The organism is Acinetobacter sp. Root1280, assembly GCF_001425285.1.
Classification (GTDB): Bacteria; Pseudomonadota; Gammaproteobacteria; order Pseudomonadales; family Moraxellaceae; genus Acinetobacter; species Acinetobacter guillouiae.
Map to the genome: position 1 here is coordinate 229742 of NZ_LMED01000001.1, position 115343 is coordinate 345084.

The window sequence follows — 115343 nt, forward strand, 5'->3', positions numbered from 1 at the left end:
TCATCTGAATCATTAAAAATATTAGTGCGTGATGGTGCAATTGCTTTAGGCTTGTTGGGCTATTTACTGTATACCAATTGGCGTTTAACTTTATGTATTTTCATCTTTATGCCGATTATTGGCTTATTGGTGCGAAAAGCTTCTAAACGGATGCGTAAACTCTCCATTCAAGTACAAAATACCATGGGAGATGTGAACCATATTGTTCAGGAAACAATCAGTGGTAATGCTGTTGTAAAGAGTTTTGCTGGTGAGGAAAATGAACAAAAACGTTTTTATAAGTCTTCAGAAGAGAACTTAAAACGTGGTTTGAAAATGGTGGTTGTACAGAACTTAAATAGCCCACTGGTTCAACTGGTTATGGCTTTTGCTTTAAGTATCATTATTTGGTTGGCATTGCGTCCACAAATTTTAGGCGATACTTCAGCGGGGGAGTTCGTTGCTTATATCACAGCAGCTGGGTTGCTGGCGAAGCCTATTAAAAATCTAACAGATATCAATGAAAAATTACAACGCGGTATCGCTGCGGCATATTCTGTATTTGAAGTTTTAGATTTACCTCAAGAAGAGAATACTGGAACTTTAACACCAAAATTATTGGGTGATATTAAGTTTGAGCATGTGTCTTTAACTTATAAAAATAATGTAAAAGCAATAGATGATTTTTCATTAGACATACAAGCAGGCCAAACCATTGCTCTGGTTGGGCGTTCAGGTGCTGGTAAGTCATCTTTGGTGAATATGTTGGTGCGCTTTCAGGAAATTAGTGCAGGGCAAATTTATCTAGATCAACTACCTATTCAGGATATTGAACTCAGTTGTTTACGCACACAAGTTGCGATGGTCAACCAGCAAGTGGTTTTATTTGATCGAACTGTGCGTGAAAATATTGCATATGGTCAGTTAGAAAAAGCATCCGATGAAGCTATTGTTGCAGCAGCTAAGGCGGCTTATGCACACGACTTCATTATGGAATTACCAAAAGGTTATGACACACCATTAGGAGCGCAAGGTTTAAGTCTTTCAGGTGGTCAACGTCAACGCATTGCCATTGCGCGTGCAATTCTTAAAAATGCACCGATTCTTATCCTAGATGAAGCCACCAGTGCTTTGGACAATGAGTCTGAACACTTTATTCAAAAAGCATTTGATGAAGCGATGCTTGATCAAAATAGAACCACGATTGTGATCGCTCACCGACTATCCACGATTGAGAAAGCGGATAAGATTGTGGTTATGGATAAAGGGCGTATTATAGAGCAAGGTACTCATACTGAGTTATTGGCGAAGCATGGCGCTTACTATCAATTGTATGAACGTAACTTTGAGGAATAATCGAACATGTCTATTGCGCAAATCATTCAAGATGCTTGGAATAAACAGTCCAAGTGGTTGATTGCATTGCGGCCATTGTCATGGTTATATCAGTTCGGTTTTACGGTAAATAAGCAACTGTATCAAAAAGGTATAAAAAAAACCTATAAAGCACCTGTCCCAGTGATGATTATTGGAAATATTACTGTGGGCGGGAGTGGGAAGACACCGTTATTGATTCAGTTGGTTAAATATTTGCAACATCAGCATGTCCGAGTTGGTGTGATTAGCCGTGGTTATGGCGGTCAAGGGCCTTTCCCTGCACTGGTTACTTTAGATTCTGTGCCTGATCAAGTAGGCGATGAACCCTGTTTAATCGTTCAGTCTACTGAGGTTCCCATGGTGGTGGGTGGCAATCGCCAAGCCAATATTGAGTTACTACTGCAACATTACCAGCTTGATTTAATCATCAGTGATGATGGTTTACAGCATTGGGCTTTAGCGCGTCAAATCGAATGGATTGTACTTGATAATAATCGTGGTTTGGGTAATCAGAAGCTACTTCCTGAAGGTTATTTACGCGAGCCTGTGAGCCGTTTAAAACACGGTACCGTGATTGAACATGCACATCAGCCACATTCAGCTCTGAATATGCATTTAGAAGTGACAGAACCTTATCTTTTAAATCCAAGTTTTGACCAATCTGAGCAGTTTGATCCTACACTTGATTATTATGCAGTCGTTGGAATTGGTTTTCCTCAACGTTTTTATAACACCTTGGAAAGTATAGGTGTAACTCAATTTCAATGTCATGAATTTCCAGACCATTATGATTATGAAATTGATGATTTGCAGTTTGAAGATAACAATCCGATTATCACTACTGAAAAAGATGCAGTAAAGCTTTTACCGTTATTGAAAAATCATTCTACATTTAGTCGTGAGATTTGGGTGGTTCCAGTTGGAGCGGTCTTGTCTGATGAATGCTATCTATTACTCAACCAACAACTTACTCAACTTGGTATTGATCTAATACAAGGTTAATTTGATGAAACATATTGTTATTCCTGCGCGTTTTGCGAGTTCACGTCTTCCGGGTAAACCGCTCTTAGAAATTCATGGTCGAGCCATGATTTTACGTGTGGTCGATCAAGCAAAAAAAGTACAGGGGTTTGATGACCTTTGTGTGGCAACAGATGACCCTCATATTGCAGCGCTTTGCCGAGCAGAAGGTGTGGATGTTGTGATGACTGATCCGAATCATCCTTCAGGCACAGACCGTTTAAGTGAAGTTGCTCGGATCAAAGGTTGGGATGCTGAGGATATTATTGTGAATGTACAGGGCGATGAGCCTTTGTTGCCTGCACAATTGGTGATTCAAGTTGCGGAATTATTGGCGCAGAAAGCGGATTGTTCAATGTCGACCTTATGTGAGCCGATACATCAGCTTGACGAGTTTCAGCGTGACAGCATTGTGAAAGTGGTGATGTCTAAGTTCAATGAAGCGCTTTATTTTAGTCGTGCGCAAATTCCTTATGATCGAGAGGGTATTAAACAGGCTGAGCAAAAGCTACATCAGCATGCTTATCGTCATTTGGGCTTATATGCTTACCGTGTCAAGCTTTTACAAGAATATGTTACTTGGGATATGGGTGTTTTAGAACAGTTGGAAAGCTTAGAGCAATTACGCGTTTTAGAAAATGGACATCGTATTGCGATTGATATCGCACAAGTAAACTTACCACCCGGTGTCGATACTCAAGCTGATTTGGATCGCTTAAATGCCTTGGATGTAGCGGTTTTTGAATAGTTTGTCTTTGCGTCACTTGTTTTTACCTCACTTGTATTTAGGTTTTTGATTCATGGATGCTTCTAATTCTCAGGTTTATCCTTGGCAGCAACAAGCATGGGAAACCTTAACAGGTCGCTTTCCAAAATTAGGGCATGGTTTATTGTTCTATGGTAAAAAAGGCTGTGGTAAACATGCGTTTACCCAACATTTTTTGTCATGGGTTTTGTGTTTAAATAAAACACCACAAGGCGCTTGTGGCGAGTGCGCAAGTTGCCAGTGGCTCAAATCGGATACCCATCCTAACTATGTTAATATCACGACCGATGAAGAGAATAAGAAGCAAAACGCGAAAATTAAGATCGAGAAGATCCGTGATTTACTACCATTTGTGCAGCAAACAGTAGATGGTTGGCGCGTTATTGTGATTGAACCTGCAGAAGCTTTAAACATTGCTTCTGCAAATGCATTATTAAAAACGCTAGAAGAGCCAGGTGATCGAGTACAGATTATTTTACTTGCGGAACATTATCTAAAGCTCCCAGCAACGATTCGTAGTCGATTACAGCACTTTGCCATGGATCGAATTAGCCCCACGCTTTCAGAAAAATATTTGCAACAACATTTACCCGCTGAAATGCATTCTAAAATTAACTTGTTGATGAATTTATCCAATAATATGCCATTGCAAGCATTGGCGCTTGCTGAGCTGGATTGGTTAAATCGACGTGGGGAATTTTTACAAGATTGGCAAAAATTGGTCAGTCAAAAAAGCATGCCTTTACAGTTTGCTTCAAAATGGAATAAAGAACTGAGCTTTTATGATTTTTTACAAATGTTTGAATACTTGTTGTCAGATATAATTTGTGTCAAGCTGAATCAAGTTGTAAAGAATTCAGATTTGCAATTGGATGAGCTTGCAGCGCAGTATCAATTGCAAAGCTTGTTCTCTATTTATGAGGATTTACAACAATCTAAGCTAAAAGTTGATCAAAATGTACAAACAAATCTAATTATTGATCAATTGTCGATTCAGTTAATGAATGTGACATAAAATTTGAATATTCAGGGGGAATAATCATGCAACCACGTATGGGCGGTTTGATTCAAGTCAACATCAATGATCGTGCAACCTTACAAGCCAGTTATATGCCTTATATTTTAGGTGGTGGCTTATTTGTACCATCAAAGAATGCTGTAAAAATGGGCGATGAAGTGTTCGTATTGGCAGGTTTGCCAGATCAATCACAGAAAGTTCCCTTAACAGGGAAAGTGATTTGGATTTCGCAAAAGCAAAATGGAATTAAGCCACAAGGTTTTGCAATTCAACTCACTGGCGAAAAAGGCATCTATTACAAAATGGAAGCAGAAAAACTACTCGCAGGCAGTATGTCTTTAGACCGTCCTAGCTTTACAATGTAAGCCAATTTTCAATATTTAGGAATTTCTGTGTTTGTTGATACGCATTGCCATTTAACCATGTTAAATCTTGAACCTTATGCTGGGGATCTCGATGCCGCATTACAACAAGCAAGAGATGCTGGTGTGTCCAAATTTATGGGGATTTCTGTAGATTTGGATGACCATATCGCACTTGCAGAAATTGCCGCAAGACATTCAGATGTGGGCTATAGTGTTGGTGTGCACCCATGTGAAGATCCTTCAGTGATGCAACGTGCAAGTGTTGAAAAACTGGTTGAACTGGCGCAGGCTGAAAAAGTTTGGGCCTTGGGTGAAACAGGCTTGGATTATTTTCATAGTACTGAATTTATTGCTGAACAAAAAGCCTGTTTTGCACGACATATTCACGCATCGCAACAGGTTAAAAAACCTGTAGTTGTCCATACCCGTTCAGCAAAGCATGAAACTGTAGACATTATTCGGGCTGAAAAATCAACACATGGTATTTTACATTGTTTTACAGAGGATTGGGAGACTGCAAAGGCCGTTTTAGATTGTGGCTACTATATTTCCTTCTCTGGAATTGTTTCATTTAAAAATGCGCAAGATTTAAGAGATGTTGCAAAGCAGGTACCTTTAGATCGCTTGTTGATTGAAACAGATAGTCCTTATTTGGCGCCGATGCCTTATCGAGGAAAACCGAATGAACCAAAATACGTTCCTTATGTAGCCAAAGCGCTGAGTGATGTATATGATAAAACGCTTGAAGAGATCGCTTTCATTACCACACAAAATTTTGAAAATCTGCTTCAACAAAAGTGATTGAAAAGCACTGATTTAAAAAGCAATCAATAGAAGTGCGTCAATTTATTAACGGATAGAATTAACAAGAGAGTTTATCGGGTGAAGATGGATCGACAGGCTCAGTTTAGAGCAAGAGAAGCATTGATTTTTCAGGTTGCTGAACAACTGCTTTTAGAAAATGGTGAAGCAGGGATGACATTGGATGCCCTAGCTGCAGAATTAGATCTAGCCAAGGGAACACTTTATAAGCATTTTCAGAGTAAGGATGAGTTGTATATACTGCTCATCATTCGTAATGAACGTATGTTACTTGAAATGGTACGTGATACTGAAAAAGCATTTCCTGAGCATTTGGCTTTTTTTATGTTGCACCATTTACACCATCCTGAACGTGCAGTGTTATTCCATCAGATCGAAGAGCGATTATCCACCACTGGACAAGGCATCCATCATTTATTTAGCGAACTCTATCAAGTGCGTAAACAACGTTTACGTATCATTATTCGCATGACAGAAAACTATCTAGAATCCATTCAAAGTTTGATGTCGGTACGTGATTATTTGGCTTCGATTTGGTCAATTACGCATGGTGGAGCAGCGATACTGAATTCAAGCTTCTATCAGCGTTATTTAGGTTGTCGAGATACCTTACGTGTCGCATTGATTGATCAGGCGTTGGCTGTGCCAAAACATCCACAAGCCTCAGAACAGGTGGCTTAGCTGCAATGAAAAATCTACGATCATCTCAAAAAATACGAGGTTTTACCTTAATTGAGGTGATGGTGGTGATCGTCATCATCAGTATTATTGCCTCATTGATCATTTTAAATATTGATGGCGTAGATCAGCGTAAAGCTATGCAAGCACGCGAGATGTTATTGCTCGATTTAAAGCAGATTAATCGTGAAGCCAATGATCAAGCGCGTATTTATGCACTCGATTTACACAATGCTACGGATGTTGCAGATGCACAGTATGGTGTTATTGAATATATTCCAGTCAAAGAAGACGCTGAGCAACGTATCCGAGTGGTTGATAATAAACCTTGGAAAGAAGTGACAGACTTTCCTAAAAGAGCGTTGCCAGAATACGTTTCATTTTCTATTGAAACGGAAGATCATCAATTCCAAAATGCAAATAACTCAGAACTCTTGGGGAATAATGCACCTAAATTGATTTGGTTTGGGAATGGTGAAGTCAAACCTGTCACAATTCAAATGTATTATCAGCAAAAGCCAGTGGGTGGGGTGATTCGAGTTGATTATTTGGGTAAAGTAGATGAAGAAAAATAAGGGCTTTACTTTAATTGAGGTGGTTGTGGCTTTGGCGATTTTTGCAGTCGCAGCAATGGCTTTGACTAAAGTCGCGATGCAATATACGCAGTCGACAGCCAACGCGATTTTACGAACCAAAGCTCAGTTTGTTGCACAGAATGAAATCTCAATGATGATGATTAATCGTGAATGGCTGTCAGGAACATCATCCAAACAAATCACCACACAAGGTGAAACTTGGCAGGTAGATAAAAAAGCAGAATCTACACTGAGCCCAAATGTACAAAAAATAGATGTGCAAGTGAGCCTTTTTAATCCTGATACGGGCAAAGTAGAAGCAGGGATTACCAATATGGTGTTCTTTAATTATCCGATCAAAGAAAAATAATGATGAATCTAATCAAACATAAAAAAAATCAAACTGTGTATTCACAGAAAAGTACGGGTTTTACCTTAATTGAACTTTTGGTGGCTATTGCAATCTTTGCTGTTTTGTCAGCATTGGGCTGGAAAATATTTGACTATCTGATTAAGGTTAAAGATCGTAATGTCATACATGAGGAAAATTTAGGTCAATTGCAAGGTGCCTATCAACAGATTCAGCGTGATACCTTACAGATTGTTCCTATTTCTGCGAGAAGTGGTGAGGAAATTGAACCTGCTTTACGCTTAGACAATCAAAAACTTTCTTTCAGTAAAACAGGTGTAACCGACCCGCTTAAACAGGGGCTGTCACCCTATGAACGAATTGAATATGTTTACAATGCACAAGAGAAAAAACTTTATCGGTTAAAATATTCAAATTTAAATCGAAATAATTCAGAACAACCCTTATCGAGTGTATTATTGGCAGATGTTGATCAGTATCGTATTGATGTTTTAAATCCAACTGAATTAGATCGTTGGCCAAACGATATGATTAAAAATGATGGGCAATTGCCACGTGGGATTAAAATTAAAGTAATGATTCGTGATATAGAATATGAATGGATTTTTAGTTTGCTTAATTCTGACTATCTGATCAATACCGGCACAGATAATTAAATCAGTATTGTGTTAGATGTGGATCAATAAATTTAGGTAAATCATTCATGCAATTAAAGCAGCAAAAAGGTATCGCATTAATTACGATTTTAGTGATGGTCGCTTTGGCAACCATTATTGCTGCGACGATTGCTAAACGTCAAAATTACACCAATGAAAGTACAGGGTTTTTAAAACGGCAAAGCCAAGCACTTTTTTATGCAAAGAGTGCGGAAGCATTTTATTCTGAGATATTGGTACAAGACAGCGAAAACAGCAAAGAGGCAGATTATTTACAGGAAACTTGGGCAAAACCAATGCCAGCATTTCCCGTTGAAGATGGATATGTTACAGGTGTGTTGGAAGATGAGTCAGGTAAATTCAATTTAAACAGTTTATTAACCAATGAAGGTAAGCCCAACGATGCAGCACAGAAATATTTTTCTAAACTGTTGGTTCGTGTCGGTTTACCTGCTGATGCTGTCCAAGCCGTGATTGATTGGCAAGATCCAGATAATGAAACCATAGGTTCATTCGGCGCCGAAACAAGTTATTACCAAGGTTTACCTAAACCATATTTGGCTGCAAATCGAAAATTTTCCAGTGTTGAAGAACTTAAACAAGTACGTGGTTTTGAAGAAAAAAAGTATGATTTAATCGCACCTTATATATCGGCACTGCCTGATATTGCCACACGAATTAATGTTAATACAGCACCTGCAATGGTTTTGGCAGCCATGGATGAAAAACTAGACGTAAATAGCATACAAACAGCTTTAAAAGCGCGACAAGAAAAACTTGAGCACTTTGCCAATGTAGGTGAGTTGATGAAAGTCGCACCATTTGACACATTGGAAGCTGCAAGTAAAACCGAGGCAGATAAGATTTTCGGTGTGACATCCAATTATTTTAAAGCCAAGATCGAAGTATCTTTAAGCAATCGAAAGCGTCAATTTACTACGCGCTTTATGCGTAATGATAAATCGCAAGTTTATGTTTATTCGCGTAGCCTTGCGCCATTTTGAAAATTTTAGTGAATATTTATTTTAACTATATGATTTTAAATAACTATAAAAAATAGTTAAAAGGTAGTCAAAAGGTTGGTTGATTGAGTAAACATGATTCGATAAGCTAAATAGGCCTAAAAAAGCAGATCATGCTTTTTGCTAATTGCAATCAACGTGAAAATTAATGCTCAGGGTTCGAGTTTTGCTTTATAATCGAGATTCTTTACCGATTTGTTTATAAAATTTGGCTCATGTTAATTCGTAAGTTATTTAAGTTTGAAAATGCACATATTGTGCGCAATTGCACGTCAGATCGTTGCAAACGGTCTATACACGGGCACAGCTATAAAGTTGAATTACTACTTAAAGCTTCAAAACTTGATCATGGTCAAATGGTATATGACTTTGGATTGCTTAAAGGTGTAATTAAAGAAATTTTCGACAGTTTTGACCATGCGATCTGTTTTTGGCAAGAAGATAACTCTGAATATATTCAGGCGTGTAAAACTTTTAGTGCTCGTTGGGTGGCTTTGCCAGTTTCTCCATCGGCTGAACAGTTTTCACGGATATTCTTTTTTCTCGCGCAACAGATTTTAAAATCCACCATTACCCAAAATGGGGAAGGGGATGTTGAAGTCTACTCTGTGATTGTGCATGAAACCGATACAGGTTATGCGCAAAGTTTTCAAGAAGATATTGAAAATGCTCAGATGGGACTGTTGAATCTGGATAAAATTATTTTTTCTGAGCAGGTCATATCTGAATGGTCTGACCCAGAAATGTATGAAAAATTGAAACAAGGTATTCCGTTTCAAAACCCTGAAGTGGATTTACAGGTTAAAATTTAAATGATGATTCTTGAGTGAAATCCATCTTTAGGACAAATAAATTTTTAGGAAAATGAAATTTAGGATGAAAGTTGATGCAATTATCTGAACTCGAACAAACAAAATTAAATCAAGTTCGGTTAGATCAAAGTTGGAAAGAAGGTTTAGCTGAGTTTCTTTTGAGTCAGCAAATGGATGATTTGCGTTCTTTTTTAGTTGCTGAAAAAAATGCAAATAAAACCATTTATCCACCGAGCTCACGTATTTTCAATGCATTAGACACAACGCCATTGAATCATGTAAAAGTGGTCATTTTAGGACAGGATCCTTATCACGGCCCTGATCAAGCGCATGGCTTGAGTTTTTCCGTACAAAGAGGTGTTGCATTGCCTCCGTCTTTACGTAATATCTTTCATGAGTTAAATACAGATTTAGCTGTGCCTGTATCCCGACATGGTGATCTCACTAAATGGGCTCAACAGGGTGTATTGCTTTTAAATAGTGTGTTGACAGTGGAAGCTGGGCAACCGACATCACATCAAAAACGCGGTTGGGAAAATTTTACAGATCATGTGATTGATGTGTTAAATGAGCATAGAGAGCACATTGTATTTATACTTTGGGGTGCATATGCTCAGAAAAAAGGACAACGTATAGATCAAACGAAGCATCTGGTATTAAAAGCTGCGCACCCATCTCCATTGGCAGCAAATCGTGGTGGCTTTTTTGGTTGTAAGGTTTTTTCAAAAACAAATAATTATCTGAAACAATATGGCATTGAGCCAATCGACTGGCAGCTGGACGCATGACAAACTCTCCCGAAATAAATAATTATCACCCAGATCTGATTATCGAAGAAGCGAAAAAGGGATGGCGAATTATTCGCTTAAATCGTCCTAAGTCGCTTCATGCACTTGATGAATCTATCGTTGCGGCATTATTGAAGCTGTTTGAGGATTTTCATCATGATGACTCAGTTAAGGCAATTTGGTTGGATTCAACCACGCCAAAAGCTTTTTGTGCAGGTGGTGATGTTCGTAAACTTCGCCAATTGGTGATCAACAATGAAGTTGAAACAGCCAATAAGTTTTTTGAAACGGAATATGCTTTAGATTTACTGTTGCATAATTATGCTAAACCTATAGTGGTTTGGGGTGAAGGTTATGTCATGGGTGGTGGCTTAGGCTTATTTATGGCTGCCCCATTTCGTTTAGTTACTCCGTATTCGCGTCTTGCTATGCCTGAAGTGAATATTGGTCTATATCCAGATGTGGGGGCTACACGTTTCTTGGCAGATCGTGGTCCGATAGGTTTATTCACAGGTTTAACTGGTTCGATCATGACTGCAGCGGGTGGTTATGGGATTGGCTGGGCAACTCATATTTGTGATGCCCAACGTGATGTGGTTTTGCAGAAACTGATTGATATTGATTGGGATCATTATCCTGCTGGTGATTTCCGTGCTTTAGATGACACCTTAAATAGTTTACATCGTCCTGTTTCACCGGGACCGTTGCAAAACTCTTTGGATGTGATTCATAGTGTTTGTCGTGGTGTAAACTTTGAACATGATTATGAAGCGATTATTGGCCTAAGTGATGCGCGTAGTGATTGGTTGCGTCAAGCCAGTGAGAATCTACAAAAGGGCTCACCAAGTACTGCTGCGATTACCTGGTTGTTATGGCAGTGGGGACGTCAAGTTCATCCGTGGTCTGAGGTTTTTGAATTAGAAAAACAAATTTCTGATTGGAAAATTCGTCATCCTGATTTTGTTGAAGGGGTACGCGCACGTTTGGTGGATAAAGATTTATCACCAGAGTGGGAACAGGTTGAGTCTCGAACATTGCGTGGAATACTTGCTAAAAATCCACCCGTCACAACGATTGACAGTTGGAATGCGCTGCTAAGTCAGTACGGTATCATTTAAGGTCATATGACTGAAAAAACTCAACAACACATAGATCAACAATGGATGCAGCTGGCTTTAGAGCAAGCTGCATTTGCTGCATCTATCGGTGAAATTCCTGTAGGTGCAGTGATTGTAAGTCAGGGGCAAGTCATTGGTGAAGGTTATAATCAACCGATTGCTCAGCATGATCCAACAGCCCATGCGGAAATTCAGGCACTGCGCAATGCGTGTCAAAAGATTGAAAATTATCGCCTGCCAGAAGACGCCACTTTATACGTCACACTTGAACCTTGTACCATGTGTGTTGGTGCATTAATCCATGCAAGAATCAAACGTGTGGTTTTTGGCGCGACTGAACCTAAAGCGGGTTCACTTATCAGTAGCCGCCAACTGTTAGAGATTGGCTATTACAATCATATATTTCAGTTTGAAGGCGGTTGTTTACAAACGCAGTGCTCAAGCCAACTGTCTGATTTTTTTAAAATGCGTCGTGAGCAAAAAAAACAATTAAAGTTACAACAAAAGACCTTAAATGACTCATTAAAATGATCTAGAATACACAAGATTTTAGTGACAATGAAAATTGTCAAAATAAGGGTTTAAAAATATAGTTAAAGTTTAAAAGGGTATAACAATGAATTCTATTCAAGTAAAACAAGAGTTTAATGCACCAATCGATCAGGTTTTTGACTTGTTATCAAAACATTCAACCTATAATGTGGCTTTTGCTCCCATTCAAGTTGTACGGGTAAAAGATGCTGCTGATCCTGAACGCCCAGATGGATTGGGTTCTATCCGTCGTATGGGGTTTGGTCCGATCAAGCCGATTCAAGAGCAAATTACGCATCTGGATGTCAATAAACGTATTGAATATAAGTTAATTAACAATCCATTGATTAAACATCATATTGGAATTATTGAGTTTACAGCGCTTGCTGCAAACAAAACCCGTGTTGACTATACGATCGAATTACAAGCACGTGCACCATTTGTGAGTAAATTAATACTTGCACAGCTTAAACTAGCGATTACACTTGGATTTAAGAAACTTGCTAAGTCTGTAGCTTAATTGGAAATTCAATGACAATTCAAATTATCACAATCGATGGGCCAAGTGGTTCTGGTAAAGGAACACTTGCAGCAAAACTTGCGCATCACTATCAATTCCATTTATTAGACTCTGGTGCGCTGTATCGTTTGCTTGGATTGTCATTGCATCAAAAAGAATTGTTAGACGCATTAGATACTGAATCTGTATTGCAACAAAGTGTGACCATTGCAACAAATTTAGATATCGTATTTAAGAGTGCTGATAACGGAATCATGATTTTGTTAGATGGTGAGGATGTCTCACAAACGATTCGTACTGAACGTGTTGGTGAATTTGCTTCAAAAGTCGCAGCAATTCCAGCGCTTAGAGCGGCATTGGTAGATCGACAACATGCTTTTGCTCAGTTGCCTGGCTTGGTTGCCGATGGGCGTGATATGGGCACTTCTATTTTTCCACAAGCACAAGCGAAGATTTATCTCACTGCTTCAGCCGAGTCCCGTGCAGAGCGTCGTGTAAAACAGTTGCAGGGAATGGGGCTGGATGTTAAAATAAGCGACATTTTAGCAAATATACAAGCTCGAGATAAAAGAGATATGGAACGCACAGTCGCTCCACTCAAGCCAGCAGAAGACGCTTATATCATTGATAGCTCAGAAATGAACATCGATGAAGTGTTTAAACTGATGACTGATTATGTCGAGTTACATTTAGCTAAATAAAGAATATTTAACCAAATATTAGCCAAAGCATAGCTTGATCAGTTTATACGGACTATGTGGATGGCTTAACTAAACCGGCCTTGTCTGATCCAAGACCGTTGACTTTACTAGGTATATCATGACCGAATCTTTTGCAGCCCTCTTTGAAGAAAGCGAATCAACTCTCAATATCGACAAAGGTGCCGTTATTAAAGGTATCGTTGTTAGCATCGACTCTGACTGGGTTACTGTTGACACTGGCCTTAAATCTGAAGGTGTTGTTGCACGTTCAGAATTCTTAAACGAACAACGTGAACTTGAAGTTCAAGTTGGCGATGAAGTTGATGTTGTTGTTGAAGCGCTTGACAACGGTATGGGTCAAACAGTTTTATCACGTGAAAAAGCGAAACGTGCTGAAACTTGGACTAAACTTGAAAAAATCTTTGAAGACGGCGAAATCGTTACTGGTGTTATTTCTGGTAAGGTTAAAGGCGGTTTCACTGTTGACATCGGTCCAGTTCGTGCATTCTTACCAGGTTCATTGGTAGATACTCGCCCTATTCGTGATACAACTCACCTTGAAGGCAAAGAGTTAGAATTCAAAGTAATCAAACTTGATGCTAAACGTAACAACGTTGTTGTATCTCGTCGTGCTGTAATGGAAGCTGAATCTTCAGCTGACCGTGAAGCGCTTCTTTCTCAATTGGAAGAAGGCCAAACAGTTACTGGTACGATCAAAAATCTTACTGATTACGGTGCATTCGTTGACCTTGGCGGTATTGATGGTCTTCTACATATCACAGATATGGCTTGGAAACGCATCAAACACCCTTCAGAAGTTGTTGAAGTGGGTCAAGAAGTTACTGTTAAAGTACTTAAGTTTGACAAAGAACGTAATCGTGTATCTTTAGGTCTTAAGCAATTAGGCGAAGATCCATGGTTAGCGATCATGAACCGTTATCCTAAAGGTTCTATCGTTAAAGCACGTGTTACAAACTTAACTGACTACGGTTGTTTCGCTGAAATCGCTGAAGGCGTTGAAGGCTTAGTACACGTTTCAGAAATGGATCACACAAACAAAAACATCCACCCATCTAAAGTTGTTCAGATTGGTGATGAAGTTGATGTTATGGTTCTTGAAGTTGATGAAGAACGTCGTCGTATTTCATTGGGTATCAAGCAAACTCGTGCGAACCCATGGGAAGAGTTCTCTAAGTCACACGACAAAGGTGAAAAAGTTTCTGGTACGATCAAGTCTATCACTGACTTCGGTATCTTCATCGGTTTACCTGGCGGTATCGATGGTCTAGTTCACTTGTCTGATATTTCTTGGAACGAACAAGGCGAAGACGCTATTCGTCGTTACAAGAAAGGTGATACAGTTGAAGCAGTTATCTTATCTGTAGATGCTGAAGGTAACCGTATCAGTCTTGGTATCAAGCAAATGAACAGCGATCCGTTCAATGACTTCTTAGCTGCTAACGAACGCGGTGCGTTGGTTAAAGGTACAGTAACTGCTGTTGATGCTAAAGGCGCAACAATTAAGTTAGCTGACGAAGTTGAAGCTTCTTTGAAAGCGTCTGAAATCAACCGCGATCGCGTTGAAGATGCAACTAAATTCTTAGAAGTTGGTCAAGAAGTTGAAGCTAAAATCATCAATGTAGATCGTAAATCACGTTCTATTAACTTGTCGATTAAAGCGAAAGACGAAGCTGAAGAGAAAGAAGCTGTAGCAAACTTGAAAACAACTACAACTGCGCCTGCAGGTCAAGACAATGGTCCTAAGACTATTGGTGATTTGATCAAAGCACAGATGAACCACTAAGTGATTGTTAAGAAGTATTATTTAATGTAATTAATTAATATTTTTTATTCAAATAGTGTAAAAGGTAGCGTAGTATATGATTACTGCGCTACCTTTTTGTATTTAAAAAGGATATTATCTGGTGTATATCAATTAGCATTAAAATTAATGAGGTCTTAAATGACAACTGAAGCACTTAATAAGTCTGACTTAATAGAAAGAATTGCTCTTAAAAATCCGCATTTAGCAGAGCCATTAGTCGAAGAAGCAGTTAAGATTATGATCGATCAAATGATTGCATCGTTATCTTCAGATGACCGTATTGAAATTCGTGGGTTTGGTAGTTTCGCTTTACATCACCGTGAGCCACGTGTGGGTCGTAATCCTAAAACAGGTAAATCAGTAGAAGTTGCAGCAAAAGCTGTACCTCACTTTAAACCTGGTAAAGCACTCCGTGATGCAGTAAACGAATCTGCTAATTAATAAAATTCGAATGAGGTGAGTATGCGCTATTTCTTAGTTGCATTACTACTGGTAGTCTTTGGTTATGCTTTAGCATTAGTCTTGCAGAATCCAGCTGAACTACCTGTAGATTTATTGTTTACTCAAGTACCAGCAATGCGTTTAGGGTTATTGCTACTATTAACTCTGGTACTCGGGATTGTTCTTGGATTGTTGCTTGGTGTACAGGTTTTCCGTGTATTCCAAAATGCATGGGAAGTTAAGCGTCTTCGTAAAGATATTGATCATCTCCGAAAAGAACAAATACAGACAGCACAATTGGCTGCTGCTGAAGCTGCCGCAAGTGCTCGTCATGAAAAGACGGTATTAGATATTCAACCAGAAAATAAGAATATCAATCCGCTTTAATCATTATGATAAAAAAAGCGCTTTACCATCACTGTAAAGCGCTTTTTTATTTGTACTGATTGTTGATTGTGTCAATTATTCAACACCAGAAACTTTGTTCAATATTATCAAACAAATAAAAGAACATAAGTTCGCTTTTTTTAATCATATACAATATTCAAATAAGCTTGAGATCTCACTAGACCTGGTGTCACTGTATTTGTTGTTCTTACGTAATTGGCTTTAATTACATGTTGAATCAACTGAGAAGTGCTTAAATTGCCAAAGGTCCACTTGTTGGTACTCTTTGATTGGTTTGGATCTAGACTAATTATCGCATTGTTTTTATCACGTAAACGAATCCCTACGCCTGTCGCATAACCAGCACCAACTTGATTTTCTAATATATTTGTCGCATTGGATTGATTTAAGGCATCAGTGGTATAAGCCTTTATTTCGCGACCTGCACCATCATTTAAATTTGCACAATTAATACTGAGGGTTGCTGTATTACTTGAGCTTAATGCAGTTTCATTTCCGACTAAACCCAAGTTTCGTACACTGACGTCAGGTAACGCAATAGTGTAGCTACTTTGACTTAGTGAGCATGTGGATTCAGATATATTCACTGCTGCATTTAAATATACGGGAATTTGTATATTTGCAGGAATAAGAACATTATCACTAACACGTCTTAAACTGATGGTTGCTATTCGTAGATTCGAAACATTGATCGTTGTGGGGTATGAGGTCATTGTTGATGTTCTAGGTAAAACATATAATGTCACTCTCATTTTTACCCCATGTGAATCACCACTATAACTATAAATTGCTAATTCAGTGGTATTTAGCGTTTTTAATGCGCCACTTGCAGGCGCATCGCCCATTTCAACTTTAATTCCTAAAGCTGGATAAGCATTTAAACGCGAAATATTCGCATCATAAGGAGTCACATTGGCAGCAAAAACATTCCCAAAAATGGTTCTATTCACACCAACAGTACATCCAGTGTAAACACGAAAAATATCAAAATTTGCTGAAGCAACTTCTCGCGAATACACATTAGACTGTACCGATGTTCCTTCATATTTATTGATATTCATGGTATTAGCATTCATCGTCGGCATGCTATAACCGCCAGTGAAATTGCTGCCTACATTACAATCTGCAAATACTGCAAAACTTGCAGGGAGTGTAGATAACATAAATAACAATTTATATTTCAGCATAAAATTACTCCGTGCTTATTTGCAATTTAGGCTAAAGCTTGCAAAAGGGATTTGATTTTTACTTTGCTCCAATATTTCTTTTGAAATATTGAATTGACAAGAATCAGTATTACTCCAAGAGACGCTATAGCGTCCAGGATTTATATTTTGCATAAAAATTTGCTGACCTTGTCCTACTGTAGTCACTGCATTACCCAAAGTATCTTTCACTTGAGCACCCATTGGAATGAGCGCCTCATTTGCGTGTTTAAGTTCAATTAAGGCTTTTGTGGTTTTTAATGCTTTAAAATCAACCAGAATACTTGCGTTTGATTTAGGTACAACTTGTAATTGGGTTGCATCAACATCGGTATTTAATGGAATTGTATTTGGGTTTAAGTTGATACTATTGTATTGGTAAGGATTTAGATAGGGAATAATCGCATTGCCCCAGCGATCAATTTTAATATTATTTCCATTGGAAAGGCTGGTTCCCTCTAAACCTTTGGCATGAATAATTGCAAAAGTATCATTTAAATCATTGGCTAAAGTAATACCGTGTTGATGTGCAACAATTGCACCTTGTGCTTGTAAAGAGTATTGACGTTGTTGGTCAAAGTCAGTTGCATAAGTCGATGCTAAATAAACCGGATTGGTTCGATAACTTAAAGAACTGCTGAAGAGATCTTTATCTTTACTATTTGAATAATTGAAGTTATAGCCAAACTGTTGATTTTCACCTAAATTTCCAAATATGCCGATTTGATTGGTATTGAGCGCATTATTATCTGGATAGACTTCACTACTTAGGCGTAAATTACTATTTTTCTTTTTAAACGACAGGGGAATATTCACATTGACAAAGTATTGGGTGTCTTTATCTAATTTGTATTGATCATTTTGAGTATGTTGCATACCCACATAGTAACTGATGCCTTTATAACTATTGCTATAACTAATTTGGTAAAATTTTTGTGTATTGACTTGATGCCAAAATTTATATTGCGAAAAATTGGCTGAAATAGCACCAAACTGATGACCTAAGTTTTGGCTCAGTTGAATATAGTTTGATGACTTGGGACGACCATTAAGCACCAGCGCAGAACTGTTGTTTTGGATATAGCGATTTTGCATGGCTTCATCAAAGGAATAATATTGATCGTTTCCATAAACAGTACTGTTTAAACTAATATTTGTTTTTGCACCGTTTAGTGCAAGGTTATAGCGGAGTGTAACTAAAGAACTGTCTAAATTTTGGTTGGATTGGTTAATATCTGCTTTAACATAATTGCTTTCTAGGGCAATACCACCGAGCTTGGTATTTAAAGCGGTTCCAAGAATATAAGATTGATAGTGATCACTGATCAGTGCTGAGCTGCTCACTGAGATAAAATCATTTAATCCATAATCAAAAGATGCATTAATTAACTTCTCATCATAGGATTTGCTATTTTGACGAAAAGTACCTGCTGCAATTTGATAACGATACTGTTGTGCGCGAATAGATTGAATAAAATTATTATAAGGCAAATCAAAACTGCGGATTTCACCATTTGCTTCAATAATATCTACATTTAATGTGCCACCCGTCCCAGGTGTTTGGAGATCTGTAATGTTAAATGCACCGGCAGGAACAGTGCGTTCCATAATAATTTGTTGATTTTGGCGTACCCGTATTAAAGCATTACTTTTTGCATAACCTGAAATTGTAGGTGCATAACTTTGCAATGAAATCGGAAGCATTCTGTCATCGCTAGCAAGTTGTACCCCACGAATGGCAATGCTCGAATTACTATTGATAGTTTTTATATTGGTATAGAAATCACCAAGGCTAAGCTGAGTTTTAAAACTAGGCAGTACTCGCATAAGCTTGTTTTCATAGCTGGTATATTGGCCTGAATGATTGCTGTCTCCCATACTGGTACTACCAGAATGACGGAATTGCCAATCATCAATATTGATACCAGAGTTAATATTGAGAAAACTAGAGTCTTGTTTGTTATCCTGACCATAATCTGAATTATAGTAATTGTAGTAATATTTGAGAAAAGCACTATTTCCACCAGTTTCCCAAAGTGATGGATCTATATAGCCAAATGGTCGCTCATTTAACATCGATTGAGGGCTTGAAACATCCACGCGTTGTTCCGCTATATTCAGTTTCCAGAATACGACATGATTCATTAAGCGTGTATCGATACAGTCATCACTCACTTTATCTAAATCAATAAGTTTATGATTGAAATCAAGCTGTTTAACGGTATTACGTGGAATACAATAGCGTTGCTTTTCAGGAGATTCAGGATCATCTGAAATATGCACAATAGAGCGGGTGATATAACGATCATTCAAGTAAATATCGAGAATATAATCATTTGGCGCGACTTTATCGCTTGAAACAAATTTTTCAAGATCAATTGTTTTAGAGTTTTGGCCGTATAAAAAACTGTTATCGAATTGTGGTGCTTGCGCTATAACATTTTGATTACATAGATATAGACTTAGCGCCAAAACACTATACCTAACTGTGAAATGTTTCAAGCACAATTCTCCCAATAATTTAGATTAAAACTGTTTCTCTATTGTCGATAAACTGCCGTAGTCATTGATTAAATAAAGCTGGACGGACTTGGCGTCTGATAAATTTTCGACCTCAATTTGTTGTTTTGAAAATGGTTCTATAAAGCTTAGATTTTTAATTTCGCTTGGCGCACCATTTTTTAAAACCAGATTCGATTTACCAAAATTTAAGTAATAAGGTGTCGGATTATTGATTTGTAATTGGTTATTTACACGCTGTACTTCAACTTTTTGAAACGCTTGTTGCTGTTCCATTTTGATGCCAGTTGGTCGGTAAAACAGTTTTAAGCGGTTACGAATCGCAAATTGTAAGTAATTTGCTTCAGCTGTTGGCTTGGCTGGGATATCAAGTACGTTGAGCCAAAACAATGTTTCTCGATCAGTAGCAAGTTTTTGTTTTTGATTGAAAATGACACGTAAAGATTGACCTTTAGCAGCTTCAATCGTGGTTATTGGAGGGGTAACAATAAATGGGGCTTGGGTTGTGGTTGGATCTGCAATAATGTCTTTACTATCCACCCATGATTGTACTAATGCAATTTGATCACCTACATTGGTTAATTGCACAGATACAAATTCTTTATCACTTGGGTAAATTACACGGGTACCTGTAATCACAATACCAGCATGAGCGGATGTGATCAAAGTACTGAGCATTAACAAGCTAGAAATAAAAAATGGTTTTTTCATCGAAAGACCCTTGGGGAGAGGCAAGTCTGGTTAAGGTGTAGAAATTAACGCAGACTTGTTTGAAGACTTACAGATCCAAATTTTTAATTATGGATATACAACATAGTAAGTTGCAGTCGTGCTTACATCACCAGCAGTCGTTGCACCTGTTGCATAGTAACGTGCATAAAAATCAAGATTTGCAGAACCGTTTGCAGTTGCAACATTTGAAGTCACAATGTTTTGGCCTGTACGATCTTTAGTAAGGTCAATCACTGCTTTTGCAGAGTTCAATAATTGAATATTTACATTTGTTGCACCGCCAGTCGTTACGATATTGTTTAAACGGCCTGCAGTATTAATATTTGCATTGGTGTTGTCATAATAAACACCCACATTACCTACAGGGCATGCTGTTAAATTAATGGTAAATTTAGTGTCGCCATTTGTTGTAGCCGCTGTCGCTAAAGTTGATTTACCTACAGTTGGTAAAACAACAGTATAGTTACCAGCAGTACCACCAACTGTACAAGTTTGATCAACGATTTTACCTGTAACTGTTACTGTACCATCAGCAGCTGCAAAAACTGTTGAAGATGCTAAACCTAAGCCAATGATCGCTAAACCCAATTGAATTTTTTTCATAGAATTTCTCTCAATACTGCGTTGATTTGCCCTTTACTGGTACTTTCCTAATAAAGGGGAAGTGTTTAGGAGCTAAACAATAAGGGCTACTATAAATTTTTCCTAAATAAAAACAACGAAAAAAAGAGACAAATATCACATTATTTGTATCTTATAAGCACAATATTATGTTATTTGTTTTAGATTTGTTTTTTATTATTTAAATACAAGAGTATATTTATAATTAACATGTTTATTTAATTTAGCGCGAATTTGTTTTTGTTTACCAAAAAGTGACAAAAAATGTCACTTTTTGTGAATAACGTCATATTATAGCAAATTATTTTGATCTGCTTATATTAAGCGCGAGTATGTTTTTAAGATTTTCTAAAATAATTTATTATCATTATTAATTAGATATTGGATTTTATTTTAATATACTGGACTGTAATTGATTATTTTTATCAATAATTTTTATTAGATTGAATTTAATGGATTTTTTAGTATTTATTTAGCTTCTTTGTAAATTGTTTTTAAATGCATAGATCAACATAAAATCGCGCTCATCTTAGAATGATCTCAACAGGAGAAGAAGCTTTGAATACCACTATGATTCACTTGGTATGATCACTTTTTGATTTATTAAAGAGAATTATTGTTTAGTTGTTCTGTAGTGTTTGTTTAGTTATAAAGAATATATTTAGAAATAAAGCAAATAGATTTATTAAAAATAAAACTCTAGTGTAAACATGAATGCATGCAATCAATAAATTAAATAAAAATATAATTTTTATTTAATTTAATATTCATTTAAGCTTTTACTGGTTTTTAATTACTTGAAAAAGAATTTATCTGCTGTAAGGATTAAAATATAGAGAAGGCAGTGTTTTGAGAAATGTTTTATTTTTGGAGTGAGTGAAGTGCTTCACAATGATCAATATAAAATGAATTTTAAGCGCTTTATGTTTGATTAAGTATTCATAAAAAATAAGCATAGAGATTAAAACATTATCTTCGATCAATAATTAAGCACACGTAGTCACTTACATTATGCTGTTAAAAAAGCGCTTTGATTGTTGCAAAACGCTTTTTTAAGCTTTAACAATTCTATTGGGCTAACCAGAAAAACTCTGTAAAGCGGAATATTGTGGTGACCAGCATTGCTATTACAATCGTCGTAATAAGTGAGTGATTTTTCCAAATCAGAAATAAGCCCACCAATACCCCCATGATTTTGCCTAAGTCTGCCAAATCCGTACCTTCAAAAAAAGTACTGAGAATCGCAATAGAAAACAGTAAAGTTGTTGCGGCATCATTAAAGAGTTGCTCATGTTGTTTGCCGATTGTGAAATATTGGTTGAGTGAAAGTCCTGCATATCGGATCAGATAAGTACCCATCGCCAGCAGCATGATCCCGATCAAAATGATAAATTGCTGATGCATGTTATTTTCTTCCTACAAACAAGCCAAATAATGACATAAGTATCGGAATCCCTAAGGGTAGAAATGGAAAAGTAGCGAGGCTGATGACTGCACCAGTCATTGCCGATTTTCGAGCAGATTTTCTTTTTAATGCTTTAAAGGTAAGTGCAAACAATACGACAGGAAAAATCGTATCGATACCCAGTAATTTTGCATAAGCTAAATGACTTCCCAGTACATAACCGCTTAAAACGCCTATGGGCCAAGCAAATAAAATTCCGACTCCGCACAGCCAATAAGCACTCAGTTTTAGCTCATTTGAAGATTGGCTTAAACCAAATAAAACACTTTCATCATTCATAATATGTGTAGCAAAATATTTTAATTTATTTTTTTTTATAAAATGGGTAATTGCTAAACCAAAAGGCAGATGTCGTAAATTAATCAGCAATCCGACAATAGCAGCTGTAATTGGACTGCTTCCAGCAGCAATCATGCCAATGAAAGTAAACTCGGCAGCACCAGCCAAGACACAGATTGAAAGCAGTAAAGGTATCCAGATCGGCAGTTGATAATTGACTGCAAGCGTACCTAATGAAATCCCGATCAGTGCGGTTGCGATACAGAGAATCACGATTGATTTTATCAGGGGCTTGGGTAAATTTTTTATTTCTTTATACTTCATTTAGATGAGCCTTGCTTGGGGTAATAAGATCGTTCGATAAAATGAACGATCATTTGTTATAATAGTTTGATTATTATTGTTCGTCAAACCGAACGATCGTCATTTTTGGAAGAATAATGTCTATACCAATTGAAATCATTGCAAATAATCTGCAAAAAGAAAGAAAAAGTGCTGCATTATCTTTGGGAGAAGTTGCTCGACGTGCAGGCATTGCGAAGTCCACACTTTCGCAACTTGAATCTGGGCAGGGTAATCCGAGTCTCGAAACTTTATGGGCACTTTGCGTGGCTTTAAATATTCCTTTTGCCAAACTTATGGAAGCACAAGCTCAAGCCACACAAGTGATTCGTTATGGCGAAGGTGCTTCAGTTGTTTCTGAAATATCAAATTATCAGGCTGTTTTGTTGGCGACATGCCCACCCAATGCACGACGAGATGTGTATATGCTTACAACTCAACCGGGTGAGCCGCGTTGCAGTAAACCGCATCCTATTGGCAGTGTGGAGCATATTATTATCATGCAGGGCTCTGCCAAAGTGGGTTTATTAGACAGTGCTGAGTTGCTTCAAGCAGGGGACTATATTTCCTATCCAGCAGATCAAGCGCATATTTTTGAGGCACTAGAACAAGACACGCGTGCAATTTTGATCTCAGAACAGAGATAAATCATGAGCAAGATGTAAGAATAGTTGATTGTTTTGTGATGAAGTCGATTTTCTGGCTTTGTACATGGCGTGAATCACTTTATAATGAGCGCAAATTTATGTGATGGAACTGAGATTCGTGAGTATTATTGTTGCCTTAGATGCAAAAAGCCAATATGACGCCCTAGCAATTGCTGATCAGCTTGACCCATCACTATGTCGTTTAAAAGTCGGTAAAGAACTATTTACCCATGAAGGCCCTCTGGTTGTGAAAGCACTACATGATAAGGGCTTTGAAGTATTCCTCGATTTAAAATTTCATGATATTCCTAACACAACTGCGCAGGCAGTTTGTGCTGCGGCCGATTTGGGCGTATGGATGGTCAATGTCCATGCCTCAGGTGGGCGTAAAATGATGGAAACTTGTGTAGAACGCTTAAAAGCAGGTAACTATAAAACCCAATTGATTGCGGTTACTGTACTTACTTCAATGGAACGTGAAGACTTGCGTGAAATTGGTTTAGACATTGAGCCATTTGAACAAGTGAAACGTCTGGCTAAATTGACTCAACAGAGTGGTTTGGATGGCGTGGTATGCTCGGCTCAGGAAGCCAAGATGTTACGTCAGGAGTTAGGTGCTGAATTTGCTTTGGTAACACCAGGGATTCGTCCAGCTGGTGCAAATGCGGATGATCAAAAGCGTATTGTAACGCCTAAGCAAGCCATGCTTGATGGTTCTACTCATTTAGTGATTGGTCGTCCAATTACTCAATCAGAACATCCAAGTAAAACCCTGCAAGATATTTTAGCGACCCTATAAAAAATAAACCCTCTTGGTCAGTTGATCAAGAGGGTGATTTCTTTGATTTATATAATAAAAATTGATGTATATACACTGTAGTGTACCTGCGCTACTAGATCTTTTCTTCAATAGTTTAAATAATCTTTTATATTCCAATGACTTTATTGAACAGTATCACTATCTCATCAGATAGGGCACGATATTCTGCGCTTAATTTTAAAGTGCAGCCAGAACACTTACCGCAATTGGCGCCAATACCGACAGAACAAAACCACTGACCATAGCATGTGGAATATAATCATTGCCGCAAGCTTGTTTCACCATAGGTAAGGTGACGTCCATTGCGGTTGCACCAGCAGAAGAAATTGCTGAACGTGGATAACGCCATCCAATCATATACATAAATAAAATGGCAAAAATCTCCCTAAATAAATCGTTCATTAACGCAATACTTCCCAGATGGGCATTCTTTAATTCAGTCACCACAATCCCTGTCATCGAATAGAAGCCGTAACCTTGCGATAGCATGATTAAATCTTTCATACTGATATCTTGAATCAAGAAAAATGCCGCAACAGCACCCAATAGTGAGCCAATCACGCAGGCAATCGGTACCAGCATAATTTTCCAGTTTAGCCAAGAACGATCCAGTGGCGAGTAAGCCAGATCCAAGCCGATCAGTAACATGTAAACTAAAAGTAAATTCCATGTGCTGACATGTAGAGGAACATGAAAAAGGTGGGCTAACTCTGCTAAGCCATAACCTACAGCCAGTGCAATAAATGCATAGCTGATGTTGAGTAATGAACCCATCAATAATTCAGCAGAAACTTTACCTTGTGATGGTTTATAGCCAATCGCTGTAAATACCAGATAACAACAAAAAAATGCACCCAATGATGTGGTGAATGCAATAGTGATTGAACTGGTGAGAATCTGTGCAGGGCTGGCAATGTTATGAATTGTTTGAGAAAACTCCATCGCAATTGCAATTAAAAGAATATAGGTAAAATAAGGCAGTATTTTAAAAGCTATTTTTTCAATGGATTGTGGAATTCTGCGGGCTAAAATAAACCCTAAACATAAACAAAATAAAAGTTGGAAAATAAGCCAAAGTGATTGCATGAAAAAATAGATAGGCAATGGATACCTATCTATTATAGTCGAAGCGCAGAAAAGCGGTTGAAAATTTATAGAAGAATATCAACCAAGTTTATGCAGCTTTTGACTTTTGTTTTGCGCTTTGCTCACGGCCTAATAAGCGGAAATCTGCTGGGTTTACTTTGCGAGTGCTGAGCCAAAATTTCCAGGTATAGGTTGGCCATAATGCAAAGTTTTTACCGCCATCTTGTTGGTACCAACTGACACAGCCAGATTGCCATACCGTACCTTCAAGCTGTTTTTGTACATTTTCATTAAATTGATCTTGTACTTCAGCTTTTACCGTCACTGCTTGCGTCTGTGTTTTTGCAACCATTTGAATCAATTGCAAAATATAATTCACTTGAGATTCAATCATGAAAATTACAGAGTTATGGCCCAGTACGGTATTCGGACCAAGCAATTGAAATAGATTAGGAAAACCTTTAGTACTGATCCCATAAAAACTTTCTGCACCATCTTTCCATGCCGATTTTAATTCAACACCGTGTTCACCATAGCAATCAAATGATTTTAAATAGATCCGTGGGTCTGTAATAAAACCAGTACCATAAATTAAACAATCAATTTGACGTTCTTTGCCATCCTTAGTGATGATGCTATTTTCTGTAATTTCCTGAATTCCATCGGTGATTAATTCAACATTTTTACGATTAAATGTTGGAAAGTATTTGTTGGAAATCAGGATGCGTTTACAGCCCATAATATAGTCAGGGGTCAGTTTTTTGGCGATTTCTTTGTCTTTGACTTGGAATTTTATATAAGCTTCAGCAAGTTTCTGACCATATTTCATGATTTGTGGTTTTACAATGGGGACGACACGTGATTCATTTGACCAGTACAAACGAGCACGGTGTAATTTTCTAAACCATTCAAAGCGACTAAATAATTTTTTATCAAGTGCATTATACGCACGTTCATCACGAGGAATCACCCAAGCAGGGGTTCTTTGAAATACATAAAGATTTTGAACTTTTGCAGCAATTTCGGGAATATATTGAATTGCACTACCCCCAGTACCAATGGATGCTACATTTTTTTGATTTAAATTATAGTCATGCTTCCAGTGTGATGAATGGAAAACTTCACCTTTGAATTTTTCAATCCCTTTAATTTTAGGAATCTGTGGTACATGCAATGGCCCTGATGCAAAAATAACAAATTGAGCTTCAATTTTTTGTCCACTTTTTAGTGTTAAATGCCAATTGAAATTGTGCTCATCATAACGTGTTGACACCACTTCTTGATTAAATTGGATGTATTTCTTTAAATTGAATTGCTGAATTAAATCTTGAATATAGTCAAAAATCTCAGGCGCTTCGGCATAACGTTTTGACCAATCTGTTTTTGGTGCAAAGGAAAGCGAGTACATATGTGATTGAACATCACAAGCTGCGCCTGGGTACTGGTTCTCACGCCATGTACCACCAACATCATCTGCTTTTTCTAAAATGATAAAATCATGAATATTGGCTTGCAATAGGCGGATTGCCATGGCTAAACCACCAAATCCAGATCCAATAATTGCAACTTGCGTTGATTGGGGTTTTGCTTCAGTCGTAGGGGGCTGTACTCATTTTTGTTCGCTCTGACTTTTCCAGTTTTGCATAGAATATCGGAAATGCAGCGCTTGAAATATGATTGCACTGACACAAAAATTGATATATTCGGCAATTTGCAAAAAACCATCTTTGTAGTACAAAGTTTGGGTAGAAATCAAATGATGATCCAATGAAACGCTCGATTCTCGGTTTAATGTATTTAATTCATGGTATGCGTAATGCTGGAATCGATGTAGATTCACGACTTGCTAGTATTGGGATCAAAGCAGATGCACTTGATCCCAGTTCAATCATTCATCCCAGCTTAGAGTGGGATATACAAAAAGTGATTGGGCAGGGTGTGCAGCCAGAAACAGGTTTGTTTATCGGTCAACATTATTCTTTGGCGGGTTATGGTCCCTTACTCATGCTCTTGGTGACATGTAGTAATGTTGGTGATGCGATTCAAAATGGTGTGCATTATCAGGGTTTAACCTATTTATACGGTGTCTTAGGGCTTGAGAAAGGCGATCATCAAGTCGCATTAACCTACAAGCCTGTAGACTTAGAAACAGAAATGGGTTTGTTGAGAGCGCAATGTGAAATCTCTGGAACTTATAAATTTCTGGATGATATTTATAAAATGATGGGACTTACAGCGCCCAGCGTGAGAATCGAGTTACCCTTTCAGCAGCCTCAGGATTTAAGTGTATTAAAGCAATATCATGATTATTATGGTTCAGATTTACATTTTAATTGTGAAAAAGCCGCTTTTTGGATCAATGAAGATGTGATGCAACTGCCGATTCCATCCGCAGATCCGATTACACATCGGGTTTACGAAGCCAAGTGTATTGCTGAAATTGAGCGATTAAATGCCGAAGAACAGAAAATTGCGCCGTTGATTCAACGGGTAAATGATTATTTGGAATTACAGCAAGGGATTATTCCGTCGATGGCTGAAGTTGCACAGGCGTTGAATGTGCCTGAAAGAACCTTGCGCCACCAGTTGCAGCAATTAAATACCAGTTATAAACAAATTCGGGAACAGTTGATTAAACACAAAGCTTTACGATTGATTGAATATAAGGAATATTCAATTGAGGTGATTGCGGAATTACTCGGCTACTCAGAACCCGCTGCATTTAATCATGCTTTTAAACGTTGGTTTGGGCAAAGCCCGCGTCAATATGGTAAATAAACAGGTAGTGCTGATATGAGATATAGAGTTAGAATTATCCCAAAGTTTTATTTATCAAAAATGAATATTCGATATACTTCCTTTAGCCTTTAAAAGTAACAAAATGATATGTTAGATCAGAATACAACTTCAACAGCATTTACTCCCGTATCACCCGCTGAGCGTTATGCAAAAGCATTGTCATCTGGACAGTTTTTACCAGATGATGCTCAGGCTCAAGCAGTACATGAGTTGGAGCGGGTATGGCAAGAATTGATCAATCGTTATAAAGCATCGAAGAAAGCTTTTCGTCGTTTCCGCCGTCAAACTGCACCGAGAGGTGTATATATGTGGGGTGGTGTAGGGCGTGGAAAGACATGGCTCATGGATCAATTTTACGATTCGATTCCTTTTCGCCGTAAAACCCGTATGCATTTCCATCACTTTATGCAATTTGTGCATAAAGAGTTAAACAAGCTTTCTGGACAGCGTAATCCTTTAGATATCGTTGCAGATCAAATTTATAAAGAAGCTGTGGTGATTTGTTTTGATGAGTTCTTTGTATCGAATGTAACCGATGCAATGATTCTCAGTGATTTATTCCAAAAATTATTTACCCGTGGCATTACCTTGATTGCCACATCAAATATTGCCCCAGATGGTTTATATAAAAATGGAATCCATCGTGATCGTTTTATTCCAACGATTGAAATGGTAAAAAAACATTGTGTGGTATTGAATGTTGATGCGGGTGTTGACTATCGTTTACGGGTATTAAAACAAGCGCAATTGTTTAAATCGCCACTGACAGATGACAATAAAGTCTGGATGGCAAAGCGTTTTAATGCATTAACCACATCGCAGACAGTGTCAGAAGAACCAATTACGATTAATAACCGTGTTGTTGAAACTTTGGGCCATACAGAAGATGTATTGTGGTGTGAGTTTAGAGAACTCTGTATGAAACCGCGTAGTCCATCGGACTTTATTGAAATTGCCAATATCTATAATACCGTTTTGGTGAGTAATGTTCCGCACTTAACTGATTTGCTGTCAGAAGGTACACGTCGTTTTATTTATCTGGTAGATGAGTTTTATGACCGTGGAGTAAAGCTGTTACTAACATCTCAAGACTCGATTATTGAGATTTATGACGGAGAGAAGCTGGCTTTCGAAATTGAACGTACACGCTCTCGTTTACTCGAAATGCAATCAGATGAATATTTGCAGTCAGAGCATCGTTTGATTAAAGGCAATAGTGAGTTAGAAGTAGAATAATCATCCTTAGAAAGATGTAAAAAAGCGATCTTATCATTGATAAGATCGCTTTTTTATGAGGGGGATACTGTCATCAGTATGCATTTTGCAAGGACTGTGTGAGCAAACTATTTAAGGGTGTTCATCCTATTCTAAATACACACGATAAGATTAAACAATCTCATAAAACCAAAGCTGTTTCAGTTGTATTCGCTTGATGACTAAAAACAATTAACCCACCTGAATTTCAGTATTAGGATGACGAACACGACTTTTATTCGGTGTAGCAATCAAATAAGCCAGTGTTAGTGGTCCTAAGCGTCCAGCAAACATTAGACAAATTAAAGCGATTTGGCTGCCAGCATGTAAATTTTCAGTGATTCCGCGTGATAAGCCGACAGTACAAGCCGCAGAAACGGCTTCAAATAATAGGTCTAAAAACTTTTTATCAGGCTCAAGGATCAGTAGGGTAAAAAAGCCAATCAGGATCAGCAGTGAAGTAATTGAAATGACCGCCATTGCCTTAAAGGTCGCCTGATGAGAAACAGAATGCCCAAAAATGGTAATCTCATCTGAACGTTTTAAGAAGGTAATGACACTTAAAATCATAATGATAAATGTGCCAACTTTAATTCCACCAGCGGTACTTAAAGAACCGCCACCAATAAACATCAATACCATGGTAATTAAGGTCGATGCATTGGTCATACTGCTGACTTCCAAGCTGTTAAAACCTGATGAACGAGGTACGGTAGCATGGAACCACGCGTTTAAAGCTTGGTCACCAACAGACATTGGAGCCAATGTTAAAGGATTGGATGCTTCGATTGCCCAAATAACAATAAAGGCAAAAAGGTTTAAGCCCGCAATTGTAGACAGAATTAACTTACTATTGGTGGAGAGTTTCTTCCAACGCTTGGCTCTTTTAATATCCATCAACACAACAAAACCAATCCCACCGATGATATACAACATACTGATGGTAAATGTCACCATATACTGGTCAGAGAAGCTCATTAAGCTATTGGGAAATAAAGAAAATCCACCATTGTTAAAAGCAGAGATACTATAAAACAGCGCGTAGAAAAATGCATGTTCTAGGTCGTAGTGATGTGACCATGCCATGGTTAGAATCCCTGTACCAATCGCTTCAAAGAACAATGAGTAAAGAAAAACCCCTTTTACTGTAAAGGTCGCTTTGGCCAAGCTGGTTTGACCAATGGTTTCTTGTGCCATGACTTGCTGCCGAATACCAACTTTTGAGGAAAGACTCAAAGCAGCTAAGATCGCAAACGTCATAAAACCTAAGCCACCGCATTGGATCAGTATCATCACCACAACTTGACCGAAGGTGGTTAAGGAGTCTCCAATGTTAACGACAGACAGCCCAGTGATGGTTACAGCAGACGTGGCAGTAAACAGGGCCTCTAGCCATGTCAAATTGCCTTGATTAGCAAAGGGAAGTTTAAGTAACAATGTTCCGATGATAATAAAGCTTAAAAAACCTAAAGCAAGTAAGCTCGGTGGGCTGAGATTAATACTATTGTGTTTTTTGTTGATTAGTTCTTTTTTAGATAAACGCATAGTTATGACTATAAGAAACGAATCGAAAATTGTCTTAACATTTCTACAGGTCCTTCAAGGATTAAAATATCCTTTTCCTGTAAAATCGTCCCCGGTGCAATATCATACAGTACATGCGAACCGCGTTGTAATAACAAGGTTGTAAGTTCGGGGGTATTTTCCATGACCGTTTGAAATTGCGCGCCTTGTAAATTTGCACCTATTTCAATTTTGACGATATAGCGATCATTATTTAACGCCATATAACGTCTCACCATTGGATAACTGAGTGATTGTGCAACACGAATCCCCATGTCTTCTTCAGGGTGAATGATTTTTGTAATGCCTAAATGAGACAAAATCATATGATGTGATTTAGATTTGGCTTTTACAAAGATTTTTTCGATACCCAAATTTTTTAAATGCAGTACGCATAGAATACTGGCTTCAATATCTTCACCAATGGCAACCACCACGGCATCACAATTTTTGATATTCAGTTCATCTAACACATGTTCATCGGTAGCATCTGCAATAACTGCATGACTGATTTTATCTGCAATGTTTTCTACATTTTTCTTTAATGTATCAATACCTATTACATCGTGATTTAAGTTGGTGAGTTCTAGTGCAACTGCTTCACCAAAACTGCCTAAACCGATGACAGCGAATTGCGCCATTCTACAAAGTCCTTATCCCGACACTGATTTTGTGTTGGTATGATCATATTCAATTTTTATATATTTTATCTTTAAAGTATTGCAACGCCAATCTACAAACTGAGAATAAAAAGCGATAAATGTAAATAAAACCAGATTTATGTCATAAAAACTTAAAATTGATCCGATATCATTGCTTTGAAATTTCAAAATGCAAAGCCAAGATTGGGCTTTCGATCCAAGAATAAAAAATGGATGATAAAAAAATGGACGATAAGAAAATTTTTAAAATTCTCCAACATTGGTTCCCAGCGTTGGAGCAAAGAGATATTCCTAAAAAGAAACATCGTAAACGTTTTGTGGAGTTTCTCAATTGGATCGAAGCTGAAAAGTTTGGTGGGCGATTTCGTGGATATTTAATGAAAATTGATCGTATGCAATTTCATGAAAATGAGATTGAGCGTTGTGCGGTTTTTCATGAATATGCAGTAGATAGCTTGGGAATTCAAACTCAAATTCGTGAAAGAGCGAAGCCTTTATTTGATCATTATGAAGTACACAAAGATGTTATTGGACGCTATTACAATGTTCAAGATCAAGTTTATGATGTTGTATTCGAGGAGATATTAAAACAAGCCAGACAACATGATCATGAACTGTTGCTGATTTATGCTGAAGATTATTATTGGTTGATCGTACCAAATCATGAATATAAAATTGAAAAATTCTGCAAGTGTTTTAATAAACAATTTCACGATGAAGATGTCAGTATAGAACATTATGCATTATTTGATTGCTCAAGATCGACTTAGTTTTTTGCAATTAATTCAACATATTGATAATAAAATAGAGAGATATCCATGTCACAGAAAATATATTCATTGCTTCAACATTTAATTCCAGAGCTAAATGCACAAAAAATTCCTCAAGATACTAAATTTTATAGTTTTAGTGAATGGCTGAATCAACAGCATGATTTCCTGCATTATATTGAATTAAAAGAATATTATGACAATGGAGTTGAAGATGATTTCTACTTTAACCAGCACAATATTGATACTGAGCAATTGCAAAATGAGATTGAAGTTGCAATAGCTGAAATATTTGATCAATACGATGAAGAAGATGATGGGGTCTCATTTGATGATCAAATGGACGCAATGCAACAAACAGAAGAAATCATTTTCGATAAAATTAAACAGGTTGCAAATCAGTATCAGCTTTCTTTATTGGTTATATATCGTGAAAATCCGTATTGGATGCTTGTACCTACACAAGATGAGCAACAATTAAATCAAATTGTGGATGCTTTTAATGACGCATTTAATGATGATGGTGATTTAAATATGGCGGTTTATTAAGTTAACTTTTTCGAATTGTTCTGATTTTATAAAAAAATAGCCCATAAAAATTTATAGGCTATTTCGATTTTGAAGCTATTTCTATTTTAAGAAACGTTGATAACCTAAGTTATTGGTAATTTCTTGATATGGGTAATTGATATTTTCCAAAGTCTCAATCAGTCCATCTGGATTCTGTACCGCATCTTCTGCATCCAAGCCAACCAAAACACGTCCTTCTGCTGCACCGTGATTACGATAATGGAATAGGCTAATGTTATGGGTTGGACCAAGGCGCTCCAAGAATGTTAATAAAGCGCCTGGGCGTTCTGGAAACTCAACACGGAACAAACGTTCATTGGCAATATCGGCATGACCCCCAATCAAATAACGGATATGCAATTTTGCAACTTCATCATCCGATAAATCATCGACATCATAATGTAATTTCATGGCTTCATAGATGTCATGGCGTTCTTTTTCACCAGCCTTTAAGCTAATACCGACAAAGACTTGAGCGGCAGATGCATCACTAGCACGGTAGTTAAACTCAGTGATATTACGGCCTTGCAAAGCACGACAGAAATTCAGGAAAGAACCTTTTTCTTCTGGAATGGTCACTGCAAAAATGGCTTCTTTACGTTCACCGAGTTCGGTACGTTCAGCAATATAACGTAAACGGTCAAAGTTCATGTTGGCACCGCAAACAATTGACACCATGTTTTTGCCTTCAAGACTATGTGCAGCGACGTACTTTTTGATACCTGCAAGTGCCATAGCACCTGATGGTTCAACAATACTACGACATTCATCATAAGTGTCTTTGATTGCCGTACAGATTTCATCTGTATTGACCAGTACCACATCACGTTCAACAATTGGACCTGAGTTATCAGATTTTTGTAGTTGAATCACTTCAAATGGCTTTTCGCCGATTTGAGCAACAGCTGTACCATCTGCAAATAATCCTACAGAAGGGAGTATTACACGTTGATTGGCTTCAAATGCTGCTTTTAAACATGCAGATTCATCATATTCGACAGGAATAACTTTGACATGCGGGGCAACATCACCAAGATATGCCGCTACACCTGCAATTAAACCACCACCGCCCACAGCAACAAATACGTATTCAACATCACGCCATTGACGCAATATTTCATTGGCAATTGTACCTTGGCCGGCCATAACCAGTTCATCATCATAAGGCGGAATAAAGGTTAAACCTTCGTCATTTGCACGTTGAATGGCATATTTGTTAGCAACATCAAATGAGTCGCCGTGAAGCACAACATCACCACCCAAACGTTTTACTGCTTGAACTTTAATATCAGGGGTGGTTTTTGGCATCACAATAATGGCGCGAATACCTAACTTTTGACCAGATAAAGCCACGCCCTGAGCATGGTTACCTGCTGAAGCAGTAATAACGCCACGTTCCAACTGAGATTTCGGTAATTGACTAATACGGTTATACGCACCGCGTAGTTTGAAGGAAAAGACAGGTTGTAAATCTTCGCGTTTAAAGCGAATGTTATTGTTTAGTTTTTCACTAATTCGTGGCGCTGCTTCGAGTGGGGTTTCGATTGCAACGTCATACACCGTTGCCTGTAATATTTGTCGAACCAAACGAGACAGCATGTTAATTTTCCATCTAACAGTTTAAAATGAGCGCTCATTGTAACAAACCGTTGTACCTTTGCGTTTTAAAATTATGCAAAATGTGCAGGAAATTGAAATTTTATTGAGAGATGTCATGAGCCTTTATGCAACCCAGGACGAGAAAAAACAAGCTGCAGCCCAAGCCGCTTTAAAACACTTACCAAGAGGGGGCATTTTGGGAGTCGGTACTGGTAGTACAGTGAACTTCTTAATTGAATTATTACCTCAGTTACAACTTGAAGCAGCCGTAGCCAGTTCAGAAGCAACAGCTCAACGTCTTAAGAAATTAGGCATTGAAGTGGTTGATATGAACCATGTTGGTGGTTTAGATGCTTATGTAGATGGTGCTGATGAAATTGACCGTCATTTACATATGATTAAAGGCGGTGGTGCTGCACTCACACGTGAAAAAATCGTGGCATCTATTGCGAAAAAGTTTGTATGTATTGTTGATGACTCGAAATGGGTCGATCAATTAGGCCGTGAATTTCCATTGCCTATCGAAGTGATTCCTATGGCACGTTCAGCCGTTGCACGTAAAATCGTATCTTTAGGCGGTGACCCAGTTTATCGTGAAGGTGTGGTAACGGATAACGGTAATGTCATTCTAGATGTCTATAACTTAAATATTTTGAATGCATTAGAGGTCGAAAAAACTATTAACGATATTCCTGGTGTGGTGTGTAATGGTATTTTTGCGATCAATAAAGCTGATGTCGCTGTAGTCGCCACCAATCATGGTATTGAAGAGCGTACCGCAGGATAAGAAAAAATTTCCCCTAACTTCTGCTTGAGTAAAGACGAGGTTTACTACCTACCTTTTTTAAGTAAGCGTTGGGGGAGATTCTAAAAATAAGCGTATTAAGATGGCAAATCTTCCTGAAATAAAAATCACACATCATGCACGGGCAACACGCTTACGTTTACGTGTTGAACCCACGCAGATTCGATTAACTGTGCCCAAATATTGTACCCAACGTCAAATTCAGCATTTTTTACACGAGTCTGAACAATGGATGATTGAGACATGGCATAAACAGCAGGAAAAAATACAGCAGGTTGATCAGATATTACCGACAAGCTTGCAACTGTTTAATTTAAAACTGCCCCTAGAAATTATTTATAAAACTCAAAAAAATAGCTATATTTTAGATGAGCAAAAGCATCAGTTATTTGTCAGCGAGCGTCAGCCGGAAAGCTATTTAAAAGCTTTTGTGATTGCTTATGCAAAGCATTATTTACCGATTTATTTAAAGCAAGTCAGTGATGAAACCCATTTAAAGTTTGGACAGTGTGCTGTTCGACACCCGAAAACGCGTTGGGGAAGTTGTACAGCCCGTCATGATATTATGCTCAATAGTGCCTTAGTTTTATGTGATCAACGAATTACCCGTTATGTCTGTGTACATGAATTGGCACATACCAAACATTTTGATCATAGCGCTGCTTTTTGGTCTGAAGTTGAAAAGCATGATCAACACTATCAGCAGCATCGTAAAGTTTTAAAAAGTAGTGTAATGCCTTGGTGGTGGGCGTAATAAAATAAGTAAATTTCTAGATTGCATTAAAATAAAAAATGAGGAAAAGCGTATGACTGTAAAAAGAATCATAAGTAATATTAAAGCTTTAGATTTAGCCAGTGCCCAAGCTTTTTATGGTGATTTTTTAGCGATGGACTTGGTGATGGATCATGGCTGGATCAAAACATTTGCCAGTCAGGAAATCATGCATCCACAAATCAGTATTGCTTCGGAAGGGGGAAATAATACAGATGTACCCGATTTTTCAATCGAAGTTGACAATGTGGATGAACTTTATGAAAAAGCCAAAAAATTAGATTTAGACATTCTCTATCCATTAACCAATGAAGACTGGGGTGTTAGGCGATTCTATGTCAAAGATCCATTTGGAAAGGTTGTAAATATTTTACAACATATTGAATATTAAAAATTAATGAGTTAAGTGGGATTTTAAAATGCAGTGGAATAAATTGGTTCCAGAATTGATCGTCACCGATTTGAAGAGGAGTTATCAGTTTTGGGTGGAAATACTGGGTTTTTCTGTAATGTATCAACGGACTGAAGAAAAATTTATCTATGTGGAACTTGATGGTGTTCAGTTTATGTTGGAGCAACAACAAGAAGGGCAATGGTTAACCGGAGTATTGGCCTACCCATTGGGAAGAGGGATTAACTTTCAGTTCGAAGTAGACCAACTCGACAGTATTTTAAATCGTTTGGATGTCGCACAATGGCCGCTATTTGAAGCGTTAGAAGAACGTTGGTACCGTGCAGAAACTATAGAGCATGGACAAAAGCAATTTTTAGTTCAAGATCCAGATGGTTATTTATTACGAATTGTTGAGGTGATTGGAGAAAGAGCAATAACGTTAGATTAAATAAGGCTGGCTTAAATAAGGTAAGGTTATAGGGACTTTAATTGAGATACAGCGATGCACATCAGATCTTTTCAAAATCATGACCGAGCACCATTGAGTGAACTTTTTTTAAATACCAGAAAATTAAGTTGGTCGTGGTTAGATTCTTCAAAATGGGGGCTGAGTGATTTTGAAAAATACACCGAAAATGAAATGATTTTAGTGGCTGAAAAAGACCAAGAATATTTGGGATTTGCATCTATTTTTCTGCAAGAGAACTTTTTACATCATCTATTTATTGCCCCAAATGCTCAAAATCAGGGTGTAGGAACAGCATTGCTAGACGCAGCAGAACAACTGTTTACGGGTACAGGCTATCTCAAATGTTTATCAGAAAATAAACAAGCTTTGTCTTTTTATTTAGGTTATGGCTGGGAAGCAATCAGCACTGGAGAAAGTGAAGAAGGTGGATATATATTGATGTCAAAAGCAAAACTTATTCAGTAAAACTATTGACCCATTCTATAATTATTTCGACGACTTCATCAGGCTGTTTAATCCATGCACTATGTTGATTGCCTTTAGTTTTATGGGTTAAATCCAGCGTGTTTATTTGTGGGTTTTTAAAATAACCACTTAGGCCAAGCATTGAAGACATTGGTGCAAAATCATCGCCATTTAAATAGACAAATAAGGCAGCGTTATTCACCACGTTTTCTTGACCAATAATATGTGCATAATTTCCTGTAAAGATAACTTTAGACCAATCACGCATTAAGGATTTTGTCTCTTTATTCCCAAAAGCAATTTTATAGCCAGCAAAATAACCATCTTTTAAAATCATGGCGTTGATCACTGTGACTGCTTTTAAAATATTGATTTTACCTTTTAAGTCCCAATTTTTTAAACCGATATTGCCTGTGGCAACACCAATGACTTTATTTGCATGATTTTGTGCATAAAGTGTTGCTAAATGCCCACCTAAACTATGTCCAAATAAGATTGGAACTTGCTGGTTTAGTTCTAAGGCCAGCTTTTCCAGTTGAGGAATAAAGTCATTGAGTAAATCAGCATAACCATAATCAATCTTTGCTGAAACAGGCGGAGTATTACGCCCACAATGGGGATAATCAGCCACAATAACATTCAAGCCACTTTGGCTTAAAGCGGTAATGAGCACCTCGTATTTACTGATTGCTATGCCTAGCGCAGCCAGCAAAATAATACTATGGCTGTTTTCAGGGTTTGAATAAATATCGACTACAATTGGATATTGCCCAAAATCAATATTCTTTTGGGTAAAAGAGGTGTTTTTAATGATTTAGTCCTTAAAAATATTCATTTGAATCATGCTTGAAAGTCCGAGTTTATGCATTAAAGCAGTCCGTGATTGAGGGTTTCTCTTTGCTTCAATTGAGATAAGTTTACGCATTTCTGAATTAAAATGTACCCGCGGATATTGGGTTAAAATTTTGTTTTTAAAACTGTTTGAAAATAAGCTGAGATCAGTCCCAATTACATCACATGAAGTGGCTTTTTGTAGTAATAGCATTTCTTTAGAAAGGCTGTGATCACTTTCATTTAAGCTGCCATTCATATGTAAACAAATCGCATTTGAAATATTATCCATTTTGTCTTTGGGATAATGATGTTTGCTACAGAGAGTTTCTGCTCTTAAGGCGCTTTCAAAGCTAAAACATTGACATGCATATTGATCCAAATGATTAACCAGTCCTAAATCATGCATCAAACATGAAATAACAAGACTCTCTTGATCAAATTGCCATTGTTTGGTGTGGGCGATAGCAATAGCCCAAAAATAGCTCCGCCAAGAATGATTGATGATCGCTTGAGAGGCTGTTTGTTCTAATTCGTCCATCGCTTCTTTGACAATTGCTGTGTCAGGAATCTGAAAACTATCCAATGTAAATGAAGTTGAATCATGATTCGCCTTTCGAAATGTTTTGCCATAGTTCAGTGTGGCAGGAATGAGGACTTGTTTTATAAGCTGAGTTTTCTCTTTAAAGCTAAGTTTTCCATTACTTGTATTCATCCACGTTCGTGATCCAATCATGACCAATACGTCCTTTTGTTAATTTTAGAGTAATTACTCTAAATTATTATGCATAGATCATTGAGCAAGACAAGACAGTTTTCTTTGAATTTGTTTGAATAGTCTTTTATGCCAAAACAAGATTTAAAATGAAAAGGTTTGTTTTTATCATTTTTTAGAGGTTTAATTTGATGGTTTTATAGGCGATGTCATTAAATTACATGTTTACTTGTGTATTTATCATCATGAATTTTAAGTGATGGTATAATGCCTTAAAAGTATTTCTTAATAAAAGCAGTTAAATTACAAAATAGTCTGATTATTTTAAGCATAAGTTGGGAGTGAATTAAAAAATACTCTAAACTTGGCGACTTGCCAATATTTCCTATTTCTTATCATAAAGATATCAGACGTGAATTTTGCAGATACTCATTACTTTATTTTGATTGTACCGGTCTGCCTGATATTAATGGGCAGTTTACTTTTGATCTGCCATTACTTTTTTAAAGCACCTACTTATTTATTTTGGTTGGGTCTTGGATATATCGTGCCATCTTTTTCTTTAACTGCACAAAGTTTTATGTCTAACCTACAATTAACATTTTCTGCTCCACTTTTAGGTGGTTTATACCTATTTGGCGCGTGGGCCAGTGCATATACTATGGCATTGAGAAAGAATGCTAGTTCACACGCTTTAGTCGCTTTTTTCTTGATCTTTATCACAATATGCTTGTTGGTCTATTATGCTTTTGTTGATGAACAGCTATGGATCCGGATGCTGATTTTAAACCTGAGCATTGCCACAGTTGAATCCTTAGTTTTAGTATCTATTTTTAAAGATGATAAGCAAAGTGATTGGTTAAATAAGCTGGTCGATTATTCCTATCTTTTTATTGTTTTATATACTTTTGTCCGCGTCATTATTATTTTCTTTTTTTTGAAAAATATTGAAGCCAGTATGCTTGTAAATTCAGTATGGTGGTTAATGATGCTTGCTGCCAGTATTATCCTGAGCATGTGGTTTGCGATCGCACTTTTGGGAACATTAGTTCGAGATATTATTTTTAAATTAAATGATGAACGTTGCAGAGATCCATTAACACATTTACTCAATCGTCGTGGATTTTATGACGCAGCTAAAATAAATTTAATCGATTTACCAGAAAAGCAATATTTTTTGTTGATGTGTGATGTCGATCATTTTAAGAAAATTAATGACACCTATGGACATCTGGTGGGTGATCAGATTTTGCAGAGTGTAGGTCGTCTTGTCAGTCAGCATGTTAGTGAAAAGGGCTTAGTGGGGCGTTTTGGTGGTGAAGAGTTTATTGTTTTATTACAAGTTGAAGATCTCAGTGATGCCTATAAAATTGCTGAGCGTATGCGGACTGCTATTGAAACTGAGCAATTTTTAACTCAACCCATCTTATTGACAGCCAGCTTTGGTTTAACACAAGTGCGACATCGTAATTTAGCCAGCGGTATAGAAGCTGCTGACAAACTTTTGTATGTCGCCAAACGTAGAGGGCGCAACTGTATTGCGCAAGATGCATCAATTGAACTTATGCGAATTTAACTTTGTCATAATGCTAAAATATCATAAAAACCCAGTAAAATAGTTTAGAAAGCATCAACTTCCTGTCATACTACAGCACTACAAAATGGATACTTTTAAATCGAGGTAAAAAACGTGATTTCAGTGGGTATTGTCGGTGGAACAGGTTATACAGGCGTTGAATTGTTGCGTCTTTTACTACGACATCCAAATGTTCAAGTGAATGTACTGACATCACGTACCGAAGATGGTCGCCGTGTAGATGATATGTTTCCAAGCTTACGTGGACACACCGAGCTTAAATATTCAGATTTAAACATTGATGAATTAAAAAAATGTGATGTCGTGTTTTTTGCGACCCCGCATGGTGTGGCAATGCAACATGCGCAACAACTCTTGGCAGCAAATACCAAAGTTATCGATTTAGCCGCTGATTTTCGCTTGCAGAATTTAGCACAGTTTGAAAAATGGTATGGGATGCAGCACGCTTGTCCAGAAGTACTGAAAGATTCTGTATATGGTTTATCTGAACTTAATCGTGAACAGATTAAAAATGCCAATGTTGTCGGTAATCCTGGCTGTTACCCAACCACTGTACAGTTGGGATTAGCGCCACTTTTTAAGCAAGCTGAAACATTGGTTAAACCAGAAAGTATTATCATTGATGCGAAATCTGGTGTATCAGGTGCGGGGCGTAAAGCTAGTCTAGGCATGATTTATTCAGAAAATGCTGATAATTTTAAAGCCTATGGCGTTGCTGGACATCGTCATCATCCTGAAATTGTAGAAGCATTAGAAAATATTTCAGGTCAAAAAAATGTATTTGATCAGATTCTTTTTGTACCGCATTTAGTTCCGATGATTCGTGGTATGTTCAGTACGATCTATGTTGATTTGACAGAGCAAGGCGCAGCAGCAGATTTACAAAGTATTTATGAAAAATTTTATGCAAATGAAATATTTGTAGATGTAATGCCTGCAAATAGTTCACCAGAAACACGTTCTGTACGTGGTGCAAACCAACTCAGAATTGCACTGTATAAACCGCATCCGAACAAGTTAATTGTTTTGTCTGTTCAAGACAATTTAGTCAAAGGTGCGGCAGGACAGGCTGTACAAAATATGAACTTAATGTTTGGTTTTGCTGAAGATGCTGGTTTACAAGGTATCGGATTATTACCATAAAAAACGCTTTATGGCTTCACACACATATAACTTTGCGGTTAAATGTGTGTTTTGATTCTATCAATAATACTTAGAGATGATGATGCAGAACACAGAAACAAATACCGCGTCACAACCAGCTCAAGCACCGAAAAAGCCTTTTTTAAAAGGGAATATGCCTTTGGTGATCGGTGGGGTTGTATTATGTGCTGGCAGTGTACTTTTAGGTTATACGGTTGGACATCGCCAAGGGCTAACGGTAGTCGGTTTTGATGCAGATGCAGAACAGTTGGTAGAAGTTGTGAAGCAACAAAAAACAACACTGGCTAATTTAAATAAAAGCCTAAATGCTGCTGTACAGGAAAGAGACGTGGCTGTTTCGAATTCTAACGATTTGTTAGAGTCATTGAACAAAGCCAATGCTGAAAAATCACAAGTTGATGTGATGAGTGCGATTTATCGTGAAGTGTTAAAACAACGTGGCGGTTTGAGTTTAACAATTCAAAACTTGGCGGTTAAGCCATTACCAGAAAACGCTTATGAATATCAGCTTGATCTTATTCAAGTCAGTCCAAGACGTGCGACGGGTTCCGTTGAAATTCGTTTGATTAGTGGTACTGAGGTGTTAACAGTGCCAATGGCAGATGCGAATTATAACTTTACTGATTATGAGCGCTTAACTGGTCGTTGGACCATGCCTAAGGGCTTTAATCCACAATTTATCGAAATCCGTCTAAATGGTGCCACTCCAGTAGTTAAACGCTTTAGTTGGTCACGTGGGCAAGCTGTAGACAGTGCAGCAGCATTTGCTGCAGAGGTTCCTCAAGCTGCGGCTAATTCTCAATAAATCATAAGTATTTTGAAAAATATGCGAACTAATAAACGTCAAATGAGTTTAAATGAAGTGAAATCATCATTCCGTGATTCAGGATTTATAGATTGGCACTTGAGTATTCGTATAAGTAATTCAGAAGATCCAAACCATCCAGACCATGATCAAGCAGATGTTGCAGTACAAACTGCACCACCTGAAGTGAAGCGACCACCGATGTATTCTGTCGTTTTATTGAACGATGATTACACTCCGATGGACTTTGTTATTGAAATTTTACAACAATACTTTGCTTTGAATCTTGACCAAGCCACTCAAGTAATGTTAACAGTACATTATGAAGGAAAAGGTGAAGCTGGTGTTTATCCAAGAGACATTGCGGAGACTAAAGCCAACCAAGTTAATAACTACGCTCGATCTCAAGGTCATCCATTGCTTTGTCAGATTGAGCCAAAAGAATAAGGGGGTTTCATGCTCAGTCGTCAATTAGAAGTTTCACTCCGTTTGGCTGTTAGCATGGCTCGTCAAAAGAGACATGAGTTTCTTACGGTTGAACATTTATTATTGGCTTTACTTGATAACGATTCAGCGGTAAATGCCTTAAAAGCATGCGGCGCTGAAATTATCAGTTTGCGCAAAGAGTTAGAGGAGTATGTAGAACAACATACCCCTAAACTAGGAGAAAACAACGACCAAGCCCCTCATCCAACTGAAAGTTTTGACCGTATCTTACAACGTGCAATTTTCCACGTTCAGTCAAGTGGCGGTGATCGCACAGTAGAGGGTGCAGATGTACTGGTTGCGATGTACTCTGAGCGAGATTCTTTTGCCGTTTATTTGCTAAAACGACATCAAATCAATCGTTTGACTTTAACCCAATATTTGTCACACGGTGCGCGTAAAGAAGAAATTCAAGTTGAAGAAGAATCTGATGATTTAGAAGGTGAATCAAATGCTTCAGCAAATGCTGGACCACTTGAACTTTATACTTTGAATTTGAATATTGAAGCGCAAAAAGGCAAAACTGATCCTTTAATCGGGCGTGAAAAAGAAATTGAACGAACTGCTCAAATTCTTTGCCGTCGCCGTAAAAACAACCCATTGCTTGTAGGTGATCCTGGTGTGGGTAAAACATCGATTGCTGAAGGTCTGGCATGGTTGATTGTGAATGGTAAAGCGCCTAAGCCACTTGCGACTGCTGAAGTGTTTAGTTTAGACATCGGTGCATTGGTTGCGGGTACAAAATACCGTGGTGACTTTGAAAAACGATTGAAACAGCTTCTCAATGCTTTGAAAAAGAAACCAGAAGCAATTTTATTTATCGATGAAATTCATATGATCATTGGTGCTGGCTCAAGTATGGGCAGTACCATGGATGCATCGAATTTAATCAAACCTGCGTTGGCGAATGGTAGTTTACGTTGTATTGGTTCAACCACTTTCCAAGAATATCGCCAAGTATTTGAAAAAGATCATGCACTATCACGTCGTTTCCAAAAAATTGATGTGAATGAGCCTTCTATTTCAGAAACAATTGATATTTTGCGTGGTTTGAAAAGCAAGTTTGAAGATTTCCATCATGTTAAATATGAAGATACTGCGCTAGTTTCAGCGGTTGAGTTGTCTGCTAAGTTTATTAATGATCGTTTCTTGCCAGATAAGGCGATTGATGTGATTGATGAAGCTGGTGCACAGCGACGTTTAAAAGCTGAACAAGATGATACTTTGATTACAGTTGAAAATATCGAAGATATTATTTCGAAGATTGCACGTATCCCGCCAAAAACAGTATCTAAAGATGATAAATCGGTACTTGAATATCTAGAGCGTGATCTTAAACGTGTGGTATTTGGTCAAGATGAAGCGATTACAGCCTTGGCTTCTGCGATTAAACTGTCACGTGCAGGCTTGAAAGCGCCAGATAAACCAGTGGGTAGTTTTGTTTTTGCAGGGCCTACAGGTGTTGGTAAAACAGAAGTGACCAAGCAACTGGCAAAATTGTTGGGTGTAGAGCTTGTTCGTTTCGATATGTCTGAATATATGGAACGACATGCTGTTTCTCGTTTGATTGGTGCGCCTCCAGGTTATGTTGGTTATGATCAAGGTGGTTTACTGACTGACGCGATTCATAAGAATCCGCACTGTGTCTTGTTATTAGATGAAATCGAAAAAGCACATCCAGATGTCTTTAACTTGTTATTACAAGTCATGGATCATGGTGCTTTAACCGATAACAATGGACGTAAGTCTGATTTCCGTAATGTGATTATTGTATTGACCACCAATATTGGTGCTGAAAGTATTTCTCGTAACAGTATCGGTTTTACTGAGCAAGACAATAGTAATGACAATCAGGAAGCGATGAAACGTGCATTTGCACCAGAGTTCCGCAACCGTTTAGATGGTGTAATTCAGTTTAAAGCATTGCCTACTACAGTGATTGAGTCTGTCGTTGATAAATTCTTAACCGAACTTCAAGCGCAGTTGGATGATAAAAAAGTGGTGTTGGAAGTTGATCAATCTGCTCGCGATTGGATGGCTGAGAATGGCTATGATCGTTTAATGGGTGCTCGCCCAATGCAACGTTTGATTCAAGAGCATTTGAAGAAACCACTTGCTGAGATGATTCTATTTGGTGAGCTTGCAGATCATGGCGGTAATGTTGCTGTTTCTGTGAAGAAAGAAAATGGTAAGGCGGTAGGGCTTACATTAGAAGTCTTTGAAGATCAGACCGCTGAACCAGCATAGTTGTGAATGAACTTTAAAATAACCCGCATTGATTGCGGGTTATTTTTTGAATTATACGCTTATAAAATATCAATTTTCTTTAACCAAACTAGGAATAATGTGGGCCATTGCATTGTTTCAGTATTGGCTTTGCCTAAGCCCCAACCATGCCCACCATTTTTGAAAAGATGTAATTCATAAGCGATCTTGTGTTGCTGCAAAGCGGTTTGCATATTGAGGCTATTCTGAACAGGTGAAATCGGATCATCTATGGCATGGGCTAAAAAGGTTGGAGGTGTATTCTGTTTGACTTGTAAATCAACAGAAAACAAGATTTGTTTGGCTAAATCATGGTTTGAGCCAAATAAGCTTTTATAAGCATGGGTATGATCAAGCGGCGCTTGCATACTAATGATTGGATAAAGTAGCGCCACAAAATTAGGCTGAGCAGAAATTTGATCAATCGGATCATTTAAATTCGAAAATTGTTGTTGCCATTGTGTCGCAATGATTCCAGCTAAATGTCCACCTGCGGAGAAACCCAGTACACCAATTTTGTCTGGATCAATGTTGAATTGATGTGCATGATAACGAATGATACGCAGGGCTCTTTGGCCATCTTGAAAGGGTGCAAGCAGATTATTGCCATCCTGATTTGGTAAGCGGTAAATTAATTCAAATACAGTAAATCCCTGTTCTTGTAAAAACTGTGCAGTTGGCGTGCTTTCTTTGGCCAATTCCTCTCTGGCATAACCACCACCACTGATGACTAAAACAGCGATGTGATTGCTCTGTTTGGGGGGATATACACGCAATTGAGGGGAAGTGATATGGCGAATAGCGCCGTGCTTAATTAGCGTATATTGTTCACTGGATGGTGCTAGTGTTGCGGTATTGGGCCACAATGGAAGACTTAGTGTTGCTGCATCTACATTTTGGCTAAGCCATAGGAAAATGAAGGAATTAAACAAGAAATGATTTATTTTCATTCATAAAACCAAAGATTGTAGATGCTGATATTTTATTCTATTTTTAACATGACAAAATGATCAGCATATTTAAATATGTATGTTTTTGTGGATGAGGCAAACAACAACTACAATTTATAGATAAAAGCTTAGCCGTTTTAGTATGCTCAAAATTTTATTGCTTAGCTCGCGTGAAAATCACATATACTCTAACTTCATGATTATTCTTTGAGTATCAATGGACATTGCATTTACTAAAATTTTAACCACGATTTTATTATTTCTTGTCACAGCTGTTGCAGAAATTTTAGGTTGTTATTTTCCTTATTTAATTCTGAATCAAAATAAAAGCCATTGGTTATGGATACCTACCGTTTTAAGTTTGGCTGTATTTGTCTGGTTATTGACCTTGCATCCTGCTGCTTCAGGGCGTATTTATGCTGCATATGGCGGTATCTATATCTTTAGTGCATTGATGTGGCTGAAATTTGTCGATCATGTCAGCTTAACTCGCTGGGATTTGTTTGGCGGCTGTATTGTAATCATTGGGGCTTTGGTGATTATTCTGCAACCGCAAGGTTTGATTCGTTAAGTCTTCAATAGCATTATTCTAACGTATCTTGTGTTGTTTCAAGTTGATTGATCTTACATACTTTGGGAATTGCTTTGCGATATGCAGCATAATCCTGTTTATATTGTTTAAACCATTTCTGATATTCAGGATTTAGCCTTAAATTGGCAAGATTGGGTTCATTTTCAAAAGAGGATGGTTCTGTATTGTTCTCATCAGAAAATTCCAATTGTTTTAAGTAGGACAGCGCTCGATCCGTTTGACCAAGCAGGGCATAGAATTCAGCGAGGAATTCCTTTTCTCGCTGAGTTTGCTTCCGATTCTTATTCACCACAGCTTCAATTTTAGCCTGATTATCACGTAACCATTTTTCAGCAAGTTTCGGGTCTTCACGATTGAGATATTTAAAATACTGTTGCGCTAGAATAATAAAATTTCCTGCATCGAAAGCTTGATTGGGATCAGATAAATAGTGAAATAAAGGCTTTTTAAGTATATTGATGAGGCGTTTTTGCTCATTCTGATCACGATGATATTTCTGTAACAGCATCAGTTTGTCACTGAGTACAGCATAATAATTTTTCTCATACTCCTCATTGTCTGGTTGCAACTTCATTAAGGTCTCAAATAGTTGTTCAGCCTTTAGCAAATAGTTTAGACGTGGCGTTGGGTCTATGTTTTTCCGATAGTACACCGACATTTGCGCGTAGAATAACCCTAAATTATTGATTGCGATTGTATCTTTAGGATCACGCTTTTTTAACGCAAAATACGCTTGTTCAGTAAGTTCTTGAAAAGGCTGAGAGAGCGTGGTGCAGTGTTGTTCAAGCAAATATTCAGCATATCCAGAAGTCAGAATCGCATAGTTGTGTAAATAGACAGAATCGTTATATTCAATGTCTTTGGCTTTTAACAGTTTTTGCACATTGGGTTGGGCTTTTTGGATTTGAGCCTTAATTTGTGGTTCAAGTTTGGCAAGATTTTTGGTTGCTAATACTTGATCACTTAAATCTTCTATGGCTTGAATCTCATCATCGTTGATATCTGCATAGGTAATTGAAGCGTTGAGTGATAATAAAAAAATAACAATTTTAATTTTCATTGTTGATTCTGCGTTTATCTATTCTTTGAAATAATTGTATACAAGGGAAGGAGAAACATCAAAAGTTGTTCTATTGGAATTAAAAAAGCATCCAGTAAACTGAATGCTTTTTCTTTCTTAGCGGTCATCCATGACTATTGAATAGGTGGATGCTGTAATTGGTTTAACTCTTTTTTACTGAAACCTCTAGAGATAAGTACCTTTTTAATCCCAGTAATCACATCCTGATCTGTCGCTTTCATCAACGCTGATAAAAGTTGATCATTGGATTTACAAGAGCAATCATTTTCAACACATGCAATTTGATTTTTATGTTCATTTTGCAATGTATCTTCAGCCGTAAACAGCTTTTGCCAAAAACTCATAGAGCCTTCATACACAACCTAACATAGTTCGAAATATAGCCGTTTTTTAATAAAATACAAGATCTGAGCGAAATAGATGGTCGAGTTATAGGCTGATTTTTTCGATGATTTGATATGTTTTAAACGGTTTGTTAAAGGGCCATGTTTTAAATGATTTATAACTTAATGATATATCAATAAATAATTTAAAGAAATAGCTGCCATGCTAATTTACATAGCAGTCTAATCTTGTAATAAATTGTTTAAATTTTTTCGAGAAGAACCCCAGATTCTACATGATGGGTGTAGGGGAATTGATCAAACATCGCAAATTTCACAATTTTATGAGTTTTAAGCAAGGTTTTTAAATTGTCGTGTAATGTGTCTGGATTGCATGAAATATAAAGAATACGTTGAAAACCTTGCAATAGCATTAACGTATCGTCATCAATCCCTGCACGTGGTGGATCAACAAAAACTGTATCAAACTCATAGCCCTGAATGTCTATTTCTGCTTCTTGTAAACGACGGAATTCACGTTCTCCGTTATAGGCCTGAGTAAATTCTTCTGCTGAAAGGCGTGCAACTTGAATATTGTCGATCTGATTCTGTTGAATATTCCACTGTGCCGCATAGACCGAAGATTTCGCTAATTCAGTTGCCAAAACACGGTTAAAACTCAAGGATAAGGGAAGGGTAAAGTTACCATTACCACAGTACAATTCGAGTAGGTCTTTATTTTCGCCCTCTACTGACTGACAAGCCCATTGCAACATTTTTTGGCAAACTTGTGCATTGGGTTGAGTAAAGCTACTTTCAATTTGCTTATATTGAAATTTACGCTCAAAGACTTGTAATTCTTCAACAACAAATTCATCGGTTAAGACAACTTTTTGTCCGCGACTGCGACCAATGATTTTAACATTCAGCTTATCAGCCAATTGTTTTGCTAAAACTTCCCATTCTTCACTCAGTGGCGCACGGTAAATCAATGAAACCAGCATTTCGCCCTTGAGCGTTGCTAGAAAATGCACTTCAAAAAGCCGTTTTGATAAGACTGAATTGGCTTTTAGCTCAGCCAATAAAACTGGCATGAGCTGATTTATACTTTGATCTGCAATCGGAAATTCATCGATACGAGCAACGGTTTTCTGTTGATTTTCATCTCGTTCAAACATGGCATAGAACATATCATCGTCAGTATGCCAAATTCGGAATTCTGCACGCATACGGAAGTTTTGTTCAGGTGAAGCAAATATTTCTAATGAAGGTGGATTAAATTCTGCGAATTGAGTTTGGATACGTTCAATTTTGGCATCAAGCTGTTGTTGATAAGATGAAGTCATATAAATCAGAAAAACGTTGGAATTAAGCAGTAGCGATGGTATCAAAAATAGCACCAGATGGACACCAGATTGCAGTCCATCTTTGTCAATTTATTTAGATCGGCTTGTCTATTGAAATAATCCTAGGATTAGTGATGATGAAGATAAGTTACTCAACACTTACTTAAGTGCTTAACCAAATAGTCAATAAAGACTCTTACCGCAGGAAGTAAGCCTCGGCGAGATGGGTAAACAGCGTGAAAGATCCCATGCGGTGCTTTCCATTCGGGTAAGACACGAACCAATTCACCTGTGGCGACAAAATCATTAGCAATAGTATCTGGAAGTAAGGCAATACCACAATTTTGACTGGCTAATTTTGCCAGCATCATTAAATCCGATCCCATGAGTATCGGGTTAACTTTAATTTTTTTCTGTTGATTTTCACTATCATGTAACACCATTTGTTGATCTAAGTGCTCATCAACCATACTTAAAATTCGGTGTTCAGATAAATCTTCTGGTTTTTTGAGCATACCAAATTCATTTAAATAGGCTTGGCTTGCAAGAAGGTGCTGTTCAATATGTCCAAACTTTCTCAGCACTAAGCTCGGGTCATCGTCCAGATTTGCGCGCACACGCAAGGCAACATCAAAACCTTCATTGATGATATCTACTCGACGATTACTGACTAAAAGTTGTACTCTGATTTCAGGATAAGTTTTTAAAAAGTCAGGAAGGATTTTGGACAATTCACTTTGCGCAACGGTCACAGGTACACTGACTTTAATCACACCACGGGGTTGTTCACTGAGATGATCAACCAGATCATGCGCTGATTGTGCTGCATTCATCATCACTTGGGCATGGCGGTAAATATTCATGCCAATGTCTGTAACTGCGAAATGACGTGAACTTCGTTGAATTAAACGAACCCCTAATTTTTCTTCTAAATTATATACACGGCGACTGAGCTTGGATTTAGGAATATCCGTTGCACGTTCAGCCGCACTAAATCCCCCATGCTCTACAACCAAACCAAAGCAGTAAAAGTCATCCAAATCAGTGAGCATAAATACATTCCATAATTGCAACAATGATGCACTATTAAACTTAATTGTTGCATCAAGTCAACTTGTTAATTGTGAAAATTTTATAAGATTAGGCATTGCCTGTCATGAGAATATTTTGAACTTGCTTATATTCTTCTAATCTTAAAAGGTCTTTAGTGGTCGGGTGCGGAATACGGGTGATATCCATGTTATCAGTAACATCTGCCAGTTTTACCACACGTGCAATTGGATTTTTTACTGCACGGTAGGCGGCTTCGATTCTAGATTCACCTTCTTTTTTGGTTAAGGCAACAACGGCATCGACAATTTCTTGACTAAAGCCAAGTGAGATTAAATCGACCACAGTGGTATCGGTATCTTCCAAGATGTCGTGTAATACAGCAACAATCTGTTGATTGGGTGTTTTAACTTTGAACATCAACCTCAGAGGGTGAAAAATATAAGGCTGTTGTGCTTTATCTTTTTGGCCTGCGTGTTTACGAGCTGCTAAAGCAATCGCTTTTTCAATCGTTGACATAATATCCTTAGCTTTGTTTCGTGTATTTATAAAATATGAAAAGCAATTTTAGATTTATCTAAAACGAGTGTTTAATTTCCCTAACTCGTTTAAAATACAATTTTATTCTGTTCCAAAGCGTATGCCATTTCAACTGATCACTTTAGAAAATTCTCAAGAAAATGTTACATGCCCACATTGCCAACATGCGGTCATTGATTGGAATGAAGAACAATATCTACAACCGTGTATACATACCTTGTTTATTGCGATGGATTTGGGCTTTGAATATATTTCAGATGAATTTGAAGCGACCATGCATCGTAGCGTCGATGAAATCCATGCTCATGATGATCAGGGACTGAATATTTTCAATGAATTATCTGAGAGTAATTATCCTAATTACCTGATTTATAAAACAAGCTTAGGTGTTGTAGGGGATCAAGATTTTTATCGTTATATTGGATTTAGTACTTAAATTTTAAGATATGTAGCCATTCGGTTTAAACACTGCTCAATTGAATAATGTGTTTCTTTTAGCCTATTCTTATTAAAATGCTGAAGGGCATTAAAAATAGCGGAGTAGGCTTAAATTTTCTGTTGTGGGCGTTGTTCATTTCACTTCATACAACCTGAGTTTTATCATCACAATATAGAAATTAAGCTATATTCTATAAATCTTGTATAAGCTATTGTTTAACTCGAAATCGCGTTATTTTAAAAAAGTACTTTGTGATCGTTCAACTTCTGCCAATAACCATTCAATGAATTTAGCAATGAGGGGTGTTTGCTGTTGTTCTGCATAGACAAAATAATAGGCACGTGAACCTTTTAGCTTAATTTCTGAGGCAATAATTAAATCACCTGAGCGCAGTTCTTTTTCAAGTAGTTTTTGTGGAATAAGCGCAACCCCCATATGATGTATGGCTGCCACCGCAAGCATCGAAAATAACTCATGCCGTTGTCCTTCTAATGCAAAAGGATGCTCATAACCAGAAACTTCAAACCACTCTTTCCAAATATAGGGGCGTGTGGTTTGTTGGAGTAAGGGCAGCGTGGCAATTTCTTTCGCCGTTAAACTTCGACGTAAATCTCCGGAAGGCCCTCTTAGCTCTGGAAAATGCTTAAAAATTAACTCAGCAGAACACACAGGAACAACATCTTCATTCATTAAATAGTGGACTTTTGCACCCGGCCAATTTTCAATTTGTGCAGGTGTACCTGTATATATTGCTGCATCAAAAATATGCTCACTGAATAAAAAGGGTTTGGTACTGGTCTCTAAATGAATGGTAATTTCAGGATATATTTCGTTGAACTTATACAGTCGGGGTAAGAGCCAACGTGTTGCAAATGTCGGTACAACCCCTAATTTTAGCGTACCGCCTAAACCTTTATGGCTCATTAAATCGAGTGTGCTTTGTTCAATACCCAATAAATGAGCTTTGATGTTTTTATAATAATGTTCACCAGCTTGTGTTAATTCAACGCCATGCCGTGTTCTGTTAAATAGATTGAGTCCTAAAAAATCTTCGAGTTGTTGTACTTGGCGAGATATAGCACTTTGAGTAAGATGCAGCTCTTGAGCAGCAAAGGTATAGCTTAGATGCTTGGCAGCCGCTTCAAAACATATTAGTGATTGTAATGAGGGAATCATTCTACGCATATTCATTCCTTGAATATCAAAGTTTAGTTAAGACTAAATTTAATCTATTCATATCTAGCAAAAAGAACTTAAAGCAAAGCAGATGTTTGCAATGAATCTTCCATCAAACCCAATGGTTTTACCTCAAATGAAAATTTATAAAAGGATGTAAAGATGATAAAAATCTGTTAAAAAGCCTCGTTTAATACCCGCATAATTGAACCGTAGTCATTGAGCGAGCCATATTATAAAAACACAAGATATGCGTAAATGGAATATCTGAGTGAGAATTAATCGTTTGAAAGTATGGATTTTCACACCTAATATCCCTACTAAGACAACAAGATATGTTCAGCAAAGGATGCTATGAATCAAATGGTTAATTCTACAAAAACGGCACGCGTTCAATTTAACTGGCAAGATCCATTTTTATTGGAACAGCAACTCAGTTCTGAAGAACGCATGATTCGTGATGCTGCTTATGCCTATTCACAAGACAAACTGATGCCAAGAGTTTTGGAACAATTCCGCCATGAAAAAACAGATGCTTCTATTTTTCGTGAAATGGGTGAGCTAGGTTTGCTGGGACCGACAATCCCTGAAGAATACGGTGGTGCAGGTCTAAACTATGTCAGTTACGGTCTTATTGCCCGTGAAATTGAACGCGTAGATTCTGGTTATCGTTCAATGGCAAGTGTACAAAGCTCCTTGGTGATGGTGCCTATCAATGAATTTGGTTCTGAAGAGCAAAAACAAAAGTACTTACCTAAATTAGCTACTGGCGAGTTTATTGGATGTTTCGGTTTAACAGAACCTGACCATGGTTCAGATCCAGGCAGTATGATCACCCGTGCTAAAAAGGTCGAAGGTGGTTATCGTTTGACTGGCGCAAAAATGTGGATTACCAATAGTCCAATCGCTGATGTATTTGTGGTCTGGGCCAAAGAAGTTTCTGCTGAAGGCAATGTCGGTGAAATTCGTGGCTTTATCCTAGAAAAAGGTTGGGAAGGACTTTCTGCGCCTGCGATTCATGGCAAAGTCGGTTTGCGTGCATCGATTACTGGTGAAATTGTGATGGACAATGTTTTTGTTCCTGAAGAAAATGCATTTCCCGAAATTCATGGTTTGCGTGGACCATTTACTTGTTTAAATAGTGCACGTTACGGTATTGCATGGGGGGCGATGGGGGCGGCAGAATTTTGCTGGCACACCGCACATCAATATACGATGGATCGTAAACAATTTGGACGCCCACTGGCTGCGAATCAATTGGTGCAAAAGAAACTTGCAGATATGCAAACTGAAATTGCTTTAGGACTGCAGATCGCATTACGTTTTGGTCGTATGAAAGATGAAGGTATTGCTTCTGTTGAAGGCACTTCACTGATTAAACGCAACAATTGTGGTAAAGCCTTAGATATTGCGCGTGTTGCTCGAGACATGATGGGTGGCAATGGCATCAGTGATGAATTCGGTGTCGCTCGTCATTTAGTCAATCTGGAAGTAGTCAACACCTATGAAGGTACCCATGATGTACATGCCTTAATTCTCGGGCGTGCACAAACTGGTATTGCTGCCTTTAGTAACTAAAATCCACTGTTTTAAAACAGGGATGCTTAAATCTAGCTAGCATCCCTTGTAGGATTTTTTGCCTTAAATTTTATAAAAACTAAGGTAAAAATAAATCAATGATAAAAGGATTCATCGTGAAAAATATCTGATTATTCTTTTAACTCTCATACTTAACTCTAGATTGATGCAATAAAAATAACAAAGAAATAAGTAGAGAGAAAGATAAAAAGTGACCGATGACTCATTTGGGAAAATGAGGTAGAGGAAAAATGAACAATGATGTTCGATCAGTTACAACTTCAACAAAATTATCCATGCCATCCAATATTGGAACCTTTGAAAAAATAGGCCCAAATACTTGGAAATGGGCACTTTTATTCGCCTATTTCGCTATGGTCGTCGATGGCGTAGATATCATGTTGTTGTCCTATAGCTTAACCAGTTTAAAGGGTGAGTTTGCATTATCTACTTTTCAGGCTGGCGCCTTAGGCAGTGCCTCTCTGGCAGGTATGGGGATTGGTGGGATTCTAGGTGGATGGGCATGTGATAAGTTTGGCCGCGTACGTACCATTGCCAATTCTGTATCGTTTTTCTCAGTTGCAACATGTTTGTTAGGCTTTACCCAAAGTTTTGAACAATTTATGGCATTACGATTTATTGGTGCACTAGGGATTGGGGCGCTTTATATGGCATGCAATACCCTTATGGCTGAATATGTTCCTACAACGTATAGAACTACGGTATTGGGTACATTACAAACAGGGCAAACCGTTGGATATATTGTTGCTACATTATTAGCTGGTGCGATTATTCCTGATCATGGTTGGCGAGTCTTGTTTTTTATCACGGTTATTCCAGCATTTATCAATATTTTCTTGCAACGCTTTGTACCTGAACCAAAGTCTTGGCAGCTCAACAAAATCAATCAACTTCAAGGCAAAAAACCAGTTGAAGCTACAGTTCCCGAGAAAGCAAAAAGTGGCAGTATTTATAAACAAATTTTTGCCAACTTTAAGCACCGTAAAATGTTTTTATTGTGGATGACTACGGCCTTCTTCTTACAATTTGGTTACTACGGAATCAACAATTGGATGCCAAGTTATCTAGAAACAGAAGTGCATATGAACTTTAAAAACATGACCAGCTATATGGTGGGTTCATATACAGCAATGATTCTAGGCAAGATCTTAGCGGGATATTTGGCAGATAAATTTAATCGTCGTGCGGTATTTGTGTTCGGTACTATAGCCAGCGCTGTCTTCTTACCTGTGATTATTATCTTTAATACACCAGACAATATTTTGTACTTATTGATCACTTTTGGTTTCTTATATGGCATCCCTTATGGTGTAAATGCGACCTATATGGCGGAATCATTTTCTACCGATGTCCGAGGTACAGCAATTGGTGGTGCATATAACATTGGGCGAGTAGGCGCTGCAATTGCCCCAGCAACCATTGGTTTCCTTGCTTCGGGAGGTACATTTATGACGGCATTTATCGTGATGGGCGCAGCTTATTTTGTTGCAGGAGTATTACCTGGCTTATTTATCAAAGATCGTCAATATGATCCCCAACAACAATAGTCAACGCTTGTTTAGACAGATTCAGTAAATCGTAAAATTGAGGAGTATTCGCTTACTCCTTACATAGAGGTAAACATATGGGTGCATTACAAGGAATTCGAGTTTTAGATCTGAGTCGAGTACTGGCAGGTCCGTGGTGTGGACAAGTTCTTGCAGATCTAGGCGCCGAAGTGATTAAGATTGAACGCCCTAAAGTTGGTGATGATACCCGTATGTGGGGCCCGCCGTGGATGCTTGATCAACAGGGTAGAGCGACGCGAGAATCTGGATATTACCAATCTGCGAATCGCAATAAATCCTCAGTGGCAATTGATATGGCAACGCAGGATGGGCAGCGATTATTACAACACATGGTGAAAACCGCAGATATTGTGATTGAAAACTTTAAAGCAGGTTCATTGAAAAAATATGGATTGGATTATGAAACCCTCAAGCATATTAATCCAAAATTGATCTATTGCTCTATCACTGGTTTTGGTCAAGATGGGCCGCGTGCAGAAGAACCGGGTTATGACTTTATTATTCAAGGTATGTCTGGCTTGATGAGTATTACTGGTGAAAAAGAAGGTGAGTTAGGGGCAAGTTCACAAAAAGTTGGTGTGGCAGTGGTTGATATTCAGACTGGGCTATATGCAACAATTGCGATTCAGGCGGCACTGATTTCTCGACAGCAAACAGGTGTTGGACAATATATTGATATGTCTTTGTTAGATGTACAGGTTGCTGGGCTCGCCAACCAAGGTATGAACTATTTAAGTTCAGGTATCGCACCTCAACGAATGGGTAATCATCATCCCAATATTGTGCCTTATCAGACTTTTAAAGCGCAAGATAAGGAGTTTATTCTGGCCTGTGGCAATGATAAACAATTTAAAGATTTATGTATTGCCATTGGAAAACCTGAATTGTTAGATCAATCAAACTATCTCCGTAATCAAGATAGGGTGAAATATCGTCAAGAATTGGTTGCTTTGTTGTCTGAATATTTTTTATCAAATACCGCGAAGCATTGGGTCGATGCAATTCATGCAGTGAAAGTACCTGTTGGCGTGATTAATTCTGTTGCAGATGCTTTAGATGAACCCCAAATTCAATATCGTAAAATGGTGGTCAATATTCCACATACAGATAATCCTGATTTTAATGTGATTGGTTCACCGATTAAAATGACAGGAACACCTGTTGAATATCGTAATGCGCCACCACGCTTAGGAGAACATACCAAAGCGATTTTAGAAGAATTTTGTTCAGATGAAGAATTGTTACAGTTAAAACAACAAGGGGTTATTGAGGGTATTGGCTTATAGTTGGCTGATTTTAAAAAATATTGAAATCAACGCATAGGATCAATCAAAATTATGCCTTAATTGGGGTGTTTCAATGCCACATTAATCATCCAAACCCTCCTTTTAAGGAGGGGTGTTTCTGAATTATTGAAAATAACAATATGAAAGAATTACGCTGTAGTGGGAATAATCCGTTGTTGCATCAACACCTGTTGGGCAATATAAGGTTTTTCATCATCTTTGGGTTGAACTGCATGCCATTGATCATTGGCATCGAGTTCCCAAGCACGAATATTGTCCTTTAAATAACTGAGCAGCCCATATTCAATAATCTGTTTTTTAAGCTTTTTATCTTCAATCGGAAAGCAAGTTTCGACCCGAGAAAATAAGTTTCGACCCATCCAGTCAGCACTTGCGCAGTATAAGTCCTCATTGGCATCATTATAAAAATAATAAACACGAGTATGTTCTAGGAAGCGCCCGACAATAGAACGAACTTTAATATTTTCAGAAAGCCCTTCAATTTGTGGTCTTAAACAACAGATTGAACGGATAATCAGCTCTATTTTAACCCCAGCTTGAGATGCTTTATACAAAGCTGTAATCAGCTTAGGTTCAGTCAATGCATTGACTTTAATGATGATACGGGCTTTTTTACCCGCTTTTGCATGTGCTGTTTCTTGCTCAATCAAATGTAACAGCTGGGAGTGTAAGGTGAAGGGGGCATGAAAGAGTTTTTTTAGCTTTAACAATTTACCCATACCTGTCAGCTCTTGGAAGATTTTATGTACATCTTCACAAATTTCATCATTTGTGGTGAGTAAACCATAGTCGGTATACATCCGTGCATTTCCAGCATGGTAGTTGCCTGTGCCAAGGTGTACATAACGTTTGAGTTTATCGACTTCACGTCGCACAACTAAAATCATTTTGGCATGCGTTTTATAACCGACAATACCATACACCACAACTGCGCCAGCTTCTTGTAGAAGATTTGCGACGATAATATTGGATTCTTCATCAAAGCGCGCACGTAATTCGATAATCGCTGTAACTTCTTTCCCATTGCGAGCAGCTTCTGCCAGCACTTGTACAATTTCTGAGTCTGGGCCACTACGATATAAGGTTTGTTTAATTGCTAAAACATTGGGGTCTTTTGCCGCTTCTTTGAGTAGATTGATAACGGGCTGGAAAGAATCAAATGGATGATGTAATAGCAAATCTTGCTTGCTTAATATTTCAAATATTTTATTTGAATTTCTTAAGGCTTTGGGAATAACGGCTTGATAAGGCTTAAACCTTAATTCTGGAATATCAAAATCAGTAATCAGACGTGTTAAATTGACAGGACCATTCACTTGATAAAGATGCTGTGGATCTAAATCAAATTGTTCTAATAAATAATTATTAATTGAATTTGGGCAATTATCTGCGATTTCTAAACGAACTGCACGACCAAAACGACGTGAAGATAATTCATCTTTCAATGCGACTGCCAAATCATCGACATCTTCTGCCAAAGTTAAGTCAGCATTACGGGTAACACGGAATTGATAGCATCCTGTTGCTGTCATGCCGGGAAATAAATCACTGATATGCTGTTGGATAATCGCTGACAATAAAATGTAATGTTCTGCGCCGTCTGTGAGCTCGTTTGGTAAGCGTACAACACGCGGTAAGGAACGAGGTGCGGGTACAATGGCCAGTTCAATCTGGCGACCAAAAGCATCTTTTCCTTCTAAGGTGACAATAAAGTTTAAACTTTTATTGACCAAGCGTGGGAAAGGATGAGCAGGATCTAAGCTAATTGGTGTTACAACAGGTTGTACTTGTTTAAAAAAGTAATTTTTAATCCATTCCGCATGTTTTTCTAAAATGTCATTATATTGGATAAATTTGACGCCATAGTTTTCTAACTCAGGCAATAATACATGGTTTAAGGTGTCGTATTGCTCTTGAATCGCAAGATGTGCGTTATGTGAAATTTGCTCAAGAATGACTTCGTTTGGAATACCATCTGGCGCTGTGGTAATGGTTTTGAAGTCCAGTTGTTTCATTAATCCAGCGACACGAATTTCAAAAAACTCATCTAAATTACGTGAAAAAATAATGAGAAAATTCAATCGTTCAAGCAGAGGATGAGTTTCATCTTTTGCTTGGGCTAACACACGTTTATGAAATTCCAGTAAGGAAATTTCACGATTAATATAGCTGCTAGAGCTATGTTGAAATTCAGGCGTGGTTAAACTTTTTGAAGCGGGCATGATCTGCGTCATTTGAAACTGTCTTAACGACCTTGAAGGGCATAGTAAGTATTCTACATGACAAAATTGTTACAGATAGCTAAAATGTTAAAAATTGTCTTAATCTTAAACGATTAAAAAATATTAATTTTTTTAATCGTTTGATCAGCTATAAAAATAAAATCTGTTTAGACAAAATGCGAATTGATACAATGCACCAAGACAATATTATTACAAATTAAAATTTGCATTGCTCATTTTTGAGTTTTAGCTCATATGCTTTCTGTTCAGACATCAGTTTTATTTTTACATAATAAGGATTTTGACGTTGGAATTCATTTTCAAAAAGTAAATGACAATTTTCAAGCATTCCTTCCATCAAAAGTTGCTGAGTTTTTTCTTTACCCATGCTATTTGAAAACTGATTAAAATCTTTAGATGTAATTAAACCTTGCAAATCAATATGATCATGATACATATGAATTTTCTCAATCACTGTGTTTTGGTCGACTTGTACAGGCAGCACGCGAGAGTCTTCTTCACTTAACGCAGTTAAAACATCATCTAAATTTTGTTGATCTATAATTTTATAATGCTGTCCAATCAAATTCTTTTGAATCAAATAGTCATCTAATTCAGTTGCATAACTACTTTGAAAAATGAGTAAGCATAGTGACATTGCGAATAAAGGAATTATTTTAAATTTCATTTGAATTATACACATATTAAAAATATGGATTTTATTATACTGAAACAAAAAATAAGCACCAGTGTTGGTGCTTATTTATCTTAAAACAAAACAAATTAGTCTTTGTTTAAATTTTCATTGATTAAAAATTCAACCAAGGCTTTTTGTGCATGTAGGCGGTTTTCTGCTTCATCCCAAACCACAGCGTTTTTGTGATCTAGCATATTTTCAGAAACTTCTTCACCGCGATGTGCTGGTAGACAATGCATAAATAGACAATCTGGATGTGCTAAATCCATTAATTTTTCATTCACTTGATACGCAGCAAACGCTTTTTCACGAATTTTTTGTTCTTCTTCTTGGCCCATACTTGCCCAAACATCCGTCACGATTAGATCTGCATTGACCGCTGCATCTTCTGCTGATTCAAAAAGTTCTACGCAATGAGCAAATTCTGAAAGAAATTCAGGTTTTGGTTCATAACCTTTCGGTGATGCGATTTTTAACTTAAAGCCCCACATATGTGCAGCTTCAATATATGAATTACACATATTGTTGCCATCGCCAATCCAAGCCACAGTTTTGCCATTGATCGAACCACGATGTTCAACAAATGTTTGTACATCTGCAAGTAGCTGGCAAGGGTGGTGGTCATCAGTTAATGCATTGATAACTGGGACTGTTGAATATTCAGCAAAACGTTCAACAATATCATGACCAAATGTACGAATCATCACAATATCAAGCATGCTCGATATCACGCGTGCAGAATCTTCAATTGGCTCACCACGACCCAATTGGGTGTCGCGTGATGAAAGGAAAATTGCACTGCCTCCAAATTGGCTCATACCAGCTTCGAAAGATACACGAGTACGGGTACTCGACTTTTCAAAAATCATCCCCATGACTTTTCCAACAAAGGGTTGAAATACTTCGTTGTTGTGTTGTTTTCGCTTTAACTCTTGAGCACGTTCAATGATACGGTTAAGTTCAGCAGTGGATAAATCACGTAAAGTAAGAAAATGTCGTAGAGCCATGGTTACTCCACAATAATTGTTTAGTCAAAACCAACAGGGAAATTGACCAACAATTCATTGTTGGTGGTTGATGAAAATAAAAAGGAGAATCAGCTAATATACTATATGAATATGAAAACGCAAAAAAATTAGACCTTTTGATGGCCCTCTAAGAAGCGATCTACACAATAACTTACGCAATTGAATATTTCTTGATCAGATTCTTTGATTTCAATCCCCATTAAAATTCGCCATTCCAAATTTCTAAGAATTCCAAAATAAAATTGTGCTGAAAATAAAGGATTTGCACAGGTTAATATTTGATTTTCTACACAACGTTCCAAGGCACATGCAATAGAGTGTTGTACTTGCTTTGGTCCTTTTTCATGAATATAGACGGCCAATTGTGGGTCTTTTTGTGAACGTTCTAAGACCAAACGTATAAAAGCAATATTTTCAGGAATGATCATATGCTTATAAAAGTTAATCAAGGTATTGATCAAATATGCTCTGAGCTCATTCAACGCGGGGTTAAATGGAATGCAGATATCTTTAAAGAATAAATCACGACGATAGTCACAGATCGCTGTAAATAGACCTTCTTTACTACCAAAATATTTGTAAATCGAGGCTTTTGATCCGCCTGCATGATTCACGATGTCATCTAAAGATACCGCATCATAACCGTGCTCTAAAAAAAGATCGTTTGCACTAATCAGTAATGCCAAGCGACGTTCATGCCCACGTTTAGTTTGTGGAAAATCACATCCTGTAGCTTCAACTTGTGCTAAATCTTCGTTCATAAATTACTGAGGAAAAATGGGTTGTCACTATTATATCAAAGATGTCAATAAATTTCTTAGCAAACGTGCTATTGGAAAAAATGATAAAAAAAAGTGCATAAAAATGAAAAAATGAATCAAAATTCATTTTTCTTTGACTAAAGTTTTAGAGTAATATACCTAAATGGTCATATGCGAAATATAAATTATGGCTATACTCAAAACTCAATAAACAAGTGACCACTGTGGAAGGGAATATGACACAACAGACGTCTGCAGGCTTAAGATTTAGACAAGCTCTAGAAGTGGAAAAACCATTACAAATCATTGGTACAGTCAACGCTTATGCAGCGATGATGGCGAAACAGGTGGGTTATAAAGCCATCTATCTTTCAGGTGCTGGTGTGGCAAACTATTCTTATGGTTTACCTGATTTAGGGATGACCAGCTTAGACAACGTATTGGAAGATGTTCGTCGTATTACAGAACGTGTAGATACACCATTACTTGTTGATATCGATACAGGTTGGGGTGGTGCATTTAATATTGCACGGACAATTAAACAAATGATTAGTGCGGGTGCGGCAGCTGTCCATATTGAGGATCAAGTTGCACAAAAACGTTGTGGTCATCGTCCAAATAAAGAAATTGTTTCTCAACAAGAAATGGTTGATCGCATTAAAGCAGCAGTTGATGCAAAAACAGATTCGAACTTTGTTGTGATGGCACGTACAGATGCATTGCAAAAAGAAGGTTTGCAAGCCGTGATTGATCGTGCCTGTGCATGTGTCGAAGCTGGCGCAGATGCGATCTTTGCTGAAGCAATGACGGACATTACCATGTATAAAACAGTCTGTGATGCAGTAGGTGTTCCTGTTCTTGCAAATATTACAGAGTTTGGTGATACACCTTATTACACCACCCAAGAGTTAGCTGAACAGGGCATCAGCATGGTGCTATATCCATTGTCTGCAACACGTGCAATGCAAAAAGCAGCTCTCGAAGTTTTCCGTTCAATTCGTGAAAATGGTACACAAGTTAATGTACTGGATAGCATGCAACAACGAAAAGAACTTTACGAATTCCTTGATTATCATACTTTCGAAAACACTCTAGATAAACTGTTCACCCAGGAGAAATAATAAAATGGCTGAAGGAAAAGTACTTACAGGCGCAGGATTGCGTGGTCAAGTTGCAGGTAAAACAGCACTTTCTACAGTAGGTAAGAGTGGCGCAGGCTTAACTTATCGTGGTTATGATGTGCAAGACCTTGCAGAAAATTGCCAATTTGAAGAAGTCGCTTATCTTATTTTCTTTGGTGAATTGCCTACAGCAGAACAGTTGGCGACATATAAAGCCAAATTAAAATCACTTCGCCAATTACCACAAGCTTTAAAAGAAGTATTGGAGCGTATTCCTGCTGATTCACATCCAATGGACGTGATGCGTACAGGGGTTTCAATGTTAGGTAATCTGGAAACTGAAAAATCATTTGATCAACAGCAAGATGTGGCAGATCGTATTCTTGCAACTTTGCCAGCGATCATTTGTTATTGGTACCGTTTTAGTCATGATGGTGTACGTATTGAAGAAAATACTGAGGACGATTCAATCGGTGCACAATTCTTGCATTTACTGCGTGGTGAAAAGCCAAATGAATTACATGAACAAGTGATGAATGTTTCATTAATTCTTTATGCTGAGCATGAGTTTAACGCTTCAACATTTACTGCACGTGTATGTGCTTCAACATTGTCTGATATGCACTCGTGTATTACTGGCGCAATTGGTTCACTGCGTGGTCCTTTGCATGGTGGCGCAAATGAAGCTGCGATGGAAATGATTGAAAACTGGACATCTCCAGAACAAGCCGAACGTGAAATGCTGGGTAAACTGGAACGTAAAGAAAAGATCATGGGCTTTGGTCATGCGATCTATAAAGACAATGACCCGCGTAATGGCATCATCAAAATTTGGGCTGAGCGTTTAGCAAAAGATGTTGGTGATACAGTGCTTTACCCAGTATCAGTACGTTGCGAAGAAGTGATGTGGCGTGAGAAGAAATTGTTCTGTAATGCCGATTTCTTCCATGCATCTGCATATCATTTCATGGATATTGCAACAAAATTATTCACACCAATCTTTGTGATGTCTCGTGTTACGGGTTGGGCAGCGCATGTAATGGAACAACGTGCTGACAATCGTATTATTCGTCCAAGCGCAGATTATACTGGTCCAGAGCTCCGTAAAGTTGTACCGATCACTGAGCGCTCAGCGGCGTAATGCATTGATCAAGATTGATAAAAGCAGTAAAAATAAAGCCTCCTAAGAGGCTTTATTTATTGGGGAAGTTGACCGGTAGGAAATAAAACAACAGCTTCTTCACGGCTATATCCTTCATCAAAAGGTAAGCTGAGTGATTCAAAAGTAATCAGTGCACCTTTATGTTTTGGCAGTTCAAAAGCCTGTTTAAGTTTAATTTCTGGACTGTAACTGGTTAAATTCTGTTGAAGACTTTGATATTGCGGACTGGATATTGTAAATATCGAGCCATAAATTGTTTTAAATGAGTCAGAGCTTTCAGTATCAGAAGGTCTTTGTTCGAGTAGATTAACGTTAAAGTCTTGAAGCGCGATTTTTTTAAGCGGTTTGAGCTGAGTCTTTATGCTTGAAAGTTTTTGCTGAAAGCTTTGTTGATCTGTAATACCTGTAAAATTTTCATCGTATTTGAGCAGATCATAGCGTTTTTCACTCAGTGAATAGCGATAAACTCTTGGAATGTCATAGCTTGCTGAATTTTCAAGAATTAAAACCGCTTTTTTATCTGAATCATAGCCGAGGACTTCAAGTGAAATATTGCTATAACTTTTTGCAAAAGCGAGAGAACTAAAACTGAATAAGAGCGTCGATGTGATTATTTTTAACACGATTTATCCTCATTATTGTATTGGTAAGAGCAAAACAGTATCTTCAACATCATAGCCTGTTTCTTCTGGAATGCCGAAATATTTAACCACAATCAGCCGCTTATTCTGATTTGGCACGACATAGTTCTGAGTGATTTTTATTGTTTTAGCATACTGTATAGCTTGTTGGTTTTTGCTTTTTAAAGAAGCTGTTGTAACTTTGTATATGGTTTTATATTGAGGAATCTTTTGGGATTGATCATGCCAAGCAGGGACGTAATGAGTTTGACTTTGCACCACTTGAATTTTTGCTGTATTGGCATTTCCTATAAGTAACGGTGTTAAACGCTTTTTAATTTTATTTAGGTCTTTTTCAAACTGGATAGCATCTTGATCATAGTCAATTTTATGTGTTTTGGGATTGATATATAACGATTGTACTTCAATCAACTTGTCAGGTGTTTTACTGTTGAGTTGATAATAGTATAACTGTGGCAAGCGCCCACGCTCATCTTCATAGTGTCGTAACAGATAAAGTTTTTGTTGTTTTGCTTCATAACCCAATACTTCTATTGTTTGTCTACCACCGACAGTTGCATAACAATGTAATGACGTTGTAAGGATAGTGGTGGCGGTTATGTGTTTTAGAAATTTCATCCGCAAATATTCTTGATGTGTTTTAAGATATCTTGCTTAAATATTGTTTAGATTAAAATGGTGTTTGAGTAAAAATAAAAGCCAATATAAACTTAAAAAATGCGTAAGAAGCAAAAACAGAAGATTAGGCTTCTTTTAACTATTTAAATGCTAGATATAAAAAAGGAGATCATGTTGATCTCCTTAATGAAATTTCGTTTGCAAATAATTAGAAATGTTCAGCAGTTGCTAAGTTCCACATTCTAAAATAGAAATTTTCTTCATCTTTATTTTCACAACTGAGCAATTCACCATCTTTCATCCAAAAGTGCAATTGAGCATAGTTTTTGATTTCACGGTCATTGATTCGTTGTGCCAAATGATGTGCTTTAATCTCAGCAGGATGTTGTAAGCCAGCTGCAGCAATCATTTCCGCAAGCGCTTTTAAGGTGTTTTTTTGGAAACTAAATACACGATCTGCTTTAGACGGTACATCAAGTGCTTTTTGACGTTCTTTGTTCTGCGTTGCAACACCAACAGGACATTGGTTGGTATGACAACTTTGTGCTTGGATACAACCCACCGCAAACATAAAGCCACGTGCAGAATTGACCCAGTCGGCACCCATAGCCATCGTACTGGCAATATCAAAGGCACTGATAATTTTACCACTTGCACCAATCTTGATTTGAGAACGTAAACCTGCACCAATCAAGGTATTGTTTACAAATAGCAGGCCTTCACGTAAAGGCGTACCCATATGATCAATGAGCTCAATAGGGGCAGCACCTGTACCGCCCTCTGAACCATCAACCACGATAAAATCTGGAGTGATTTTGGTCAGCAGCATGGCTTTTACAATGCTCATAAATTGCCAAGGTTGTCCGATACACAATTTAAAACCAACCGGTTTGCCCTTGGATAGCTCACGTAATTGCTGAATAAAATGCATCATTTCAATAGGAGTGCTAAAAGCCGAATGTGTCGCTGGAGAAATACAATCCACGTCCATAGAAACACCGCGTATTTCGGCAATTTCTTTGGTGATTTTATCTTTAGGAAGAATACCGCCGTGTCCAGGTTTTGCCCCTTGTGACAGTTTGATTTCGATCATTTTGATCTGAGGCAAAGCTGCTTGTTGCTTAAATTTTTCAGGATCAAACTTACCATCTAAAGTACGGCAACCAAAATAGCCACTGGCAATTTCCCAAACAATATCACCACCCGGTTCAAGGTGATAAGGACTTAAGCTCCCTTCACCCGTGTCATGATAAAAGTTGCCTTTTTTTGCACCAGTATTTAAAGCAAGAATGGCATTTGCACTCAAACTACCAAAACTCATTGCTGAGATATTCATGATGGAAGCACTATAAGGTTGTGAGCATTGATCATTACCAATACTAATTCTAAATGTATTAAAATCAGCAGGTGTTTTGGGTGTCATCGAATGGGTTAAAAAACGATAGTCATCTTGATAGACATCAATAATTGAACCAAAAGGCTTATCTGCATTTTCATTTTTAGCACGTTGATAAACTAAGCTTCTTTGTGCACGTGAAAAAGGTAAGGCATCATCATCAGATTCAATGAAATATTGACGAATTTCAGGACGTATATCTTCAAAGAAAAATCGAAAATGTCCCATTAAAGGGTAATTTCTTAAAATAGAATGTTGTGTTTGGATGATATCGGCAAAGCCAATTGCGGCCAGTATGGATGAAATAATCCAAGCTAAATTCAGTACAGTATCTGAAAAAAAGTAATAAATATAATGACCTTCGTTAAAGAAAATAATCCAAGTCAAATATAAAGATACAAATATACAAAGGAACCAAACAGAATAACGGGAGAAAAAAGTATTGAGAAGTTGATGTCGAATTGCTTGAGCAGGACTTGCCATGAAGTAAATATCTCATTCTTTATATAGCGCTAAATTGCCCAAATTGATGAAAAAGCTCAAGTAATGATTTGTTAGACTTGAGAATGGTTCTAGATTAATAATTGAATGATTTATTTTCTAAACAATTTGAGTTAATTTAACTGAAATATTTATTCAATATGCGATGAAAACAAAAAGGAATCGAAAATGTTTGAAGAGTTTCTGACAAAATTGTTAAACCCAAGTATCAGTTTTTTAGCCATTTATGTTTCTGTAATCGTTGTTATTGCTTATATCGGGCTGTTCTTCCAGTTTTTTAAAATTAAAAATCTAAAGCAAGAAAATGAGACATTAAAGCATCAGTTAAGTTCTCAAGCTCACTCAAATATCAGCTTGAGCAAGGATGAGGGAACTATTTCTTAAAATTATGCTGAAAGTAAATTGATAGAAATAAAGCCTGAATTCTCAGGCTTTATTTGATAAGTTTTAATTATTTAGCTTTGAAATTTTGACAGTAATTATATGATCGACCTTACTTCTGATGTAGAACAGGAATTATTAACAGCAATGGACAACTATAAAGCCATTGCTGAAGTGCTTATTGATAAATTAATTACAGAAACAGACCAACCTGAAAAAGAAAAAATTAATGCAGGACACTATTACGAAATACAAGATGCTGATTTTTTAAATGGACAAAAAACGCTATCGGAAGATTGGTCTTTTTTTGTGCATGGAGAGCATTGTATGTTTGAGAATTTAATAACAGGGCAAATTCTTGAAGTTTCGCTTGGAAACAAAGAAAGTATTGGTAATCTTGATCCATATTTTTTTTATAATTTTATTAAGTCAACAGTTGAATTCAATCACTTAACAAAATACTTCGTTAATCCCTTTAGTAGTACTTTAGACTTTTTTGAAAAACTTGAACAACAAAAAATATTGACAGTAGATTTCGGAGTTTATCGAAAACTATGAGTAAAAAATAGTCTGATAAAAGGACAATAAAGTCACAGCAAAGTCTTCATCTCTAGTGGGATGAAGTGTTTACTTTTCTAATACCTATGAAAATTTATACTTTAGCAGAACTGAAGTGACTTAAACTCAATGCTTCGGTTAAGTCCTCAACCTCATTCAAATATCAGCTTAAGCAAGGATGAGGGAATTACTTCTTAAAAAATGGTGAAAGTGAATTGATAGAAATAAAGCCTAAATTTTCAGGCTTTATTTAAGCATTACATTGTTAGAGTTAGATTGCGAATTTTATTCGTCAGTTGGAACAAGCATCAAGATAGATTCATTTAATAATCCAGCAATGTCCTCTAATATTTCATCATCAGACAATTCATCATTGAGTTTGACACCTTGTCCATCTGCAATCTGCTTTAAATGGGGTGCAAATTGTTCAGAAATACAGATCGATTCACCATTTGCCCAGAATAATAATTCATGATCCTGTTGAAGATAAATTAATCGAGAGGCTGGCTCAATTTGTAGTAAATAGCCTTGGTCAAGAACTTCTTCTAAATCTCCAGTGCCAATCGCTTCAGCATCTGGAATATTTTCAGGGTACTTTGCTTCAGCCATTAGACTCATAATGGCATCTTCTAACACTTTAGAATTATTTAATTTTGCCAACAATTCAGTTTTTAAATAATCGAGTTCAGCTTGTGTTACTTGCCCAATCGGGTTTTGTTTATTCCGTAAGATGTCGATAAGCGGATTACGTAGTTGTTGGTCTTCGACAAATTTATCGCTGACACGATCCATCATGTCGGCAATATTTGGCATACGGAAACCAAAAGAGTAGGTTAGGCAATCATCTTCTGCGACACCGTAATGCGACAATCCTGGTGGGACATAAAGTAAATCGCCTGGCGCTAAAACTTCATCAAAATTGATCTCCATTTCTGGAAGTAGCTTTAATGGCTGCCCTTCAACAAATTCAGATTCAGCATCACACATTTGTCCAAGTTGCCAACGGCGGTGTCCATAACCTTGTACAAGAAATACATCATAAAAGTCAAAATGCTGACCTACAGAACCACCTTTAGCAGCATAAGAGACCATAATGTCATCACGACGCCACTGTGGAATAAAAGGAAATTTTTTCCAAAGTTCTGCTAAATCAAATGAATAATGATCTACAGCTTGAATCAATAAGGTCCAAAGCTTTGGCATTTTTTGAAAATCACCTTTGATGAGTGGTGATGATTTTACTGACCATTGATTTGGATCTTTGTCTTTTTGTTTAATTAGGCGTGCTGTGATGTTTTCATCCAGAGCAAGCTCCATGACGTCATCTGGAACAAGGATATTGGCAATTTCAGGTAAAGCATTACGAACCAATAAAGGTTTTTTTTGCCAGTATTCTGAGAGGAATTGTTCAGCAGTAATTCCGCCAAGAACATCTAAAGGTAGGGACATGAAAATAGCCTAAGCAAATTTGAATCTATAATATGGCTATTGTCTTATGTTAAGTAAAAGGGTGCAAGTTGATTTCTAAACCATAATTTTTAAATGTTGATAGCGGGTTTTGTTACATATACATTCAAAAGTTGAGTTGTTTCCAAATCATCCAAATTTAAATTACAACTTGCTACAAGCTGAATCAATCGGCTTCGCTTGTGAAATTTGATTAACTTTATTGCTACTTGAATAACAAATAAGATATATACAGATCTGTATAGATAAACAGATAAATTTTTAAGTACGTCGAGTTTAATTTAGAAAAACTTAACAATAACTTATGTTGAATAATATTTACTCTGCTTTTGAGCATCTTGGGTTATTTGCCCAAAAACGAGTTTTGCATATCCAATTTAGCAATCCTGATTTGACAGCCCAAGTGTTCCTTCAACGTATTGATGGAACACATGCCATTAACAATGGGGTCAGTTTACAACTGATTTGCTTGTCTATGTCAATGAGTATTCCCTTAAAGCAATTTATCGGTAGCCCAGTGGCTGTGGATATTGTGAATGATAAATCAGAACTCAATCGAATTTCAGGGGGTGTGACCCAAGCAGATGTGGGCGCGAGCGATGGTGCTCTGACGATTTACCGCTTGACTGTAGAAGATCCAACAGCTCTTTGGAAGCATCGTAGAAATTCTAGAGTATTTATGGCGAAGTCAGTTGTGGATATTATTCAAATAGTCTTCTCTGAGTGGTGTGATCGAACCCCATTGTTTGCTTCAAGTCTAACATTGGATAAAAGTGGCTTAATCAAAGACTACGATGTTAGACCATTCATTATGCAGAATAATGAACGAGACATAGATTTCCTTACTCGTTTGATGAGAAGTGAAAATATTAGCTGGTTGATTGATGAAGCACAGCTTAAAGTATCGAATTTCACGTCAGGCGACACATGAGTTGACATCGGTGTGTTCTATAAAACAAATAGTTAAATAGCTTCGCGACAACCAGTTTCATGAAAATACGACTGATAATATAACATTTTGTGAGGAAAACCATACATAAGATGAAATTTTGATGAGCGGCATGTTTTAATGCTTAATTTGAGTTGGAATATTGTGTTTAAATAATAATTTTTACCAAAGTTAAAATTTAACAGTGTAGTTGTGATTCAACACCCACCAGCAAATGTTGAAAGCTAAATATCAATGACTATTTTAACAAAAAATCCAAAAGAAGAGTGTCTTGATTTTCTTTAGTAACTATATAGTTTAAGGCTTAATGCAAATTAATAAAATTCAATCAACTATAAATAATTGATTTTTAAAATATTATAATTGATTGTGATTAGGTGATTACTCAGTTTGGGTTAGTCGTTAGTATCAGTTACGGCAATAAATAAGCGATTACACAAATAAATTAGATTGGAGTGCCTATTCTCTTTTAATTGACCACTATACATGCTAAATTGTGTTATCTATTAACACAAAAGAAGAGTCTTATGCCTAGAACAACAAGTGTAACTATTGGCTCACAACTTGATGAGTTTGTCACCACACTCATTGAATCGGGGCGTTATGGCTCAACGAGTGAAGTTATACGTTCAGCATTACGGTTATTAGAACACCAAGAGAATCAAGCGATGGCTCTAAGAAGGGCTATTGAAGAGGGTGATGAAAGTGGAGAAAGTGATCTCAACTTAAAAGATATAGCTGCCAAAGTTAAACTGAAACACAATGTATAAACTATCTAATTTGGCGGTAGAAGACTTTACAGCAATTTATGAATATACATTGCTTAACTTTGGTGTCATGCAAGCTGATAAGTACACTGAACATTTAGAGAGTACATTTAACCTTTTAGCCACTTCACCACTAATAGGGTATGAATGCGCAGAAATAGGAGCTAGTGTACGTCGGCATGATCATCATCAACATGCTGTTTTTTATCGCATCCAAGATCAAAATATTTTTATTATTAGAATACTTCATCAGCAAATGCACCCAATGAAGCACTTTTTTGATCTATAGAATAAGAGATTAGAGTGAGGTTACCTAGCTAATTATCCTAGAATTGCTGATATCAACTCTTGGTTATTTATAGAAATTTGCAAGGTACTCTTGCTTATTTCAGTTATTATTCCAATCTATTTATGTAAATTTTAGTAGAAACTATGAATAGCCACTGATTTTGTAGACACCATTTAGTTAAATTTGCTGATTTTTATGGAACAACCAACATTATTCCTAAAAAAGAAGGTTTAGAAGTAATTCTGACTTTAAAAAATGTAGGACCTTTTGATGTTACTTTAAGCAATCCCAAAGAATGGGAGGCAATACCGAAAGTCTGTGAAGAGGTAAATACCGATAAAACTTGGTATGAGGTTGTTTTTGGTGGGCTGTATAGGGATGTTTCATGGACAACAAGATTTGGTTTAGAAAACAAATATTTAATAAAAGACGAACTACAGCCTGATCAAGCACTTCATGACTATTTTATTGTTAAGTCCAACTCTGAAAGAACACTTCGCTTTTTAGTTCCTTATCAATATATTCAATTTCGATCTAATACGGGACTGATAGATGGTAATCGAACTAAAGAGGGTTATGTTTTATTAGACTATCAAGCAGGGGTGCTGGATAGCAGTTGGAGTATGTACATTAATTCTCAAGGGTTTTCCTCTAAACGTGTATGGAAAGCAGAAAAAACCTCAACAGTAAAATGCTGGATAAATTTACAATAATGCTAGCACCTTTAAACTCATAGAAAATTAATGATCAGAAACTATGATTAAGGCAGTTGAATTCCCAACTTTCTTAAAATTCCACATAACTGAATCATTGGCATACCCATCAAAGTGGTTTGGTCTTGCCCAATCATTTGCTCAAATAAACCAATACCAAGACTTTCACACTTAAAGCTACCCGCACAATGCAGAGGTTGATCAATTTCGATGTAACGCTCAATTTCAGCCAAAGTTAAGTCACGAAATTTCACATGATAATGCTCGACCAAGGTTTGTTCAAAACCAGAAGCCAAATGTTGCACACTTAAGGCAGTACTAAAAAAGACATTTTTGCCTGAATTGGCTTGTAGCTGTTGAATGGCTTTTTCTACAGATAGAGGTTTACCAATAAAATCTTGTGGTGCATGTTCACGCCAAGCTACCTGATCTGACCCAATCACAATTGCATTTGGATGTTCTTGAGCAATGATTCGGGCTTTTTCAAAAGCCAAGCGTTTAGCCAAATCATCGGCATGAGATTCACCCTGTGGTGATTCATCGATTTCAGGAGAGATACAATGATAGTCTAAGCGCAAACGATTCATTAAATCTTTACGGGTTTGGCTCGATGAAGCCAAAATAATTTCAGGGTGATTCATCTTTGAATAATTCATGCCTAATTATACAGCATATTCCATCAAGAGATCTAAGGGAACATACGCCAAAACAGCTTGATGACAGGCTTGTAGTTTTACACGAGGTGCCATGTCATTTTGATAGGCCTCAACCCAACGCGTCACACATAAACACCAAAAATCACCAGGTTGTAGTCCCGGAAAGCCGTGTTCTGGCAGCGGTGTAATTAGGTCATTTCCGACTTTTTGTGAAAAATTTAAAAATTCTGAAGTCATTTCAGCGCATACAGTGTGCTGACCGAGGTCGGTTGTTGCTGTATGGCAGAAACCATTACGAAAATAACCTGTGATTGGAGAAAAACAACAACTTGCTAAAGGTTCACCTAAGACATTTAAACCATTGATTTTAGGATCGGGATGAAAAGACATAAGCGTATAGAATTTAAAAGTTCGCCCTATAATAATCAAATCTCAACTTTTCTACAGCTTTTCTACAAAAGTATCTAACCTTTTTTTGTGTAATCATTTAGAATCTACGCGATTTTTAATATCTATAAGAGAGCTATACATGAATTTTCAGCGTATGACTGACCTCGATTTAGCAGGCAAGCGTGTACTTATTCGTGAAGACTTAAACGTACCTGTTAAAAATGGTGTGATTACAAGTGATGCGCGTTTACGTGCTGCATTACCGACAATTAAATTGGCACTTGAGAAAGGTGCTGCGGTCATGGTGTATTCTCATCTTGGTCGTCCCGTTGAAGGTGAGCCAAAAGCGGAACAATCATTAGCTCCTGTAGCTGCTTATTTAACTGAGGCACTTGGTCAAGACGTTAAATTATTTACAGATTATTTAGATGGTGTTGAAGTTGCAGCAGGGCAAGTGGTATTACTTGAAAACTGTCGTTTCAATGTAGGTGAAAAGAAAAATAATGCTGAACTTTCAGCAAAATATGCAGCGCTTTGTGATGTATTTGTGATGGATGCATTTGGTACAGCGCATCGTGCAGAAGCATCAACTGAAGGCGTAGCACGCTTAGCAAAAGTTGCAGCAGCGGGCCCTTTGCTTGCAGCTGAATTAGATGCTTTAGGTCGTGCGTTGCAAACACCTGAAAAACCAATGGTTGCAATTGTTGCTGGTTCTAAAGTTTCTACTAAACTTGATGTTTTAACTTCGCTTTCTGATATTTGTGATCAATTGATTGTTGGTGGTGGTATTGCCAATACATTCTTAGCCGCAGCTGGCTTCAATGTCGGTAAATCATTGTGTGAACATGATTTGATTGACACAGCGAAAGCGATTGCGGCAAAAGTATCAGTTCCACTTCCAACAGATGTTGTTGTGGCAGATGCCTCTGCAATCGACTTTGCCGATTTCTTGGGTTCATTGGCAAATGCTAAAGCAACAGTAAAAAAAGTTGAAGATGTTGCAGACAATGACATGATCTTAGATGTCGGTCCTGAAACTGCAAAAGCTTTTGCAGAAATTTTAAAAACTTCTAAAACTATCCTTTGGAATGGTCCAGTTGGCGTGTTTGAAGTGGATCAATTTGGCGAAGGTACAAAAACACTTTCTTTAGCGATTGCGGAATCTGAAGGATTCTCTATTGCAGGTGGTGGTGATACTTTAGCGGCAATTGATAAATACCAAGTTGCAGACAAAATTGGTTATATTTCAACTGGTGGTGGTGCATTCCTTGAATTTGTTGAAGGTAAAACACTTCCTGCAGTAGCAGTATTGCTTGAACGTGCTTAATTGAAAAATTATTTTAATTATGACGTTTATATGAAAGGCTGACCTCGTGTCAGCCTTTTTTATCTGAGAGATTCATTGTAAAGTAATAAAAATGAAATATAACTGCAATAAACTAGATCAAATCCAATCACCAACACTGGGAAATGTGATGAAATTTAAATTTACACTTGCAGCACTTCTTATTGCTCCTTTGGCATTTACTGCATGTTCTAAACAAGAAAAAGCACCAGCCTCAGAACAAACATCTTCTTCTGAAGCTGTTTCAGCAGAATCAGCAAATACATCTGCAGAACAACAAGCAGTGATTGATGCACTTGATCAACCTGTTTTGGATGAAAAAAATACAGATGTTCCAGCTGAAAAAGCAAACGCTCCAGCGGATGCGGCTACACCAGCGACTGAAGAAGAAGCACCTAAAGCTCAATAATCTTTCTAAATGTTGTTATTTGTTAAAAGTCCTCGCAAACGCGGGGATTTTTTATGAAATAGTCAATATTGTTGCTGAATTGAAATAAAGCAACATGTAGAATATGGGGCATTACTTGGGAGGATATTATGGCTCTTATCTCATTGCGCCAACTCTTGGATCATGCCGGTGAACATAGTTACGGCGTTCCAGCGTTTAATGTGAACAACTTAGAACAAATGCGCGCAATTATGTTAGCCGCTGACGCAACAAATTCACCTGTAATTGTGCAAGCTTCGGCTGGTGCACGAAAATATGCAGGTGCTCCATTTTTACGTCATTTAATTTTAGCTGCAATTGAAGAATGGCCACATATTCCAGTGGTAATGCATCAAGATCACGGTACAAGCCCAGATGTTTGTCAACGTTCGATCCAGCTTGGATTTTCATCTGTAATGATGGATGGTTCTTTAGGTGCAGATGGTAAAACACCAACGTCTTATGAATATAACGTTGATGTAACTCGTCGTACTGTTGAAATGGCACATGCATGTGGCGTTTCTGTAGAAGGCGAAATTGGCTGTTTGGGTAGCCTTGAAACAGGTTTGGCTGGTGAAGAAGATGGTGTTGGTGCAGAAGGTGTACTTGATCATTCTCAACTTCTCACTTCTGTTGAAGAAGCTCGTCAATTCGTTGCAGATACCAATGTTGATGCTTTAGCAATTGCAGTCGGTACTTCTCATGGTGCGTACAAGTTTACTCGTCCACCTACAGGCGATATCTTGGCAATTGACCGTATTAAAGAAATTCATGCGGCACTTCCAAATACTCATCTTGTTATGCATGGTTCAAGCTCGGTACCACAAGAATGGTTGGCGATTATTAACCAATATGGTGGTGACATCAAAGAAACTTATGGTGTTCCAGTTGAACAGTTGGTTGAAGCAATCAAGCATGGTGTACGTAAAATCAACATCGATACAGATTTACGTTTAGCATCTACAGGTGCAATGCGCCGTATGATGGCTGAAAAACCAAGTGAATTTGACCCACGTAAATTCTTCGGTGAAACTGTTGAAGCAATGAAACAAATCTGTGTAGATCGCTATACAGCATTTGGTACTGCGGGTAATGCAGACAAGATTCGCCCAATTTCTTTAGAAAAAATGGTTGATCGTTATAAATAATCTTTAATGGTTGTTGATTACCTAAAAGCCCACTCACGCTAGTGGGCTTTTTCTTGAATCATAGGAACACGGTTCCGCATAAATTTTGCGATGATTGGTGAGATAAGAAGTAAATTATGGAACTCATATTTTCAGCAGCACTTTGTAGTGTGCTGGTTTCAATGCTTTTAAAATGGACCAAACAAAAAGGTTTTGATGCATTGCAAATGATTGCTTGGAATTATGCAATCGCCAGTATATTGAGCTACATCTGGTTTAAGCCTGATTTGGCTCATATTTCAATTTCAAATACGCCGTGGTGGTTGATTTTTGGTTTAGGTGTTGTATTACCCAGTATTTTTTTATGTCTAGCAAAATCATTAAATAGTGCAGGAATTTTAAAAACTGAAATTGCACAACGATTATCTGTGGTTTTATCATTATTGGCTGCATATTTTTTATTCCAAGAGCAATTTAATCAATTAAAAATGCTTGGTATCGGTTTGGGTATCGTGGCAGTTTTATGTATTGTACTTTCCCAGTCGAGTCCATCAAATTCATCCCTCAATCAGAAAGGGATCCTTTATTTACTCAGTGTTTGGGTAGGTTATGCTTTGGTTGATGTTTTATTGAAATATACAACCAGTCTGGGCTTACAGTTTCCTGTTACATTAACCTTGATGTTTATCTGTTCATTCCTATTATCTGTCGCTTATTTACTGATTCGAAAAACTCAGTGGAAGCTTCAGAACAGTATTGCTGGTTTGGCTTTGGGGATTTTAAATTTTGCCAATATTGCTTTATATGTCAAAGCGCATATTTTATTAAAAGATTCTCCAGCCATCGTTTTTGCAGGGATGAATATCCTTGTGGTGTTATTTGGGGTCATTGCAGGGCTGTTAATTTTTAAAGAAAAGCTTAAAGTGATTACCGCTCTAGGACTGGTTTTAGGTTTGGCTGGAGTGGTATGTTTAGCCTTGGCAATATAATGATTTAAGAGAATGAAAGATTAAAATGATAAGAATACTATTCATAATACTGGGTACATTTATCATGATAGATGTTTTTGCAGCAAATTTAACATTGGTGAAGACTGAACAAGAAAAAGGAGATCGTGATAATCCTTCCATCACGACTTATACCTATAAAGCAATATCTCCTTTAGTTGTTGAATCTTTATATGGTTATGATGCAGATTATGGTGAGAATAATTTAAAAATTCAATTTTTAGATCAAGATACTCAAGGAACATATTTAGGTCATACACGTTTTTTAGTTGATGATGAGTCAAAAAAATACGTTAAATTATTAAAATTCCCCAGTGTTCCGTTAAAACATGGATGCTTTTATCAAGCTCAGGCAGAGATTCTTCTTGATGATGTTTTCGTTTCTAGAAACGATTTAAGCAGTTCATCATTTGGGAGTGCTTTTATTCAGAATATAAAACCATTATCAGATGTAAAATTAAAGTGTGATATATATTGATGCTGATCACTTTACAATGACATCAAACGGTAAATTTATAGATTAACTTGGTGGATATGAGATGGATGCATTTGAACAATTATTTATTCATTTAGATTTACAACTAAATAATATTCGCTTAGTACCACTGTCTTTTGAACACGAGCAAGGACTCGCTGAAGCGTGTCGTGATGGTGAATTGTGGAATTTACGAATTACCTCTACACCACATTACACAGAAGTTAAAAATTATATTGAAAAAGCATTGATCCAAAAAACACAGGGCAGCCGTTATCCCTTTGTTGTCATAGAGCAAAGCTCAGGGAAAGTCTTGGGAACGACCAGTTATCACGATATTTTATTAAACGTAAAACGTTTTGAAATCGGCTATACATGGTATGCACAATCGGCACAACGGACCCATGTCAATACAAGCTGTAAACTATTGCTATTAGGGTTCGCTTTTGAACAACTTCAGGCCAATACCGTGGCGTTGCGGACTGATCAATTTAATTTTAAAAGCCAAAAAGCCATTGAACGTTTAGGTGCTAAAAAAGATGGCATTATTCGGGGTGATCAAATGCGTAAAGATGGTACGATTCGAGATACGGTGTTGTACAGTATTGCGCAAGGTGAGTGGAACAATGTAAAAGCACATTTACAAGATATGTTGGCACATTATAAAAAATAACTATTTTGTTGAATTATATTCGATTCAAGGGCATGCAAATGCCTTTGAAATCATTTGAAAGATCGTCATGGTGATTTCATATTTTGTTCATAAAACTTTCAAAAACATAGCGGACAATGGAGGAGCATTCTTTACATTGGTGTAATTGCTATGAATCAAGATATCTTTTCAACGCTTTATACATCATTACAAACCCATCAAGTGCAGCTTTTACCACTACAAATAGAACATGAAAATGCTTTAGTTGAGGTATGTAAAGATGGCCGCTTGTGGGAATTAGATTATACATCGGTTCCACATTATTCTCAGATCAAGGCTTATATTACCAAGGCACTTGAACAAAAATCTTTAGGAATACGCGTACCTTTTGTTGTTTTAAATCAGCGGAATGGTCGTATTGTAGGAACCACCAGTTTTCGCGATTTTATTTGGGAGGTACGCCGTGTTGAGATTGGCTATACATGGTATGCACAATCAGCACAACGCAGTCATATCAATACCAGTTGTAAGTTGTTATTACTTGAGTACGCATTTGAAAAACTACAAGCCAACTCGGTTGTATTAAGGACGGATATTCGCAATATTAAAAGTCAAAGTGCCATTGAGCGTCTTGGTGTGCATTATGATGGTGTGCTACGTCAAGATGCGCTACGAAAAGATGGAACTGTTCGCGATACTGTTATATACAGCATAATCAAAGATGAATGGCAGGGCATTAAACAGCATTTAAGCCAGTTACTTAGCCAAAGCTATAAGGTTTAACTTATAAGGTTTGACCTATAAGTTTTGATTATGTATTTAACTACAATCTATATGTAAGCGATGTTGTTGGCAATGAATGCATTGAAACAGATAGCCTGTTAAATCACCGTCGATACTGAGGTGATCTTGGATAAGCTCTACTGGATAACCATTTTCTTCGATATCGGCTTTGACCTCATCCCAAATTGGTTTAAGCATTTCACTATCCGCATAAGCGATAAACTGACATGGTTCATTGCAATGCACCAGCCAAACTTCTTGTTGCCAACTATGATAACTTGGCGTTTTTAAGCAGATTTCATCTAAAAACTCAGGGTTGATTTTTTCGGATGGAACATTTGGGTTTGAAGAAATACCTTCAATGCCACAATAGTCATTGTATTCTCCATCGTATTTTTGCGCTGCTGCACCATTGGCAATACACCACGGACAGATATAATCGGGTTCATCTATGCTATAGAAAGAACATACGTACTTTAAATCACGTTGTTGATTGCAAATTGAACAAATACCATCTTCTTTTTCAAACAGATCAAGTTTGTATGCGTTGGGATGATATTTAAACTGAGGATAATCCATATTTTTGATTCTTCTAGGCTGAGATTTTAACTATTGAATGCTAACAATAAAATTCTACACGAAAACTTTCAATCAGTTCAGGTGGAACACGTGTTGTTTGTCCATTGGTGCGCATGAATAATTCGCCTTTGTAATATAACGGACGGTCCGATTTATTACATTTAAAGACCAATATGGTTTTTCCTTGAATCTGTATTTCTTCTAGTGTGGTATAAATATTTGAAATTTTGTTACTTTCGTGTGCCAGTTTATCAATCAAACTCCGCTTCATTAAGTCGAGTGAATTATTAAAGTGTTCCGCAAGTTCATTTTCAATCCCGACAATGGTTAAATCATCAGCAACGCCTATAAAGACATAGCCATTGCGGGTATTCATAAATGCAAAGCACGCTTTGACCCATTTATCTGATTTGCGGTTGGTTAATAGGTCTGTGGTACGTTCTTTAAATTCAATCCGTTGATTTTCACCCAGTTGAATTAAATTAAAATAGTATTCTGAATAGGAATTTTGCCGATAATGATTGAGTGTGGTCTTAATTTTTTCTAATGATTTATATGCGGCGACAGTTTCTAAATTATGAATATCTTGCCATTGGTAAATTAATTTAATCTTTAACTCGTTGGCTAAGTTGGGATCAGCAAGGTATTCAAAGCTCAAATTGAGATATTGTAAAATTTCTGTGTAAATAGCATGACTGGCAATTGGAATGGAAATTTTATTAAAAGTATTTCTAATTTTTTCTAAATTTTTGTGAAATTCAAAAGCTTCTTGGTAAAAACTTAAATATTTAAACTCATTTAAAATATGTTCATAAGGGCGATGAAATGAGTTAGGAAACAGTTGCTTGGGCGGTATATGGATATATTTTTCAATCTGTTGGAAATAATATCTTAAGGTTGGGTACTTTAAGGCCTGATCAATATTAATTTCAAATTTCTCAGAAAGTGGCTTAGTGGTATAGGCTTGAAAAAACAGCAGTGTTTGGATTTCTTTGTATTTATTGGGGTAGTCATGCCAATGCGTTTCTAGAAACTCATTAAAATTCTTAAATTTATTGGTGAGATACATGTTCAAATCCATAGCAACACCTTTAATCCTCTATTGTTTGGTGTTCGGTATTTACAACAAATATGTCATCAGACTATTTATATATAGTTATTTATAAGTTAATTAAGTCAGGAAATAAAGCGTAAAACTTTAAATCGGATCGTGAAAGTTGTTAGAAAATATAACAAATATTTCAATTTGGTGAATAGCGCATTTGACTGCTTCATTTCGTCATTCATCGATAATTTGCGGAATCGCTAAACTTGGATTTTGGATAAATGATGCTAATCGTTCTTTTAATGAGGTGGCTCGTTCAGGAACAGCATCAATTGCAATCTCAGCGAGCCTCTTGACCAATTGTAAATCACCAGCAGCACCAGCTACATAGCAGAGGGTACACATGTGTGCGGGATGTAAGGGATTTATACAGGCCTGATGCGCTTTCTTGAGAAAATCTTCAGGCCAATGTGCCAATTGATTAAAGAAATTTTGGCTTTGACGATTCCACTCAGATACCAGAAATTGCACCATTTCGTTAGCATCTTGTTCATTTGAGGTATATGACCAGTCGTTGTCATGATCATTGATCAAATAAGGCAGGATCGAACTACGCCATGCACAATCATAATCACGCATTTTTTCAATATCTAAAGCGTTAGCTGTACATCGCATAACATATTCACCTAATGGGATGAGGTGAATACCGAGATTAACTTGAAAACAATGTCTTTTAATGGAGTGCTGTATATCGACAATTCGAATAACTTCTCCCTCAACCTGCCTAAATACATCGCCTTTTTTTATAAAGCCCTGTGCTTTTAAAATGGGATAAAACTGACGTTGTAATAGTTTGGAAATGACTTTTTTATCCATTAGGTATATCCATGGTAAAGGCTAGCATTGCCATAGAAATTTAGCAGTTTTACCCTGAGGGCAATCAAATAGGTAGGCGGAACCTCCTCCACCAAAATTCATCTCAGTTCTATGATCAGGTCCAGTCTCTAGTTGAGCAACAAAGCGCATAGGCTTTTGGCAGCAATCACATTCAGGTGTTTCATCATTTTGCAGCCACTCAGCTGAGCCAGAAAGCTGACCTAAAATTTCTCTCTTGGGTCCTTGCCAAAGTTCACGCGATTGTGAATATTCTTCTTGCGAATCTTGGAAAATCTTGGCGCCATATTCCGTTTCACGTAAGGTATTTTCAGGTTCTAACGGTTGGAATTTTTCAAGAGCATGAATCTCTGTAATGACAATAACTTTATTACCACCACCATCTGCATCCCAGTCATCACACATCCCCGGATCTTGGCTACACATAAAGATCAATTCTAAACCGAGATCAGTTTTTACTTTGCCAAGGTATTGCATTGCACCATCACAATTTGTGCAGCAAGGCCATTTAACCTGTAAGCCAATCGTTTTAACAGGAAGACCACCAAAAGAGGTTTGATCAAGGTGTTGTGAGACTTGGTCTAAAATTAACAGTTGAGTCATTGTTATTCCCTATTTTATTTATATTTTAATTAAGCTAGTTAGATCTTAACTGTGTACAACATATCCAAAGATTCCAACCAAGCTGCTATTCTGGGTTAAGCCCAATGCAAGTCGAGGCAAGACACAACCTGTAATGATTGTTCCTTTCGGGTAATCATCAGAATCGATTTGTTCTAAAAGTGCTGAGTCACCAATCCGAACAAATGCACAGTCGATAAAATCGTGTTGTGCTGCAAACCAATTTATCATCTTGTGCCAAGGCTGAAAATATTCTGCTGGAGATTCTTCACCATCTTGTTCAACTTCTTTCCACCACTGTGTATTGGTTGTAAGCGGTTCAGTCGTAATGTTCGCCAAAGGAAAAATAGTATTGGCAAAGTATTTTTGAATCAGTTGAGGCGTAATTTTTTGGCTAGCTGAGTTTTGTGAATGCATGATATAAAAATCTTGAAAATAATCACCCGAGTTTGAACCCATACCAACTTCAACATTTGTCATGATATTGGCGATTTCAGCGCTTAGTTTTTGACAAAGTTTTAATTCATCGGGATCAATTTCATGCTGTAATAGGATATTGTGCTTTGAAATAGACCCATCATTATAAACGCTGGTAAAGCGCGAAATGATATTGTTAGGCCATTCATCTGTATCAGCACCCACGTCATAATTCTGCATACATTCAGATAATATTTTTAATCTTTCTTCACTTAACGCTAGTTTTGTACTCATGGTTTTGCCAAATTTAATTATAAATCTTAATCATATAAACGGTAAATTCCAGTAAAGCGCTCACAGCCTTTTTGTGTTGTTGTCACAGACAAAATTGCTTTTTGGAAATTAAGCACATATTTACAGTCATGTTCATTGTCCAAAATTTGATTCTTTTTTTCAGGCGTGGTGTAAGCCAACAATGAGACAATTTGACTATCTTTACGGTTATTGGGATTTCGGTAGGCGATGCCTTCAACTTTAATCCGATCTTTAGTCAGTTGATGGATTTGTAAATGGGCGGGTTGCTTCGAAATTTTACCATGTTCATATTTGATGAAATGTTGGGTTAAACTTTGATTCATTGAAGTGTAAAAATTTAAGTCTTCTAGGCGAATATCGAACTGTTGTTTGAAACAATCGTTGCTTTTACATTGACTTAAACGGTTGAGCCACAAACGATGCGTATCATTGATTAAGCGTATTGGTGCATCTGTGACCAGATATGTAGTGAGATAGCTCTCATTTAATTGAGCGCGCAGCTCACTATACTGCGAACCACATAACTTTTTTAAAAGTGATGAATCTTGGTGCTTACAGTCAAGAGGCAGGGCGTAAACAGCTGATGTACTGATACAGCTCAAAATGAGACCAGACAAGAGTGTTTTAATTTGATTAAATTCTGTATTCAACAGCATGATCGCTTATACTTTCACAATGTTTGCATACGTACTATAGCGAAAGAGAAAGTACGAATACAAGATTTTTAAATTTTAAAAACTGCAAAAGGAGCTAAGAATGATCATACCGATTCGTATTGGGCAGGGAATGGATGTACATGCTTTTGAAGAAGGTGATTTTGTAACTTTGGCAGGCGTTCAAATTCCACATACGCATGGTTTAAAAGCACATTCTGATGGTGATGTCGTGTTACACGCATTATGTGATGCTTTATTGGGTGCATTGGCTTTAGGGGATATTGGACAGCATTTCCCAGACACAGATGCTGAATTTAAAGGTGCGGATAGCCGTAAACTTTTAAAACATGTTTATCAATTAATTTTAGACCGTGGTTATAAATTAAATAATGCCGATATTACTGTGGCATGTGAACGGCCTAAATTAGCCAAACACAATTTGGAAATGCGTCAAAGTATTGCAGATGTGTTAGATGTTGATGTGACTCAAATTAGTGTTAAAGCAACAACCACAGAGAAATTGGGTTTTACTGGTCGTCAGGAAGGTATTTTATCCACTGCAACAGTCTTAATTTCACATTTAGCAAAATAATTATTTTTATAGTTTAGAACTCTTACTTATCTATCTACTGAGAAATAATGATGCGGTGGTAGATAAGTTTTGATGGTTTCCGATTTTAAAGCGCTATAGTCAAATTTTAGCTACAAAAAAAGCCCTTTAAAGGGCTCTTTTCACATGCAAAAATTAGTTAGCTAACGCTTTAACTTGTGCATTCAAGCGGCTCTTGTGACGAGCAGCTTTGTTTTTATGGATGATACCTTTATCCGCCATACGGTCAATAACTGGAACTGCAGCTTTATAAGCTTCAGTTGCAGCAGCATATTCACCAGTAGCGATAGCAGCGATTGTGCGTTTGATATAAGTACGTACCATTGAACGCAAGCTTGCGTTGTGTTTACGTGCTTTAACGTTTTGACGAGCACGTTTTTTTGCTTGAGCAGAGTTTGCCACTCGTGCACTCCTTGAATTAGATGGGTCTGGGCGGGCTGAAACCACATCTGAAAACCACATCAGAGGATTATCACCAGCCCGTAAACAAGTGCCATATTGTGATTAAAGAGGCCAGTAAAGTCAAGTGTTGACATGCTTTGACAACATTTTTGTTGAAGAAAAATTTGAAATAAAACGTTAGATTAGTAATAAATCTAGGAGATTGTTTAAAAAATGACTAATTCGATAAAAAATGCGATTGTGATTGGAGCAACAGGTTTAGTGGGGCAACGTCTCATTGAACAGCTCAATTTATTGGCTGATTGTGAAAAAATTACAGTTGTTGTACGACGAGAAAATCCTGACTTTTTAAAATTAAAAAAAGTTGAACAATTTGTATTGGATGACTTCCTTCTACTCAATGATCAAGATGTCAGCGGTTACACTCATGCATTCAGTTGTTTGGGAACGACTATTAAAAAGGCAGGTTCTAAAGAAGCTTTCTATAATATTGATTTTGAGATCAATGCACATTTTGCAGATTTATTTGAAATGACTGAAACCCATTTACTTTTAGTCAGTGCGATGGGGGCAAAAGCCAGCTCACCAATTTTTTATAATCAAGTGAAAGGTGAACTTGAGGACTATATACAAAAGTTGAATTTATATCGTTTTTCAATTATTCGCCCATCGTTACTCCTTGGTGATCGAAATGAAAAGCGATTCTTGGAAGATGTAACGCAAAAGCTGTATGGTAAATTTTCGCATTTGGTACCCAATTCTTTTAAATATAAGCCAGTGACAGCACAACAAGTGGCTCATACTATGGTCGAGGCTGCTCAAACACAAACTAAAAAAATTGAAATTTATGATAATTTGCGTATACAAAATAGCAAATAATGGAGTGATAACGTGACTACAGTACCTTTTGTAACTTGTGATTTATTAGATGATCACCCAGACCAAGACATTCAAACCTTGATTCCATCTCTAGATGGCAAATTTTTTAGAAGTTATGGGGCGCGTAAAACCTTTGGCGGTCAAATCGTGACAGTCAAGTGTTTTGAAGATAACTCACGAGTGAAAGAGTTACTTGCTACAGATGGAACAGGCAAGGTTTTGGTTGTCGATGGTGGAGCATCCATGCGTTGTGCCCTGATGGGTGACATGATTGCAGAGTCAGCGGTTAAGCATCACTGGAATGGTGTAGTGATTTACGGCTGTGTACGTGATGTAGATGCGCTAGTTGAACTTGATCTAGGTGTCCATGCATTGGCTTCAATTCCACAAAAAAGCAATCGTAAAGGCATAGGTGAGGTCGATATTCCTGTGTATTTTGGTAGTGTCACTTTCAATTCTGGTGAATATATCTATGCAGATAACAATGGAATTGTGGTTTCAAAAGAAAAAATAGTGGATTTATAAAAAGCTTTATTTAAGCGAAAACAATCGTCTAGGGGGTATAAAATGGTGCATCATCAAATTAAAGTTGTACAAGCTTTGGCTTCATCACTGACTGAGGGAGGCCGTGGTGTAACAGGAACTCCGTTTCCAAACCAGCCAGAAAAGGCTTTAAAGTTATATGAGTTTGAGGGTTCACCATTTTGCCGCCGTGTACGAGAAGTAATGACCTTGCTCAATTTGGATTATGAAGTCTATCCATGCCCTAAAGGTGGGACCAAATATCGTCAGGTTGTAAAAGAAAAAGGTGGAAAATTGCGTTTTCCGTATTTCATTGATGAAAACACGGGAACAGCAATGTACGAATCGCAAAAGATTGTTGATTACTTATTTAAGCATTATGGTAAAACAGGCAAAACACCAAAGAAATATTCTCATTATCCTAAATACCCAACGGTCGCTATGGTGGGAACCATTATTAATGGTGCACGCGGGGTTTGGGTTAATAAAAAAATTGTTGATCGTGCAAGTCCAGCGCAATTATTGGAATTATGGGGGTTTGAAGCCAGCCCCTATACACGTGTTGTGCGTGGTGTGTTAACTGAATTAGAAATTCCATTTATCTTTCATAATGTGGCTAAAGAGTGTTGGCAAGATCTAGGCCCAGCAGTTTTACGTTTAAAACCGGGTAAATATGTTCCTTTGGTGGGTGGCAAACGTGAAAAAATTATTCCAGTTATGGATCGCGCAAAGCAAGACATTCAAGTGCCTTATTTAGAAGATCCAAATACAGGTGAAAAACTCTTTGAGTCAGCAGCAATCGTACGTTATTTACAGAAACAATATGGTTAACTCTATGTGTCAAAAGCACCGAACATAGGTGCTTTTAATTGAAGGATAAATGTGGGTTTACAAGAAAATTATCTTGAATATCGAAATCATATAAATACTTTAAAGACTGACCAAGGCTATATAAAGTATATTTTGAAAATTCAGCAGATCATGCATCAACGGCAGTTGGTATCTTGTATGAGTTATTCAAAATGGCTCAAACTTCTGCATGCAATGACAGACTTGGATTTTCCACCTGCATTTATTGTCAAATTGGTGACTGAAAATAGAGATCTACAAGCTGAAGATCAATTTGTGAAGAAAATTCCGTGGTATTTGGGTGATTGGCATCCTTTCTATCACGATGCTATGCCTGTATTTATTGGAATTGAATATTTAATTGTAAAGCCTATGCTAAGCAAGCCGAGGGGAAGATTGATCGATGATTTGATTTTAGATCAAACAGATCAATTTCGTACTTTATTGCAGCGTTTGAATATTGTGTTTGATGAAAAAAATAGTTGTTTTAAAATTTATGCTTATCACTCAAAGTAATTTTAAAAATAATGACAATAAATGTGTCTGAATAAAAAAGTCAAAACTTATTGCTTTAATCATTTTTCGCAACATTTCTATCCATATAAATATTGTGAATTAGTGGATTGTTAACGATAAAAACTTAAGCTTTAAAACAGCCTATGTTAGATTGTAACCAATAGAATATTTTGAGATAAATTATGACTTCAACTCGAATTCAACCTGTTATGAATCGTCCAGGGGAAAATGCCTTATTTATTGTTTTAGGATTAAGGCTTGGGGCTGAAGTAATAGATACAGTAATCGATTTTGCAGCAAATTTTTCAGCATTAACACGTAGTTTAACCAACCGTTATCCAGATGCACAATTTAGTGCAGTCATGGGATTTGGGGCAAATGCGTGGGAACGTTTATTTCCTGATCAGGCTAAACCACAAGAATTAGAACAGTTTAAAGAAATTAAAGGGCCAAAATATACGGCTGTTTCAACAGAAGGCGATTTGTTTTTCCATATTCGTGCTGATCGCCAAGCGTTGTGTTTTGAAATGGCAGATATGATCAATACGCAATTAAAAGCCGTAAGTTATCCAGTGGATGAAGTGAATGGTTTTCGATATTTTGACGGTAGAGCGATTATTGGCTTTGTCGATGGGACAGAAAACCCAGAGCCTGAAATTGCAGCTGAATATGCGCTGGTGGGTGATGAAGATCCAGACTTTAAAGGTGGCAGTTATGCATTTATTCAAAAATATATGCATGATATGGATAAGTGGCGTGCGCTCAGTGATGAAGAACAAGAAAAAGTCATCGGACGTAAAAAGTTTAATGATGTTGAGTTGAGTGATGATGTAAAGCCGAAAACAGCACACAATGTAGTGAGTAAGGCGCATGATGCAGATGGCAATGAAATTAAAATCATGCGTGCAAATATGCCGTTTTCAAATCCATCTAGAAATGAATATGGCACCTTCTTTATTGGTTATGCACGCAAATTTAGTGTCACTCGACAAATGTTAGAGCATATGTTTCAAGGTGATGAAGAAGGTAATTTAGATCGTTTATTAGATTTTAGTACAGCAGTGACAGGAACCTTATTCTTTGTGCCTACTGTCGATTTCTTAGATGATTTAGGCGACGAATAACGCTGATGGTTTATGTTCAGGTAAAGGGGCGTTTTAAAACGGCCTTTTACTGCGAACTTTTGTCATCTTTGTTATGATGAATCTTTGATTTAATTGAGTTTTAATGATGTTTGATAAAATTGCAGCATTATTTAAGGGCAATAAAAACGGTCCTGAACAAGTTTTTCTACAAGAAAATAATATTCAAATTGATGCTGAGCATGGTTTTATTGTAGATGGTATTGTTTTAAATCGTGAGTTATCTGAACGGCTGGAATACTTTTCCAACCGAAAACTTAATAATTTTGATGATTTAAAAGCTTTGTTCTATAAAACAATTTTGATCAATGAAAAGATTGATTTAGAAATCGCGACAAACAACTATGTGCAAAGACTTGGCAATACAGAAGAAAATTTAAAACAATTCAAACAAATTATTCAAAAACTCAATGATTATTATAAAGCGTTTAAACGAGAAAAATAAATCAACTTAAGGCATGGATAACATTTGGTGGAATCAGAATATTTCACCAAAGAATGATGTGTGATGTTGCTTAGATTTTTAATTGTTATTAAATGGCTATTCTCAATTCATTTGGCAAGAGCTTCCACAGGTCTATGATCCTGTGAGTTTGTCTTGAGGTTGATGTGAATTCTATCCTGATGAAGAAATGCTGTTGATGAGTCATTGCGCAGATAAATAGAATAAACAAAATCACTCAACTGAATAAAGTCATCATGTTAAACTATTGCTCATGTCTTTTAGACCTTATGCGATTATGTTTAAACAAGAAATCTCTGACCTCAATTTAAAACAACTGAAAGCAGGCGAAAAACGCTGGATTGGCACAATGCTCGGTTCATCTGCAGCCTTATTGTTTAAGGAGATCGCAGAGAAATCGGATCAGCTCTTTGTATTGGTTGCAAAAAATAATCAGCACTTGGGACAGTTGGAAAGTGAATTAGAATTTTATGGGGTAAAACCAACAATATTTCCAGACTGGGAGATATTGCCATATGATCGTTTATCTCCGCACCAAGATATTGTCTCTGAAAGACTGTCGATACTTTCTAATATGCCACAAAAAGGTATTTTATTAGTCTCTGCAACCACCTTGGCACAACGTGTTGCCCCTACATCATGGGTGTTGGGTGAGCATTTTGATATCCGCGTTGGTCAGAAATTTGCATTAGAACAACAAAAATTAAAATTAGTTCAGGCGGGTTATCATCTGGTTGATACCGTTTATGATCATGGGGAATTTGCTGTACGTGGTAGCATCATGGATATTTATGCCTCTGGGCAAAATGCGCCTATTCGTATTGATTTATTTGATGATGAAATAGACAGTTTAAAATTCTTTGACCCAGAAACCCAAAGAACAACAACAAAGTTAGAGCGTTTTACCGTACTTCCTGCAAAAGAATTTCCGTTAAAAGAAGCGCGTTCAACGTTTCGTGATCGTTATGCAGAAAGTTTTCCAATTGCAAATCCCAAGAAAAACCCAATTTATCAAGATGTGTTAGAAGGCATTGCTTCTCCAGGATTAGATTTCTACTTCCCATTATTCTTTTCACAGCAAGCCATGCAAACACAAAGTTGTTTGGTATCGTACTTACCAAGCAATGCGATTGTCATTACAGATAAACACATTGATGAAGGATTGTTGAGTTTTTGGACAGATGTGATGCGTCGTTACGAAGACCGACGCCATAATGCTGATCAACCGCTATTACCACCTGAAGAAATTTTTATACAACCGAATCAACTGTTTGAGTATTTAAATCAATTTTCAAGAATTATTGCCTCAACAGAAGCCATTGAATTAAAAGCAGGCTGTATCAATTTGTCGGTTGAATTACCACCACGATTGCCTGTAGACCCTAAACAAGACCAACCATTTAAAGCAGTAAAGCAGTATGTGGATGAGGCCAATCATCCTGTATTACTGGTGGCTGAAAGTGCTGGACGCCGTGAAACTTTGAAAGATGCTTTACGTGCAAGTTTAGGTGAAATTCCAGTTGTTGAAAGTTTTGCTGTATTTCAACAATCTAATTTCTCTGTGGCGATTACCAATGCGCCTTTGGATCGTGGATTGGTCATCAGCAATGATCTATCGGTTATTTCTGAAAACCAACTGTATGAACACCGTGTAGTACAGCGCCGTAGAAAACGTCAACAAGAGGTTTCAGAAGAGTTTCTGATCCGAAGTCTGACGGAACTCAATATTGGTGCGCCAGTGGTGCATATTGATCATGGTGTTGGGCGTTATGCAGGCTTAGTCACCTTAAATATTGATGAACAAGACTATGAGTTTCTGCAATTAAACTATGCAGATGATGCAAAAGTGTATGTTCCTGTGACCAATCTACACCTGATTAGCCGTTTTAGTGGTGGTGATCCTGATTTAGCGCCATTACATAAATTGGGTACAGATGCATGGAATAAAGCAAAACGTAAAGCACTTGAACAGATTCATGATGTGGCAGCTGAATTATTACATATTCAAGCACGTCGTCAGTCTAAACCTGGGATTAGCTTTGAGCTGGATCAAAGTGCATATATGCAATTTTCCAGTGGTTTTGCTTATGAGGAAACACTGGATCAGGCCAATGCCATCGAAGCGACTCTATATGATATGCAACAAGCCAAACCAATGGATCGACTGGTTTGTGGTGATGTTGGCTTTGGTAAAACGGAAGTGGCGATGCGCGCGGCATTTGTTGCTGTTCAAAATAATAGGCAAGTGGCTGTCTTAGTACCTACCACCTTATTGGCACAACAGCATTTTGAATCATTTAAAGATCGCTTTGCCGATTGGCCAATTCGTATAGAGGTACTTTCGCGTTTTGGAACCAATAAAAGTCATACCAAAATTATTGAAGATTTAATCGATGGTAAAGTCGATATTGTCATCGGCACACATAAAATTCTTCAGGAAAATGTGCAGTTTAAAAACTTAGGTTTAATGATTGTCGATGAAGAACATCGTTTTGGGGTACGTGATAAAGAGCGTATCAAAGCCATGCGTGCAGATGTTGATATGTTAACCTTAACTGCAACACCAATTCCTCGTACCTTGAATATGGCATTTGGCGGAATGCGCGATCTTTCAATTATTGCCACACCACCAGCACGTCGTTTAGCTGTCAAAACTTTTGTCAATGAACAAACCAATGAAACCATGAAAGAGGCAATTCTGCGAGAGTTGTTACGTGGTGGTCAGGTTTATATTTTACACAATGAAGTTGATACCATAGAACGCGCTGCGGAAAATATTCGTCAACTTGTACCTGAAGCGCGTGTCGCGGTTGCGCATGGTCAAATGCGTGAACGTGAACTTGAGCAAATCATGCAACAGTTCTATCACAAAGAATTTAACGTGCTGGTCTGTTCAACAATTATTGAAACGGGGATTGATGTTCCTAATGCCAATACGATTATTATTGAACGTGCAGACAAACTCGGCCTAGCACAATTACATCAATTACGTGGTCGTGTTGGACGTTCCCATCATCAAGCCTATGCATATTTGATGGTGCCATCGATTAAAGGCCTTAAAGGTGATGCAGAAAAACGTTTAGATGCCATTCAGAGAGCTTCAAATCTTGGCGCTGGTTTTATGCTGGCTACGGAAGACTTAGAGATCCGTGGTGCAGGTGAATTACTGGGTGAACAACAAAGCGGTTCAATGAATGCAATTGGTTATAGCCTATATATGGAAATGTTGGCCAAAGCGACCAAAGCAATTCAACAGGGCAAGACACCTAATTTTGATACACCACTTTCACTTACCTCTGAAATTACCCTGCATATGCCTGCTTTGATTCCCGATGAATATTTGGGCGATGTACATCAGCGCCTTATGTTCTATAAACGTATTAGTAATACCGATACTCAGGATAAACTTGACAATATCCGTATGGAGCTGATTGATCGCTTTGGTGTACCGCCATTGCCGGTAAAACAACTGTTTAGTGTTCATCAAATTCGGGTTAAGGCTGAAGCCTTAGAAATTACCAAAATTGATATTGGGGCCAATGGTGGGGTGATCGAATTTTCACCTGATACACCTGTGCAAGCGATCAGTATTATTCAGCTAATGCAGAAGCATCCAACTTGGTTCCGTATGGAAGGTGGGCAACGTTTAAAAGTGATGGTGATGCTTGAAGAAAATGACAAGCGAATTCAGTTTATTCAGGATTTGTTAAACAATTTACTGACAGAATTAAAGCGTTAATTTATCAGGATTTTGAGCTTAAAAAATGCTCAATTTGAGATTAAAAGTGCTTATGAATTTTTTCTAGTAAATCACTTGAAAAAATTCTGTGATTCTTTAAAGTGTAATTGTGATCAGGTTCAAAACAAACTGTGTTTATTTGTACCAAAACACAAGATAACCAATATTCACACGAAAACCGATGTGTTAGTATTAGCCATCCTTTTAATTTTGCGTCATTTATAAAGATATGTTTAGTTTGCATCCACAACTTGCTCAAGATACTTTTTTTGTAGGCGATTTTCCGCTTTCAACATGTCGTTTAATGAATGATATGCAATTTCCGTGGCTGATTCTTATTCCACGTGTTCCTGGTATCACTGAGTTATATGAACTAAGTCAAGCTGACCAAGAGCAGTTTTTACGTGAATCAAGCTGGTTGTCTAGTCAGCTTTCTCGTGTTTTTCGTGCAGATAAAATGAATGTCGCTGCACTTGGAAATATGGTTCCGCAATTACATTTTCATCATGTAGTTCGTTATCAGAATGATGTAGCTTGGCCTAAACCTGTATTTGGCCTGCAAGCAGTTCCTTATAGCAATGAAGTATTAGCACACATGCGTCAAACACTGATGTTGGCGTTACGTGGTCAAGGTGAGATGCCATTCGATTGGCGTATGGATTAAGTGTAAACAGCACAAGGGAAGTGTTTAATAAAATGACATCCGAGGTAAAATATTTTGCCATTTGAACGTATGTTAGATAAAGAGCCAAAGCAATTTGAAATATTCCAGCGATTTATGGGGTATTTGATTATTGCTTTGGTGGTCATGGTTTATTATTTCACCTCCCCAATTGCAAATTATCAATTTTATGTTCCTTTTTTTATTGGCTTTATTTTTATTGTTAGCCCTAAATTATCGCGTTGGCTAGAATATTCATATGGCTCTAAGATTCGGAAGAATATTTATTTTTTAATTGATGTCATCGTTGTTTCTACCGCATTGGCTGCTGTACATTTAAGCCTCGTGGTAACTTTTGTATTGTTATTTGCACTGATCTATACAGCGATTAACAACAAAATTTCTTTTATGATGGGCTCTTTGGCAATTTTAGTTGCCTTTGTTGTGTTTTATACCAATATTATTTTTATCTTTGGTTTTTATGATTATTTTCAGCAAACCAGCCCTGAGCTATCAGTCCTGTCTTTTATTAGTATTATCTTGTTTGTAAACATCGGAAATTATTATCAAAATCGCCGTATCAAAAGTGTAGAAACCAAGAAAAACACCTATTTCAATGAAATGAATCGTTATATTGAGTTGTCAAATCAACTCAGTCGTTATGCGCCATTACAGCTTTGGCAGGCGATTATGCGTGGCGATACAGAAGCCAAGATTGAATATAAACGTAAAAAAATGACGGTTTTCTTTTCTGATATTCAAGGATTTACAGAATTATCAGAAACTTTGATTCCAGATGATTTGGCCTTTGTATTAAATGACTATTTAAGTCATATGACTGAAATTGCCAAACAATATGGTGCAACCATTGATAAATTTATGGGTGATGCAATCCTGATTTTCTTTGGTGATCCAGACTCACAAGGTGTGGAGCAGGATGCGAAAAACTGTATTGATATGTCGATTGCAATGCGCCAGCAGATGAAATTTCTCCGTGAACGTTGGGTGAAAATGGGCTATGCACCTTTACATATTCGTATGGGGGTAAGTACCGGTTATTGCCACGTTGGAAACTATGGTGCTGTACATCGTATGGCGTATACCATTGTGGGTCGTGATGCCAATTTAGCAGCGCGTTTGCAATATGCTGCAGATATCGATGAAATTTTGGTTTCAGATGAAACCTATAAGCTGATTAAAAACGATTATCTTTGTGCACCAAAAACCCCGATTGAACTGAAAGGGATTCAAGGTAAGGTACGCACTTGGCAAGTGATGGAAAAATACTCTGCAACCAAGAATGAAAATCAGCAATGGTTTGATTATGAGTATAAAGGCTTCCACTTGGTGCTGAATTTAGAAGAAGTGCAAAACTTTGAATATCCAGAGTTGGTGGAAGTATTAGAAAAAATGGTAGAACGGATTAAGGTTCAGCAAAAACTTACCAACTCTCAAGGCGTTGCAAAGCTTAATATTGAAGATGAAGTCAACTCAAATTATTTGTAAAATCATTAAATATTAAATTAAATACCTAAGCCATTAAAAATTGCCAAGACATTAAAAAACCACTCATAAAGAGTGGTTTTTGCCTATATGAAAAGCAACTTAGTGGTTTTCAGAAGCATGGTTAATTGTATACTTTGGAATTTCAACTTCCATATCTTCGTCTGTGATTTTGACTTGGCAAGACAGACGTGAATCGGGTTCTAAGCCCCAAGCGCGATCGAGTAAATCGGCTTCAATATCATCCATCTCTTCAAGCTCATCAAAGCCTTTACGTACAATCACATGGCATGTAGTACATGCTTTAGACATGTCACAGGCATGTTCGATTTTAATACCATTATCGAGTAAGCTTTGACACAGGTTCGCGTTTGGTTCAACTTCAAACTCAGCACCATTTGGACAAATTGTTGCATGAGGTAGTACTTTAATACGTGGCATAGTCGTTACCTTAAATTAGTTTGAGTTAGACCAATCATCAAGTTTGGTGCCTTTGAGTGCATGATCAATGTGTTGATTCATGCGTTCTGCTGCAAAGGCATCGCTATAAGTTTTTAACTGTTCAACAGCATGCTCAATCGATTTGATATCGTTTGTTTCAAGCTGGGCTTTTAAAGCTTCAGCGGCTTGGTTGAGCGCAGTCAGTTGTTCAGTACTGAGCAGGTTGGAGTCGACCTTTAACGCCTGTGTTAAGGCTTCAAGTTCACGCTGTGCTTCAACTTTAGTTTCATTGAGATGGCGAAGATTTTTATCTTCTTCAGCGAATTTATAACCTTCTAAAAGCAAGCGTTCAGTATCGGTCTCAGACAATCCATAAGAAGGTTTAATGTCGATTTGCGCATTGACCCCTGATGTGGTTTCTTTGGCTGAAACAGTAAGCAGGCCATCTGCATCGACCTGAAAAGTGACTTCAATACGTGCCTGACCCGCGGTCATTGGTGGGATACCATGTAATACAAAACGACCTAAGCTGCGGCAATGCTCAACTAAGTCGCGTTCGCCTTGCAAGACATGGATCAACATGGCCGTTTGACCATCTTGATAGGTGGTGAACTCTTGACGGCGTGCAACAGGAATGGCTGTATTACGTGAAATTAAACGTTCAACCAAACCGCCCATGGTTTCTAGACCAAGTGATAGCGGGGTAACATCTAACAGTAATGAACCATCTTTAGAATTTCCAATGAGTTGATTCGCAGTGATCGCAGCGCCAATCGCCACAACTTCATCAGGATTGATGGTACAAAGCGGCTCTTGCTTAAATACTTCACGCACCACTTTCTGTACAGCATAAGAGCGGGTTGAGCCACCAACAAGAACTACATTTTGAATATCATCGAGTTCAAGTTTTGCATCACGCATGACACGTTTACATACATTGATCGTCTTATCTAATGCCACTTGAATGATTTCTTCAAATGTCGTGCGATCTAGCGTGAGGTGATGTGTCAGAACTTTAATATCAACAGAGGTAGCATCACTGAGTGCTTCTTTGGCTTTACGCGCAGAAACGATAAAGTGCGCATATTCTGCATCATCTAAAGTTTCAATATTCAGTTGTTTTTTTGCCCATTTAACAATAAGGCGATCTAAGTCATCGCCACCCAGTGCGGTATGACCGCCTGTAGCTAAAACTTCAAACACACCTTGAGAAAAGCGTAAAATAGACACATCAAATGTACCGCCACCTAAATCATAAATGACATAGTTGCGATCTGTTGTTAGATTGCTCTCTTGATCTAAGCCATATGCAACAGCTGCAGCGGTAGGTTCGTTGAGTAAGCGTAATATATTTAAACCTGCGAGTTCAGCTGCATCACGTGTAGCTTGGCGTTGCGCTTCATCAAAGTAGGCTGGAACCGTAATAACAGCGCCATTCACCGGATTGTTTAAACTTTGTTCAGCGCGATCTTTCAGTTGTTTTAAAATTTCTGCAGAGATTTCTACAGGTGTTTTACGACCTTGCGCTGTTTCAAATGCTGGCATTTCATTATCAGCACCTGCAAGCGTGTAAGGGTGTTGAAATTTAACATCTGCTTTAGAACGGCCCATAAAGCGCTTAACAGAAACAATGGTATTTTTAGGGTCAGCAGTAATAAACGGTTTTGCTGCATCGCCATATTCGGTCGAATTTTTAGAATAATGTACAATAGAAGGAAGTAACACGCGACCTTGCTCATCGTTCAGTACTTTGGCTTTGCCTGATAATACCGTAGCAACAAGAGAATGGGTTGTCCCTAAGTCGATACCAATCGCAATACGGTGTTCGTGTGGCGCACTTGATTGTCCTGGTTCAGCAATTTGCAAGAGTGCCATTTGTCACATCCTTAAAATAAAAACTAAAAACAAATTCGGGTAAAACATATAATGAAAGTTAAAATTTAGAAATCATCATCTAAACTAAAATCTTCATCATCTAAAAGCTGATCTTCGGCTTTATCAATATCATTCATGACTTTTTGAAAGAATCGTAACTTACGCACCGTGTCACGTGCTTCAGCCCAATCTTCATCCTCAAAATCAATTTTGAATTCACGAACTAAGCCATCAATCCATTGTTGGACTTCTTTTTTTAAAGAATGCAATTGTTCGGTATTGGTTGCTTCATCAAGCTGCTCACGAATTTCTAAAGCAGATTGTAAAAACTCAAAATCACTAATTGATTGATCTAAGTGATGATCTTGCTTTTTGAGTGACAGTAGATAAGCAGCACGACTGTCTACATTGGATAAAGCTTTATATGCTTGATTAATTTCACTTGATTTAATCAAAGCTTTGTCTTTATCTTCAGCTTTATCAGGATGATATTGCTGTTGTAGTTTTAGGAAATTAGCTTTTAATGTCGCTAAATCAATATCGAGTGCTTCCGGGAGATCGAACAACTCAAAATGACTCATGGGAGATACTCATCCACGATGTTTTACAGGAAAACGGTGTAATTAAATGTGATTAAAACAGTGCAAGACACTGTTTTAACATGAGAAAAAGCAGGGCAGATTATACAGTGAAAGATTCACCGCAGCCACATTCACCTTTTTTATTTGGGTTATTGAACTCGAAGCCTTCATTGAGACCATTTTTAACATAGTCCATTTCCATACCATCGAGATAAACCAAACTTTTTGGATCTACAAAAACTTTTACACCAAACTGCTCGAACATTTGATCATGAGTGTCGATATCATCAACAAACTCAAGTACATAAGCTAAGCCAGAACAGCCTGAAGTTTTCACACCAAGACGAATACCTTCACCCTTACCGCGATTCTTTAAGTAATTGCTGATATGAGTTGCAGCATTTTCAGTTAGATTGATCATGAAAACTCCGTTAAAAAATCATCTGCTAAATTTGACGAACAGATATTAGGCTTTAGTTTTCTTGCTACGGTAATCTTCAACAGCAGCTTTAATTGCATCTTCTGCAAGTACAGAACAGTGTACTTTTACAGGAGGGAGTGCAAGTTCAGTTGCGATGTCGATATTCTTAATCGCCTGTGCTTCGTCAAGCGTTTTACCTTTTAACCATTCGGTTACGAGTGAGCTAGACGCAATTGCAGAGCCACAGCCATAAGTCTTAAAGCGAGCTTCTTCAATTACACCACTGTCATTCACTTGGATTTGTAAACGCATTACATCGCCACATGCAGGTGCACCCACCATACCTGTACCAACATTTTCTGCATTTTTATCCAACACACCAACATTACGAGGATTTTCGTAATGATCTATTACTTTTTCGCTATAAGCCATGTTGCTTCTCCAAACCTCGGGGTCAGCGTTGATAATATGTATTTCTACAATCTAATTTGGTGGCATTTTACTGATTTTCAATAAAATGCCGCGTTTTGATTTCAAGGAACTTAGTGTTCAGCCCATTCAACTGAATTTAAGTCGATCCCTTCTTTGTACATATCCCAAAGCGGAGAAAGCTCACGCAATTTCTCAACAGCAGCTTTAGTAATCTTAATTACATGATCAATGTCTTCTTCAGTCGTATAGTGACCAAAGCTAAAACGAATTGAACTATGTGCTAACTCGTCAGAAAGACCGAGGGCACGAAGTACGTAAGAAGGTTCAAGTGTTGCAGATGTGCATGCTGAACCAGAAGATACAGCAGCATCTTTTAACGCCATCATCAATGATTCACCTTCAACAAAGTTGAAACTAACATTTAAGTAGTTTGCAACATTGTATACAGGGTGGCCATTTAAGAAGACTTGTTCTAAATCTTGTAAACCGTTCCAAAGTTTGTCACGGAGTACACGTAAACGTGTTTGTTCAGCTTGTAAAGATTTGCCAGCAAGTTCAAATGCTTCACCCATACCGACGATTTGATGGGTTGCAAGTGTACCTGAGCGCATACCACGTTCATGACCACCGCCATGAATTTGTGCTTTGATACGAACACGTGGGCTACGACGTACAAATAAAGCACCAATGCCTTTAGGTCCATAAACCTTATGACCTGAGAAGCTCATCAAATCGACTTTCATGGTAGAAAGATCGATTTCAACTTTACCTGCAGCTTGTGCAGCATCTACATGGAAATAGGTTTTATTGGCACGTGTTAACTCACCAATTGCAGCAACATCTGTCACAGTACCAATTTCATTGTTCACCATCATCAATGAAACAAGTAGCGTATTTGGACGAAGTTCAGCTTGAACCATTTCTGGGGTAATTAAACCAGTTTTAGGTTCAGGTTCAAGATAGGTAATCTCAAAACCTTCTTCTTCTAATTCACGACAAGTATCTAAAATTGCTTTATGTTCAATTTTACTTGTGATGATGTGTTTGCGTTTAGAACCGTAAAACTGAGCAACACCTTTAAGGGCAAGGTTATCAGATTCAGTAGCACCAGAAGTCCAGACAATTTCGCGTGGATCAGCTTTTACTAAATTTGCGACTTGTTCACGTGCATATTCAACTTTTTCTTCAGCTTGCCATCCATAAGCATGTGAGCGAGAAGCAGCATTACCGAATGTACCATCAAAGGTTAAACACTCCATCATGCGTTCTGCTACTTGAGGATCAACAGGCGTAGTTGCTGCATAGTCAAGATAAATCGGACGTTTCATGTCAAATACCTGTAACCGATAAAAGGGCTGAATCAAGAGGTGCTGAATTTTGGCGAACCGCAACGGTTTGTACGTTGTCACGAGCTACTAAATCCGCAAGGGTGATTTTAGCTAAATAATCGGCAATATGGAGAGAGAGTTCTTGCCATAAATCGTGAGTTAAACACATTGCACCATTTTGGCAGTTGCCTTTGTGGTCACAACGAGTCGCATCAACGGTTTCATTTACAGCTTCAATAATTTCTAAGACAGTAATTTCTTCAGCATGGCGCGCTAAGTGATAACCGCCATTTGCTCCACGAACACTTGAAACTAAGCCATGACGTTTAAGTTTAGCGAACAATTGTTCAAGATAAGCGACAGATATCGTTTGGCGGGTTGCAATTTCTGCAAGCGTAATCGTTTGTTCAGGTGGCTGCAATGCTAAGTCAAGTAGTGCAGTCACTGCATAGCGACCGCGAGTAGTTAGGCGCATGATTCGATACACATGTTTTAGACTAGATGTATGAATTTTATGAATCCTGACTAAAATAGTCAAGTATTTTTAAGTTTAATTCTGACTAATTTAGTCAGAATTTATTATTTGAACAAAAATTACTGGAAAATTTCAATTTTTGTTCAAGTTTTATGAAAATATTTGCCAAAGATTATACACGACTAATGCCATAAATAGGAAGCCCAATACGCCTAAAGCCGTATATAAACGTTGTTGATTGAGCTGCAAGCGTTTAACACGATTTTGATATTGTTTCACTTCAACTTGGAGTGTGTTGATCTTAGAGCGTTGCTGATCAATCTTTTCAAGCAAAGGGGCAATGCGTTTTTTTGATGCTTTAGTCTGGCTGTCATCATCTGGATTGGTTAACCATTGCTTCCAGTCTGAAAGCAATTTAGGTGCAGTTAAGTGTACAACCAGATCACGAAACTGTTCCTTGAGCAGGTTATCGCCCTCCAGACGCATTTTTTTCATGCTACGACGATTAGCAAAGACAAAAATTTGGATGAAATCGATGAGTGTGCTACTCACAGAAAGGTCAATGGCTTTTTCTGGAGGTTGCAAATCAAAAAGAATACCACGATCTGTAAATTGAACATAAAAGTCAAAATAAGGAATATAACTATTCATTTTAATTGTAATCTGCTGTCCGACGAATTTTTTTGCCTGTAAGCGAACAACACGATCATGTTTTAATACGAAAGAATAAATGGTTTCCAATATAATCATGACAATGTTTAGCAACAAACGAGAATGACCTTGCTTTTGTTGCGATTCATTCATAAAAAATTCCTATAGCAAAACAGAGAGTCCGATCTCTAAATAAATTTGAAACAATCTCATCCATGACTTGAAACACAATATTTCCACAATGATATAAAAATTATCTTAATAACCATTGTCGAATTGCCAAGTGTTCCTTAACATTAAAACAATTACTTTGCTTTGTAGAACAGTTTAGCAAAAGGTTCAATAGTTTTATTTGATAATATAGCAATATTTTCTACATAATTTGGTCATATAGGTCATTACACGCTGGAGTTTGGGGTAAATGGAGCAAGATATGAAAAAGAGCAACAAAGAACAAACGGATCTTTATGAAGATCAAAATGAGTTTGATGAATCTCAAATAAAGCCTAGAAATCATAAAAAGTCAGCATTAGATTTCAGAAAATATACAAAACAAATCTGGTTGGCAGGGTTGGGAGCGTTCTCCAGAGCCGAAGAAGAAGGCAATAAACTCTTTGATTCTTTAGTCAAGGTGGGTGAGGAGCTTGAATCCAAGACAGTTGAAGTCACAGATCAGACAGTCAATAAAGTCACTGAAAAAACCAAAGAGTCAGTTGCAGAAACCAAAGACAAGGTTGAAAAACTCTTAGACCAGCGTGTAAATCATTCATTAAACAGAATTGGTTTAGTGACTGCTAAAGATCTTCAGCATTTGGAAAACTTGATCCTGCAACTTCACAATAAGGTCGATGCGTTGGCTGAAGAGAACCAAAACTTACGCGACCAATTGCTAAAAAAAATGAAATAATTACCATTAATCCAAAAAAATCGTAAATTTTAGTCGTAATTTTTGTGAAAAGCGTGTTTGGAGTCTTGCGTTTCCCCCCAAAGCATTGCTATAAAGTCGTCATGGCCTTTGATCTACAGCCTTGGAACTTAAACAAACGATATAAGAGGACGTAATCTTCATGAATAAATCAGAATTAATCGATGCGATTGCAGAAAAAGGGGGATTGTCAAAGTCCGATGCTGGTAAAGCATTAGATGCGACTATTGCTTCAATTGGTGAAGCGCTTAAAAAAGGCGACACAGTGACTTTAGTCGGCTTTGGCACATTCAGTGTTAAAGACCGTGCTGCTCGTACTGGTCGTAACCCTAAAACTGGTGAAGAGCTTCAGATTAAAGCAAGCAAAGTACCTAGCTTTAAAGCTGGTAAAGGCTTAAAAGACTCAGTAGCTTAATCTGAGCTTGTTAAAAGCGCGCCTTTGTGGCGCGTTTTTTATGAAATATATTAAATTATCAGTGATTGCTCGTTCATTCATTTCACAATTTCAGTTAGAATCCTTACGAAATATAATATTGGAATACTCATGGAATCGTTTCGCACTCTCATAAGGGGCTGGTTTGGTAAAGTTCTCCTTGTGTTATTTTTAGCGCCATTTGCTGTGGTTGGTATTGAAGGCTATTTCAGCGGTGGGCAAAAAGCAGACGTAGCTAAAACTGTTAATGGTCAAGATATTTCTAAAAAAGAGTTAGAAACGGTTACAAAAGGCTATACAGATCAATTATTGGCAAATCCTGCTATACATGGGGATGAGTCTTTATTGAACAAAGAATTTATTGCAAATAAAGCACTTGATTACCTAATTAGCCAAAGTCTTTTAAGACAACAAGCTGATAAGTTAGGTGTGACTTTGAGCGATGCTCAAATTGAACAGAAAATTGCACAAATTCCTGCTTTTCAGGAAAATGGTAAATTTTCAAATACACTATATGCAAACTATTTACGTTCACAGGGTTTAACTAGCCAAGCCTTTATCCAAAATATTCGCCAAGATTTTGCCTTAAGCATTTTGAGCTCTACAATTTCGGATAATGCACTGATCAGTAAATTGGATATCCAGCAAATTGCCAACTTGCAATCTGAACAACGTGAATTATTCTTATCAAGCGTTAAACTTGATGACTATAAAGCCAATGTTAAAGTGACCAATCAGGAAATTGCGGATTATTACAACAAGCATCAAAATAAGTTTAAACAAGTTGCTTCAGTGGATGTGGACTATGTGGTGCTTAGCCCAGCGACATTGACACAGCCAAATGCGGCAGTGACTGATGCTGAATTACAACAAGCTTATACTCAGTTTGTAGAAAAATATAAGCAAAGTTTGAAGCGTGATGTTAAACATATTCTGATCACGACTGATTCTCGTACGCCTGAGCAAGCTGCTACACTTGCAAATGAAGTGTATGCAAAAATTCAGGCAGGTACGTCATTTGCTCAAGCTGCTGCGCAATATTCAGAAGACCCTGATTCTAAAGCGAAAGGTGGTGCACTTGCTGCCTATGCGCCAGGTGCCTTTGGTGATGATTTTGATAAAGCTGTGAACTCAACAAGCAATGGTCAAGTGTCTAAGCCTGTTAAAACTCAATTCGGTTATCATTTGATTGAGGTGAATACACCAGTAGATTCAGTGCCATCATTTGAGTCGAAAAAAGCTGAATTGACTGCTGAAGTTTTAAAGAATAAATCAGCCAACTATTTCTCAGACACTGTAAATAGTTTAAATGAGCAAGTGGTTAACAGTGATGCATTGGATGTGGTTTCACAAGCAGTGAAGACTGTTCAAGTTCAATCTGCAAATAATGTGAATTTAACGACAACCAATCCAGTTCTTGCTGATCCTGCTGTCAAATCGAAATTGTTTAATGAAGATGTTAAAAGCGGAAATACGACGGCATCAAGTAATATCCAAACTGCCAATGGTGATGTTGTCTGGGTTAAAGTTCGTAAGTATCATCCAGCCGGTGTACAGCCTTTAGCGCAAGCAACTGCACGTGTAAAAGCACAATTGATTGAACAAAAAGCGTTTGATGCTGCGCATGCAAAATTAAATGCCATGATTGCGGATTTCAAAAAATTGCCGGCTCAAGAGGTTACTGCGAAATATCAGTCTAATTTTGTCCATGCTGGAACATTTACTCGTTCAAAAGGCCTTAAGCGTGAGATTGAGCGCGTTGCCTTTAGTCAGCCAGTACCTAAAGCAGGCATGTGGTCTGTCAGCACTGCCAAGCTGCCAAATGAGTTAGTTGTTGTGGCTGTGGTGAATGTGAAAAAAGTAGATACTGCTCAGATGGATCCAGCTGAAGTTCAGCAACTTACGCAAATGTATCAGAAGTTCCGTGGTGAACAATTATTAGATGATTATTCGCGTTATTTAAAAGCACAAGCAAAAATTAAATAATTGATCTTCTCGGATTAAAAAAAGCGCCTCGGCGCTTTTTTTATGTGAAATGGAATATAGCGTGAGTACAGGAGCTATATCAGTAAGATATGATTAGCGGATGTCTGTTTAGATCTGATTGCGATATTGGCTTGGGCTAAGTTCAAATTGTTTCTTAAATGCCTGGCTAAATGCGGTTTCAGATGAATATCCCACTTGGTGTGCAATCTGCTGAATAGGCAGTTGTCCTTGTTTGATCAGCTGGCTGGCAAGACGTAAGCGATGTTGTTGCAAGTAGGCTAAAGGTGTTTCCCCAATAATTTGATTAAATAAACTGGCAAATTTAGAACGCGACATACAACAGGTTTCTGCTAAGCTTTCTACGGTCCAGCTCTGTTCTGGACGGCTGTGAATGGCTGCAAGTGCATTTGAAAGTTCAGGGTGCACCAGTGCATTTAACCAGTTATTGTGATCTTGCATTTGCTCAATATAGTCACGTACACACTCAATCATCAAAATACTGACGACGTGGTCCATAATTTTATTTTTACCTGCCATGGTTCTACGGGTTTCAGCAGAAACAAAATATAATCCAATTTTAAGCCATTCAGGTGCCTCATCACTCAAGGCATTTTGAATATGTAAATATGGTGGGAGTGCATTGATCAATGGACGAGCCATGATTGCATTCATATGGCATCGTACAGAAAGGATCAGGGTCTTTTCTGAGCTTCCTTGACCAAATTCAATTGCGTCTTGTCTTAATCCATCAAATAGTGATTCTATATTGAGGCTTTCAACTAACTGCGTGTCTAAATGATTTTTTACAGTATGTGCTAATCCTGCTGGGATTAAAAACATATCGCCGGTTTGTAGTGCAACAGTCATTTTGGGTGAAAATTCTAAATAAGCATTTCCATACAGAACAATATGCGCGATCACGGCATCTTGTTTTGGGCTCTGAAATGACCAATCACCTTGAGCTTGAAGGTAAATATATTCTGAATGGTTGAGATGAATATCATCAAAAATTTTACTTAAAGCATCCATAGATTCAGTTCAAATTTCCTGTTCTCAAATAATAAAAATGTTTCATGCTATTAAAACATGTGCGCAAAGGACAAACTCTATGTTGAAGATGCCAAAGACTTTTTCATAGGTTTTATGGACGCTTACAACTGTCTTTAAGTTGAATTTTACATAAATATATAACTAAGTAGAAAGATAGGGAAGATATAGTCATGAATGCACCAGTTCAACTGACAGAGCAGCAATTGCAAGAATTAAAACCAAAGTCAGGTTTGGCACTTGATAAAAAGCGTTATCTTTGGATGATTAGCCCATCACTTCCAGTGATTGGCTTAGGAATTTTAGCGGGATATCATGTTGCACCTAAGCCACTGAAAAAAGTTTTTGCATTGGGTGGGCCACTGGTACTGCATGTGATTATTCCAGCCATTGATTCATTGATTGGTAAGGATAAAAACAATCCGACCAGTGAAGATGTAAAATTACTTGAGCAAGATCCGTATTATTCACGTTTGGTCAAATCCTTTATTCCGATTCAATATGTCGCTAATGTTTATGCTTGTTATTTGGTGGGACGTAAACAAACATCACTTTTAGATAAGATTTTGCTTGGTGTTTCAATGGGTGCAATTAATGGTATTGCCATTAACACAGCACATGAGTTAAGCCATAAGCATGACCGTATGGACCATATTTTATCGCATTTGGCATTGGTTCCATCAGGTTATAACCATTTCCGTATCGAACATCCTTATGGACACCATAAACGCGCTGCCACGCCTGAAGATCCAGCTTCATCGCAAATGGGTGAAACCCTCTATGAGTTTTTACCACGTACTGTCATTGGTTCATTTAAATCAGCGATTGAAATTGAAACCAACCGTCTTAAACGTAAGGGCCTTGGATTTTGGTCTAAAGATAATGAGTTATTGCAAGGCTGGACAATGACCGCAGCATTCCATTCATCTATGGTCGGGTTATTTGGTAAAGGTATTTTGCCTTATTTGGCAACCCAGTCAGCTTATAGTATTACGTTGTTTGAGATCATCAATTATATTGAGCATTATGGTTTGTTGCGCCAAAAAGATGAAAATGGCAAATATGAACGCACAATGCCTGAGCATAGTTGGAACAATAACAACATCGTAACTAATTTATTCTTATATCAGTTACAACGTCATTCAGATCATCATGCCTTTCCGACACGCCCATTCCAAGCGTTACGTCACTTTGATGAAGCACCTGAATTACCAAGCGGTTATGCAAGTATGCTGTTGCCAGCGATGATCCCATCGTGGTGGTTTAAAATTATGGATAAGCGTGTATTTGATCATTACAAGGGTGATTTAAATAAGGCCAGTATTTATCCTAAACGCCGAGCAAGTATTTTCAAAAAATTTGGTGTCGTGGACAAGTTGTTGAATAAGTAAGATTTCTTTTAAGATAAAAGCCCAGAATTGGGCTTTTATTGTTTTTGAGCATTAAAAAAATCCCAGCATTTTTTAATGTTGACTAACGCTACTTTTAGTTGTGAGTCATCCTTTTGTAAAGCATAAGCACTTGTCGCTCAATTTAAATGAATGTAAAAAAAATCCCTGAAATACTATCTTTCTTTTTCTGTTTATTTCATAGTATTCACTAATGGTATTTTAAATTTACAAATGTAATTTGGAACTTCGTATGAAATGGGAAGAAATAGGCAATCAACCGTGTTCAATTGCGCGTACATTATCTGTATTGGGTGATCGATGGACCATGCTTATTTTACGTAATGCTTTTATGGGTTTACGTCGTTTTGATGATTTTCAAGAAAATTTAGGTGTGACAAGACATGTATTGTCTGAACGGCTAAAACGTTTGGTTGAGCATGAAATACTGGTTAAAGTGGCTTATGTCGATCGGCAAGAGCGTTATGAATATCGCTTAACTGAAAAGGGCTTAGATCTATATCCTATTTTATTAAGCATGGTGGCATGGGCGGATAAATGGATGGATGAGGGGCTGGGTGCACCTATGGTGTATCAACATACCGTTTGTGGTCATGAGTTTACTCCGATATTGGTATGTTCAGAATGTCAGCAGGCTGTGAATGCAAGACAGGTGAAGCCAATCGTTACCTCTGCGTTTTTCCAATACTTAGCGCAGAAAAAATTAGCTTGATTGCTATTCCCTAGATGATTTTTCGATATTTATCATGAACTAATTTTAGATTAAGTTGTTGGTAAATATCATAAAAATATAAAGATATGTGCACTCATTATCTTTAGTGTTGGTGAAAATGTTTAGATGAAGCGTTGCAAGTAATTTGAACTTTTAATTACTGATATTGTTTTTGATTTTTGTTAACAAGATATAAAATATGTGATTGTTTAATTTTAAAAAGATATAATTTAAATTAATAAGTAAAAGTATGAAAAACAGTAACTGTAATCCTAGTTTAGAAAATAAGGTTTATTGCTTGATAAAGAATAGAGCGATTTTTTAAACAGATAATTTTGATCAAGTCATTCACTTTTATATACTTATTTAACTGATGCAAAATTTTAATAATTTATAAAATATTTAATATGGAGTAATCGAATGGGAATTGGTTCAAGCCCAACAGTCGGAAGTACTTGTGATACGTGCCTACAGAAGTTTACGATTCATTTTCGAAGATGTGAAGATAACATATATGATGGAAGTTATGGTTTTGATTGGTACAGACCAGAATACTTTAAAAAATTAACCAACTATAGACCGAATGCAACAACAAAATTTGGAAACAAAGTTGCTTTAGTTAGTGGTTCGATACAATCATTAAAAGCGACATATACCCAAGACCAAATTACCAAAATTAGCCCATTTGGCACAGAATATATCCCTGCATGGTTAGCAATTTACCCAAGCTCACAAGAGGATAGCAATAGTTCTAATTCTGTCAATCAAGGGGTTAGGCTTAATTTAGAGTTGAGACTATTAGATTCAGAAAATAATTTTTCATTAAAAAATGATGGAACAAAGATTAAGTTTGAAGTTTCAAATCCGAATATTATTATTGAACCAGCAGAGTTCAGTGTCGAAGATTTTATTTACGCCAAAAAAATGACCCGAGATTTAGGCGAAGATACTAAAAGAGAAGAAGAGATTTATTATCTAGCTTCAGAAATAGTGAATATTAAGTGCACAGGTGCTTTGCAAAAACATGAAGAAATCATTGTAACAGCAATAAAAGGAGAGACCCAAGAGAAAGTTGGGAAGCTAATGCTTTATCATAATGCTGTGATTCCTACTATATCGGTTATCTTTGTAGACGTTATAACTGATGGAAAAAAACCAAGCCGTTCACATGATTATGAAAATTTTTTAAAGCATAACTCATTTAACCAAGCTTTAATTAATGTAGAAATAAAAAATGCCCCAACATTTGATTTAAACAAATATCGTAGCAAAGACGATGATGTTAATATATCTTTGAATAAATTAAATATAAATGACACGGGTTATTTTTTAAGTGACTTAACTAAGTTTTATAAAAAATATCAAGATAAAAACTTAGCGACTAAAAATTATGTTTTCGTCACAACTGTAGAAATAAAGAATGCAGTTGGTGCTGGTGGTGACAGCGTTACCTTATTTAACTGTCCTCAAAATATATTTAATCAAGTCGTGGTACATGAATTAGGGCATCGTTTTGGATTAGATCATTTGTTTGAATCACAGAAAATTACAGCCAAAGGATCGAGCTTTCAATTTATACAGGGTACTACAGCTAATTTTTTAGATTATGATCATTCGGATGGCGTAAATTTAAAAAATAAAACTGCAGTCAATCCAAATCAAACACTAAAATATTTTTTCAAATACCAATGGGATTTTCTCAGGAAGAAAGTGAAATAATTTATAGCATCCTCAGCGTAGATATTTACTCGCTGTATTGATGGATTTGATCTGATATTGAACTAAACAGATCAATATTTCATATTTACAGGCCGATCACAAACAATTTGCAGGTTTAGGGATACCCGCCAAACGGCTTAAATGGCGGGCAACCAGCCCAGTATTAAACTTATCTTGTAGAACAGCATTATCAATTGCTGGATTGATCGTTTTCATTAAAAATTTAATCAGTGGACGAGTCGCAGGAGAGTGGCCAAACTGGGTATAAAATTGACGTACTGCATGCAACACTTCAAAATGCCATGAGGTCAGTTGTAGATCTAAACTTTGTGCCAACTCTTGGGCAACCTGTTCATTCCAAATGGTGTAGTCTACTAAATGACCATCTTGGTCTAACTCAAAGCTCATAAAACAACCTAAACAAAAATAATCTAAACAATCTAACTTTTGATCGACAAAACATAAAAGATTGATTTTTAAAAAATCGAAGATAATTGACAACCTAGCCCACTATTTTAAACTGATACAACGGCTAAAGTCTAAAACCAACTGAGCAAATTGTGGGTAAGAAATTGATTTAAAATTTTCAGGAACGGATTCAGATAAAATCTCAGCATCATTTTCAAGAAGATAAAGATTTTGTTTGTTTGTTAAGCGCTGATCTGTTGCAAACAGTACCGCATCACCCATTAAAACAACGTGATCATGAGAACCATACAGTTGATCCAACTGATTCAATATATGGTCTGTATGTATAAAAGAAGATTGAATTAAATAAAGTGTTTTATCTGACATTTGGACTTTCCATCTACTGCTTACCAATACAACACATGATCAAAAGACTGAATAAATTCAGCATTCAGTTCTACAAATTCCAACTCTTGTTGTGATTGAGTAACAAAAGTCGAGGATTTATTCATATTTTCTACTAAAACTGGTGTTAAATCATAGAATTCAAAGCTATCGACCAGATTTGAAGCAAGCTTAAATACGTGATTTAATTGGTCAAAAGCCATTTCTGATTTAAGTAGGCTTAATCCAGCGTCTTTAAGTAACACTTTGACTTTACAGCCAAAAGTTGCAAGCACCATGGTTGCTGACAAACTTTCATGTACCTGCAATGTATTTAAATTTGCTTGGGTTATCACAACGAGCACAGTATTCACACAAATTACCTTTTAAATGCAACACGCTAATGGGATGATCAACTTAGAATTGAATGATACGATCTGTAGATTGAACAGCATCTGCAAGTTCGCCTAAACCCACAAGCTCAAAGCCTTTTGCAAGATTATCGGCTGGAATTTGGTGACGTTTGGCATTCTCTTGATCTGTTATCCCCCGCGCTAATGCAGCACTCACACAGACAGGAAGTCGAATTGAGAGTTTTTGCCATTCTACAGATAAATTACGTTGATCGTCAGGAACCCATTGCAAGTTGTTCGCAACTTGTACACCATCTTGATAAAAGAAAACACGAAATTCTTGATCTTCAGCTTGCAGTGCCTGCGCTAAACCCAATGCATGCCATGCATGAATTGAAGTCGGTGCTGCGGTGATTAGTAATAAAGTACTCATTTGATGGCGATTCACTTGGAGAATGGACAGTTTGCAACATTCAAACTTGATAATGATAGGTAGTATACAATGATTTTAGTGACTGGTGGTTTAGGCTTTATAGGCTCGCATGTGGTTTTAAGTTTGCTAGCTCAAGGGCAAGCGGTCGTCATTGTGGATAATCTAGCCAATGCCAATCTGCAATGCTTAGAGCGCTTAGAATTTATTACAGGAATGTATATTCCCTTTGTCAAAATTGATATTCGTAATACTCCCGCTTTAAATAAAGTATTTGAACAATATTCAATAGATACCGTTGTGCATTGTGCGGGATTTAAGTCCATTGAAGAGTCAAATCTAAAACCACTTGAATATTATAATGACAATCTCAGTTGTATTATGAGTTTATTACGCGCGATGCAGCGTACCGGTGTCAGAAATTTGGTACATCTTTCTAGCCTTATGGTTTATGCGCAATCAAGTTTAGAGCTGAATGAACAAACCGCATTTAATTATAGTTACCCTAATCCTTATATAAAATCTCAGCAAATGATTGAAGAAATCATTAAAGACACATTCAAAACTGATGAAGAATGGAAAATTGCCATTTTAAGGGTTTCAAATGTCGTCGGTGCATTTGAGCATGGTGTCTTGGGTGAGTTTGTTGCACCACTACCTAAAAATGTTGTTCCTTTGGCTTTACAAGTTGCGGCTCAACAACGTGATCTAATTGAAGTACAACGTAATTCAGAGACTGAGGATAAAACGACTGAGCGTAGCTTTGTGCATGTTCTTGACGTATGTGAAGCAATTAAATCAACTATTCTTTGGCTACATGAGCAGGGTAATGTTTATCAAAGTTTTGATATTGCAGGTCCTGTCTGTTCGATACAAAACCTGATCCACTTGATCGAAGAGGTTACGGCGAGTCAAATCCATCAAATTGATGCGGTGTATAAATTAGATGAACTGGATCAGGTTGCATCTACCAGCCAAAAAGCATTTGAGCTTTTAAAATGGAAAGCACAGCGCTCGCTTAAACAAATGATTGAAGATGAATGGCGTTTTTATCAAAATACCTTAAACAACCGATAAAAATCCAGAATAGATGATTATTGTAAATAATTATCATTTACATGTTTGGTTGATTTGTTTAGCATAATCGCTTCGCTGAAGCTGGTGTTTTTACGCAGATGTTGTCAAAACAAGCTTTAACTTGAAAATAAGATATGGATAAAGAAGAGGTTGAAAATGCAAACACGTATTGAACATGACACAATGGGCGATGTTGAAGTCCCAAGCGAAGCAATGTGGGGCGCACAAACTCAGCGAAGCGTAGAAAATTTTAAAATTGGTACAGAACATATGCCACGCCCGATGATTCGAGCGATGGGTCTGGTTAAAAAAGCAGCGGCAATAACCAATGCCAGCTTAAACCAAATTCCGCATGATCTGTCACAGTATATTGTCGATGCTGCCGATGAAGTAATTTCAGGCAAATGGGATTCACAATTTCCTTTGGTGGTTTGGCAAACAGGTTCAGGTACGCAAAGTAATATGAACTGTAATGAAGTCATTGCCAATATTGCCAATCAAAAATTAGGTAATCCATTAGGTTCGCAAAAGCCGGTGCATCCGAATGATCATGTCAATCGTGCGCAATCTACCAATGATTCATTTCCAACAGCGATTCATGTGGCTGCTGCGGTACAAATCAATGAGTTGCTTATTCCAGCAGTAAAACGTTTACGAGACACTTTACATCGCAAATCTGAAGCGTTTGACGATATTGTTAAGATTGGTCGGACTCATTTACAGGATGCAACACCGCTTACATTAGGTCAGGAATTCAGTGGCTATGTTTCACAGCTGGATCATGGACTAAAACGTTTACAACAGGCTTTGGTGTGGCTCTATGAGTTACCACTTGGTGGTACAGCTGTTGGTACAGGTTTAAATGCGCATCCTGAATATGCAGACAAAGCAGCGGAAGAATTAGCCAAACTGACGGGGTTACCATTTATAAGTAATCCCAATAAGTTTGAAGCACTTGCTGGTCGTGATGCTGCTGTATTTGCTTCTGGTTCATTGAAAACCTTAGCTGCGAGTTTAAATAAAATTGCCAATGATATACGTTGGTTAGCAAGTGGACCACGTTGTGGCTTGGGCGAGTTGCGTATTCCTGAGAATGAACCTGGTTCAAGCATCATGCCTGGTAAAGTCAACCCAACCCAATGTGAAGCAATGACCATGGTGGTTGCGCAAGTGATGGGGAATGACACCACGATTAACTTTGCAGGTGCAGCGGGGAATTTTGAACTGAATGTTTATATGCCTGTGATTGCATATAATCTTGTTCAGTCGATTCAATTGCTTGGCGATGCATGTAACAGCTTCGATGAACACTGTGCTGTAGGTATTGAACCAAATCGTGAAAAAATTGATTACTTCTTACATAATTCATTGATGTTGGTAACAGCACTGAATCCTGTGATTGGTTATGAAAATGCCGCTAAAGTTGCCAAAACGGCTTATAAAGAAGATAAGACTTTAAAAGAAGTCGCGATAGAACTTGGCTTTGTCACGGCTGAACAGTTTGATGAAGTGGTACAACCTGAAAAAATGGTACGTCCAAACGCGAAATAATGAGTTGTAAGCGACTATACTATTGATGATTTATTGAGAAAGCATCAGTCGTTTAAAAAAGCACCTTAAGGTGCTTTTTTATTTTGAATTTGGAGGAGTTATAGGACTCGCATTAACCATGTTTCTTCCGAGCTTTATGGTCACTTTTATTATGTGATGACCCTCTAATTGAGCGCCGTTTTCTCAAAATACTGAACAGCAGGTGAACGTGACATATAGGCTAAAGCCTGTTCTGTATCACCTTCATGAAGCGGATTAAACTTTGGAGAGGTCCAACGTAGAGTGGCTTTCCATAGGTATTTAATGGTCGGTAGGTGATCTGTTTTGGTTGCAGTTTTTTCAAACTCTCGAATAAAAGCAAAGAATCCACGGCGCATTAATTTTTGGATTTGTTGATGTTCAGTATCTTGTTGGCCCAGACTACGAGCAAAATCAACGAGGAAGTAAATAAAAAGCGGAAAAATTCCCATCATAATGATTTGTCTGGAAACATAAAAACCTAGCTTTTGTTGTAATAAATGCTCAAACAAATCATAAGCGACACAACGATATTCAACTTCTTCCGCAAGATGCCAGCGGAATAAATCAGCCATAGCTGGATCTGCTTTATCCCAAGATTTGCTATCAAGCGTCCATTGCCCAATTGTACCTGTAAAGTGCTCGATCGCTGCAATAACACCTACACGAAAGATTAACCAATATTCGTCAAATTTTTTCCCTTTTAAAAAAGGAATTCCTAATGGTTTGTCACCTAATAAAATGTTGAAAACAAGATGGGCACGATTTAATGGTTCTTGTATGTCATAGCCATTTTCTCTTAAAAAGTCTTGTACTTTTTCATGTGCGCGTGCATGTGCAGCTTCTTGACGGACAAAGCCAATAACTTCTTGTTTTAATTTTTCATCTGTAATATGTGGGAGGGTTTTATTAAATACCCGACAAAACCAAAACTCGCCCGCAGGCAAAAGCATATTGATACCATTGGCAATATGTGAACATAGTGGATCATCTGGCATCCAACATACAGAAGACTCAGAAAAATCGAAATGTACTTTTCTTGCTTTAATTTGATGACTTTCCGTGATCATTGTGGTTATCCAACATGAAACTGTTAAGCGATTAAAAGTTTTTACCATTTAGAATAATTAGCGACCATATCCTTTGAGGACACTTTTTTGTGATTTTTACTCTTTTGAATAGAAAATTTTGCTTTAGAAGTTTAATATTATTTATTTAAGTTTTTGATATTATTATTTTTTAATTTAAAAATCCAGAAAACAAAGATGTGAAAATC

Annotated in this window: 123 protein-coding genes and 1 pseudogene (1 of these 124 cut by a window edge); 73 read left to right on the forward strand and 51 right to left on the reverse strand. The window is 37.3% G+C overall.

Annotated features, from left to right (window positions below; translation table 11 throughout):
• The 20 genes from msbA to ASC84_RS01170 form a co-directional block, all read left to right on the forward strand.
• Window positions 1-1335, forward strand: the 3' portion of a protein-coding gene (gene msbA / locus ASC84_RS01075; protein ID WP_056510831.1) for a lipid A export permease/ATP-binding protein MsbA. Its footprint begins 396 nt before the window's first position; only the last 1335 of its 1731 coding nucleotides appear in the window; its start codon lies beyond the left edge, outside the window; the stop codon is at window positions 1333-1335.
• Between the two features lie 6 nt (window positions 1336-1341).
• Window positions 1342-2358, forward strand: a complete 1017-nt coding sequence (gene lpxK, locus ASC84_RS01080; RefSeq protein WP_056510834.1) for a tetraacyldisaccharide 4'-kinase — start codon at window positions 1342-1344, stop codon at window positions 2356-2358.
• Window positions 2359-2362: 4 nt separating this feature from the next.
• Window positions 2363-3124 carry a 3-deoxy-manno-octulosonate cytidylyltransferase gene (gene kdsB / locus ASC84_RS01085; RefSeq protein WP_056510838.1) on the forward strand — a complete coding sequence of 254 codons (762 nt, stop codon included), beginning with the start codon at window positions 2363-2365 and terminating at the stop codon, window positions 3122-3124.
• 52 nt (window positions 3125-3176) lie between these two features.
• Window positions 3177-4157, forward strand: a complete 981-nt coding sequence (locus ASC84_RS01090; RefSeq protein WP_056510841.1) for a DNA polymerase III subunit delta' — start codon at window positions 3177-3179, stop codon at window positions 4155-4157.
• 26 nt (window positions 4158-4183) lie between these two features.
• A complete protein-coding gene (locus tag ASC84_RS01095; protein WP_004720833.1) occupies window positions 4184-4525 on the forward strand; it encodes a PilZ domain-containing protein in 342 nt (113 codons plus the stop codon).
• A 27-nt stretch (window positions 4526-4552) separates the two neighbouring features.
• Window positions 4553-5326, forward strand: coding sequence for a TatD family hydrolase (locus tag ASC84_RS01100; protein WP_056510844.1), 774 nt, complete (start codon window positions 4553-4555; stop codon window positions 5324-5326).
• 87 nt (window positions 5327-5413) lie between these two features.
• Window positions 5414-6028 carry a TetR/AcrR family transcriptional regulator gene (locus ASC84_RS01105; RefSeq protein WP_056510845.1) on the forward strand — a complete coding sequence of 205 codons (615 nt, stop codon included), beginning with the start codon at window positions 5414-5416 and terminating at the stop codon, window positions 6026-6028.
• 5 nt (window positions 6029-6033) lie between these two features.
• Window positions 6034-6600, forward strand: coding sequence for a prepilin-type N-terminal cleavage/methylation domain-containing protein (locus ASC84_RS01110; protein WP_056510848.1), 567 nt, complete (start codon window positions 6034-6036; stop codon window positions 6598-6600).
• The gene (gspI, locus tag ASC84_RS01115; protein ID WP_016539436.1) at window positions 6587-6970 is read left to right on the forward strand and encodes a type II secretion system minor pseudopilin GspI; all 384 of its coding nucleotides are present in this window, start codon (window positions 6587-6589) and stop codon (window positions 6968-6970) included. The genes ASC84_RS01110 and gspI overlap by 14 nt, the downstream gene beginning before the upstream one ends.
• The gene (gene gspJ, locus ASC84_RS01120) at window positions 6970-7626 is read left to right on the forward strand and encodes a type II secretion system minor pseudopilin GspJ (protein WP_081409299.1); all 657 of its coding nucleotides are present in this window, start codon (window positions 6970-6972) and stop codon (window positions 7624-7626) included. The genes gspI and gspJ overlap by 1 nt, the downstream gene beginning before the upstream one ends.
• A gap of 47 nt (window positions 7627-7673) precedes the next feature.
• Complete coding sequence (gspK, locus tag ASC84_RS01125) at window positions 7674-8630, forward strand: type II secretion system minor pseudopilin GspK (RefSeq protein WP_056510856.1); 957 nt, start codon at window positions 7674-7676, stop codon at window positions 8628-8630.
• A gap of 233 nt (window positions 8631-8863) precedes the next feature.
• Complete coding sequence (locus ASC84_RS01130; RefSeq protein ID WP_056510859.1) at window positions 8864-9460, forward strand: 6-carboxytetrahydropterin synthase; 597 nt, start codon at window positions 8864-8866, stop codon at window positions 9458-9460.
• A gap of 74 nt (window positions 9461-9534) precedes the next feature.
• Window positions 9535-10248 (forward strand): uracil-DNA glycosylase, encoded by a 714-nt coding sequence (gene ung, locus ASC84_RS01135; protein WP_056510862.1) that lies wholly within the window; start codon window positions 9535-9537, stop codon window positions 10246-10248.
• On the forward strand, window positions 10245-11366 hold the full coding sequence (locus tag ASC84_RS01140; RefSeq protein WP_056510865.1) for an enoyl-CoA hydratase/isomerase family protein: 1122 nt from the start codon (window positions 10245-10247) through the stop codon (window positions 11364-11366). Before ung ends, ASC84_RS01140 begins: the two co-directional genes overlap by 4 nt.
• A gap of 6 nt (window positions 11367-11372) precedes the next feature.
• On the forward strand, window positions 11373-11897 hold the full coding sequence (gene tadA, locus ASC84_RS01145; protein WP_056510868.1) for a tRNA adenosine(34) deaminase TadA: 525 nt from the start codon (window positions 11373-11375) through the stop codon (window positions 11895-11897).
• Between the two features lie 85 nt (window positions 11898-11982).
• Window positions 11983-12417: an SRPBCC family protein gene (locus ASC84_RS01150; protein ID WP_004821248.1), complete on the forward strand. Its 435-nt coding sequence runs from the start codon at window positions 11983-11985 to the stop codon at window positions 12415-12417.
• An 11-nt stretch (window positions 12418-12428) separates the two neighbouring features.
• Window positions 12429-13118: a (d)CMP kinase gene (gene cmk, locus ASC84_RS01155; RefSeq protein WP_004821249.1), complete on the forward strand. Its 690-nt coding sequence runs from the start codon at window positions 12429-12431 to the stop codon at window positions 13116-13118.
• 118 nt (window positions 13119-13236) lie between these two features.
• Window positions 13237-14922, forward strand: a complete 1686-nt coding sequence (gene rpsA, locus ASC84_RS01160) for a 30S ribosomal protein S1 (RefSeq protein WP_016539437.1) — start codon at window positions 13237-13239, stop codon at window positions 14920-14922.
• A gap of 159 nt (window positions 14923-15081) precedes the next feature.
• Window positions 15082-15384 (forward strand): integration host factor subunit beta, encoded by a 303-nt coding sequence (locus tag ASC84_RS01165; RefSeq protein ID WP_004720793.1) that lies wholly within the window; start codon window positions 15082-15084, stop codon window positions 15382-15384.
• Between the two features lie 21 nt (window positions 15385-15405).
• Window positions 15406-15771 carry a lipopolysaccharide assembly protein LapA domain-containing protein gene (locus ASC84_RS01170; RefSeq protein ID WP_004720791.1) on the forward strand — a complete coding sequence of 122 codons (366 nt, stop codon included), beginning with the start codon at window positions 15406-15408 and terminating at the stop codon, window positions 15769-15771.
• Between the two features lie 140 nt (window positions 15772-15911).
• On the opposite strand, the gene ASC84_RS01175 is transcribed toward ASC84_RS01170, so the two are convergent.
• From ASC84_RS01175 to ASC84_RS01200, 6 genes are all read right to left on the reverse strand, one after another.
• Entirely contained in the window at window positions 15912-16979 is a 1068-nt protein-coding gene (locus tag ASC84_RS01175) for a fimbrial protein (protein WP_056510870.1), read from the reverse strand.
• Between the two features lie 15 nt (window positions 16980-16994).
• On the reverse strand, window positions 16995-19499 hold the full coding sequence (locus ASC84_RS01180) for a fimbria/pilus outer membrane usher protein (protein ID WP_056510873.1): 2505 nt from the start codon (window positions 19497-19499) through the stop codon (window positions 16995-16997).
• Between the two features lie 24 nt (window positions 19500-19523).
• Window positions 19524-20228, reverse strand: coding sequence for a molecular chaperone (locus tag ASC84_RS01185; protein ID WP_056510876.1), 705 nt, complete (start codon window positions 20226-20228; stop codon window positions 19524-19526).
• 87 nt (window positions 20229-20315) lie between these two features.
• Window positions 20316-20852, reverse strand: a complete 537-nt coding sequence (locus ASC84_RS01190) for a fimbrial protein (RefSeq protein WP_056510879.1) — start codon at window positions 20850-20852, stop codon at window positions 20316-20318.
• 1086 nt (window positions 20853-21938) lie between these two features.
• A complete protein-coding gene (locus ASC84_RS01195; RefSeq protein WP_056510883.1) occupies window positions 21939-22274 on the reverse strand; it encodes an AzlD domain-containing protein in 336 nt (111 codons plus the stop codon).
• Window position 22275: 1 nt separating this feature from the next.
• The gene (locus tag ASC84_RS01200; protein ID WP_004720778.1) at window positions 22276-22938 is read right to left on the reverse strand and encodes an AzlC family ABC transporter permease; all 663 of its coding nucleotides are present in this window, start codon (window positions 22936-22938) and stop codon (window positions 22276-22278) included.
• 116 nt (window positions 22939-23054) lie between these two features.
• Here ASC84_RS01200 and ASC84_RS01205 point away from each other — a divergent pair, with 116 nt between their 5' ends.
• Both ASC84_RS01205 and pyrF read left to right on the forward strand, forming a co-directional pair.
• Complete coding sequence (locus ASC84_RS01205; RefSeq protein WP_004720777.1) at window positions 23055-23603, forward strand: helix-turn-helix domain-containing protein; 549 nt, start codon at window positions 23055-23057, stop codon at window positions 23601-23603.
• Window positions 23604-23706: 103 nt separating this feature from the next.
• Window positions 23707-24402, forward strand: coding sequence for an orotidine-5'-phosphate decarboxylase (gene pyrF, locus ASC84_RS01210; protein ID WP_171252519.1), 696 nt, complete (start codon window positions 23707-23709; stop codon window positions 24400-24402).
• Window positions 24403-24600: 198 nt separating this feature from the next.
• Here the strand turns inward: pyrF and ASC84_RS01215 are convergent, their stop codons facing one another.
• Both ASC84_RS01215 and ASC84_RS01220 read right to left on the reverse strand, forming a co-directional pair.
• Window positions 24601-25509: a lysine exporter LysO family protein gene (locus tag ASC84_RS01215; RefSeq protein ID WP_004720775.1), complete on the reverse strand. Its 909-nt coding sequence runs from the start codon at window positions 25507-25509 to the stop codon at window positions 24601-24603.
• 88 nt (window positions 25510-25597) lie between these two features.
• On the reverse strand, window positions 25598-27070 hold the full coding sequence (locus tag ASC84_RS01220) for an NAD(P)/FAD-dependent oxidoreductase (RefSeq protein WP_056510886.1): 1473 nt from the start codon (window positions 27068-27070) through the stop codon (window positions 25598-25600).
• Window positions 27071-27276: 206 nt separating this feature from the next.
• Here ASC84_RS01220 and ASC84_RS01225 point away from each other — a divergent pair, with 206 nt between their 5' ends.
• Window positions 27277-28287 carry an AraC family transcriptional regulator gene (locus tag ASC84_RS01225; protein WP_004720772.1) on the forward strand — a complete coding sequence of 337 codons (1011 nt, stop codon included), beginning with the start codon at window positions 27277-27279 and terminating at the stop codon, window positions 28285-28287.
• A gap of 108 nt (window positions 28288-28395) precedes the next feature.
• Window positions 28396-29544: a cell division protein ZapE gene (zapE, locus tag ASC84_RS01230; protein ID WP_004720770.1), complete on the forward strand. Its 1149-nt coding sequence runs from the start codon at window positions 28396-28398 to the stop codon at window positions 29542-29544.
• 210 nt (window positions 29545-29754) lie between these two features.
• On the opposite strand, the gene ASC84_RS01235 is transcribed toward zapE, so the two are convergent.
• Both ASC84_RS01235 and ASC84_RS01240 read right to left on the reverse strand, forming a co-directional pair.
• Window positions 29755-31107, reverse strand: coding sequence for a TrkH family potassium uptake protein (locus ASC84_RS01235; protein WP_004720769.1), 1353 nt, complete (start codon window positions 31105-31107; stop codon window positions 29755-29757).
• An 8-nt stretch (window positions 31108-31115) separates the two neighbouring features.
• Window positions 31116-31766 carry a TrkA family potassium uptake protein gene (locus ASC84_RS01240; RefSeq protein WP_004720766.1) on the reverse strand — a complete coding sequence of 217 codons (651 nt, stop codon included), beginning with the start codon at window positions 31764-31766 and terminating at the stop codon, window positions 31116-31118.
• Window positions 31767-32011: 245 nt separating this feature from the next.
• On the opposite strand from ASC84_RS01240, the gene ASC84_RS01245 reads away from it, so the two are divergent.
• Together ASC84_RS01245 and ASC84_RS01250 are read left to right on the forward strand one after the other, a co-directional pair.
• Window positions 32012-32557, forward strand: coding sequence for a hypothetical protein (locus tag ASC84_RS01245; protein ID WP_004720765.1), 546 nt, complete (start codon window positions 32012-32014; stop codon window positions 32555-32557).
• 48 nt (window positions 32558-32605) lie between these two features.
• Window positions 32606-33106 carry a hypothetical protein gene (locus tag ASC84_RS01250; protein ID WP_056510889.1) on the forward strand — a complete coding sequence of 167 codons (501 nt, stop codon included), beginning with the start codon at window positions 32606-32608 and terminating at the stop codon, window positions 33104-33106.
• Between the two features lie 81 nt (window positions 33107-33187).
• Here ASC84_RS01250 and ilvA read toward each other — a convergent pair whose 3' ends face one another.
• Window positions 33188-34726 (reverse strand): threonine ammonia-lyase, biosynthetic, encoded by a 1539-nt coding sequence (gene ilvA / locus ASC84_RS01255; RefSeq protein WP_056510892.1) that lies wholly within the window; start codon window positions 34724-34726, stop codon window positions 33188-33190.
• Between the two features lie 115 nt (window positions 34727-34841).
• Between ilvA and rpiA the strand changes: the two genes are divergently transcribed.
• The 5 genes from rpiA (at window position 34842) to ASC84_RS01280 (ending at window position 37631) form a co-directional block, all read left to right on the forward strand.
• Window positions 34842-35513 (forward strand): ribose-5-phosphate isomerase RpiA, encoded by a 672-nt coding sequence (gene rpiA, locus ASC84_RS01260; protein WP_035372052.1) that lies wholly within the window; start codon window positions 34842-34844, stop codon window positions 35511-35513.
• Window positions 35514-35613: 100 nt separating this feature from the next.
• Entirely contained in the window at window positions 35614-36285 is a 672-nt protein-coding gene (locus ASC84_RS01265) for a M48 family metallopeptidase (protein WP_056510895.1), read from the forward strand.
• 52 nt (window positions 36286-36337) lie between these two features.
• Window positions 36338-36694 carry a VOC family protein gene (locus ASC84_RS01270; RefSeq protein WP_004720753.1) on the forward strand — a complete coding sequence of 119 codons (357 nt, stop codon included), beginning with the start codon at window positions 36338-36340 and terminating at the stop codon, window positions 36692-36694.
• Between the two features lie 28 nt (window positions 36695-36722).
• Window positions 36723-37145 (forward strand): VOC family protein, encoded by a 423-nt coding sequence (locus tag ASC84_RS01275; RefSeq protein WP_056510898.1) that lies wholly within the window; start codon window positions 36723-36725, stop codon window positions 37143-37145.
• 54 nt (window positions 37146-37199) lie between these two features.
• Complete coding sequence (locus ASC84_RS01280; RefSeq protein ID WP_056510900.1) at window positions 37200-37631, forward strand: GNAT family N-acetyltransferase; 432 nt, start codon at window positions 37200-37202, stop codon at window positions 37629-37631.
• Here the strand turns inward: ASC84_RS01280 and ASC84_RS01285 are convergent.
• Together ASC84_RS01285 and ASC84_RS01290 are read right to left on the reverse strand one after the other, a co-directional pair.
• Window positions 37621-38442: an alpha/beta fold hydrolase gene (locus ASC84_RS01285; RefSeq protein ID WP_056510903.1), complete on the reverse strand. Its 822-nt coding sequence runs from the start codon at window positions 38440-38442 to the stop codon at window positions 37621-37623. The two genes, ASC84_RS01280 and ASC84_RS01285, sit on opposite strands and share 11 nt — an antisense overlap.
• A gap of 3 nt (window positions 38443-38445) precedes the next feature.
• Window positions 38446-39198, reverse strand: coding sequence for an HD domain-containing protein (locus tag ASC84_RS01290; RefSeq protein WP_056510906.1), 753 nt, complete (start codon window positions 39196-39198; stop codon window positions 38446-38448).
• Window positions 39199-39646: 448 nt separating this feature from the next.
• Between ASC84_RS01290 and ASC84_RS01295 the strand changes: the two genes are divergently transcribed.
• The 5 genes from ASC84_RS01295 (at window position 39647) to clpA (ending at window position 45476) form a co-directional block, all read left to right on the forward strand.
• A complete protein-coding gene (locus ASC84_RS01295) occupies window positions 39647-40753 on the forward strand; it encodes a GGDEF domain-containing protein (protein WP_056510909.1) in 1107 nt (368 codons plus the stop codon).
• 114 nt (window positions 40754-40867) lie between these two features.
• On the forward strand, window positions 40868-41917 hold the full coding sequence (gene argC, locus ASC84_RS01300) for an N-acetyl-gamma-glutamyl-phosphate reductase (protein ID WP_004720740.1): 1050 nt from the start codon (window positions 40868-40870) through the stop codon (window positions 41915-41917).
• 82 nt (window positions 41918-41999) lie between these two features.
• Window positions 42000-42743, forward strand: a complete 744-nt coding sequence (locus ASC84_RS01305) for a DUF6776 family protein (RefSeq protein ID WP_004720739.1) — start codon at window positions 42000-42002, stop codon at window positions 42741-42743.
• A gap of 21 nt (window positions 42744-42764) precedes the next feature.
• Window positions 42765-43190 (forward strand): ATP-dependent Clp protease adapter ClpS, encoded by a 426-nt coding sequence (clpS, locus tag ASC84_RS01310; RefSeq protein ID WP_004720737.1) that lies wholly within the window; start codon window positions 42765-42767, stop codon window positions 43188-43190.
• A 9-nt stretch (window positions 43191-43199) separates the two neighbouring features.
• Window positions 43200-45476 carry an ATP-dependent Clp protease ATP-binding subunit ClpA gene (gene clpA, locus ASC84_RS01315; RefSeq protein ID WP_004720735.1) on the forward strand — a complete coding sequence of 759 codons (2277 nt, stop codon included), beginning with the start codon at window positions 43200-43202 and terminating at the stop codon, window positions 45474-45476.
• A 59-nt stretch (window positions 45477-45535) separates the two neighbouring features.
• On the opposite strand, the gene ASC84_RS01320 is transcribed toward clpA, so the two are convergent.
• Window positions 45536-46444, reverse strand: coding sequence for an alpha/beta hydrolase (locus ASC84_RS01320; protein WP_056510914.1), 909 nt, complete (start codon window positions 46442-46444; stop codon window positions 45536-45538).
• A 217-nt stretch (window positions 46445-46661) separates the two neighbouring features.
• On the opposite strand from ASC84_RS01320, the gene ASC84_RS01325 reads away from it, so the two are divergent.
• Entirely contained in the window at window positions 46662-47015 is a 354-nt protein-coding gene (locus ASC84_RS01325; RefSeq protein WP_056510917.1) for a YnfA family protein, read from the forward strand.
• A gap of 13 nt (window positions 47016-47028) precedes the next feature.
• On the opposite strand, the gene ASC84_RS01330 is transcribed toward ASC84_RS01325, so the two are convergent.
• The 5 genes from ASC84_RS01330 to ASC84_RS01350 all read right to left on the reverse strand — a co-directional run bounded on the left by ASC84_RS01330 (window position 47029) and on the right by ASC84_RS01350 (window position 51355).
• Window positions 47029-48096: a hypothetical protein gene (locus ASC84_RS01330; RefSeq protein ID WP_056510920.1), complete on the reverse strand. Its 1068-nt coding sequence runs from the start codon at window positions 48094-48096 to the stop codon at window positions 47029-47031.
• A gap of 134 nt (window positions 48097-48230) precedes the next feature.
• Window positions 48231-48461: a hypothetical protein gene (locus ASC84_RS01335; RefSeq protein ID WP_004720727.1), complete on the reverse strand. Its 231-nt coding sequence runs from the start codon at window positions 48459-48461 to the stop codon at window positions 48231-48233.
• 242 nt (window positions 48462-48703) lie between these two features.
• Window positions 48704-49786, reverse strand: coding sequence for a tRNA (uridine(54)-C5)-methyltransferase TrmA (gene trmA, locus ASC84_RS01340; protein ID WP_056510922.1), 1083 nt, complete (start codon window positions 49784-49786; stop codon window positions 48704-48706).
• A 152-nt stretch (window positions 49787-49938) separates the two neighbouring features.
• Entirely contained in the window at window positions 49939-50838 is a 900-nt protein-coding gene (locus ASC84_RS01345) for a LysR family transcriptional regulator (protein WP_004821316.1), read from the reverse strand.
• A gap of 88 nt (window positions 50839-50926) precedes the next feature.
• The gene (locus ASC84_RS01350; protein WP_056510925.1) at window positions 50927-51355 is read right to left on the reverse strand and encodes an HD domain-containing protein; all 429 of its coding nucleotides are present in this window, start codon (window positions 51353-51355) and stop codon (window positions 50927-50929) included.
• A 121-nt stretch (window positions 51356-51476) separates the two neighbouring features.
• Between ASC84_RS01350 and ASC84_RS01355 the strand changes: the two genes are divergently transcribed.
• Complete coding sequence (locus ASC84_RS01355) at window positions 51477-51812, forward strand: hypothetical protein (RefSeq protein ID WP_056510926.1); 336 nt, start codon at window positions 51477-51479, stop codon at window positions 51810-51812.
• Window positions 51813-52046: 234 nt separating this feature from the next.
• Here ASC84_RS01355 and ASC84_RS01360 read toward each other — a convergent pair whose 3' ends face one another.
• Window positions 52047-53000: a LysR substrate-binding domain-containing protein gene (locus ASC84_RS01360; RefSeq protein WP_056510929.1), complete on the reverse strand. Its 954-nt coding sequence runs from the start codon at window positions 52998-53000 to the stop codon at window positions 52047-52049.
• 345 nt (window positions 53001-53345) lie between these two features.
• Between ASC84_RS01360 and ASC84_RS01365 the strand changes: the two genes are divergently transcribed.
• The 3 genes from ASC84_RS01365 to ASC84_RS01375 all read left to right on the forward strand — a co-directional run bounded on the left by ASC84_RS01365 (window position 53346) and on the right by ASC84_RS01375 (window position 57444).
• Entirely contained in the window at window positions 53346-54569 is a 1224-nt protein-coding gene (locus ASC84_RS01365; protein WP_056510932.1) for an acyl-CoA dehydrogenase, read from the forward strand.
• A gap of 251 nt (window positions 54570-54820) precedes the next feature.
• A complete protein-coding gene (locus ASC84_RS01370) occupies window positions 54821-56137 on the forward strand; it encodes an MFS transporter (RefSeq protein ID WP_056510935.1) in 1317 nt (438 codons plus the stop codon).
• Between the two features lie 77 nt (window positions 56138-56214).
• Window positions 56215-57444 (forward strand): CaiB/BaiF CoA-transferase family protein, encoded by a 1230-nt coding sequence (locus ASC84_RS01375; protein WP_056510940.1) that lies wholly within the window; start codon window positions 56215-56217, stop codon window positions 57442-57444.
• Window positions 57445-57593: 149 nt separating this feature from the next.
• Here ASC84_RS01375 and ppk1 read toward each other — a convergent pair whose 3' ends face one another.
• The 4 genes from ppk1 to ASC84_RS01395 all read right to left on the reverse strand — a co-directional run bounded on the left by ppk1 (window position 57594) and on the right by ASC84_RS01395 (window position 62173).
• A complete protein-coding gene (ppk1, locus tag ASC84_RS01380; protein WP_004720708.1) occupies window positions 57594-59699 on the reverse strand; it encodes a polyphosphate kinase 1 in 2106 nt (701 codons plus the stop codon).
• Window positions 59700-59904: 205 nt separating this feature from the next.
• Window positions 59905-60375 (reverse strand): hypothetical protein, encoded by a 471-nt coding sequence (locus ASC84_RS01385; protein ID WP_056510942.1) that lies wholly within the window; start codon window positions 60373-60375, stop codon window positions 59905-59907.
• Window positions 60376-60470: 95 nt separating this feature from the next.
• Entirely contained in the window at window positions 60471-61391 is a 921-nt protein-coding gene (argF, locus tag ASC84_RS01390) for an ornithine carbamoyltransferase (protein WP_004720705.1), read from the reverse strand.
• Window positions 61392-61519: 128 nt separating this feature from the next.
• Window positions 61520-62173 (reverse strand): TetR/AcrR family transcriptional regulator, encoded by a 654-nt coding sequence (locus ASC84_RS01395; protein WP_004720703.1) that lies wholly within the window; start codon window positions 62171-62173, stop codon window positions 61520-61522.
• Between the two features lie 236 nt (window positions 62174-62409).
• Here ASC84_RS01395 and prpB point away from each other — a divergent pair, with 236 nt between their 5' ends.
• Together prpB and prpC are read left to right on the forward strand one after the other, a co-directional pair.
• Window positions 62410-63294 (forward strand): methylisocitrate lyase, encoded by an 885-nt coding sequence (prpB, locus tag ASC84_RS01400; protein ID WP_004720700.1) that lies wholly within the window; start codon window positions 62410-62412, stop codon window positions 63292-63294.
• A gap of 4 nt (window positions 63295-63298) precedes the next feature.
• Window positions 63299-64435 carry a 2-methylcitrate synthase gene (prpC, locus tag ASC84_RS01405; protein ID WP_056510945.1) on the forward strand — a complete coding sequence of 379 codons (1137 nt, stop codon included), beginning with the start codon at window positions 63299-63301 and terminating at the stop codon, window positions 64433-64435.
• 56 nt (window positions 64436-64491) lie between these two features.
• Here the strand turns inward: prpC and ASC84_RS01410 are convergent, their stop codons facing one another.
• From ASC84_RS01410 to ASC84_RS01420, 3 genes are all read right to left on the reverse strand, one after another.
• Entirely contained in the window at window positions 64492-65079 is a 588-nt protein-coding gene (locus ASC84_RS01410; protein ID WP_056510946.1) for a hypothetical protein, read from the reverse strand.
• A 12-nt stretch (window positions 65080-65091) separates the two neighbouring features.
• A complete protein-coding gene (locus ASC84_RS01415; protein WP_056510949.1) occupies window positions 65092-65715 on the reverse strand; it encodes a hypothetical protein in 624 nt (207 codons plus the stop codon).
• A gap of 208 nt (window positions 65716-65923) precedes the next feature.
• Window positions 65924-67594 carry an FMN-binding glutamate synthase family protein gene (locus ASC84_RS01420; RefSeq protein WP_056510953.1) on the reverse strand — a complete coding sequence of 557 codons (1671 nt, stop codon included), beginning with the start codon at window positions 67592-67594 and terminating at the stop codon, window positions 65924-65926.
• Between the two features lie 186 nt (window positions 67595-67780).
• On the opposite strand from ASC84_RS01420, the gene ASC84_RS01425 reads away from it, so the two are divergent.
• Window positions 67781-67996, forward strand: coding sequence for a hypothetical protein (locus tag ASC84_RS01425; RefSeq protein ID WP_056510956.1), 216 nt, complete (start codon window positions 67781-67783; stop codon window positions 67994-67996).
• A 99-nt stretch (window positions 67997-68095) separates the two neighbouring features.
• On the forward strand, window positions 68096-68551 hold the full coding sequence (locus ASC84_RS01430; RefSeq protein ID WP_056510959.1) for a hypothetical protein: 456 nt from the start codon (window positions 68096-68098) through the stop codon (window positions 68549-68551).
• Window positions 68552-68836: 285 nt separating this feature from the next.
• Here ASC84_RS01430 and ASC84_RS01435 read toward each other — a convergent pair whose 3' ends face one another.
• Complete coding sequence (locus tag ASC84_RS01435; protein WP_056510961.1) at window positions 68837-70000, reverse strand: cupin domain-containing protein; 1164 nt, start codon at window positions 69998-70000, stop codon at window positions 68837-68839.
• A gap of 322 nt (window positions 70001-70322) precedes the next feature.
• Between ASC84_RS01435 and ASC84_RS01440 the strand changes: the two are divergent.
• The 3 genes and pseudogenes from ASC84_RS01440 to ASC84_RS01450 all read left to right on the forward strand — a co-directional run.
• Window positions 70323-70925: pseudogene (locus ASC84_RS01440) on the forward strand (phage late control D family protein); the annotation flags it as partial.
• A 569-nt stretch (window positions 70926-71494) separates the two neighbouring features.
• Window positions 71495-71737, forward strand: coding sequence for a type II toxin-antitoxin system ParD family antitoxin (locus ASC84_RS01445; protein WP_056510966.1), 243 nt, complete (start codon window positions 71495-71497; stop codon window positions 71735-71737).
• Window positions 71730-72023 carry a type II toxin-antitoxin system RelE/ParE family toxin gene (locus ASC84_RS01450; protein ID WP_056510969.1) on the forward strand — a complete coding sequence of 98 codons (294 nt, stop codon included), beginning with the start codon at window positions 71730-71732 and terminating at the stop codon, window positions 72021-72023. Before ASC84_RS01445 ends, ASC84_RS01450 begins: the two co-directional genes overlap by 8 nt.
• A gap of 760 nt (window positions 72024-72783) precedes the next feature.
• Here ASC84_RS01450 and ASC84_RS01455 read toward each other — a convergent pair.
• Together ASC84_RS01455 and ASC84_RS01460 are read right to left on the reverse strand one after the other, a co-directional pair.
• Entirely contained in the window at window positions 72784-73377 is a 594-nt protein-coding gene (locus tag ASC84_RS01455; RefSeq protein WP_056510972.1) for a nucleoside triphosphate pyrophosphatase, read from the reverse strand.
• A gap of 21 nt (window positions 73378-73398) precedes the next feature.
• Entirely contained in the window at window positions 73399-73782 is a 384-nt protein-coding gene (locus tag ASC84_RS01460) for a DUF2237 family protein (protein ID WP_004720680.1), read from the reverse strand.
• 139 nt (window positions 73783-73921) lie between these two features.
• Here ASC84_RS01460 and ASC84_RS01465 point away from each other — a divergent pair, with 139 nt between their 5' ends.
• The 7 genes from ASC84_RS01465 to ASC84_RS01495 all read left to right on the forward strand — a co-directional run bounded on the left by ASC84_RS01465 (window position 73922) and on the right by ASC84_RS01495 (window position 79598).
• Window positions 73922-75109, forward strand: a complete 1188-nt coding sequence (locus tag ASC84_RS01465) for a phosphoglycerate kinase (protein WP_004720679.1) — start codon at window positions 73922-73924, stop codon at window positions 75107-75109.
• Window positions 75110-75257: 148 nt separating this feature from the next.
• A complete protein-coding gene (locus ASC84_RS01470; RefSeq protein ID WP_056511874.1) occupies window positions 75258-75536 on the forward strand; it encodes a hypothetical protein in 279 nt (92 codons plus the stop codon).
• A 128-nt stretch (window positions 75537-75664) separates the two neighbouring features.
• Window positions 75665-76702, forward strand: a complete 1038-nt coding sequence (fba, locus tag ASC84_RS01475; protein WP_004720677.1) for a class II fructose-bisphosphate aldolase — start codon at window positions 75665-75667, stop codon at window positions 76700-76702.
• A gap of 116 nt (window positions 76703-76818) precedes the next feature.
• A complete protein-coding gene (locus tag ASC84_RS01480) occupies window positions 76819-77670 on the forward strand; it encodes a DMT family transporter (RefSeq protein WP_056510974.1) in 852 nt (283 codons plus the stop codon).
• Between the two features lie 64 nt (window positions 77671-77734).
• Window positions 77735-78166 (forward strand): hypothetical protein, encoded by a 432-nt coding sequence (locus tag ASC84_RS01485; protein WP_056510977.1) that lies wholly within the window; start codon window positions 77735-77737, stop codon window positions 78164-78166.
• Window positions 78167-78227: 61 nt separating this feature from the next.
• A complete protein-coding gene (locus ASC84_RS01490) occupies window positions 78228-78836 on the forward strand; it encodes a GNAT family N-acetyltransferase (RefSeq protein WP_056510979.1) in 609 nt (202 codons plus the stop codon).
• A gap of 150 nt (window positions 78837-78986) precedes the next feature.
• A complete protein-coding gene (locus ASC84_RS01495; protein ID WP_056510982.1) occupies window positions 78987-79598 on the forward strand; it encodes a GNAT family N-acetyltransferase in 612 nt (203 codons plus the stop codon).
• A 36-nt stretch (window positions 79599-79634) separates the two neighbouring features.
• Here the strand turns inward: ASC84_RS01495 and ASC84_RS01500 are convergent, their stop codons facing one another.
• From ASC84_RS01500 to ASC84_RS01525, 6 genes are all read right to left on the reverse strand, one after another.
• Window positions 79635-80177 (reverse strand): CbrC family protein, encoded by a 543-nt coding sequence (locus tag ASC84_RS01500; RefSeq protein ID WP_056510985.1) that lies wholly within the window; start codon window positions 80175-80177, stop codon window positions 79635-79637.
• Window positions 80178-80217: 40 nt separating this feature from the next.
• On the reverse strand, window positions 80218-81258 hold the full coding sequence (locus ASC84_RS01505; RefSeq protein ID WP_056510988.1) for a helix-turn-helix domain-containing protein: 1041 nt from the start codon (window positions 81256-81258) through the stop codon (window positions 80218-80220).
• Window positions 81259-81456: 198 nt separating this feature from the next.
• The gene (locus tag ASC84_RS01510; protein ID WP_056510989.1) at window positions 81457-82098 is read right to left on the reverse strand and encodes a DUF4304 domain-containing protein; all 642 of its coding nucleotides are present in this window, start codon (window positions 82096-82098) and stop codon (window positions 81457-81459) included.
• Between the two features lie 21 nt (window positions 82099-82119).
• On the reverse strand, window positions 82120-82719 hold the full coding sequence (locus ASC84_RS01515) for a hypothetical protein (protein ID WP_056510992.1): 600 nt from the start codon (window positions 82717-82719) through the stop codon (window positions 82120-82122).
• Window positions 82720-82764: 45 nt separating this feature from the next.
• The gene (locus ASC84_RS01520; RefSeq protein ID WP_056510994.1) at window positions 82765-83448 is read right to left on the reverse strand and encodes a hypothetical protein; all 684 of its coding nucleotides are present in this window, start codon (window positions 83446-83448) and stop codon (window positions 82765-82767) included.
• Window positions 83449-83474: 26 nt separating this feature from the next.
• Window positions 83475-84125 carry a hypothetical protein gene (locus tag ASC84_RS01525; protein WP_056510997.1) on the reverse strand — a complete coding sequence of 217 codons (651 nt, stop codon included), beginning with the start codon at window positions 84123-84125 and terminating at the stop codon, window positions 83475-83477.
• A gap of 100 nt (window positions 84126-84225) precedes the next feature.
• Between ASC84_RS01525 and ispF the strand changes: the two genes are divergently transcribed.
• Window positions 84226-84717, forward strand: coding sequence for a 2-C-methyl-D-erythritol 2,4-cyclodiphosphate synthase (gene ispF, locus ASC84_RS01530; RefSeq protein ID WP_004720660.1), 492 nt, complete (start codon window positions 84226-84228; stop codon window positions 84715-84717).
• A 153-nt stretch (window positions 84718-84870) separates the two neighbouring features.
• Here the strand turns inward: ispF and rpsT are convergent, their stop codons facing one another.
• A complete protein-coding gene (rpsT, locus tag ASC84_RS01535) occupies window positions 84871-85137 on the reverse strand; it encodes a 30S ribosomal protein S20 (RefSeq protein WP_004720657.1) in 267 nt (88 codons plus the stop codon).
• 213 nt (window positions 85138-85350) lie between these two features.
• Between rpsT and ASC84_RS01540 the strand changes: the two genes are divergently transcribed.
• From ASC84_RS01540 to ASC84_RS01580, 9 genes are all read left to right on the forward strand, one after another.
• Window positions 85351-86016, forward strand: coding sequence for a nucleoside-diphosphate sugar epimerase (locus ASC84_RS01540; RefSeq protein WP_056511000.1), 666 nt, complete (start codon window positions 85351-85353; stop codon window positions 86014-86016).
• A gap of 12 nt (window positions 86017-86028) precedes the next feature.
• On the forward strand, window positions 86029-86541 hold the full coding sequence (gene rraA, locus ASC84_RS01545) for a ribonuclease E activity regulator RraA (RefSeq protein WP_056511003.1): 513 nt from the start codon (window positions 86029-86031) through the stop codon (window positions 86539-86541).
• Window positions 86542-86583: 42 nt separating this feature from the next.
• Entirely contained in the window at window positions 86584-87369 is a 786-nt protein-coding gene (locus ASC84_RS01550; protein WP_056511006.1) for a glutathione S-transferase N-terminal domain-containing protein, read from the forward strand.
• A 150-nt stretch (window positions 87370-87519) separates the two neighbouring features.
• Window positions 87520-87903 (forward strand): DUF6678 family protein, encoded by a 384-nt coding sequence (locus ASC84_RS01555; protein WP_319822751.1) that lies wholly within the window; start codon window positions 87520-87522, stop codon window positions 87901-87903.
• Window positions 87904-88085: 182 nt separating this feature from the next.
• Window positions 88086-89027: a Dyp-type peroxidase gene (locus ASC84_RS01560; protein WP_056511012.1), complete on the forward strand. Its 942-nt coding sequence runs from the start codon at window positions 88086-88088 to the stop codon at window positions 89025-89027.
• 106 nt (window positions 89028-89133) lie between these two features.
• Window positions 89134-89490 (forward strand): hypothetical protein, encoded by a 357-nt coding sequence (locus tag ASC84_RS01565; protein ID WP_056511015.1) that lies wholly within the window; start codon window positions 89134-89136, stop codon window positions 89488-89490.
• A gap of 295 nt (window positions 89491-89785) precedes the next feature.
• Window positions 89786-93247 (forward strand): transcription-repair coupling factor, encoded by a 3462-nt coding sequence (gene mfd / locus ASC84_RS01570; protein WP_056511016.1) that lies wholly within the window; start codon window positions 89786-89788, stop codon window positions 93245-93247.
• A 229-nt stretch (window positions 93248-93476) separates the two neighbouring features.
• A complete protein-coding gene (locus ASC84_RS01575) occupies window positions 93477-93911 on the forward strand; it encodes an HIT domain-containing protein (RefSeq protein ID WP_004720642.1) in 435 nt (144 codons plus the stop codon).
• Window positions 93912-93965: 54 nt separating this feature from the next.
• Window positions 93966-95414 (forward strand): adenylate/guanylate cyclase domain-containing protein, encoded by a 1449-nt coding sequence (locus tag ASC84_RS01580; RefSeq protein WP_004720640.1) that lies wholly within the window; start codon window positions 93966-93968, stop codon window positions 95412-95414.
• A gap of 99 nt (window positions 95415-95513) precedes the next feature.
• On the opposite strand, the gene fdx is transcribed toward ASC84_RS01580, so the two are convergent.
• The 8 genes from fdx to ASC84_RS01620 form a co-directional block, all read right to left on the reverse strand.
• Window positions 95514-95852 (reverse strand): ISC system 2Fe-2S type ferredoxin, encoded by a 339-nt coding sequence (fdx, locus tag ASC84_RS01585; protein WP_004720638.1) that lies wholly within the window; start codon window positions 95850-95852, stop codon window positions 95514-95516.
• Between the two features lie 15 nt (window positions 95853-95867).
• Window positions 95868-97727 carry a Fe-S protein assembly chaperone HscA gene (gene hscA / locus ASC84_RS01590; protein WP_056511019.1) on the reverse strand — a complete coding sequence of 620 codons (1860 nt, stop codon included), beginning with the start codon at window positions 97725-97727 and terminating at the stop codon, window positions 95868-95870.
• 65 nt (window positions 97728-97792) lie between these two features.
• On the reverse strand, window positions 97793-98308 hold the full coding sequence (gene hscB, locus ASC84_RS01595; protein WP_004720634.1) for a Fe-S protein assembly co-chaperone HscB: 516 nt from the start codon (window positions 98306-98308) through the stop codon (window positions 97793-97795).
• Window positions 98309-98408: 100 nt separating this feature from the next.
• A complete protein-coding gene (gene iscA / locus ASC84_RS01600; RefSeq protein WP_034610390.1) occupies window positions 98409-98729 on the reverse strand; it encodes an iron-sulfur cluster assembly protein IscA in 321 nt (106 codons plus the stop codon).
• A 45-nt stretch (window positions 98730-98774) separates the two neighbouring features.
• Window positions 98775-99161: a Fe-S cluster assembly scaffold IscU gene (gene iscU / locus ASC84_RS01605; RefSeq protein ID WP_004720629.1), complete on the reverse strand. Its 387-nt coding sequence runs from the start codon at window positions 99159-99161 to the stop codon at window positions 98775-98777.
• A 110-nt stretch (window positions 99162-99271) separates the two neighbouring features.
• A complete protein-coding gene (locus ASC84_RS01610; protein ID WP_056511022.1) occupies window positions 99272-100489 on the reverse strand; it encodes an IscS subfamily cysteine desulfurase in 1218 nt (405 codons plus the stop codon).
• Window position 100490: 1 nt separating this feature from the next.
• Window positions 100491-100964, reverse strand: coding sequence for an Rrf2 family transcriptional regulator (locus tag ASC84_RS01615; protein ID WP_004720625.1), 474 nt, complete (start codon window positions 100962-100964; stop codon window positions 100491-100493).
• Window positions 100965-101114: 150 nt separating this feature from the next.
• Window positions 101115-101768 (reverse strand): hypothetical protein, encoded by a 654-nt coding sequence (locus tag ASC84_RS01620; protein WP_004720623.1) that lies wholly within the window; start codon window positions 101766-101768, stop codon window positions 101115-101117.
• Window positions 101769-102036: 268 nt separating this feature from the next.
• Between ASC84_RS01620 and ASC84_RS01625 the strand changes: the two genes are divergently transcribed.
• From ASC84_RS01625 to ASC84_RS01635, 3 genes are all read left to right on the forward strand, one after another.
• Complete coding sequence (locus ASC84_RS01625) at window positions 102037-102522, forward strand: phasin family protein (protein ID WP_004821389.1); 486 nt, start codon at window positions 102037-102039, stop codon at window positions 102520-102522.
• Between the two features lie 160 nt (window positions 102523-102682).
• The gene (locus ASC84_RS01630; protein WP_004720620.1) at window positions 102683-102955 is read left to right on the forward strand and encodes an HU family DNA-binding protein; all 273 of its coding nucleotides are present in this window, start codon (window positions 102683-102685) and stop codon (window positions 102953-102955) included.
• 129 nt (window positions 102956-103084) lie between these two features.
• Window positions 103085-104959, forward strand: coding sequence for a SurA N-terminal domain-containing protein (locus ASC84_RS01635; RefSeq protein WP_056511023.1), 1875 nt, complete (start codon window positions 103085-103087; stop codon window positions 104957-104959).
• A gap of 108 nt (window positions 104960-105067) precedes the next feature.
• On the opposite strand, the gene ASC84_RS01640 is transcribed toward ASC84_RS01635, so the two are convergent.
• Window positions 105068-105988 carry an AraC family transcriptional regulator gene (locus tag ASC84_RS01640; protein ID WP_004720615.1) on the reverse strand — a complete coding sequence of 307 codons (921 nt, stop codon included), beginning with the start codon at window positions 105986-105988 and terminating at the stop codon, window positions 105068-105070.
• 191 nt (window positions 105989-106179) lie between these two features.
• Between ASC84_RS01640 and ASC84_RS01645 the strand changes: the two genes are divergently transcribed.
• The 3 genes from ASC84_RS01645 to ASC84_RS01655 all read left to right on the forward strand — a co-directional run bounded on the left by ASC84_RS01645 (window position 106180) and on the right by ASC84_RS01655 (window position 109846).
• Entirely contained in the window at window positions 106180-107397 is a 1218-nt protein-coding gene (locus ASC84_RS01645) for an alkane 1-monooxygenase (protein WP_056511027.1), read from the forward strand.
• Window positions 107398-107647: 250 nt separating this feature from the next.
• The gene (locus tag ASC84_RS01650; RefSeq protein ID WP_056511030.1) at window positions 107648-108127 is read left to right on the forward strand and encodes a helix-turn-helix domain-containing protein; all 480 of its coding nucleotides are present in this window, start codon (window positions 107648-107650) and stop codon (window positions 108125-108127) included.
• Window positions 108128-108547: 420 nt separating this feature from the next.
• Entirely contained in the window at window positions 108548-109846 is a 1299-nt protein-coding gene (locus ASC84_RS01655; RefSeq protein WP_056511033.1) for a reprolysin-like metallopeptidase, read from the forward strand.
• A 96-nt stretch (window positions 109847-109942) separates the two neighbouring features.
• Here the strand turns inward: ASC84_RS01655 and ASC84_RS01660 are convergent, their stop codons facing one another.
• The 4 genes from ASC84_RS01660 to tusD form a co-directional block, all read right to left on the reverse strand.
• On the reverse strand, window positions 109943-110254 hold the full coding sequence (locus tag ASC84_RS01660) for a TusE/DsrC/DsvC family sulfur relay protein (RefSeq protein ID WP_004720607.1): 312 nt from the start codon (window positions 110252-110254) through the stop codon (window positions 109943-109945).
• Window positions 110255-110356: 102 nt separating this feature from the next.
• On the reverse strand, window positions 110357-110641 hold the full coding sequence (locus tag ASC84_RS01665) for a DsrH/TusB family sulfur metabolism protein (protein WP_056511036.1): 285 nt from the start codon (window positions 110639-110641) through the stop codon (window positions 110357-110359).
• A 20-nt stretch (window positions 110642-110661) separates the two neighbouring features.
• Window positions 110662-111012 carry a hypothetical protein gene (locus tag ASC84_RS01670; RefSeq protein ID WP_056511037.1) on the reverse strand — a complete coding sequence of 117 codons (351 nt, stop codon included), beginning with the start codon at window positions 111010-111012 and terminating at the stop codon, window positions 110662-110664.
• A 43-nt stretch (window positions 111013-111055) separates the two neighbouring features.
• Window positions 111056-111424, reverse strand: coding sequence for a sulfurtransferase complex subunit TusD (gene tusD / locus ASC84_RS01675; protein ID WP_004720599.1), 369 nt, complete (start codon window positions 111422-111424; stop codon window positions 111056-111058).
• Window positions 111425-111493: 69 nt separating this feature from the next.
• Here tusD and ASC84_RS01680 point away from each other — a divergent pair, with 69 nt between their 5' ends.
• Window positions 111494-112498 carry an SDR family NAD(P)-dependent oxidoreductase gene (locus ASC84_RS01680; RefSeq protein WP_056511042.1) on the forward strand — a complete coding sequence of 335 codons (1005 nt, stop codon included), beginning with the start codon at window positions 111494-111496 and terminating at the stop codon, window positions 112496-112498.
• A 156-nt stretch (window positions 112499-112654) separates the two neighbouring features.
• Window positions 112655-114049 (forward strand): class II fumarate hydratase, encoded by a 1395-nt coding sequence (gene fumC, locus ASC84_RS01685; RefSeq protein ID WP_004821410.1) that lies wholly within the window; start codon window positions 112655-112657, stop codon window positions 114047-114049.
• Between the two features lie 164 nt (window positions 114050-114213).
• Here fumC and ASC84_RS01690 read toward each other — a convergent pair whose 3' ends face one another.
• Window positions 114214-115137, reverse strand: a complete 924-nt coding sequence (locus ASC84_RS01690) for a metal-dependent hydrolase (protein ID WP_056511879.1) — start codon at window positions 115135-115137, stop codon at window positions 114214-114216.
• Between the last annotated feature and the right edge of the window lie 206 nt (window positions 115138-115343).

Bases quoted from the DNA above. Each gene is read 5' to 3' on its own strand.
- ASC84_RS01305 (WP_004720739.1), top strand. From the start codon at position 42,000: ATGCAGAACACAGAAACAAATACCGCGTCACAACCAGCTCAAGCACCG.
- ilvA (WP_056510892.1), bottom strand. From the start codon at position 34,726: ATGCTGTCTCGTTTGGTTCGACAAATATTACAGGCAACGGTGTATGAC.
- ASC84_RS01690 (WP_056511879.1), bottom strand. From the start codon at position 115,137: ATGATCACGGAAAGTCATCAAATTAAAGCAAGAAAAGTACATTTCGAT.
- ASC84_RS01470 (WP_056511874.1), top strand. From the start codon at position 75,258: ATGAAATTTAAATTTACACTTGCAGCACTTCTTATTGCTCCTTTGGCA.
- ASC84_RS01640 (WP_004720615.1), bottom strand. From the start codon at position 105,988: ATGGATGCTTTAAGTAAAATTTTTGATGATATTCATCTCAACCATTCA.
- ppk1 (WP_004720708.1), bottom strand. From the start codon at position 59,699: ATGACGCAGATCATGCCCGCTTCAAAAAGTTTAACCACGCCTGAATTT.
- pyrF (WP_171252519.1), top strand. From the start codon at position 23,707: ATGGAACTGAGATTCGTGAGTATTATTGTTGCCTTAGATGCAAAAAGC.
- cmk (WP_004821249.1), top strand. From the start codon at position 12,429: ATGACAATTCAAATTATCACAATCGATGGGCCAAGTGGTTCTGGTAAA.
- ASC84_RS01520 (WP_056510994.1), bottom strand. From the start codon at position 83,448: ATGAGTACAAAACTAGCGTTAAGTGAAGAAAGATTAAAAATATTATCT.
- tadA (WP_056510868.1), top strand. From the start codon at position 11,373: ATGACTGAAAAAACTCAACAACACATAGATCAACAATGGATGCAGCTG.
- argF (WP_004720705.1), bottom strand. From the start codon at position 61,391: ATGGCTCTACGACATTTTCTTACTTTACGTGATTTATCCACTGCTGAA.
- ung (WP_056510862.1), top strand. From the start codon at position 9,535: ATGCAATTATCTGAACTCGAACAAACAAAATTAAATCAAGTTCGGTTA.
- ASC84_RS01365 (WP_056510932.1), top strand. From the start codon at position 53,346: ATGAATCAAATGGTTAATTCTACAAAAACGGCACGCGTTCAATTTAAC.
- ASC84_RS01450 (WP_056510969.1), top strand. From the start codon at position 71,730: ATGTATAAACTATCTAATTTGGCGGTAGAAGACTTTACAGCAATTTAT.
- ASC84_RS01270 (WP_004720753.1), top strand. From the start codon at position 36,338: ATGACTGTAAAAAGAATCATAAGTAATATTAAAGCTTTAGATTTAGCC.
- clpA (WP_004720735.1), top strand. From the start codon at position 43,200: ATGCTCAGTCGTCAATTAGAAGTTTCACTCCGTTTGGCTGTTAGCATG.
- mfd (WP_056511016.1), top strand. From the start codon at position 89,786: ATGTTTAAACAAGAAATCTCTGACCTCAATTTAAAACAACTGAAAGCA.
- ASC84_RS01610 (WP_056511022.1), bottom strand. From the start codon at position 100,489: ATGAAACGTCCGATTTATCTTGACTATGCAGCAACTACGCCTGTTGAT.
- ASC84_RS01500 (WP_056510985.1), bottom strand. From the start codon at position 80,177: ATGGATTATCCTCAGTTTAAATATCATCCCAACGCATACAAACTTGAT.
- ASC84_RS01185 (WP_056510876.1), bottom strand. From the start codon at position 20,228: ATGAAAAAACCATTTTTTATTTCTAGCTTGTTAATGCTCAGTACTTTG.
- ASC84_RS01130 (WP_056510859.1), top strand. From the start codon at position 8,864: ATGTTAATTCGTAAGTTATTTAAGTTTGAAAATGCACATATTGTGCGC.
- ASC84_RS01150 (WP_004821248.1), top strand. From the start codon at position 11,983: ATGAATTCTATTCAAGTAAAACAAGAGTTTAATGCACCAATCGATCAG.
- ASC84_RS01335 (WP_004720727.1), bottom strand. From the start codon at position 48,461: ATGAGTTTTTGGCAAAAGCTGTTTACGGCTGAAGATACATTGCAAAAT.
- hscB (WP_004720634.1), bottom strand. From the start codon at position 98,308: ATGAGTCATTTTGAGTTGTTCGATCTCCCGGAAGCACTCGATATTGAT.
- ASC84_RS01420 (WP_056510953.1), bottom strand. From the start codon at position 67,594: ATGGCAAGTCCTGCTCAAGCAATTCGACATCAACTTCTCAATACTTTT.
- ASC84_RS01275 (WP_056510898.1), top strand. From the start codon at position 36,723: ATGCAGTGGAATAAATTGGTTCCAGAATTGATCGTCACCGATTTGAAG.
- iscA (WP_034610390.1), bottom strand. From the start codon at position 98,729: ATGATCAATCTAACTGAAAATGCTGCAACTCATATCAGCAATTACTTA.
- ASC84_RS01655 (WP_056511033.1), top strand. From the start codon at position 108,548: ATGGGAATTGGTTCAAGCCCAACAGTCGGAAGTACTTGTGATACGTGC.
- ASC84_RS01190 (WP_056510879.1), bottom strand. From the start codon at position 20,852: ATGAAAAAAATTCAATTGGGTTTAGCGATCATTGGCTTAGGTTTAGCA.
- hscA (WP_056511019.1), bottom strand. From the start codon at position 97,727: ATGGCACTCTTGCAAATTGCTGAACCAGGACAATCAAGTGCGCCACAC.
- ASC84_RS01625 (WP_004821389.1), top strand. From the start codon at position 102,037: ATGGAGCAAGATATGAAAAAGAGCAACAAAGAACAAACGGATCTTTAT.
- ASC84_RS01225 (WP_004720772.1), top strand. From the start codon at position 27,277: ATGAAACGCTCGATTCTCGGTTTAATGTATTTAATTCATGGTATGCGT.
- ASC84_RS01550 (WP_056511006.1), top strand. From the start codon at position 86,584: ATGGTGCATCATCAAATTAAAGTTGTACAAGCTTTGGCTTCATCACTG.
- ASC84_RS01430 (WP_056510959.1), top strand. From the start codon at position 68,096: ATGATCGACCTTACTTCTGATGTAGAACAGGAATTATTAACAGCAATG.
- lpxK (WP_056510834.1), top strand. From the start codon at position 1,342: ATGTCTATTGCGCAAATCATTCAAGATGCTTGGAATAAACAGTCCAAG.
- ASC84_RS01295 (WP_056510909.1), top strand. From the start codon at position 39,647: ATGGGCAGTTTACTTTTGATCTGCCATTACTTTTTTAAAGCACCTACT.
- ASC84_RS01235 (WP_004720769.1), bottom strand. From the start codon at position 31,107: ATGCGTTTATCTAAAAAAGAACTAATCAACAAAAAACACAATAGTATT.
- ASC84_RS01245 (WP_004720765.1), top strand. From the start codon at position 32,012: ATGGACGATAAGAAAATTTTTAAAATTCTCCAACATTGGTTCCCAGCG.
- trmA (WP_056510922.1), bottom strand. From the start codon at position 49,786: ATGACTTCATCTTATCAACAACAGCTTGATGCCAAAATTGAACGTATC.
- kdsB (WP_056510838.1), top strand. From the start codon at position 2,363: ATGAAACATATTGTTATTCCTGCGCGTTTTGCGAGTTCACGTCTTCCG.
- ASC84_RS01395 (WP_004720703.1), bottom strand. From the start codon at position 62,173: ATGAACGAAGATTTAGCACAAGTTGAAGCTACAGGATGTGATTTTCCA.
- ASC84_RS01650 (WP_056511030.1), top strand. From the start codon at position 107,648: ATGAAATGGGAAGAAATAGGCAATCAACCGTGTTCAATTGCGCGTACA.
- ASC84_RS01110 (WP_056510848.1), top strand. From the start codon at position 6,034: ATGAAAAATCTACGATCATCTCAAAAAATACGAGGTTTTACCTTAATT.
- ASC84_RS01505 (WP_056510988.1), bottom strand. From the start codon at position 81,258: ATGGATTTGAACATGTATCTCACCAATAAATTTAAGAATTTTAATGAG.
- ASC84_RS01095 (WP_004720833.1), top strand. From the start codon at position 4,184: ATGCAACCACGTATGGGCGGTTTGATTCAAGTCAACATCAATGATCGT.
- fdx (WP_004720638.1), bottom strand. From the start codon at position 95,852: ATGCCACGTATTAAAGTACTACCTCATGCAACAATTTGTCCAAATGGT.
- ASC84_RS01175 (WP_056510870.1), bottom strand. From the start codon at position 16,979: ATGCTGAAATATAAATTGTTATTTATGTTATCTACACTCCCTGCAAGT.
- ASC84_RS01510 (WP_056510989.1), bottom strand. From the start codon at position 82,098: ATGGATAAAAAAGTCATTTCCAAACTATTACAACGTCAGTTTTATCCC.
- ASC84_RS01215 (WP_004720775.1), bottom strand. From the start codon at position 25,509: ATGCAATCACTTTGGCTTATTTTCCAACTTTTATTTTGTTTATGTTTA.
- gspJ (WP_081409299.1), top strand. From the start codon at position 6,970: ATGATGAATCTAATCAAACATAAAAAAAATCAAACTGTGTATTCACAG.
- ASC84_RS01140 (WP_056510865.1), top strand. From the start codon at position 10,245: ATGACAAACTCTCCCGAAATAAATAATTATCACCCAGATCTGATTATC.
- ASC84_RS01495 (WP_056510982.1), top strand. From the start codon at position 78,987: ATGAATCAAGATATCTTTTCAACGCTTTATACATCATTACAAACCCAT.
- ASC84_RS01345 (WP_004821316.1), bottom strand. From the start codon at position 50,838: ATGCTCACTGATTTGGATGACTTTTACTGCTTTGGTTTGGTTGTAGAG.
- ASC84_RS01680 (WP_056511042.1), top strand. From the start codon at position 111,494: ATGATTTTAGTGACTGGTGGTTTAGGCTTTATAGGCTCGCATGTGGTT.
- ASC84_RS01525 (WP_056510997.1), bottom strand. From the start codon at position 84,125: ATGCTGTTGAATACAGAATTTAATCAAATTAAAACACTCTTGTCTGGT.
- clpS (WP_004720737.1), top strand. From the start codon at position 42,765: ATGCGAACTAATAAACGTCAAATGAGTTTAAATGAAGTGAAATCATCA.
- fba (WP_004720677.1), top strand. From the start codon at position 75,665: ATGGCTCTTATCTCATTGCGCCAACTCTTGGATCATGCCGGTGAACAT.
- ASC84_RS01445 (WP_056510966.1), top strand. From the start codon at position 71,495: ATGCCTAGAACAACAAGTGTAACTATTGGCTCACAACTTGATGAGTTT.
- ASC84_RS01435 (WP_056510961.1), bottom strand. From the start codon at position 70,000: ATGTCCCTACCTTTAGATGTTCTTGGCGGAATTACTGCTGAACAATTC.
- ASC84_RS01265 (WP_056510895.1), top strand. From the start codon at position 35,614: ATGGCAAATCTTCCTGAAATAAAAATCACACATCATGCACGGGCAACA.
- ASC84_RS01205 (WP_004720777.1), top strand. From the start codon at position 23,055: ATGTCTATACCAATTGAAATCATTGCAAATAATCTGCAAAAAGAAAGA.
- ASC84_RS01515 (WP_056510992.1), bottom strand. From the start codon at position 82,719: ATGACTCAACTGTTAATTTTAGACCAAGTCTCACAACACCTTGATCAA.
- ASC84_RS01250 (WP_056510889.1), top strand. From the start codon at position 32,606: ATGTCACAGAAAATATATTCATTGCTTCAACATTTAATTCCAGAGCTA.
- ASC84_RS01330 (WP_056510920.1), bottom strand. From the start codon at position 48,096: ATGAAAATTAAAATTGTTATTTTTTTATTATCACTCAACGCTTCAATT.
- ASC84_RS01540 (WP_056511000.1), top strand. From the start codon at position 85,351: ATGACTAATTCGATAAAAAATGCGATTGTGATTGGAGCAACAGGTTTA.
- ASC84_RS01630 (WP_004720620.1), top strand. From the start codon at position 102,683: ATGAATAAATCAGAATTAATCGATGCGATTGCAGAAAAAGGGGGATTG.
- ASC84_RS01555 (WP_319822751.1), top strand. From the start codon at position 87,520: ATGCATCAACGGCAGTTGGTATCTTGTATGAGTTATTCAAAATGGCTC.
- ASC84_RS01165 (WP_004720793.1), top strand. From the start codon at position 15,082: ATGACAACTGAAGCACTTAATAAGTCTGACTTAATAGAAAGAATTGCT.
- ASC84_RS01575 (WP_004720642.1), top strand. From the start codon at position 93,477: ATGTTTAGTTTGCATCCACAACTTGCTCAAGATACTTTTTTTGTAGGC.
- ASC84_RS01480 (WP_056510974.1), top strand. From the start codon at position 76,819: ATGGAACTCATATTTTCAGCAGCACTTTGTAGTGTGCTGGTTTCAATG.
- ASC84_RS01170 (WP_004720791.1), top strand. From the start codon at position 15,406: ATGCGCTATTTCTTAGTTGCATTACTACTGGTAGTCTTTGGTTATGCT.
- ASC84_RS01200 (WP_004720778.1), bottom strand. From the start codon at position 22,938: ATGAAGTATAAAGAAATAAAAAATTTACCCAAGCCCCTGATAAAATCA.
- fumC (WP_004821410.1), top strand. From the start codon at position 112,655: ATGCAAACACGTATTGAACATGACACAATGGGCGATGTTGAAGTCCCA.
- ASC84_RS01105 (WP_056510845.1), top strand. From the start codon at position 5,414: ATGGATCGACAGGCTCAGTTTAGAGCAAGAGAAGCATTGATTTTTCAG.
- ASC84_RS01565 (WP_056511015.1), top strand. From the start codon at position 89,134: ATGTTTGATAAAATTGCAGCATTATTTAAGGGCAATAAAAACGGTCCT.
- ASC84_RS01360 (WP_056510929.1), bottom strand. From the start codon at position 53,000: ATGCGTAGAATGATTCCCTCATTACAATCACTAATATGTTTTGAAGCG.
- ASC84_RS01425 (WP_056510956.1), top strand. From the start codon at position 67,781: ATGTTTGAAGAGTTTCTGACAAAATTGTTAAACCCAAGTATCAGTTTT.
- ASC84_RS01350 (WP_056510925.1), bottom strand. From the start codon at position 51,355: ATGTCAACGATTGAAAAAGCGATTGCTTTAGCAGCTCGTAAACACGCA.
- tusD (WP_004720599.1), bottom strand. From the start codon at position 111,424: ATGAGTACTTTATTACTAATCACCGCAGCACCGACTTCAATTCATGCA.
- ASC84_RS01290 (WP_056510906.1), bottom strand. From the start codon at position 39,198: ATGATTGGATCACGAACGTGGATGAATACAAGTAATGGAAAACTTAGC.
- zapE (WP_004720770.1), top strand. From the start codon at position 28,396: ATGTTAGATCAGAATACAACTTCAACAGCATTTACTCCCGTATCACCC.
- ispF (WP_004720660.1), top strand. From the start codon at position 84,226: ATGATCATACCGATTCGTATTGGGCAGGGAATGGATGTACATGCTTTT.
- ASC84_RS01635 (WP_056511023.1), top strand. From the start codon at position 103,085: ATGGAATCGTTTCGCACTCTCATAAGGGGCTGGTTTGGTAAAGTTCTC.
- iscU (WP_004720629.1), bottom strand. From the start codon at position 99,161: ATGGCTTATAGCGAAAAAGTAATAGATCATTACGAAAATCCTCGTAAT.
- ASC84_RS01325 (WP_056510917.1), top strand. From the start codon at position 46,662: ATGGACATTGCATTTACTAAAATTTTAACCACGATTTTATTATTTCTT.
- ASC84_RS01090 (WP_056510841.1), top strand. From the start codon at position 3,177: ATGGATGCTTCTAATTCTCAGGTTTATCCTTGGCAGCAACAAGCATGG.
- ASC84_RS01240 (WP_004720766.1), bottom strand. From the start codon at position 31,766: ATGGCGCAATTCGCTGTCATCGGTTTAGGCAGTTTTGGTGAAGCAGTT.
- gspK (WP_056510856.1), top strand. From the start codon at position 7,674: ATGCAATTAAAGCAGCAAAAAGGTATCGCATTAATTACGATTTTAGTG.
- ASC84_RS01560 (WP_056511012.1), top strand. From the start codon at position 88,086: ATGACTTCAACTCGAATTCAACCTGTTATGAATCGTCCAGGGGAAAAT.
- prpC (WP_056510945.1), top strand. From the start codon at position 63,299: ATGGCTGAAGGAAAAGTACTTACAGGCGCAGGATTGCGTGGTCAAGTT.
- ASC84_RS01460 (WP_004720680.1), bottom strand. From the start codon at position 73,782: ATGTCTTTTCATCCCGATCCTAAAATCAATGGTTTAAATGTCTTAGGT.
- ASC84_RS01355 (WP_056510926.1), top strand. From the start codon at position 51,477: ATGCCATTTCAACTGATCACTTTAGAAAATTCTCAAGAAAATGTTACA.
- ASC84_RS01465 (WP_004720679.1), top strand. From the start codon at position 73,922: ATGAATTTTCAGCGTATGACTGACCTCGATTTAGCAGGCAAGCGTGTA.
- ASC84_RS01370 (WP_056510935.1), top strand. From the start codon at position 54,821: ATGAACAATGATGTTCGATCAGTTACAACTTCAACAAAATTATCCATG.
- ASC84_RS01665 (WP_056511036.1), bottom strand. From the start codon at position 110,641: ATGTCAGATAAAACACTTTATTTAATTCAATCTTCTTTTATACATACA.
- ASC84_RS01485 (WP_056510977.1), top strand. From the start codon at position 77,735: ATGATAGATGTTTTTGCAGCAAATTTAACATTGGTGAAGACTGAACAA.
- ASC84_RS01490 (WP_056510979.1), top strand. From the start codon at position 78,228: ATGGATGCATTTGAACAATTATTTATTCATTTAGATTTACAACTAAAT.
- rpsA (WP_016539437.1), top strand. From the start codon at position 13,237: ATGACCGAATCTTTTGCAGCCCTCTTTGAAGAAAGCGAATCAACTCTC.
- prpB (WP_004720700.1), top strand. From the start codon at position 62,410: ATGACACAACAGACGTCTGCAGGCTTAAGATTTAGACAAGCTCTAGAA.
- ASC84_RS01385 (WP_056510942.1), bottom strand. From the start codon at position 60,375: ATGAAATTTAAAATAATTCCTTTATTCGCAATGTCACTATGCTTACTC.
- ASC84_RS01375 (WP_056510940.1), top strand. From the start codon at position 56,215: ATGGGTGCATTACAAGGAATTCGAGTTTTAGATCTGAGTCGAGTACTG.
- ASC84_RS01455 (WP_056510972.1), bottom strand. From the start codon at position 73,377: ATGAATCACCCTGAAATTATTTTGGCTTCATCGAGCCAAACCCGTAAA.
- ASC84_RS01280 (WP_056510900.1), top strand. From the start codon at position 37,200: ATGCACATCAGATCTTTTCAAAATCATGACCGAGCACCATTGAGTGAA.
- gspI (WP_016539436.1), top strand. From the start codon at position 6,587: ATGAAGAAAAATAAGGGCTTTACTTTAATTGAGGTGGTTGTGGCTTTG.
- ASC84_RS01620 (WP_004720623.1), bottom strand. From the start codon at position 101,768: ATGAATGAATCGCAACAAAAGCAAGGTCATTCTCGTTTGTTGCTAAAC.
- ASC84_RS01415 (WP_056510949.1), bottom strand. From the start codon at position 65,715: ATGAAATTTCTAAAACACATAACCGCCACCACTATCCTTACAACGTCA.
- ASC84_RS01195 (WP_056510883.1), bottom strand. From the start codon at position 22,274: ATGCATCAGCAATTTATCATTTTGATCGGGATCATGCTGCTGGCGATG.
- ASC84_RS01320 (WP_056510914.1), bottom strand. From the start codon at position 46,444: ATGAAAATAAATCATTTCTTGTTTAATTCCTTCATTTTCCTATGGCTT.
- rpiA (WP_035372052.1), top strand. From the start codon at position 34,842: ATGAGCCTTTATGCAACCCAGGACGAGAAAAAACAAGCTGCAGCCCAA.
- ASC84_RS01645 (WP_056511027.1), top strand. From the start codon at position 106,180: ATGAATGCACCAGTTCAACTGACAGAGCAGCAATTGCAAGAATTAAAA.
- ASC84_RS01615 (WP_004720625.1), bottom strand. From the start codon at position 100,964: ATGCGCCTAACTACTCGCGGTCGCTATGCAGTGACTGCACTACTTGAC.
- ASC84_RS01660 (WP_004720607.1), bottom strand. From the start codon at position 110,254: ATGAGCTTTGAGTTAGACCAAGATGGTCATTTAGTAGACTACACCATT.